The 92884-nt window shown below is 64.4% G+C and carries 89 protein-coding genes (1 of these 89 running past the window's edge); 41 read left to right on the forward strand and 48 right to left on the reverse strand.

Annotated features, from left to right (window positions below):
* Nucleotides 1–353, reverse strand: the 5' portion of a protein-coding gene (locus JQ592_RS31170) for a response regulator (protein WP_211406565.1). Its footprint begins 310 nt before the window's first position; only the first 353 of its 663 coding nucleotides appear in the window; its start codon is at nt 351–353; its stop codon lies off the left edge, out of view.
* A 559-nt stretch (nt 354–912) separates the two neighbouring features.
* On the opposite strand from JQ592_RS31170, the gene opgC reads away from it, so the two are divergent.
* Both opgC and JQ592_RS31180 read left to right on the forward strand, forming a co-directional pair.
* Nucleotides 913–2313, forward strand: a complete 1401-nt coding sequence (gene opgC, locus JQ592_RS31175; RefSeq protein ID WP_211406566.1) for an OpgC domain-containing protein — start codon at nt 913–915, stop codon at nt 2311–2313.
* Nucleotides 2314–2593: 280 nt separating this feature from the next.
* Nucleotides 2594–3124 (forward strand): DUF992 domain-containing protein, encoded by a 531-nt coding sequence (locus JQ592_RS31180; RefSeq protein ID WP_211406567.1) that lies wholly within the window; start codon nt 2594–2596, stop codon nt 3122–3124.
* Nucleotides 3125–3270: 146 nt separating this feature from the next.
* Here JQ592_RS31180 and JQ592_RS38645 read toward each other — a convergent pair whose 3' ends face one another.
* Nucleotides 3271–3393 carry a hypothetical protein gene (locus tag JQ592_RS38645; protein WP_283816208.1) on the reverse strand — a complete coding sequence of 41 codons (123 nt, stop codon included), beginning with the start codon at nt 3391–3393 and terminating at the stop codon, nt 3271–3273.
* Between the two features lie 268 nt (nt 3394–3661).
* Nucleotides 3662–4459 (reverse strand): helix-turn-helix transcriptional regulator, encoded by a 798-nt coding sequence (locus tag JQ592_RS31185; protein ID WP_211406568.1) that lies wholly within the window; start codon nt 4457–4459, stop codon nt 3662–3664.
* A gap of 162 nt (nt 4460–4621) precedes the next feature.
* Between JQ592_RS31185 and JQ592_RS31190 the strand changes: the two genes are divergently transcribed.
* Both JQ592_RS31190 and JQ592_RS31195 read left to right on the forward strand, forming a co-directional pair.
* Nucleotides 4622–4813 carry a hypothetical protein gene (locus JQ592_RS31190; protein WP_211406569.1) on the forward strand — a complete coding sequence of 64 codons (192 nt, stop codon included), beginning with the start codon at nt 4622–4624 and terminating at the stop codon, nt 4811–4813.
* Between the two features lie 158 nt (nt 4814–4971).
* Nucleotides 4972–5634 (forward strand): Crp/Fnr family transcriptional regulator, encoded by a 663-nt coding sequence (locus JQ592_RS31195; RefSeq protein WP_211406570.1) that lies wholly within the window; start codon nt 4972–4974, stop codon nt 5632–5634.
* Between the two features lie 378 nt (nt 5635–6012).
* Here the strand turns inward: JQ592_RS31195 and JQ592_RS31200 are convergent, their stop codons facing one another.
* Together JQ592_RS31200 and JQ592_RS31205 are read right to left on the reverse strand one after the other, a co-directional pair.
* Nucleotides 6013–6354 carry a hypothetical protein gene (locus JQ592_RS31200; protein WP_211406571.1) on the reverse strand — a complete coding sequence of 114 codons (342 nt, stop codon included), beginning with the start codon at nt 6352–6354 and terminating at the stop codon, nt 6013–6015.
* 89 nt (nt 6355–6443) lie between these two features.
* The gene (locus tag JQ592_RS31205; protein WP_211406572.1) at nt 6444–6818 is read right to left on the reverse strand and encodes a hypothetical protein; all 375 of its coding nucleotides are present in this window, start codon (nt 6816–6818) and stop codon (nt 6444–6446) included.
* A gap of 743 nt (nt 6819–7561) precedes the next feature.
* Between JQ592_RS31205 and JQ592_RS31210 the strand changes: the two genes are divergently transcribed.
* Entirely contained in the window at nt 7562–7891 is a 330-nt protein-coding gene (locus JQ592_RS31210) for a hypothetical protein (RefSeq protein ID WP_211406573.1), read from the forward strand.
* 156 nt (nt 7892–8047) lie between these two features.
* On the opposite strand, the gene JQ592_RS31215 is transcribed toward JQ592_RS31210, so the two are convergent.
* Genes JQ592_RS31215 through JQ592_RS31230 form a run of 4 tightly spaced genes read right to left on the reverse strand, consistent with a single transcriptional unit; the run spans nt 8048 to nt 11578 of the window.
* Complete coding sequence (locus tag JQ592_RS31215; protein ID WP_211406574.1) at nt 8048–8413, reverse strand: hypothetical protein; 366 nt, start codon at nt 8411–8413, stop codon at nt 8048–8050.
* Nucleotides 8410–9225: an ATP-binding cassette domain-containing protein gene (locus JQ592_RS31220; protein ID WP_211406575.1), complete on the reverse strand. Its 816-nt coding sequence runs from the start codon at nt 9223–9225 to the stop codon at nt 8410–8412. The genes JQ592_RS31215 and JQ592_RS31220 overlap by 4 nt, the downstream gene beginning before the upstream one ends.
* A gap of 8 nt (nt 9226–9233) precedes the next feature.
* Nucleotides 9234–10415 carry an ABC transporter permease DevC gene (gene devC / locus JQ592_RS31225; protein ID WP_211406576.1) on the reverse strand — a complete coding sequence of 394 codons (1182 nt, stop codon included), beginning with the start codon at nt 10413–10415 and terminating at the stop codon, nt 9234–9236.
* Nucleotides 10412–11578 (reverse strand): HlyD family efflux transporter periplasmic adaptor subunit, encoded by a 1167-nt coding sequence (locus JQ592_RS31230; RefSeq protein ID WP_211406577.1) that lies wholly within the window; start codon nt 11576–11578, stop codon nt 10412–10414. Before JQ592_RS31230 ends, devC begins: the two co-directional genes overlap by 4 nt.
* A 223-nt stretch (nt 11579–11801) precedes the next feature.
* Between JQ592_RS31230 and JQ592_RS31235 the strand changes: the two genes are divergently transcribed.
* A complete protein-coding gene (locus tag JQ592_RS31235; protein ID WP_211406578.1) occupies nt 11802–12524 on the forward strand; it encodes a response regulator in 723 nt (240 codons plus the stop codon).
* Nucleotides 12525–12582: 58 nt separating this feature from the next.
* Nucleotides 12583–13947 carry a HAMP domain-containing sensor histidine kinase gene (locus tag JQ592_RS31240; protein WP_211406579.1) on the forward strand — a complete coding sequence of 455 codons (1365 nt, stop codon included), beginning with the start codon at nt 12583–12585 and terminating at the stop codon, nt 13945–13947.
* Between the two features lie 13 nt (nt 13948–13960).
* Here JQ592_RS31240 and JQ592_RS31245 read toward each other — a convergent pair whose 3' ends face one another.
* Nucleotides 13961–14770 (reverse strand): DUF3313 domain-containing protein, encoded by an 810-nt coding sequence (locus JQ592_RS31245; RefSeq protein WP_246820783.1) that lies wholly within the window; start codon nt 14768–14770, stop codon nt 13961–13963.
* A 760-nt stretch (nt 14771–15530) separates the two neighbouring features.
* On the opposite strand from JQ592_RS31245, the gene JQ592_RS31250 reads away from it, so the two are divergent.
* Nucleotides 15531–16421 (forward strand): SH3 domain-containing protein, encoded by an 891-nt coding sequence (locus JQ592_RS31250; protein ID WP_211406581.1) that lies wholly within the window; start codon nt 15531–15533, stop codon nt 16419–16421.
* A 75-nt stretch (nt 16422–16496) separates the two neighbouring features.
* Here JQ592_RS31250 and JQ592_RS31255 read toward each other — a convergent pair whose 3' ends face one another.
* The 7 genes from JQ592_RS31255 to JQ592_RS31285 all read right to left on the reverse strand — a co-directional run bounded on the left by JQ592_RS31255 (nt 16497) and on the right by JQ592_RS31285 (nt 22916).
* Nucleotides 16497–17129 (reverse strand): hypothetical protein, encoded by a 633-nt coding sequence (locus JQ592_RS31255; protein ID WP_211406582.1) that lies wholly within the window; start codon nt 17127–17129, stop codon nt 16497–16499.
* A 421-nt stretch (nt 17130–17550) separates the two neighbouring features.
* Nucleotides 17551–17811 (reverse strand): hypothetical protein, encoded by a 261-nt coding sequence (locus JQ592_RS31260; protein ID WP_211406583.1) that lies wholly within the window; start codon nt 17809–17811, stop codon nt 17551–17553.
* The gene (locus JQ592_RS31265) at nt 17808–18605 is read right to left on the reverse strand and encodes an adenylate/guanylate cyclase domain-containing protein (protein ID WP_211406584.1); all 798 of its coding nucleotides are present in this window, start codon (nt 18603–18605) and stop codon (nt 17808–17810) included. The genes JQ592_RS31260 and JQ592_RS31265 overlap by 4 nt, the downstream gene beginning before the upstream one ends.
* 129 nt (nt 18606–18734) lie before the next feature.
* Nucleotides 18735–19925: an adenylate/guanylate cyclase domain-containing protein gene (locus JQ592_RS31270; protein ID WP_211406585.1), complete on the reverse strand. Its 1191-nt coding sequence runs from the start codon at nt 19923–19925 to the stop codon at nt 18735–18737.
* A gap of 112 nt (nt 19926–20037) precedes the next feature.
* Nucleotides 20038–20622 carry a HutD/Ves family protein gene (locus JQ592_RS31275; RefSeq protein WP_211406586.1) on the reverse strand — a complete coding sequence of 195 codons (585 nt, stop codon included), beginning with the start codon at nt 20620–20622 and terminating at the stop codon, nt 20038–20040.
* Nucleotides 20623–20722: 100 nt separating this feature from the next.
* Nucleotides 20723–21931 carry an ABC transporter substrate-binding protein gene (locus JQ592_RS31280; RefSeq protein WP_246820784.1) on the reverse strand — a complete coding sequence of 403 codons (1209 nt, stop codon included), beginning with the start codon at nt 21929–21931 and terminating at the stop codon, nt 20723–20725.
* Between the two features lie 37 nt (nt 21932–21968).
* On the reverse strand, nt 21969–22916 hold the full coding sequence (locus JQ592_RS31285) for an alpha/beta fold hydrolase (RefSeq protein ID WP_211406588.1): 948 nt from the start codon (nt 22914–22916) through the stop codon (nt 21969–21971).
* A gap of 94 nt (nt 22917–23010) precedes the next feature.
* Between JQ592_RS31285 and JQ592_RS31290 the strand changes: the two genes are divergently transcribed.
* A complete protein-coding gene (locus tag JQ592_RS31290; protein ID WP_211406589.1) occupies nt 23011–23535 on the forward strand; it encodes a MarR family winged helix-turn-helix transcriptional regulator in 525 nt (174 codons plus the stop codon).
* A 30-nt stretch (nt 23536–23565) separates the two neighbouring features.
* Here the strand turns inward: JQ592_RS31290 and JQ592_RS31295 are convergent, their stop codons facing one another.
* Entirely contained in the window at nt 23566–23751 is a 186-nt protein-coding gene (locus JQ592_RS31295; RefSeq protein WP_246820785.1) for a hypothetical protein, read from the reverse strand.
* 161 nt (nt 23752–23912) lie between these two features.
* On the opposite strand from JQ592_RS31295, the gene JQ592_RS31300 reads away from it, so the two are divergent.
* Nucleotides 23913–24725, forward strand: a complete 813-nt coding sequence (locus JQ592_RS31300; protein WP_211406590.1) for a class I SAM-dependent methyltransferase — start codon at nt 23913–23915, stop codon at nt 24723–24725.
* Nucleotides 24726–24761: 36 nt separating this feature from the next.
* On the opposite strand, the gene JQ592_RS31305 is transcribed toward JQ592_RS31300, so the two are convergent.
* On the reverse strand, nt 24762–26321 hold the full coding sequence (locus JQ592_RS31305) for a L,D-transpeptidase (protein WP_211406591.1): 1560 nt from the start codon (nt 26319–26321) through the stop codon (nt 24762–24764).
* A gap of 288 nt (nt 26322–26609) precedes the next feature.
* Complete coding sequence (locus JQ592_RS31310; protein ID WP_211406592.1) at nt 26610–28046, reverse strand: lipopolysaccharide biosynthesis protein; 1437 nt, start codon at nt 28044–28046, stop codon at nt 26610–26612.
* Nucleotides 28047–28308: 262 nt separating this feature from the next.
* On the opposite strand from JQ592_RS31310, the gene JQ592_RS31315 reads away from it, so the two are divergent.
* Nucleotides 28309–29397: a glycosyltransferase gene (locus tag JQ592_RS31315; RefSeq protein ID WP_211406645.1), complete on the forward strand. Its 1089-nt coding sequence runs from the start codon at nt 28309–28311 to the stop codon at nt 29395–29397.
* Complete coding sequence (locus JQ592_RS31320; RefSeq protein ID WP_211406593.1) at nt 29394–30461, forward strand: endo-1,4-beta-xylanase; 1068 nt, start codon at nt 29394–29396, stop codon at nt 30459–30461. The genes JQ592_RS31315 and JQ592_RS31320 overlap by 4 nt, the downstream gene beginning before the upstream one ends.
* Before the next feature lie 38 nt (nt 30462–30499).
* On the opposite strand, the gene JQ592_RS31325 is transcribed toward JQ592_RS31320, so the two are convergent.
* From JQ592_RS31325 to JQ592_RS31335, 3 genes are all read right to left on the reverse strand, one after another.
* Nucleotides 30500–31450: a DUF6492 family protein gene (locus JQ592_RS31325; protein WP_211406594.1), complete on the reverse strand. Its 951-nt coding sequence runs from the start codon at nt 31448–31450 to the stop codon at nt 30500–30502.
* 94 nt (nt 31451–31544) lie between these two features.
* Complete coding sequence (locus JQ592_RS31330) at nt 31545–32339, reverse strand: protein-L-isoaspartate O-methyltransferase family protein (protein ID WP_211406595.1); 795 nt, start codon at nt 32337–32339, stop codon at nt 31545–31547.
* Nucleotides 32336–35803 (reverse strand): ATP-binding protein, encoded by a 3468-nt coding sequence (locus tag JQ592_RS31335; protein WP_211406596.1) that lies wholly within the window; start codon nt 35801–35803, stop codon nt 32336–32338. The genes JQ592_RS31330 and JQ592_RS31335 overlap by 4 nt, the downstream gene beginning before the upstream one ends.
* A 136-nt stretch (nt 35804–35939) precedes the next feature.
* Between JQ592_RS31335 and JQ592_RS31340 the strand changes: the two genes are divergently transcribed.
* The 4 genes from JQ592_RS31340 to JQ592_RS31355 all read left to right on the forward strand — a co-directional run bounded on the left by JQ592_RS31340 (nt 35940) and on the right by JQ592_RS31355 (nt 44648).
* Nucleotides 35940–42380 carry a non-ribosomal peptide synthetase gene (locus JQ592_RS31340; RefSeq protein ID WP_211406597.1) on the forward strand — a complete coding sequence of 2147 codons (6441 nt, stop codon included), beginning with the start codon at nt 35940–35942 and terminating at the stop codon, nt 42378–42380.
* 142 nt (nt 42381–42522) lie between these two features.
* On the forward strand, nt 42523–42690 hold the full coding sequence (locus JQ592_RS31345; RefSeq protein WP_211406598.1) for a hypothetical protein: 168 nt from the start codon (nt 42523–42525) through the stop codon (nt 42688–42690).
* A gap of 249 nt (nt 42691–42939) precedes the next feature.
* On the forward strand, nt 42940–43671 hold the full coding sequence (locus JQ592_RS31350) for a 4'-phosphopantetheinyl transferase family protein (RefSeq protein ID WP_211406599.1): 732 nt from the start codon (nt 42940–42942) through the stop codon (nt 43669–43671).
* The gene (locus tag JQ592_RS31355) at nt 43668–44648 is read left to right on the forward strand and encodes an LLM class flavin-dependent oxidoreductase (RefSeq protein WP_211406600.1); all 981 of its coding nucleotides are present in this window, start codon (nt 43668–43670) and stop codon (nt 44646–44648) included. Before JQ592_RS31350 ends, JQ592_RS31355 begins: the two co-directional genes overlap by 4 nt.
* A 210-nt stretch (nt 44649–44858) precedes the next feature.
* On the opposite strand, the gene JQ592_RS31360 is transcribed toward JQ592_RS31355, so the two are convergent.
* The 3 genes from JQ592_RS31360 to JQ592_RS31370 all read right to left on the reverse strand — a co-directional run bounded on the left by JQ592_RS31360 (nt 44859) and on the right by JQ592_RS31370 (nt 48992).
* On the reverse strand, nt 44859–45884 hold the full coding sequence (locus JQ592_RS31360; RefSeq protein WP_211406601.1) for a histone deacetylase family protein: 1026 nt from the start codon (nt 45882–45884) through the stop codon (nt 44859–44861).
* Nucleotides 45885–46024: 140 nt separating this feature from the next.
* Nucleotides 46025–46963: an SMP-30/gluconolactonase/LRE family protein gene (locus JQ592_RS31365; protein WP_211406602.1), complete on the reverse strand. Its 939-nt coding sequence runs from the start codon at nt 46961–46963 to the stop codon at nt 46025–46027.
* Nucleotides 46920–48992 carry a PQQ-dependent sugar dehydrogenase gene (locus JQ592_RS31370; RefSeq protein ID WP_211406603.1) on the reverse strand — a complete coding sequence of 691 codons (2073 nt, stop codon included), beginning with the start codon at nt 48990–48992 and terminating at the stop codon, nt 46920–46922. Before JQ592_RS31370 ends, JQ592_RS31365 begins: the two co-directional genes overlap by 44 nt.
* A 197-nt stretch (nt 48993–49189) precedes the next feature.
* Here JQ592_RS31370 and JQ592_RS31375 point away from each other — a divergent pair, with 197 nt between their 5' ends.
* Both JQ592_RS31375 and JQ592_RS31380 read left to right on the forward strand, forming a co-directional pair.
* A complete protein-coding gene (locus tag JQ592_RS31375; protein ID WP_211406604.1) occupies nt 49190–49423 on the forward strand; it encodes a DUF6894 family protein in 234 nt (77 codons plus the stop codon).
* Between the two features lie 10 nt (nt 49424–49433).
* A complete protein-coding gene (locus JQ592_RS31380) occupies nt 49434–49610 on the forward strand; it encodes a hypothetical protein (RefSeq protein ID WP_020608040.1) in 177 nt (58 codons plus the stop codon).
* Between the two features lie 81 nt (nt 49611–49691).
* On the opposite strand, the gene JQ592_RS31385 is transcribed toward JQ592_RS31380, so the two are convergent.
* A complete protein-coding gene (locus tag JQ592_RS31385; RefSeq protein WP_211406605.1) occupies nt 49692–50465 on the reverse strand; it encodes an enoyl-CoA hydratase-related protein in 774 nt (257 codons plus the stop codon).
* A 117-nt stretch (nt 50466–50582) separates the two neighbouring features.
* Between JQ592_RS31385 and JQ592_RS31390 the strand changes: the two genes are divergently transcribed.
* Together JQ592_RS31390 and JQ592_RS31395 are read left to right on the forward strand one after the other, a co-directional pair.
* Nucleotides 50583–52172 carry a gamma-glutamyltransferase family protein gene (locus JQ592_RS31390; protein WP_211406606.1) on the forward strand — a complete coding sequence of 530 codons (1590 nt, stop codon included), beginning with the start codon at nt 50583–50585 and terminating at the stop codon, nt 52170–52172.
* A 190-nt stretch (nt 52173–52362) separates the two neighbouring features.
* Nucleotides 52363–52593 carry a hypothetical protein gene (locus JQ592_RS31395; protein WP_211406607.1) on the forward strand — a complete coding sequence of 77 codons (231 nt, stop codon included), beginning with the start codon at nt 52363–52365 and terminating at the stop codon, nt 52591–52593.
* A 51-nt stretch (nt 52594–52644) separates the two neighbouring features.
* On the opposite strand, the gene JQ592_RS31400 is transcribed toward JQ592_RS31395, so the two are convergent.
* Genes JQ592_RS31400 through JQ592_RS31415 form a run of 4 tightly spaced genes read right to left on the reverse strand, consistent with a single transcriptional unit; the run spans nt 52645 to nt 56113 of the window.
* Nucleotides 52645–53928 carry an NAD(P)/FAD-dependent oxidoreductase gene (locus tag JQ592_RS31400; RefSeq protein ID WP_211406608.1) on the reverse strand — a complete coding sequence of 428 codons (1284 nt, stop codon included), beginning with the start codon at nt 53926–53928 and terminating at the stop codon, nt 52645–52647.
* Between the two features lie 12 nt (nt 53929–53940).
* Nucleotides 53941–54672 (reverse strand): amino acid ABC transporter ATP-binding protein, encoded by a 732-nt coding sequence (locus JQ592_RS31405; RefSeq protein ID WP_211406609.1) that lies wholly within the window; start codon nt 54670–54672, stop codon nt 53941–53943.
* A complete protein-coding gene (locus tag JQ592_RS31410; RefSeq protein ID WP_080140251.1) occupies nt 54669–55322 on the reverse strand; it encodes an amino acid ABC transporter permease in 654 nt (217 codons plus the stop codon). The genes JQ592_RS31405 and JQ592_RS31410 overlap by 4 nt, the downstream gene beginning before the upstream one ends.
* A gap of 32 nt (nt 55323–55354) precedes the next feature.
* Complete coding sequence (locus JQ592_RS31415; protein WP_211406610.1) at nt 55355–56113, reverse strand: ABC transporter substrate-binding protein; 759 nt, start codon at nt 56111–56113, stop codon at nt 55355–55357.
* Nucleotides 56114–56137: 24 nt separating this feature from the next.
* Between JQ592_RS31415 and JQ592_RS31420 the strand changes: the two genes are divergently transcribed.
* Together JQ592_RS31420 and JQ592_RS31425 are read left to right on the forward strand one after the other, a co-directional pair.
* Nucleotides 56138–56275: a hypothetical protein gene (locus JQ592_RS31420; RefSeq protein WP_211406611.1), complete on the forward strand. Its 138-nt coding sequence runs from the start codon at nt 56138–56140 to the stop codon at nt 56273–56275.
* Between the two features lie 19 nt (nt 56276–56294).
* Entirely contained in the window at nt 56295–56939 is a 645-nt protein-coding gene (locus tag JQ592_RS31425) for a helix-turn-helix domain-containing protein (protein ID WP_211406612.1), read from the forward strand.
* Nucleotides 56940–57045: 106 nt separating this feature from the next.
* On the opposite strand, the gene JQ592_RS31430 is transcribed toward JQ592_RS31425, so the two are convergent.
* The gene (locus tag JQ592_RS31430; RefSeq protein ID WP_211406613.1) at nt 57046–58311 is read right to left on the reverse strand and encodes a D-amino acid dehydrogenase; all 1266 of its coding nucleotides are present in this window, start codon (nt 58309–58311) and stop codon (nt 57046–57048) included.
* Between the two features lie 70 nt (nt 58312–58381).
* Complete coding sequence (locus tag JQ592_RS31435) at nt 58382–59710, reverse strand: aspartate aminotransferase family protein (RefSeq protein WP_211406614.1); 1329 nt, start codon at nt 59708–59710, stop codon at nt 58382–58384.
* Between the two features lie 148 nt (nt 59711–59858).
* Here JQ592_RS31435 and JQ592_RS31440 point away from each other — a divergent pair, with 148 nt between their 5' ends.
* Both JQ592_RS31440 and JQ592_RS31445 read left to right on the forward strand, forming a co-directional pair.
* Nucleotides 59859–60407: a cupin domain-containing protein gene (locus JQ592_RS31440; protein WP_018646206.1), complete on the forward strand. Its 549-nt coding sequence runs from the start codon at nt 59859–59861 to the stop codon at nt 60405–60407.
* Between the two features lie 187 nt (nt 60408–60594).
* Nucleotides 60595–60747 carry a hypothetical protein gene (locus tag JQ592_RS31445; protein WP_211406615.1) on the forward strand — a complete coding sequence of 51 codons (153 nt, stop codon included), beginning with the start codon at nt 60595–60597 and terminating at the stop codon, nt 60745–60747.
* A 44-nt stretch (nt 60748–60791) separates the two neighbouring features.
* Here JQ592_RS31445 and JQ592_RS31450 read toward each other — a convergent pair whose 3' ends face one another.
* From JQ592_RS31450 to JQ592_RS31460, 3 genes are read right to left on the reverse strand one after another with little or no spacing between them, the layout of a single operon-like run.
* Complete coding sequence (locus JQ592_RS31450; protein WP_211406616.1) at nt 60792–63053, reverse strand: xanthine dehydrogenase family protein molybdopterin-binding subunit; 2262 nt, start codon at nt 63051–63053, stop codon at nt 60792–60794.
* Nucleotides 63046–64101, reverse strand: a complete 1056-nt coding sequence (locus JQ592_RS31455) for an FAD binding domain-containing protein (protein ID WP_211406617.1) — start codon at nt 64099–64101, stop codon at nt 63046–63048. Before JQ592_RS31455 ends, JQ592_RS31450 begins: the two co-directional genes overlap by 8 nt.
* Nucleotides 64098–64595, reverse strand: a complete 498-nt coding sequence (locus JQ592_RS31460) for a (2Fe-2S)-binding protein (RefSeq protein ID WP_211406618.1) — start codon at nt 64593–64595, stop codon at nt 64098–64100. The genes JQ592_RS31455 and JQ592_RS31460 overlap by 4 nt, the downstream gene beginning before the upstream one ends.
* A 251-nt stretch (nt 64596–64846) precedes the next feature.
* Between JQ592_RS31460 and JQ592_RS31465 the strand changes: the two genes are divergently transcribed.
* From JQ592_RS31465 to JQ592_RS31475, 3 genes are all read left to right on the forward strand, one after another.
* Nucleotides 64847–65485: a TetR/AcrR family transcriptional regulator gene (locus JQ592_RS31465; protein WP_211406646.1), complete on the forward strand. Its 639-nt coding sequence runs from the start codon at nt 64847–64849 to the stop codon at nt 65483–65485.
* A 125-nt stretch (nt 65486–65610) separates the two neighbouring features.
* Nucleotides 65611–66594, forward strand: a complete 984-nt coding sequence (locus JQ592_RS31470) for an ABC transporter substrate-binding protein (protein ID WP_211406619.1) — start codon at nt 65611–65613, stop codon at nt 66592–66594.
* Nucleotides 66595–67097: 503 nt separating this feature from the next.
* Complete coding sequence (locus JQ592_RS31475; RefSeq protein ID WP_211406620.1) at nt 67098–67505, forward strand: DUF4864 domain-containing protein; 408 nt, start codon at nt 67098–67100, stop codon at nt 67503–67505.
* On the opposite strand, the gene JQ592_RS31480 is transcribed toward JQ592_RS31475, so the two are convergent.
* A complete protein-coding gene (locus tag JQ592_RS31480; RefSeq protein ID WP_211406621.1) occupies nt 67502–68767 on the reverse strand; it encodes an MFS transporter in 1266 nt (421 codons plus the stop codon). The two genes, JQ592_RS31475 and JQ592_RS31480, sit on opposite strands and share 4 nt — an antisense overlap.
* Before the next feature lie 151 nt (nt 68768–68918).
* Here JQ592_RS31480 and JQ592_RS31485 point away from each other — a divergent pair, with 151 nt between their 5' ends.
* The 6 genes from JQ592_RS31485 (at nt 68919) to JQ592_RS31510 (ending at nt 73329) form a co-directional block, all read left to right on the forward strand.
* A complete protein-coding gene (locus tag JQ592_RS31485; protein WP_211406622.1) occupies nt 68919–69362 on the forward strand; it encodes a hypothetical protein in 444 nt (147 codons plus the stop codon).
* A gap of 73 nt (nt 69363–69435) precedes the next feature.
* Nucleotides 69436–69720: a hypothetical protein gene (locus JQ592_RS31490; protein ID WP_211406623.1), complete on the forward strand. Its 285-nt coding sequence runs from the start codon at nt 69436–69438 to the stop codon at nt 69718–69720.
* Nucleotides 69721–69729: 9 nt separating this feature from the next.
* Entirely contained in the window at nt 69730–71172 is a 1443-nt protein-coding gene (locus JQ592_RS31495; RefSeq protein ID WP_211406624.1) for a TolC family protein, read from the forward strand.
* A gap of 13 nt (nt 71173–71185) precedes the next feature.
* On the forward strand, nt 71186–72523 hold the full coding sequence (locus tag JQ592_RS31500; protein ID WP_211406625.1) for a multicopper oxidase family protein: 1338 nt from the start codon (nt 71186–71188) through the stop codon (nt 72521–72523).
* Nucleotides 72524–72555: 32 nt separating this feature from the next.
* Entirely contained in the window at nt 72556–73011 is a 456-nt protein-coding gene (locus tag JQ592_RS31505) for a cupredoxin domain-containing protein (protein WP_211406626.1), read from the forward strand.
* 15 nt (nt 73012–73026) lie between these two features.
* Nucleotides 73027–73329: a copper-binding protein gene (locus JQ592_RS31510; protein ID WP_211406627.1), complete on the forward strand. Its 303-nt coding sequence runs from the start codon at nt 73027–73029 to the stop codon at nt 73327–73329.
* Nucleotides 73330–74487: 1158 nt separating this feature from the next.
* Here JQ592_RS31510 and JQ592_RS31515 read toward each other — a convergent pair.
* Nucleotides 74488–75021 carry an REP-associated tyrosine transposase gene (locus JQ592_RS31515; protein WP_211406628.1) on the reverse strand — a complete coding sequence of 178 codons (534 nt, stop codon included), beginning with the start codon at nt 75019–75021 and terminating at the stop codon, nt 74488–74490.
* 332 nt (nt 75022–75353) lie between these two features.
* Between JQ592_RS31515 and JQ592_RS31520 the strand changes: the two genes are divergently transcribed.
* The 4 genes from JQ592_RS31520 to JQ592_RS31535 all read left to right on the forward strand — a co-directional run bounded on the left by JQ592_RS31520 (nt 75354) and on the right by JQ592_RS31535 (nt 79492).
* Entirely contained in the window at nt 75354–75737 is a 384-nt protein-coding gene (locus JQ592_RS31520) for a hypothetical protein (protein WP_211406629.1), read from the forward strand.
* A gap of 148 nt (nt 75738–75885) precedes the next feature.
* Nucleotides 75886–76275: a transposase gene (locus JQ592_RS31525; RefSeq protein WP_246820786.1), complete on the forward strand. Its 390-nt coding sequence runs from the start codon at nt 75886–75888 to the stop codon at nt 76273–76275.
* A gap of 579 nt (nt 76276–76854) precedes the next feature.
* On the forward strand, nt 76855–78996 hold the full coding sequence (gene flhA / locus JQ592_RS31530; RefSeq protein ID WP_211406630.1) for a flagellar biosynthesis protein FlhA: 2142 nt from the start codon (nt 76855–76857) through the stop codon (nt 78994–78996).
* Between the two features lie 295 nt (nt 78997–79291).
* A complete protein-coding gene (locus JQ592_RS31535; RefSeq protein WP_211406631.1) occupies nt 79292–79492 on the forward strand; it encodes a hypothetical protein in 201 nt (66 codons plus the stop codon).
* 309 nt (nt 79493–79801) lie between these two features.
* Here the strand turns inward: JQ592_RS31535 and JQ592_RS31540 are convergent, their stop codons facing one another.
* The 6 genes from JQ592_RS31540 to fliI form a co-directional block, all read right to left on the reverse strand.
* Nucleotides 79802–81022 carry an NAD(P)/FAD-dependent oxidoreductase gene (locus JQ592_RS31540; RefSeq protein ID WP_211406632.1) on the reverse strand — a complete coding sequence of 407 codons (1221 nt, stop codon included), beginning with the start codon at nt 81020–81022 and terminating at the stop codon, nt 79802–79804.
* A 117-nt stretch (nt 81023–81139) separates the two neighbouring features.
* Nucleotides 81140–82099, reverse strand: coding sequence for a helix-turn-helix transcriptional regulator (locus tag JQ592_RS31545; protein WP_211406633.1), 960 nt, complete (start codon nt 82097–82099; stop codon nt 81140–81142).
* 254 nt (nt 82100–82353) lie between these two features.
* Nucleotides 82354–83415 carry an anti-sigma factor gene (locus JQ592_RS31550; protein ID WP_211406634.1) on the reverse strand — a complete coding sequence of 354 codons (1062 nt, stop codon included), beginning with the start codon at nt 83413–83415 and terminating at the stop codon, nt 82354–82356.
* A gap of 37 nt (nt 83416–83452) precedes the next feature.
* Entirely contained in the window at nt 83453–83998 is a 546-nt protein-coding gene (locus JQ592_RS31555; RefSeq protein WP_211406635.1) for a sigma-70 family RNA polymerase sigma factor, read from the reverse strand.
* Between the two features lie 316 nt (nt 83999–84314).
* Complete coding sequence (gene fliJ / locus JQ592_RS31560; protein ID WP_008562039.1) at nt 84315–84734, reverse strand: flagellar export protein FliJ; 420 nt, start codon at nt 84732–84734, stop codon at nt 84315–84317.
* A 129-nt stretch (nt 84735–84863) separates the two neighbouring features.
* Nucleotides 84864–86189, reverse strand: coding sequence for a flagellar protein export ATPase FliI (gene fliI / locus JQ592_RS31565; RefSeq protein WP_211406636.1), 1326 nt, complete (start codon nt 86187–86189; stop codon nt 84864–84866).
* Nucleotides 86190–86635: 446 nt separating this feature from the next.
* Here fliI and ctrA point away from each other — a divergent pair, with 446 nt between their 5' ends.
* The 4 genes from ctrA (at nt 86636) to JQ592_RS31585 (ending at nt 89486) form a co-directional block, all read left to right on the forward strand.
* Nucleotides 86636–87337 (forward strand): response regulator transcription factor CtrA, encoded by a 702-nt coding sequence (gene ctrA, locus JQ592_RS31570; protein WP_008138878.1) that lies wholly within the window; start codon nt 86636–86638, stop codon nt 87335–87337.
* A 170-nt stretch (nt 87338–87507) separates the two neighbouring features.
* The gene (locus JQ592_RS31575) at nt 87508–87912 is read left to right on the forward strand and encodes a DUF350 domain-containing protein (RefSeq protein ID WP_211406637.1); all 405 of its coding nucleotides are present in this window, start codon (nt 87508–87510) and stop codon (nt 87910–87912) included.
* Nucleotides 87913–87926: 14 nt separating this feature from the next.
* Entirely contained in the window at nt 87927–88322 is a 396-nt protein-coding gene (locus tag JQ592_RS38400) for a hypothetical protein (protein WP_246820787.1), read from the forward strand.
* A 3-nt stretch (nt 88323–88325) separates the two neighbouring features.
* Entirely contained in the window at nt 88326–89486 is a 1161-nt protein-coding gene (locus JQ592_RS31585) for a glutathionylspermidine synthase family protein (RefSeq protein ID WP_211406639.1), read from the forward strand.
* A 162-nt stretch (nt 89487–89648) separates the two neighbouring features.
* On the opposite strand, the gene JQ592_RS31590 is transcribed toward JQ592_RS31585, so the two are convergent.
* The 4 genes from JQ592_RS31590 to JQ592_RS31605 form a co-directional block, all read right to left on the reverse strand.
* The gene (locus JQ592_RS31590; RefSeq protein ID WP_211406640.1) at nt 89649–90521 is read right to left on the reverse strand and encodes a CheR family methyltransferase; all 873 of its coding nucleotides are present in this window, start codon (nt 90519–90521) and stop codon (nt 89649–89651) included.
* A complete protein-coding gene (locus JQ592_RS31595; protein WP_211406641.1) occupies nt 90518–91729 on the reverse strand; it encodes a protein-glutamate methylesterase/protein-glutamine glutaminase in 1212 nt (403 codons plus the stop codon). Before JQ592_RS31595 ends, JQ592_RS31590 begins: the two co-directional genes overlap by 4 nt.
* 75 nt (nt 91730–91804) lie before the next feature.
* Nucleotides 91805–92170, reverse strand: a complete 366-nt coding sequence (locus tag JQ592_RS31600; protein ID WP_007600538.1) for a response regulator — start codon at nt 92168–92170, stop codon at nt 91805–91807.
* Between the two features lie 72 nt (nt 92171–92242).
* Nucleotides 92243–92713 carry a chemotaxis protein CheW gene (locus JQ592_RS31605; RefSeq protein WP_211406642.1) on the reverse strand — a complete coding sequence of 157 codons (471 nt, stop codon included), beginning with the start codon at nt 92711–92713 and terminating at the stop codon, nt 92243–92245.
* Nucleotides 92714–92884 lie beyond the last annotated feature (171 nt).

Consider the following 92884-nt stretch of genomic DNA (forward strand, 5'->3'; position numbering starts at 1 on the left):
ACCAGCTCAATGGCGTTGAGCATCACCTCGCGTTCCGTGGTTTTCGGAATGAAACCCAGCGCGCCCAGTTTGAAAGCGCGCCTGACCGTGTCTTGATCGTCTGAGGACGAGAGAATGATGATAGCGATCGTCGCATAGCGATTGCGCAGTTCGCGAAGGACAGAGAAGCCGTCGCGATCAGGCAAATTGATGTCAAGCAGAATGAGGCCGATGTCCGGATGCTCCTCGACGATGTGCATGGCCTCTCGACTGTTCGAAGCTTCGAGTATGATGGCTTCTCGCTTCAGTTGCTTCAGGACAGCGTGCAATGCCTCGCGAATCAATGTGTGATCGTCAACAATAAGCACTTTCATAAAAAGGCTCTCCGTCCTCTGACCGCCCGGAGATTCAATAGAAAAATCATACACCCATGTTCGAAACCGTCCATCTTCTATCTCTGGTCCAACCAGCGGTTCGCCGTCAGGCACTCAAAGTAGGAGCCGAGCGCTGCTGTGTTCTATGGTTGCAATCGGCACACAACAGGTATGGAAAGAGCGCGGACTACGTGACGCGCGGAGCTCGATGGCCCCTTCGTCCATGCGATCTGTGAATTGCTCATCATGTATCTGAGTTATGTCAGATAGACGCTGCGGCCCCGACAGTACCTTGGTCATAGGACCTAGGCACTTCTCCGTAGCGACCTCCGGCCGATTTACACGCTGCGCCGCTTGAACGATGATGTCGACGGTCAGCCTCTTCACCAGCAGGGTTTTTACCCAGCGCGGCCATATGATCGGTGCCGCAATTGCTGTGGTAGCCGGGTCGGTGCTCTGGACTGCTGCGCTCCCGCAGCGTGGTCGCGCTTTTTGTCAAATTCGGTGGCTCTCGACCGTTCCTCCTGAAGCGTGCGCGCACGCTGGGCGAGGCAAGCCAATGCATGATCGGACCGCAATCCCGAAGCCAGTGGCAGGCGCGCTGCCGGAGTTCACGGCCAACGGCCGCGACCTGCGCATTGATGCCTGCCGCGGCATCGCGCTCTGGTGCATCTTTCTTGATCACGTCCCCAATAACATCGGAAGTTGGCTGACGCCACGGAATTACGGCTTCAGCGATGCCGCGGAAGTGTTCATGTTCGTCTCGGGCGTCACCTGCGCACTGGCCTACGGCAAGGTGTGGAGCTGCGAGGGATGGACCAGCGTGATCCGCCGGACCCTCCGGCGAAGCTGGGACATTTATGTCGCATTTCTGCTGCTCACGCTCGCCTGCGCCGTCCTGGTTTATCTCGCAGGCGGCGACCGTCTTGCTGATGAGAGCAATACGCGCATTCTGTTGGACCAGCCGGGTGCGACGCTCGCGCACGCAGCCATCCTGCAATACCGGCCGGTCAATACCGACGTGTTGCCGATCTTCGTGCTTCTTCACCTCTTGTTCGCGCCGTTGCTGTGGTTGCTGCTCCGAATGCCGAACGTGACGCTTGGCGCCTCGCTGGCGCTTTATGCGCTGGTGCATATCTTCGGGTGGTCCATGCCGGCGTGGCCGAACGGCCACTGGGCTTTCAATCCACTGGCCTGGCAGCTGCTGGTGGTCCTTGGCGCGTGGATGATAATCGAGGGCGAAAGAGTGCGCCCCTGGCTAACCTCACGCACGGCGCTCGTGCCTGCCGTTCTCTACCTGGTCTTCAGCCTCGTCATCGCATTGAGCTGGAGAATCAAGCCGCTGGAAGCGTTGATCCCGCAGGGGCTGACGAAGCTGGCTTACCCGACGGACAAATCGAATCTCGATCCGTTGCGTCTGTTGCACTTTTTGGCTCTTGCGATTGTAGCGGTATGGTTCGTGCCGCCCAATCGGCAAGCATTGACGACTGCGGTGATGCGCGGCGCCATCCTCTGTGGCAAGCACTCGTTGCCTATCTTCTGCCTCGGGGTCCTGCTTACGCTCGCCAGCCTCCTGGCGCTGCTCGACATATCGGAGGGGCTTGCGATGCAGATCACGCTCAGCGTTGGTGGCGTCCTAACGATGATCGTGGCGGCGACGCTGCTGAACTTGATGAACATCAAACCCAGCTCGAAGCCGCCCCTTGCACTGCCGATGGGTGTGCGCGCCCAACAAGGCGCCTCGGGCACCGCTGGCTGGCGTCCCCTGCAGGCGTTTCGCCGAGCACTGCGCGAGTTCGGCTGGGCCGGCGGCAAGATCCCCATCGTCGATTGCCAGTTCGCGGAGAGGCAATCCCACCGAGTGCCTCTCCTCGCAGACGAATTGCTACGGCTCAAGGCAGATGTCATCGCGGCGTCGCCGCAAGGTCATTCTGATCGTTTCGATACTCGCTTGGCATAGAAGACACCACGCCGTCGATTGGACTTCGCAGCGCACGCTGTTTCGAAACCTCTTCAGCATGAGCACTTCCAGGCGCGCAATGCGGCGCCGCGGGCGGCAAGCAGGGATGCCGCCCGGCGAGGGCCGTCTGCCTGGCAGCAGCCGACTTGGCGATCGGTATCTTGATGACGCTGACTGTGCTTTTTTTGGCCGTGCCCCTGCCGGCGACGGGAACATCATCGCGTCGGTGCGCATAGAAGGACCATCAGATACCATCAGAGGTATGTCGATGGAGGACTCCATGATCAGAGCAACACTGAATGGAACAAAGCTGAGCAATCTCGCGACCGCATGCGCCGCCCTGGCGCTCGCTCTTGCCACGGTTCCGGCAACAGCACAGGAGGCCGGGCGCCCCCGGGTCGGCACGCTCACGTGCAACATAGCGCCCGGAGTCGGCATGATTGTCGGGGGACAGCGGCAGTTGAACTGCATCTATGCATCGGCACGAGGCCGCACGCGCGAGGCTTACGAAGGCACCGTCAGCACGCTTGGCCTCGACATAGGCGCCACGTCCGGCGGTCAACTGACCTGGGCCGTTTTTGCACCAACAACGCTACGCCGCGCGGCGTTGGCGGGAACCTATGCGGGCGCGACGGCCGGCGGCACGGTAGGCGCCGGAGTTGGTGCCAACCTCCTGGTCGGAGGTTCGGATCGCACGGTCGCCTTGCAGCCAGTATCCGTCCAAGCGCAGACAGGCGTGAATGTTGCGGCGGGCGTATCCAGAATGGAATTGCGGCCAGTCGCCGCTCCTGTGCGCGGAAGAGCGCAGTGACCACGCCATCGCTGACGAGTCGCAGAACTGGTGGCATCCGTTAGGTGTAGCCGGAGAGTACGATGACAGTGCACCCAATAGCTCCGGCCGCGTGCAGGTTCGAAGGAAAACCAGAACTTCCCGGTCTGGAGCCTCGACTCGTCCGTTCAAACCAGCTCCCGCCGAAGCGACCGTCCGACCATGCGCGCCGCACGCTGTAGCATGGTCAGCGTGACATTGCCGTCCTTTGGGTCGAGCAGGCGCCCGATCTGGCTGCGCGAGGTCTTCATGCGCTGAGTCTTGATGGGACGGGACAGCGCTACATTTTCATTTCGCGCTATGGACGGATCTTTCGATGGCGTGAGGCTCGTTGAGCACTAACGGGCCACCGCACCAGTTTCGCACCAGAAACAGCCTGACCGAAACGCAACAAACGCGATCGAACCAAAACGAAAATGTAGCAAATCAACGAACGCGTCCAATATCCCGCCGCTCATAACGGTCTGGTGCAGGTTCGAGTCCTGCCGGGCCCACCAGCAAATCAACTGTGTAAGTTCTTTATCGCAGCTTGCCGAGCCACAGCGCGGTGAGCGCCGAGCGATTGCGCACGCCGAACTTGGCGTAGATCGACTTGACGTGGAAGTGCGTGGTGTTCGGACTTTGATCGAGCCTCTGCGCGATCTGCTTTTCCGTGTGCCCGTCGAGCAGTGCGAGCAACACCCTGCGTTCAGCAGGTGTCAGGGGTGCATTGGCGATGAGCAGGCCGTGGCTGAGCAGTTGCTGACGGTGAAACCATCTCAACCCGCGCATCACGAAGCCCAGACGCTGGCCGTCCTGCGGCGAGAAGCGAGGGGACTGCGCATCGCGAAATACGAACAAGCGGATCCTCACGTCGTCATTGAGCGCAATGCGCACGGAAACGCTGTCGGCGAAGCCGACGTCCAAATAGTGCCGCCGATAGTGCTCGCCCTCGAACCATTCCGGCGGCAGCGCTTCGAACAAGAGGCGGATGCGAAACGGCTCATCTCCCGACATGGAGAGGATCTGAGACAGGTCGACGTTATTGGACCAGAGCGTATCGAACTGCTTCTGCACAGATGCTGCCACCGCCGGTATCGGGTCCAGTACCCGGACGAGGCGCGGGCGCCAGCCGAGCAAGGGATCGGCCCGCTTCGGCGAAGGCAATCGCACGACCACACCCCACAGCACATTGCGTGCCGACAACATGGTACGCAGTGCGGCCAGCAGATGTGTCAGTGCAGCGTCGCTGTCGCCGACCGAGAACTCGGCCAGCTGATCCCAAAGTGCATAGACATCCTGATTCTGCGGATTGGTGGAATCCGTGGATAGTTGCATGTCCGCCCCGAAACGAGTGTGCAGGTCACCGACCTTCTGGCGAGCATAGGGGACACCCGACCACCTTTCTAGGTAGTACCCAGACGAATCAAGTGGCGCGATATTCAGTGCGGGTGTTGGGAAGACTGGCCTTCTCACCGTCACGATATTCGGAGATTAACGATGCGCACTGCAACGGACGCGCGCCGGCTTGCTACGCCCGACGACGACCGGACGGAGTTTCGATGGCGTCTCGGCTTTTTCATCGCCCTTTCATGCGCCGTTTTGATTGCACTCGCGGCCTTCGCGCAGGAGCAACCTGCTGAAGCGTTGATCCGACCCACTGGCCCGCTGCCGGCGATCAACATTCCCTGATCGAGGCGCTGTTGGCGCACCATTTGCCTGGAGCCGAGATTTCATCTGCATTGGAAATTGTGTGATCCAGGCCGTTAGCGATCGGGCATCTTTGCTCATGCTGATTTCAGTTTGCCTTGGGGCCTGCTTTGTCTGGGCATTCTGGGAAGGACGCGGAAATGCGCTGCTCAGACGTTTTGCTCTGCGGCTCGACGCCCTGGGTTGAAGCCGCCGGCTATCTCGCATCTCTTCTCGTCTTCGCCTCGTTTTGCATGAGGACAATGCTCCCGCTCAGGATCGCGGCCATCTTGAGCAATGTCGCGTTCATCGCATACGCGTTCTTCGACGGCTTGTATCCAATCCTCATCCTTCACTCGGTTCTGCTGCCTCTTAACGTCGTCCGAACAGTCCAAATGCTTCGCGTCAGGCGAATTGTGGAGCAAGCATCCAAGGGCGAATTCACAACCGAACCGCTATGCCCGTTCATGAAAGTGGCGACGTGGAAGGCCGGAGAGATCATTTTCAGGCAAGGCGATTACGCCGATCGCATCTATCTGCTTGCAAAGGGAAGCGTACGCCTGAATGAAATCGATCTCGTTCTGGGGGCGGGAGAGCTCTTCGGGGAAATTGGCGTCTTCTCGACGGCACACGCGCGCACCCAGACGGCTCAGGCAATTTCCGACGTCGAGCTGCTCTGGCTCACCGAGGGGGAGTTCGCCCAGGTGTGCCATGCAAATCCTGCCCTGGCTTTCCACTTCCTGAAGCTGTCGATCAACCGCCTGCTGGCCAACACGGGACGCCACCTGTCCACGCGGCGCCTCAAGCCGGCAGTCTTGCGCTGACTTTGGCGCCGCGTGCTCGCTTAGCGACAGACATACGCTCCATTTACCAGCACGCGGACGCAAGCTGGCGTCGCCACGGCGGCTCCCACAGCCGCTGCACCTACGGCAGCTCCACCCACGACCGCGCGGCGCGTTGTTCGACGCGCAACGCCGGCAGCGCTCACAGGGGTGGCTGGTCGCCCTACCCTCGCCTGCGCACTGTCGACGGAGAATGACAGACCACGCTCCGGCGACCATTGCACGGAGCTGATCGCGGTGCAGACAACAATGGCCGCTCCAAACCAGCACTTTCTGTAGGGGTATTTCATAACGACCTCCTTTGCTTATATGAACCGCACGCCTCTGATCGCCTCCAGACTCTTGCAGAAGCTGCGGCGCTTACCGGCGCCGGGGCGGGAGCGGCCCCAAATCGCGCTGCCAAATCGTGCCACTGTCGAACTGAATGAGCATGCCATCCGGCGAATAGACCGCACTCTGATTGAATGCGTCGATCCAGATCCGGTTTGCGGGCCAGTACCAGTCGGGCCAGGCGCGGGATGGCTGCCCTGCCTCCGTCACGAGATTAATTTCAGTTCCGTTCTGGGTAATGTGAGCTGGGAGATTTCCCCGGCACATCTGAACGCATTTGTAGATGCCGGTGAGATTGATCGATTGAGCCGACAGAGGGGTTGGCGCAATCGCCATAGTCATCGCGGCAATGCCAAGCGGAATGCGTCTCATACAATCGCTCCTTCGTTCAAATGATCAGGCGTGCCACAATCGATAGGCTGCCAAGCAGAGCGAGCCGCGCTCTCGACGCGAGAGGCGGATCACTGTGAATTTCGAGTCCGGCTTGCTCCCCTCAGCCGCGGCGCGGTTGAGGGTGACTTCGTCCACCCTGCCATCTGGATGCAGGTGAGAAGATCGACATAACTCTGGCTTCCGCCGGCTATGGCTTCGCCTTCGCAGCTGTCGCGGACAGGACCGGGAGCGTCGGCCCAAACCGTGGTGAGCTGTTGCTGCGCGTCCGACTCGTCGCGCATGCAGTCCGCAAAGCTCTGAGGAAGGGCAAGCCCCATTGCCTTGTCGTCAGCTGTGGTCGCCTTGCACGTCGCCTCTACCTTCAATTCGGGGACGCGATCGGAAATGGGCATCACGAACAATTGCGTTCCGAGGAGCGCTGCAGATAATGCTGCCATCGTCATCTTGACCTCCTTCACGCTCTGTCAAACCAACAACCTTGCAATGCCATTACAAAAATTCGGATCAGAACTGGCCGGGTTGAGCCGGAGGAGCAGGCCAATCGGATCTCAGGTTGTTCCTGTTGCTGCGATCAAATAGGTCTTGTCTGCACACAAAGCTGCTCCCGCAGCTCGTTGCTCGAGGCGGAGCCTGGCGAACATCGACGACCGTCACGACTTTTGCGCGCGGCGTCTTGGCAAAGGCGGCTGTCGCCGGCACCGCTTCCAAGGCGAAAAGGACTGCGAAGGTGAGGATGAAGACGCGTGATGCAGCGAGAGACATGCAAATCTCCGGCACTCGGTGAACGTCGGGCCTAACGAGACATGACGTTGCGGGATCGGCCTTGATCCAGATCAAGCTGGCCCCGGCGTTCCTCCCGTGCATCTCGCATCGCGACGGTGCCAAGGTATGCCAGACCGTCGCGCCGGGTAATGCTACTTCGAGCGCGAATGGCCCCCTTGTGAAGCAGGAAGCTCAAACGAGTGATCGATCCCGTCCGCCGCGACTTCTCTGATCAGGAACCTTGCGAAATAGGCCCTCAACAGGCGGTCGAAAGTCGACCGTGCTTCGCTAACGTCGTCGCAGCCCCCAATGCTTAGGTCTTCGGCAACACCACCCACTACCTGTTGCGCCATGACCTGCCTCCTCGAAGCAGATGCCCCCTTTTCCCTTGTCGCCAGTAGGGAGGAAGCCGGGACGGATCGGCTTGATCCATCGCAACGGACTTGCGACTATTTTGAAATGCGAAGGGAATTCTGACGCCGGTCAGACTTTCGCGACCATCCAATCGCCAAGGCTGTTGCAGTTCGCCGCCGGGACGACCGCCAACGCGATCAAGGTGTTACTTCGTGACCATCCTGGGTGGACGGAGCGCTCGGGAGGTTTGAACAGCGATCGATTGTTTGGACGAACGGTCGCCGCCGCTGATCCCGGTGCCGCCGATCCCCTGGTCGCCGACCTTCTCTTTGCGGGAGTTTGCTGTGTGCGGCATGGAGATCTTGCGCATTTGGCACGCCGATGTGGCATCTATCGCTGACCGAAATCGTCCTCGATGGTCCTTCGTCGCTTCATCACGCTTTCAGGCCCGTTCGCATGCCGGATGATCCCGCCGATGGCTCGACCGCAGAGGCGCAAATCTCCCCCTGCGGCACCACTCGTGCTGAAACCAGCTCATGGCGCGCCTGCGGCATCGCTATCGCCTGAGCTGCAGATCCAATGCGCCATTGGTGTAGCCGTCCAGCCCTCCCGCGACCCTGACGAAGCGATGGCATGTGACGCCGGTAACGCTCATCGTGATGCAGATGTCCTCGCCCTTGATCTCCCACTTCGTCGACAGCGCGAACGGGCCGCCCTTGAACGTCCCCGAACCGTCGGGATTGAAGCTGACGGTCGCATCGCGGCCGTCTTTCTTCGTCGCGGACCACGGGCGCGAATCGGCGAGCATCTTCGCCGCCTGGGCCGGTCGCAGGAACTCTCGTTCCGCCTGGGCTCTTACGATGCCGCCAGTCGGCGTGAGAGCGGAAACGACGGCGGCTCCAAGGCGGACGATCTTGATCATTTTTGCTGCTGTGGTTCGCATGCCTGTTGGTCCCTTCGATCTTTGACAGTTGATTGGTTGAAACTCTTCGTGGATGGCCGCTGACGCGTTTCGACGTTGACGATCCGGCCGTCTTCCATCTCGACGATACGATCGGCGGCATCGAGAATTCGGCTGTCGTGCGTCACCATGAGGATCGCGCTTCCGCGGCGCTTTGCGAGGTCGTGGAGCAGATCCACGACCTGGCGGCCGTTGGCCTTGTCGAGAGCCGCCGTGGGCTCATCGGCGAGGATCAGCGAGGGAGACGCGACGACCGCACGCGCGATGGCCACACGTTGCTTCTGTCCTCCCGATAGCGTGGCCGGAAAAGCATCGGCCCAACCCAGCATGCCGACGTCATCGAGCGCCGCATCGATCAGGTCGGCCTCGTTCGCAAATACTCTCGGTCGATGCACCTCAAGCGCCATGCCGATGTTTTCGCGCACTGTGAGGCTTTGATGCAGGTTGTGGGCCTGATAGATGAACCCGATCCGGCGCCTGACTTCGATCATGGCGCGCTCGTCGGCTTCACGCAGGTCCTTTCCGAGCGTCCGAATGAAACCGGACTGCAACGACCGAAGCGCTCCAACGAGCGTCAACACCGTGGTCTTGCCGCAACCCGAGGGCCCCATGAGCAGGACCATTTCGCCCTGCGCCACCTCGATGTTGAAATCGACGAGGACCTGCCTGGCGGTGTCGCCGGATCCGAATGTATGCCTCACAGCAGCGGCCTCGATGGCCGGGCCACTCTGCTCGTGCTGATGCGCGATGTCTCGATGATGACGATCGATCATGTCGTCCTCTAGAAGACATCCGCAGGATCTGCGGCTTTCAGGCGTCTCGTCGCGACAGCGCCCGAGAACAGGCACATCGCAAGCGTCATCGCCAGAACCAGCACAGGCCTGCTTGCCGGCATGGCGATGGCCAGCTCGGTCCCCGCGCCCAACATCCAGTAGAGGACGAAGGAAAGCAGGATGCCCGGGACAAAGCCCAGTGCCGCCAGCAGGAACGCCTCTTCGAACACGACACCGAGCAGGTAGCGATGGGTGTAGCCCATCGCCTTCAGCGTCGCGTATTCGGGCAAATGGTCGTTCACGTCGGCCGACAGGATCTGGTAAACGATAGCGAAGCCGATGAAGAAGCCTACGATCACGCCGAACGTGAATATGAATCCAATCGGCGTATTGTCCTGCATGAACTCCTTGACGTAGTCCGCATATTGCTCTGTGGTCATGACCCTGGTGTCGCTTGCGGGAAGTACCCGCCTGATGCGTTCGGCGACCGCTTCGACATCCGCGCCGGGGGATATTTTCAGGAGGATCGCGCTGGCAGCGGCGGCGGAATTGCGCGGAAACAGCCGCAGGAACGTCTGGTCGCTCGCGATCGCCGACCCGTCGTTCGCAACCGACGCGCCAAGGGAGAACAAGCCGACGATCGAAACGGTTCTTCCGGTCACTTCGACCGGGACGGCATGTCCACCTTCAGCCCTGGCCACGACCGCGCCGAACGGCTGGCGGGTCAACCGGTCGAAGAGCAGAGCATCGGCGACACGCAGTTTCGACAATTGGCTCGCGATTTCGGGCCTGGAGAAACCGTCGAAGTCCGGATCCACCCCGAACACCATCACGTTGGCCTGACGAATGCTGCTGGGGCTTCGGAAAGAAGCCGCGCCGATCTGCAGGACGGAGCCGCTGGCGACGCCCTCCACTCCCAGTGCCTGATACAACCGCCGCCTCGGCAACGTTCCGGACTGCCCCAATTCCCGCACCTCGGGGCTGAGCAGCACGATGTCCGCCTTGAACATGCGAAGGGGCGTGACGGCCGTCTCGAACAGCGCGCCCATGATCCCGAGTTGCATGAAGATAAGGACGTCCGCTACGGCGACGCCGGCGAGCGCGACGATGAGACGTGACTTGCTATGGCGGAGCTGCCGCCATCCCAACGGGGTCCTGTTGGCGAGGCTCCGTATGATCCGATCAATCATTTCGCGAACACGCCCCGAACCTGAAGACGCGACAGTTTTGCCACGCGCTCCGAGTCCTGCTTCGAGAGCGCGACGTAGATTTGCACGACGCGCGCGTCCGTCGACGATGCGGGATCGTTGTTGACGACGGTCTGGCGCGCGATTGCATCGCCGATGTGATCGACACGCCCCTGCAGATTCGTGGAAATCGCATCGGCGCGGATTTCGACGGACTGCCCCACGCTGATCCGATCGACCTCGGTTTGGTAGACCTCGATGACGGCGCGCATTTCGTCGGTCCCGCCGAACTCGAGCACGCCGTCGTTTCCGACGCGTTCTCCAGCGCGCGCCTTGAGACTCAGAACGCGGCCGCTGAACGGCGCCCGGATGATCCCCAGCTCGAGCGAGGCTTTGGTGACGGCCAGATCTGCCTGCGCACACAAGAGCTCCTGCTCGGTCAGGGCGATGTCGAGCGACTTGTCCGTTCCGGGCACCTTGGCTTCGATCCGTTCGAGGGCGGCTTCCATTTCGATCCTGGTCGCTTGCGCCGTCTGCAGATCCTTGGCCTTCTTTTCCAGGTTGGACAGGGTCGCGAAACTGCGGTCGACCAGGGTCTTCTGGCGATCGTATTCGGCCTGACTCTGATCGATGTCCGCGCGAGCACGGTCGAGCGCGGAGCGGCGCGCCTGCGTCGTGTTGGCTATCTCCCGCCGCTGGCGCTCCAGCATCAGCTTCTTCAGTTCGACCTGCGCCTCGGATTGCGCGACCTGGGCCTTCAACCGGTCCACGCTATCCATGGTCGCGAGCGATTGGCCGGCCTCGACCCACTGCCCTTCGGATACGAGCAGGCTGCTGATCCTCGAAGAATCGGGGTTGCCGGGTGCGCCGAGCTTGACGACCGTCGTCGAGGGTTCGAGATAGCCCAGGCCGACCACTGCGGCCGGCTCTATCGGCTTCGCGGCGGCGGCGCTGTCGGTTCGCGGCGCGGGCTTGCGGGCTATCGAAACAAACCAAACGGAGCCGGCCGCGACACCACCCAGTAGCGCGATCAAGAGTATCTTGAGTCCGAATGTTTTCGGTCCAAATCTTTTCGATCGCTTCGCAGTCGGTGCGGCCCAGACGTCCGGATGCGGTATCTTGGTTGCCGGAGCAGTTTCGAATTCGGCGTTGAGTTGCTTGTTCATGCCGCACTCTTTAGGACCCCTCCGTGTCAGGGGGATAAGCGGCAGGTTTCGGTTTATTTCATTCCGTTACGCACCCTCGAAGGGTGCGGGCCGGCCCGGAAATCTACGGTTTTCGCCAAGCGACCAATCGATCCGAAATCGTGGTAAACAGGCGATCCTGTTACAAGATGTAACGCGAAAAGGCTTGAGAGGCCGGCAAAACCTCGCAAGAAGTGCGCCGATCATGACGGCTCCGCATATCCTTGTCGTAGATGACGACCCGAAAATCCGGTCCGGCCTGGCCAAGTTCCTGGGGCAGCAGGGCTTGCGCGTCTCTGTCGCCAGCGATGGCAAGCAGTTTCGGGAAAGGCTGGCGTCTTCTAAACTGGACCTGATCGTTCTCGACGTGATGCTGCCTGACGAGAGCGGACTTTCTCTCTTGCGCCAGACGCAGGCCGACAAGCCGATACCGGTCATACTCCTGACGGCGGTTGCCGAGGAGACCGATCGGGTCATCGGACTGGAGCTGGGCGCCGAGGACTACGTTTGCAAGCCGTTCAGCCTGCGCGAGCTCCTCGCGCGCATCCGCGTCGTGCTGCGGCGCCGATCCGCCGTCGGTCGCAACGACAGCAGCGGACGCTCGACCGTCTTCGTCTTCAGCAAGTGGACGCTCGACATCCGGGCCCGGACGCTCAAATCGCCATCGGGCGCCCTGGTCGAGCTCACCTCCGGCGAATACGACCTGCTCCAGGCTTTCGTCGAGCACCCAAACCGCGTGCTCAATCGCGACCAGCTGCTGGATCTGGCAAGGGGCCGGACCAGCACGTCGGTTGATCGCACCATCGACGTTCAGGTCATGCGTCTGCGACGCAAGCTGGAAGAAAATCCGGAAAATCCAGCGATGATCAAGACAGTCAGGAACGGCGGGTACATCTTCACGCCGGTCGTCGAAAACGATGCCGGCTAGGGACCAGCCGCTCAGCTGGATCTGGCGCCCGGGGATCGGCCGCCGGATTGCCGTGACCATGGTCCTGAGCCTGGTCGTCATTCAGGCGCAGGCCGCCTTTCAGGTCTGGCTTTTTGCGGAACCGGAAGTGCGGTTGACGGGAGCTCGATGGCTGGCCGAACAAACGAGCCATATCGCCACGGAGATCTTCTCGCAGCCCGTCGCGGAGCGCGCGGCGAAATCGAAGCAGCTGAGTTCGCGGTTGTCCGTGACCTGGTCGAAGGAGAGACCAACCAACAAACCCGACAAGAGCCAGGAACCCATCTTTGCCAGGCTCGGCGCGACGATCAAAACCATGCTTGGACAAAACATTCGGACCGTAGAGGTGTACGACGCCGGATTTTCGGTGGTGGCACCGTTTGAAAGTCTCAAGACCAAGCTGGAGCCACCGTCTATCGGCCTTTCATTGGGCTCATGGCCTCTGACCTCGGGCGAGCCGGAGACGCTCGTACCCGCCAGCCTGCGGATCGTCGTTCAGGGCGTCGACAATTCCTGGATCAGCGTATCGTTTGCCGAGCCGACGGTCGCTGGCTTCAACTCCTTCGTCCCGCTGCTCCCCTTGATCGGCGGTGGCTTGATCATCGCGGTCATCTCTACGTTGTTGACCCGCAGGATCGTTGCGCCGCTCGACAGGCTGGTCGAAGCCGCGGACCAAATCGCCCAGACGCGTGATTTCGTCGCGGTCTCCGACCAGGGGCTCCATGAATTTGGCGTCGTGGCCCGGGCGTTCGAAGACATGCAGCGCCGCCTTTTGCTGTTCGTGAGGGAGCGTACTCAGATGCTGGCGGCGATCTCGCATGATCTGAGAACGTCACTGACGCGAATGCGCATTTCCGCCGAGCAATTCGACAATGATGATGACCGCAACGGCATCATGTCCGAGATAGACGATATGACCGCCATGGTGGACACCACGCTGACCTTCGCAAGCGGCGAAGCAAGCGAAGGGACCACTCAGCCGATCGATCTGGCGGCGTTGCTCATCAGCCTGGTCGACGAAGCCGCGGACAAGGGACATGACTGCAGCTACGTCGGACCCGATCATCTTGAAATTGCCGGGCGCCTGATACCTCTCAAGCGGGCGTTCCGTAACCTGATCGATAATGCCGTGAAATATGGCCTGGCCGCGCGCGTGAGCCTCGAAGCAAGCTCGGGACAAGTCGAAGTCAGCATCAGCGACAATGGACCCGGCATCCCCGAGCACAGGCTCGAGGAAGCCATGGCGCCATTTCGTCGATTGGATCAGGCCAGAAGCGCAAAAATTCCCGGCACTGGCCTCGGCCTCACCATCGTGCGTGACGTCATCCTGAGCCATGGCGGGTCGATCAGCTTCAAGACCCAGGATGACCGCGGGTTCACGGCAACGGTACTGCTGCCCAAATAGATCGCAATGGCTTTCATTTCGGCTGCTGGTTGTTGTCCGGTGCACCTTTGTCGGACCATTCCGGCGGCAATCCGAGCCCTCCGGCCACCATCCCGGCTACTCCTGGCCCTCGCCCGAACGCCTCGCAGGCTTCGTATTTCGGCTTGCCGCCCAGTGACGCTCCAAGCTTGTCGAGCGAGGGCAGGCTCGGCGCTTTTCCAAACGGCGATTCGCCCTTGATCAGCAATTCGCCGAAGTCGCCGGCGAATACGCCGGCGAGGTCGTAAGCGTCACCCGCAGTCGAGACCATCGGCGAATTGGTGAACGAATTGGCGCCGCGCGCCCAGATCATGGCGGCCTGCTGCTTCCCGCCGCGATCATGCGCCTCCGCTTCCAGCGTCAGGCTGCCGAGCCCGACCGGCAGGCGCGGTATCGGCGCCATCACCCCCAACGCGGCCGGCACGACCGAAACCACCTTGGATGCGCCCGCCGCGACCTCGTTCGTTGGGGCGGCCTGGGTCACGATCACACGGGTTGTCAGGTCAGCCGGCTGATCAGGCCCGACCACCTGAAACCGTTCGCTCAAGCCGATGCACAGCGCACGATCCACGGCATTGGCGACAAGCACACGCTGTTCCTGTGACAGCGTTGGCGATGCGGCTTTCGGGAATGTCGCCGGCGCGATGCGGACCGTCCTGGCGGCCAGCACATAGTCCTTGTTGACACGGACCAGCGACTTCGCCAGCACGCCGTCAGATGGCGCCATGTTGTCGTACGACGAAAGCGAGCCGCCTCTGGTCAAGGGTGCGGTGGCACATCCAGACAACAGAAATGCGGCTGCCATCGCCAGCACCGGGGCAAAGGATCCATTCGAGGCACAGCCGTGCGACACGGCGGCACCGCGCCGCCGACAGACTCCCACGATCATTGCCGCACCTGCCCGGCCAAGCCAGTTAGCAGCGCGCACTGCACCGACAGCCTGTCCCTGATAACCATTCGACGCCACAAGGGCCTACGCTCCGCCGAACCGGACTTTCAAACTCCCTCCGGCGCTCGGAAAGGGAATACGATGCGGGCGAATGACATTGGATTAAGGGATGTTACGAAAAATTTCGACGAGCCGGTCTCGCGACTTGGGCGGCTCGGCCTTGCCTTGTCGCAACAGCACCCTGGGCTCGACAGGTCGCGACTATCGGCCCGCCGCTGCGACCAACCGCAGCAGCCGATCATTCCATGAGGCGGTTGCAGATCGTTCCCGCGTGTATTATGTTACGACACGTTATTAAGATTGCATACCCGCCCGATACGACAATTGCATCTCGAACTTCCGGTTCGTGAAACAGTAAATTTCTGCGAGGCCAGAGAGGAACGGCCATGAAGCGCCTCCGAGTTATCGGATTGGTCCTCGCGATGACCTGCGGCACGGCCGCAAGATCAACGGCAAGGACTGCAAAAAGCTCAAGCAGACAGCGCAAAGGTTCAGGGGAAACTCTCTGATCCTTCCATAAGTGGAGCCGGCGCTGCCGATTTGGGCCGACAAGAGCGGGTAGCAGTCAGGCCGGCGCCTGACGAAAATGGTCCATCTGCCTACGAAAGGGTTTGGCATGGTGAAGCTCAGAGTTTTGGGAGACTCGGTCAACCTGCGATCCGAACCGTCATCGGCAGGCGGGCAATCAACCGTGATCGAAGCCGTGGCCGGCGGCCAGCTGGTCGATCAGGAAGGTCCGGCAAACGGCCACCCCGATTGGGTCAAGGTCAAAAATGCCGCGGGGACGAGAGGATTCATGAAGCGGATGTTGCTCTGCCAGAACGATCCCGGCCAGCCAAGCGAAGTTCCTTCGAATTTGCTCAAGGCCTATAACGACGCGATCGTGAAGGCGACCAACGATTTCGACGATGTCCGTTACAAGCTTGGCAAGAAGGACCCGGAGACCGGTCTTGTCGATTGTTCGGGCTGGATCTGCTTCGTCAACAGGCTCGCCTTCAATGCGGTCAACCAGGCCGCGGGACGCACGGTTTTCACCTCCGCAACTCTGGAGATGCTGAATACCCATTCCGACCATCAGGTCGCGCTTCCCGGATACCGGGTCGGACAAATCATATCGGTCACCGATATTGATCGTCTCGATTTTCGCCCCGGGCTTCTGATCGGATTGAACTTTGGCGACTACGATTGGGAAAGGGGCCAAGGGCGGGTCTTCGAGATCGACCATATCGTGCAGACCATGCAGACCGACGATGGTACCCTTTACGTCACCCAGAGCTCGAGCGGTGGAGACGGCGTGAACAGTGTGCGGCTTGGCCGGCGAGGCAGCGCGGGCGTCCCCGCTGTCGGTTGGCTCAAAACCATGTCGCAGCTGCTCGAGAGCAACCGGATGCATGTCATCGACATTTTCGGCCTGGCCAATCTGACAGCGCCTGCGTCGATGGGACCGCAGGCCGACGAACCTTTAGAGCTCGGCACGCCCGACCTCTCGCGGGCACCACCCGGCTGATCAGCTCCGACCTTCGCGAATCCCGTTGCCGGCACCATTCCCGGGCGGTCGCTTTCGGCGCCTGCATCCGCAGCACTAGCGTGAAATCACCGGGACAACGGTTGAACTCATCGGAGGTGCGGAATTCGGCGCCAGGTTTCGCACCCGGAACGAAGGCGCCGCCGCCGTAGCGATGTTTGCATTCCGCGCCGGGGCGGCCACTTGCGATGGTATTGCGACCTGCGAGTCCAGCAGCGCCTGCATGTTCGAGAGCGTGCATTTGGTCGCAAGCCGCTGAACGTTGGCATAGGCGATACACGTATTCGGCGGCGCAGCGGCCCCGGCTACGAAATTGTCCATATCGTTCTGAACAAGCTGTCTCACCTTGTACAGATGTGTTCCGAATGTGTAGACCGTCACGTAGTCGTTCATGATCGACTTGCCGAACACTACGCCGGCGGTGGTGATCGTGATGGCCTTGAGCGCGCTTGCCGTCGACATCGTCGCGTTGGCAATCGAGGTCGCTCCGACCAGACCGGCGTCGAGCGTCTGATTGGTCGCCAGTGCATTTTGCTGGAATTTGGTCGCGTTGACGAAAAAGGCTTCGCACACGGCGTATACGTTCGCAAAGCCCATCTGCATGTAATTGTTCGCGGCGACCGGCCCGTCACCCGGGCCATTGCACGCATTGACCTTCGCGACGATCAACTGGTCGTCGACGGCCGGCACACCTCCAACCCATGGTGAGCAGGACGCCAAGCCGACAACAAAAGGTAAAGCCGCAACGCATACAACTGAACGCATCACCCGCCCCCGCAACCACGTTCACGTGTGAGGCTCGCCCGATCACCGATACCCGTCAAGATTGATTCAAAACTATTCAGCTCGTGTGGCATTTATGCAATCATGCAGCTCAACTATCGCATCATGTTACCTATGGTAGCAGCCTTCATCAGTGAACGGCCTGACATCGTCAACCCGACGGAACAGCCGACGGATTTTGCGAAACGGCGGCGCTGATTGGTTGCCTCGACCTCTTGATCGCGGTCGATACCAGCGTCGTTCACCTCGTTGGCGCGCTGGGCGCTCCGGTTTGGACGATGCTGCCTTCCACCCGGACTGGCGCTGGCTGCACAACCGCGTCGGGGCGTCAGTAGAGCCCCGAATAAAGCTCCTCGGTGGCGATGAGATTCCAACGCTTGCCGCGCTTCCTGTAGACATGCGCAACGCCGAACATTTCTCCTGACCGCCGTGCGCCGGAGCCGTCAGCGTCGCGGTGCCATGTGCCGACATCGTGCTCGACGGTGATGATCGCGGTTCGCCCTGCCACGTCGAACACGGGAAACGTGTCGGCAAGGCCGATCCGGGTGGCTCGCGGTGCGCCGGCCGGCCCCGGACGCCACGACCTCACCCCTCCACCCGGTACAGCCGCCACCTTTCCGGCACGCCCTTGAGCCGGTGCACGCCGTGATCTCTCAGGCTGATCGTGGACTGCGCCTTCAAGAGCTCCTTCACCGCGCTCGAGACCAGGACTTCGCCGGCGCGCGCCTTGGCGGCGATGCGGGTGCCGATGTGGAAAGCGAGGCCGACCATCTCGCCGCCGCTGATCGTGTACTCGCCGGCGTGCAGGCCGACCCGGATCTCGAGGCCCAGCGTGCGCACGGCCTTCTGGATCGCGGTCGCGCAAGTGATGCCGGCGGCGGGCGCCTTGAAGGTCGCGAGCACGCCGTCGCCGGTGGTCACGACCTCCTTGCCGCGCGAGCTCTTCAGCTCCTTGCGCACGGCGGCGTAATAGAGGCCCACGACCTTGGTCCAGCGCGCATCGCCGAGCTTGGCCGCCTTTGCGGTGGAGCCGACGATGTCGACGATCAGGATGGTGGCGAGCGCCTGCTTGAGCTCGGCGCTGCGTGCAGCCGTCGGGCGCCGGTTCGCGATGGCCCCGGTCAGCGGCTCATAGCGGTGGTTGCGTCGCCGCGCGATCGCGGCCTTGGCATAGTCCTGGGCGCGCTGCGCCGTGCGGCAGCGGATCGTCTTCTCCTGCGGCAGGCGCGTCCAGTAGACCGTTCGCACGCTACCGGTGCCATGCACCTCCACGGCCCCCCACTTCAGGAAGATCGTCGAGCCGGCACGCCTGATGCACCACGCCTTCGACGTGTACCCGGAGACGTTCGACTGATGGACACCGATGCGAAGAAATTTGGGCATGAACGGGCGGCTGATCGCAGGACCGTCTGGGCGACTTGCGGTCAAGGGTAGTGGCACATGCTCGCGTTGGCAACCGGACAAGGCGCGATCGCGAGAAAACGTGCCGCCGGCCTGCAAAGCCGGCCCGCCTCACCCGGGATACGCAAACAGCTCGATCGGATCGCTGAAACCGCGCACCTCGTATTTGCCGACATGCTCCAGCTCGAACTTCGGCTCGACCTGCTCGGCGAAGTCGCGCGACAGCAGCACGTTTCGCCCGAGCTGCTTGGTGAGCGCCTCGAGGCGGGAGGCCATGTTGACGGCGGGACCGATCACGGTGAAGTCGAGCCGGCTCGACGATCCGATATTGCCGTACATGACGTCGCCGACATGGACGCCGATGCCGTAGTTCAGCGGCGCGCGGGCGCTGCTCCTGTTGCGTTCGTTCAGCGCGGCCATGGCTCCCCTCGCCTCGCTCACGGCATGCAGCAGGTTGGCGCAGGCATCGGGCTGGCTCAGCGGGAAGATGGCGAGCAGGCCGTCGCCGATGAATTTCAGGATCTCGCCGCCGTGCCGCGCGATCGGCTCCGACATCGCGTCGAAATAATCGTTGAGGAGATCGATGACGTCGTCGCGCGGCCAGTTGTCGGAGATTTTTGTGAAATCGCGCAAGTCGCAGATCATGATCGCGGCGCGCACCGTGGTGCCGGTGCCGCGCCTGGTGGCGCCGGCCAGGATCAGCTCGCCGGCATGGGCGCCGACATAGGTCTCCAGCAGCGTTCGCGCCAGGCGATTCTTGATGCGGATCTCGCTGACCAGCGCCAGCACCGGCAGCACGTTCTTCAGGGCCGCGATATGCGCATCATCGAAACCGCCGGGCCGATCAGTGGCGAAGGTGATGAAGTGGCGCTTGCCGAGCGTGTGGTGAAGCGGCCAGACAACGTAGTCGGTCAGGCCTTTCGCCCGCATCTCGTCATAGAGCGCATGCTTACGGCCGAGCGACGGATCGCCTTCGAGCTTTTCGCGGAGCTCGGTCGCGCCGTCCATCATTTCGCTGATAGGACTGCCGATGAACTCGGATCGCTCGATCACGTCGAAATCGACCCGCGTTATCTTCGCCTCGCGCATGCCGTCCGACCACATGAAACCGGCGCCGAGCCATTGCGGATGCTGGATCCGGATGTGCATCGTCGACCGCTTGAGCGGAATGCCCGCCTGCTGGAGACGGATGCACATCTGCGCGAAGATATTGTCGATGAAGCGCTCGTCGCGCGTGCCGCTGGTGAGCCAGTGGACGACGCCGTCGGACAGCGTGGGGGGATTTTGGTGTGGCGCGTTCATATCCGGCCCCTTCGCGGCGATCTGCATCGGGCAGATATCGTGCGCCGGATGGCCGGCGTCAACCTAGCCAGTTGCACGGATTGTAAGATCGCCCGATCGGGACAATTGCCGCCTAGCCGACGAGCTGGATCGATCCCAACACCGCCAGCCGGGAACCGAACGTCAGCCTGGTCCCCTCGGTCAGCTCGACCTTCAGCGTGCAGCCGGCGGGAATGACGAGATCCTCGCCATTGAGACGAAGGCTGCAATCACCGGAAACCGCGTAGACCAGATGGGTGCCGGCGGCCAATGACCGCTCGCCGGGCTCCCCGAGCGCCACGAGCTCGATCTCCGCCGCACCGCGACGGGCCATCAGGTTCACGACCTCGACCGGACCTTCCTCGAGCGCCGTGACGATCTCGAGCTCGCCGGTGAAGCGCACCGTCGTAAAAGGTTCACGCTCGTCGAGTTCCTGCGTGGATGACTTCAGCACCAGCCCGCGCCCCTTGACGACCATCTGCAGGCGGTCGATGCCAGGCATGTAGGAGAACGGACCGGGCGCCACGATCGGCGTGGACGCGAAGCGCCAGAGCAGGCTGTTCCAATCCTTCACCGGACTATCTGCACGATGGGCGCCCGCGATGTCGGTGAAGATGCCGCCGCCGTTCTTCCAGGGCGAGCGGGTGTAGTCTTCGGGTTTGAGCAGGGTGGTTTTCATGTTCCTGGGTCGTCCGGGATTGCAAGCGGGCGAGATATCACGCCCGCATCATGCGCGTGGCGGGCCCGCTTTGCCAACCCGTTCGACGGCCGTCCCGGACTCAGCGGCTGAGGCCCTTGACCAGCGGACATTTGCTCTCCGCGAGCGGCCAGACCGTCTCTTCTGGCGGAATCTTGCGCACGATCTCGAAATAGTCCCAGGGGTACCTGGACTCAGACGGCTTTTTGACGCGGACCAGATACATGGAGCGCGTCACCCGGCCATCGTCGCGAATGTGCGCATCCTCCGAGAAGACGTCCTCGACGGGAAGCGCCTTCATGGCGGCGGCAACCTTGTCGGCGTCGTCGGTGCCGGCGCTGGCGACGGCCTTGAGATAGTGGCGCACAGCGCCATAGACGCCGGCATGCAACATCGACGGCATCATCCCGGTCTTCGCAAAGAACGTCTTCGACCAGGCGCGCGTCGCCTCGTTCATGTCCCAGTAGGACGCCGTGGTCAGGTAGGTGCCCTGCGCGCCCTTGAGACCGAGGGCGTGCACGTCCTGAAGGAACAGGATCAGCGCGGCGAGACTCAGGCCACCTTGCGTCAGGCCGAATTCGCCGGCCTGCCGCATCGCGTTGACCGTGTCATTGCCCGCATTGGCGAGGCCGATGACCTTGGCGCCGGAGGATTGCGCGCTCAGCAGGAATGAAGAGAAGTCCGGCGTGTTGAGCGGATGACGGGCCGCACCCAGCACCTTGCCGCCCGCGGCGGTGATCACGCTGGTCGCGTCCTGCTGGAGCTGATGGCCGAAAGCATAGTCCGAGGCCAGGATGAACCAGCTGCTGCCGCCGGCCTTGACCACGGCAGACGCGGTGCCGTGGGAGACGGCGTAGGTGTCGTAGGTCCAGTGGAAGCCATAGGGCGAGCATTGCTCATTGGTGAGCGCGGTCGTGCCGGGACCCGAATAGAGGACGATCCGCTTCTTTTCGCGGGCCAGCCCCTGAACCGCGAGCGCAACGCCCGAATTCGGCACATCGACGATCGCATCGACGTCCTCGACGTCGAACCAGCGGCGGGCGATCGCGGAGCCAACATCGGCCTTGTGCTGGTGATCGGCGGAAATGATCTGGATCGGCTTGCCCAGAACCTTGCCGCCGATTTCATCGACCGCCATTTCTGCAGCGACCAGCGAGCCCTTGCCGGTGATGTCGGCGGTCACGCCGGCCATGTCGGTGAGCACACCGAGCTTGACGACGTCGCCGCTGACCTGCGGGTGCGCGCCGACGGGAAACGCAAACAGCAGCAGAACGCGCGCGATCCATTTCATCTGCCGTTCCTTTCGATGCGCTGGCATGACCGATATCTCAGCATTTGACGGCGTCGAGCCAGGCCAGGATCATGGCGGCCAGATCGTCGCTGTTGTTTTCGATCATCATCATGTGACCGTTGCCCTCGATGCCGCGATCTGGAAGCCAGAAGAATTCTGCGCCGAGATAGCCGGCCGTCGCCGCATCGACCTCGCGCGGATGGCGAGGATCGCGGTCCCCGGTCACAATCATGATCGGCGTGGACCGCAGACGCATGGGATCGCCGATCCTGAGCCCGCGGCCGGCGATGTTGAAGCGCTCGTTCAGGATGCGCGCGCTCTCCGGCGCGAAGGAGCGGCAGTAGTTTTCGAACGCGCCCTGCGGAAAGCGCGGCGCATTGGCCCAATACGCCGCAGCAAACTCCGCCGTCAGCCGCACCGGCATGGTTTCATCCGAATAGACCGGGTGACCGGCGCTGGCGTCGTCACGCAAGGCGAGGATCGCTGCGGGATCGTCGGGCAGATCGCGCAGCAGATTGGCCGGCGGCCCCGGCGCGATGCCGACCACGGCGCGGACGAGATCGGGACGACACTCCGCCATCCACCATGCCATCGGCCCGCTCGCCGAATGCACCAGCAGCACGGCAGGGCCGATCTGCTCGACCAGCGCCAGCAGCGAGGTGGCGACGTCGGCGGTGCCCAGCCGTGGAAAATCCGCCGGCTGCGGCGAACGGCCGTGGCCAGGCCAGTCCGGCACGAACACATCCCGGCCAGCCGCGGCGAACCGCACCGCCCAGCCCGGCCGCCCATCCGGCGTCGCCAGATAGCAGGTCCCGGTGTGACCGCCGCCGTGAACCATGACGACGGGGGCCCTGCCCGTGGCCGCGCGCGGCGATGGCACATGATCGACATAGACCGGATGCGCCGGCGTTCCCGCATAGAAGCACCGAACCTCGCGCTCGCGCGACGGGTCTTTAGCGCTCCGCCTGGCCGGCGTCGCCTCCATCCGTTCCTCCACAACTATCGACGACGGCCGTTCTTGCGGACCGCACGGCGATGTTAAGATCATGCCGGATCGAAAAGCAACCAGAAAGTCTCATATGAGACCATCACGAAAACCGTCGAACGGCACGACCAAAAGCCTCCAGGCGGAGCGGGAGCCGCTCGCGGCGGTGATCGGGGGGACCGAGCTCCAGATCGCGTACCGGATGGGTTACGTGCTGAACTTCTACCGCGAGCCGTCGTTCCGGCGGATCGAGATGGAGCTCGGCCTGACGCGGCCGGAGATCGTCACCCTGATCTTCCTGAACTTCCGCGAAGGCGTCACGGCGAGCGAGATCTGCGAATTCTCCGGCCATCTCAAGGCCAATATCAGTCGCGGCATCATCGCACTGGAGAAGAAGAAGCTGATACGGCGCGCCGCCGACAAGACCGACAGCCGCCGCCAGCAATTGTTCATGACGGCGGCCGGCCGCGCGCTCTACGCGCGATACATCCCGGCCCTGCGCGAGCGGGAGCGCGCCATGCTCGCGTGCCTCACGCGGGCCGAGCGCAACGAATTCGAGCGCCTACTCGACAAGCTCGCCGCGCACGTGCCGCAATGGGCCGCACTCGACGAGCTCTGAGACCAGAGCGACGCAGCAGGCGGATGCCCCTCACTCGCTCTTGCTGCCCTTCAGCTTCGGCAAGGTCTCGACGATCTTCTGCTTCCCGTCGATGATCTCGGCGAGGAAGCTGGCGCGGTCGATGTCGCCGTTCTGGTCCCAGCTGGCTTCCATCAGCATGCCGGGGGCCTTGTCGAAGGCAAGCGAAGGGATCTCGCTGACGAGATCGACCCGCATGCTGCCGATCTTGATCTGCCCAGCGGCAGCTGCTACGAGCCGATGTCGCTGGAGGCGCGCAAGGCGATGCAGGAACCGGCGGGATTCAGCTCGCTGCTGGCGCGTTGAGAGGCGATCCGTGATAGATTGACTCTCGTGTCCGAACCTTCAGCGAGGCCAGCATGTCCGACACTGACAAGGTTTTCGCCGGCTCGATTCCGAAAATCTACGACGCGTATCTCGTCCCGCTGATCTTCTCCGTGTATGCGGAGGATCTCGCAAGACGCGTTGCCGCTCGCGCTCCTTCCGTGCTGCTCGAGATCGCCGCGGGCACCGGGGTTGTAACGCGCGCGGTCGCGGCGGCGCTGCCGCGCGGAATCCGTTATGTCGCGACCGACCTGAACGAGCCGATGCTCGCAGTCGCCGCGCAGCGTCAGGCGGATGATGACCGCATCACCTGGCGCCAGGCGGACGGAATGGCCCTGCCCTTCGGCGATGCCGAGTTCGACGTCGCCTGCTGCCAGTTCGGTGCGATGTTCTTTCCGGATCGCGTCAAAGCTTATGGAGAGGTGAAGCGCATCCTGAAGGACAACGGCACGTTCGTGTTCAACGTCTGGGATCGCATCGAAGACAATTTGCTCACACATGAAGCGACGGTCGCGCTCGAAAAGCTGTTTCCCGACGATCCGCCCCGTTTCATGGTCCGCACGCCGCACGGCTATCACGACAAGGCGGTCATCAGATCCGATCTCGAACGTGCAGGCTTTCGTGACATCAGAATCGAAACGCGATCCGAGATCAGCCGCGCGCCGTCGGCCGAATACGTCGCGATCGCGCTCTGCCAGGGCACGCCGCTGCGCAGCGAGATCGAGGCACGGGACGCCAGCAAGCTGCAGGCGGCAACCGATATCGTTGCCGAGGCGCTCCGGGCGCGCCATGGGACCGGAGCGGTCGAGGGCAAGATCCAGGCGATCGTCATCGAAGCGCGCCGGTAGTCGCGGGTTTCAGCCTGGCGGGCTTCGCCGTGCGCCCTACCACCAGCTCCGCTGCATCGGCTGCGTCGATTGATAGTACGGGTACTGGCCGCGCTGCCGGCGCGGATTGACCGGTTGCGCGTACGGATCGCGCTGCTGGAAGAAGAAGCCGAAGCCGTTGCCGCCATTGTCCCAGCCGTCGTCGCTGGCAATGTCCATCGGCGCGGTCGGCTTGCGCGTGATGAAACCGCCCTGGGGATGGTTGCTCAGCACCGCGACGAACTCGGTGCGGTAGTTGGTCTCGGCGCTCAGCGGCTCGTCCGAGATGATGATCGAGGAGCGCGGCAGCGCGGTCGGCCCGATGCGATCCCACACCTCCTGCGGGATGCTGATGCGGTCGAGCGCGCTCTTGGCATCGTCGCCGCTTTCGATCGTGACCACGCTCCAGCGCAGACCCGTGTCAGTCTTCGCCATCGCCGTGAAGATGTGCGTGCCGAGCGGCTGGTCGGGATTGCGGATCGTGACGGGGACCTCGATGCTGGTGTCGAACACCTCGCCGCCGCCGTCCGGCGCCGGCTTGTGGGTATTCCGCCGCACATAGAGTTTTTGCGTCGCGCGGCTGATGTAGACGGAGACCGGCTCGAGCGCGAGCTTGGCGTCGGTCGCGGCCTTCACCGCATCGGCCTTCCTCGCCGCCGCCATCTTCGCAGCCTCCTTCGTAGCCGCGACGGCGTCGCGCTTCGGCTGCGCGGCGGCCTTGGCGGCATCGAGCTGCGTCGTCGCATCGGCGGCCTTGGCGGCCGCCTTCTGCTTCAGCTCTTCGGCCTTGGCGCGCGCCTGATCGGTTTTTGCATTTGCAAGCGTCTTGTCGGCGAAGGCGAGCTCGGCATCGGCGCGGGCCTTCTGCTGCTCCAGCTTGCGCAGCGACGCCGGGAGCGAGGCCGCCTCTTTCGCGGCCGCGGCCGCGGCCTTTTTGGTCTCGTCGGCCGCCCGTGTTGCCTCCTCGGCTTCGAACGAGAGCTTGTCAGCCCGGCTCGGCACCGCAGCAATGGCCTCCCGCTTCGGCACGAACAGCGACGGGTGCGAGAAATCGACCGGCGCCGCGTCGTTCGGCGAGATGATCACCCGCATTCCGATGCTGGTCTTGTCGAACAGGCCCTCGGCAAAGCCGAACGGCATGCGCACGCAGCCATGCGAGGCGGCATAGCCCGGCAGTGGGCCACCATGCAGCGCGATGCCGTTCCAGGTGATGCGCTGCATGTTCGGCATCCAGGCATCGTCATACATGGTCGAGCGGTGGTCCTTGTCCTTCTCGACGATGGCGAAGACGCCGGCCGGCGTCTCGCGCCCGGTGGTGCCGGTCGAGACCGGCGCGCGCATGATCCAGCCGTCGGCATCATAGAAGGTGACCTGCTGGCTCTTGATCGACACGATCGCCATGATCGGCTCGCCGGCCTCGCGCTGCGCCACCGCCTCGGCCGGCTGGCGCGCCTGCTTGGCCGCGGATGCCGGGCCCAGCGTCGCGAATGCAACCATCGCCGCCAGCGTCACAATTCCGGGAGGCCCCCAACGCCGCATCGCCACGGTGGATTGCGCCGTTGTCATCAGGTTTTTCATGCCATCCTCGGTCGAAATGCCAGTCCGCGCGTGCCGGTCAAATCTCAGTTTGCGATCTCTAAATTAAGAAATCACAGCCGCCATACGTTCCGTCTGTGGCGATATTCGGCACGCTCCGGCGGCAAATCTCTCATATACGACGGCCCGCACGGGCGGAAGGGCGCTTGCGGCCGGGGCTGGTCCGGAGCTGGCGGTCCACCGCTGCGGCAGAATGTCCGGGGCCTGCCGGTGGTTGCAGCCGGCCTGGCCTGACGTTATGGCGACGAGACCCCGCCAGACAGAGGCGCGCTAGACGCCCAGCGCCTTGCGGTTGAAAGTCCGCAGGACACGGAGCGACAGCGTGCGCACATTCGCGACGTTGAGCAGCCAGGCCGCCGCGGCATAAGCGAGCCCGCCGGCAAGGCTCACGACGATCAGCGCCACGAGACCGGTGCCACTGGCCTGCGAGCGCGCGACCAGGATCGCAGCCGCCATCACTGCTGCGGAGACGGCCACGCCGGCGAGGCGGCTCGCGTCGAACGGCACGGGGTGGGCGCGGTGCATCAGGACGACGGCAACGACCAGGCCGATCGCCTCGGTCGCGAGCGTCGCCAGCGCGGCGCCATAGATCCCGTAGCCCGCCACCAGCACGAACATCAAGGCGACGCTCACCACCAGCGTGAGGAAGGACTGCGCCGCCAGCATGAAGGGACGCTCGGCGAGCTGAAAGCTGATCTGGACGTAGAACTGGTTGGCGATGCCGAAGAAGCGGGCGAGCACCAGGGTCGGCAGCAGTGCCGACACGCCGGCACGGAAATCGACGCCCACGAGCGTGCCCGCAACCTGGTCGGTTGCGAGCGCCAGCCAGATCGCAACGGGTGCGACCACGACGAGCAGCAGCTCAAGGCTCTCGGTCAACCGCTCGCGCATCGTCTCGCTGTTGTTCTCCGACAGCGACCGGAATACCAGAGGCACGGTCGCCGCGGCGACGCTGGACGCGATCATCACCATGAACTGGCGCGGCAGGTCGGCAGCGACGCCGAAGATGCCGGCGGCGTCCTTGCCGAGGAGATAAGCGACGATGAGACGGTCGCAGCTCGAGTACAGCGCGACCGAGAGGCCGGCCAGCGTCAGCGGCAGGCCGTAGCGCGCGAGCTGCATGAACTGGCTGCGCTGGAAGCGCGCGATCCTGGTGCGGTCGCCGACGAGGTTGAGAATGATGCCGGTGAGCGAGCCGAGGCCAAACGCAGCGAGCAGGCCTATGCCACCCCAGCCGAGCCAGATTGCGGCGAGGCCGAAGCCGACACTCGCAACGCTGCGCACGATCGAGATCGCCGCGAAACGATAAGGCCGCAGCTTGGCGCGCTCGAATTCCTGGCCGACATCGACCGCATTGGCCATGATCGCGACGAACATGCTGGCGAGCAGCAGCTCGACGCTCACGTCGCTCCGGAACAGGAACACGAGCGGCGTGGTGGCACAAAGCACCACGACCGTGAGCCCAAAGGCGACCATCGCCGTGCCGCGAAAATCCACCTCCGCCGACATCGCCTGATAGCGCGACACCGACAGCTTGATCCAGGCAAAGAAGATCGCGCCGAGAATGCCGGCAAGGCTGATGCCGACGACATAGACGCCGTATTCCGCCGGGCTCAGGAGCCGCGTGTAGGCGGTGACCGCGAAGAAACCCACCGCCGCCGGCAGGATGTAGGCCACGAGGTAAATGGAGAAATGGCGATTCAGCATGCGAGCACGGGACCGGCGGAGCCTTGAGGATTAACGGGGCGTTAAAACAGTTGGCCTTTGCTGCGGCCATCGCATTGCGCCACCAGCACCGGTCAAGATAGTCGCATAAGCCTGCAAATCGGATCGCGAATGAAACGTGTCAGCGGTTATCGCGCGTTAGCGTTAAATTTGCCCTGTCCTTGTAGGAACCGGCGGGATCACAGAAAAGAAGCAATGATATCAAAAGGTCGCCCGACTTCTCCGAGGCGTGGACGTGACTGACATGGACGTTGCCGAACGAACACGGGCGCACCCGACCTCCTGGCCGCATGGCGGCACCGACGCGCCGCTCGTTCCGGCGGATTTCGGCACGCAAGGGCGTGACAGGATGGTCCTCAACCTCTTCTTCGAAGAGCGGGACGATCGCTGGTTTCCCGGTGACCGCCACATCCGGCCGCTGCTGCGGCGCCTGGTCAAGGGCGAGTCTTTCATCAGCGGACAGCGGCGCGTGCTCCTCAATCTGTGCGCGGGCCTCGACCGGCTCGGCATCCGCTATCGCGTCAATGACTATCGCTACATTCAGAAGCACCCCGAGGAGCTCGCCTGCATCATCGGGCGGCCGTTCGTGCTCGACTGGTTCAAGTGGAAGAACCCGCTCCTGCTCGGCGTCGCCATGTACGATCATCCGGTCGATGCCCCGGCGCGCCTGAACGACCTGCAGGTGAAGCGCGTCCTGGTGCCGTGCAGATGGTACGCCGACATGTTCCGTCCGCACTGGCCCCATGTCGACGCCTGGCCCGTCGGCATCGACACCGACCTGTGGACGCCGACGCCGGCCGACCGCAAGAGCGTGGACGTGCTGCTCTATGACAAGGTTCGCTGGAACTACGAGCGATATGAGCCCGAACTGATCGAACCGATCCGCAGGCATCTCGAGGCCAGCGGCCGCACGGTCGAGGTGATCCGCTACGGTCACTACAAGGAAGACGACTACAAGGCGGCGCTGGCGCGTTGCCGCAGCATGATCTTCCTGTGCGAGCATGAAAGCCAGGGCATCGCATGCCAGCAGGCGCTGTCGAGCGGCGTTCCCGTCTTTGCGTGGGATCGCGGCGGGCCGTGGCAGGATCCGAAGTATTTTCCGCACAAGGTGAGGTACGAAGGCGGCGTGTCCTCGGTGCCTTATTTCGACGCACGCTGCGGCATGACCTTCACCGATGCGGCCGCCTTCATCTCCGGCTGGAGCGAGTTCTGGTCGCATGTCAGCGCCGTTGACTTCTCCCCGCGCGACTATGTGACCGAAAATCTGACGCTCGAAAGGGGCGCGCTTCACTATTACGAGATCGCCGAAGCCGTGATGCAGAACCACGCGTGACCAGGCTCGACAGACGCCAATTTCTCCTCGGCAGCGCCGCGACGCTTGCGGCTAGCGCCTCCGCGTCAGCACGACCGGCTTCGAAGCTCGCCCAGCGCCGTCCCGGCTTTGGCGCGGCGGCCACGCTCTGGGACCTGCAAGCCGATCCCAGGCTCGGCGAGGCAATCAGCACCTATTGCACGCAGGTGGTGCCGGTGCTCGAGCTGAAATGGCCGATGCTGCGGCCGGACGCGCACACCTTTGCCTTCGAGCGCGCCGATGCGATCCTGGACTTCGCCCGGGCGAACGATCTGACCATGCGCGGGCACACGCTCGCCTGGTATCACGACATTCCGGACTGGACCAAGCAGATCAAGGACGCCAAGGGCGTCGAGCGCGCGTATCTCGACCACATCGGCACCGTCGTGTCCTACTACAAGGACAAGCTGACGTCGTGGGACGTCGTCAACGAGCCGATCCCGGACAACCCGAAGGGGATCACCGACCGGCGTGATACGTTCTGGACGCAGCATCTCGGCAAGAGCTGGATTCCGCTGGCGTTCCGCACGGCGGCCGCGGCCGATCCCTACGTGAAGCTCGCGATCAACGAATACGACATCGAGTCGGTGAAGGACTCCTTCATCGCCAAGCGCGCGGCCTACCGCAACCTCATCATGGAGCTGCTCGACCAGGGCGTTCCGCTGCACGCGGTCGGACTGCAATCGCATCTGCACGCCGAGCTCGAGATCGACACGCATGGCCTCGCCGAATTCGTCACCGAGCTGCGCTCCTGGGGGCTCGAGGTGCTCGTCACCGAGCTCGACGTCGACGACCAGAAGCTGACGGGCAGTCCGGCCGAGCGCGACGCCATCGTCGCCAAGCGCGTCGACGATCTCCTGACCGCGATCTCGGCCAGCGGCCCGGTGCGCTCGATCCTGACCTGGGGCATCTCGGATCGCTACAGCTGGATCAACGGCACCTTCGCCCGCAAGGACAAGCAGCCGAACCGGCCGCTGCCGCTCGACGGCGAGTTCAAGCCGAAGCCGTTCATGGACGTCATCAGCAAGTTCACGAAGAACGTTTGAAGCCTAACGTGTCTTGGAAGGCTAACGCGTCTTGAAGGCTAGCGCGTCTTGGGCGTCTCGAACGCTTGTGTGTCTCCGATCTGATCGGGGGCCAGGCTCGGACTGCGCCTGTCGGCCGAGTTCAGCCTGAAGACGTCGCGGATGTCCTCGATCGAGGTCGACGAATAGGACTGGATGCAGAGCGCGACCTGCTCGGGGGAAGCTGCGCGCATCATCGCTTCGATCGCGGGACGGTCGAGGCGGGTGTCGTCCCAGTGCGACACCGCGATGCTGTCTTCCGTCACCCGATGGGCGGCCAGATGTTTCGGCGAACTGGCGACGAAGTTTCCGTAGAGCAGATACTCGGAAAATTTCTTCTTCCGGCACAGTGCCAGAGCCCAGCTGAGGCCGGTCGCCGACTTGATGGCGTCGGTCATCGCGCGCGCGGCATCCTTGTCCCAGACCAGCGCATTGCCGACATAGTCGTCGGCGGGGAACGAGCGCTGCTTGACACCGAGAAGCTGATCGACGGTGTTGAGCCACAGCACATGCAAGGGGTGGTCGGCGTCGATCCCCTTGCGCGTGACGAAGAGCGGCGTCTTGTCGCCGCCGGCATACTGGCCGACGTCGAATTCGCGGAAGAACAGATTGTCCGAGTCCAGGATGCAGACGCGCTGCTCGGGCGCGTTGAGGACGCCGGCGATCTTCAGGATCTGCTGGATGTGCCAGCCATGCACGGGCGACGACAGCAGCGACAGCCAGACGCGTCGCTTGCTGATGAACTGCAGCGCCGGCGGCAGGGCGAACAGCCATTTCGGCAAGTATCGCGAGGCCGGAACGATGACGCGCTTGTCGGACGCGAAGCGCGCAAACAGCGGCACGTCCTCATCGTTAACGAGAACATAATGCCGCGTGTATCCCGAAAGCCAGGTGTCGATGCTCTCGCTGAGCAGCGAAAAGCGTTCGATATCCTTGGCATAGCTGGCGGTGAGCAGGGCAACGGAATGCATGGGCGCGCTCGAATGGCGATCAGGCCGCACTCATAGCCGCACTGCGAGATGCTGGAAACTCACAAACGGAATCAAGGTAAAATGAAACGAAGAATTAGCCATCCGACGGCAGCCCCTGCTCGAGCCCGCGAAAGCGCAGCGGCGCCAGGGCTGAGGCGCGCTGCCACCAGTCGGCGACGCGGTCGTCGAGCGCGGTCACGCCGCGGCCCTGGCCGGGGAAGATCCGGATCTGCTGCACCGCCTCGGCCTCGAAGCCCTTCGCCCTCCGCGTGATCTTGATCACCGCGCCTTCGCGGTCCCGCTGGGTCAGCGGCACCAGAAGGCGGCCGCGCGGGCGCAGCGACTGGAGCCAGAGCGGATGCGGGTACGGGAAGCCGGCGTGGACGATGATGACATCGACGGACTCGTCGAGCGCTTCACAGCCGTCACCGTGAACGACCTCAACGTTGCTATATGGGTGAAGGTAATTCGTAGCCCGGGCCGCGAGCCGCTCGTCGCATTCGATCGCATGCACCCTGCCCTTTGGTCCTACGATTTCTGACAGCACCGCCGAGAAATAGCCGAGGCCGCAGCCGATCTGCACGACACGGTCGCGCTCCCTGATGTCGAGCACGTCGATCAGATGCGCCCACAGGCTCGGCAGGCCGGTATCGAGCTGGCGGCGTGCATCGATCGCGACCAGCACATTCTCATAGAGATGAACTGGATCGGCATCCGGCGTCAGCCGGTAGCTGCGAGCCGCCTCGCTCTTGATGCGCCAAGGGCCTCTGCCCAGAAAATCCTCGCGCGGAACGGAGGCGAGCGCGTCGAGCAGACGCTTCGAGGAAATCCGCTCGCGCCTGGCAATCAACTCCACATAGCGCGCACGCGCGGCGGCAAGATCGCTCATCTCGCCGCATCGGCCTGTTCACGAACCGGCGCGTCCGCGTCGAGTTCGTTGACCAGCTGCATCGCCTGCTTGAGGTCCGGCGTGTAAAAACCCTCGCTGAACCTGTTGACGATCGGCACGAGCAACAGACGTGCGTGCTCACGCTTGCCGGCCTGGTGCGACAGGCGTGCCAGGCTGACGGCGGTGCGAAGCTCCCAGGACAGCGCACCCTGCTTGCGTGCGACCTCCAGCGACTGGCCGAACAGGTCCTCGGCCTCCTGCACCGAGGCCGGATCGCCCCCCGACAGGGTGATCTCGCCTTGCAGGCGATAGACCTCGGCGAGGTAGGAATGATCACCGGTTCGTCGCGCGGTCGCGAGCGCGCCGTCCAGCGCGCGCAAGGCGGCATCGCGCATCCCGACCTTGGCATAGGCTTCGGCCAGCAGGCAGCGGAACCAGCAGCCTGCGAGCCAGGAATCCATCGCCTCGTATTCGTCGAGGCCGAAGCGCATCTGGCTGAGACCTTCGTCGGCCTCGCCGAGCTGCGTCAGCGCCCATCCGCGCAGGATCGCCGCCTGCTGCTTCCAGTGCAGGAAATTGTGCTCGGTGGCGATGATCATGGCGCGGTTGGCATGATCGCGCGTGCCCTCGACGTCGCGCAAATGCTGGCAGAGATAGGCGCCGAACACGAGCGCGAAGGCGAGCGTGAAAGGATGGCGGATCTTCTCGGCATTGGCGATCGCCTGCTCGCTGTGCTGGCGCGCCGCGTCGGGCCGGCCCAGGAACCAGAGCAGATAGCCGAGATAGGACAGCGAGACGACACCGGGATCGGTGCCGTGCCGCTCCATCAGATCGGAATGCAGATCGGGGCTGTAGAGATTGATGCAGCGATGCAGATGATGCTGCGAGGCGGCAAAGCGGCCGCGATAGAGCATGGTCATCGCGATCGAACGGTGCGCCTCGATCAGATAGCCGGTCTGCTGGGCCGGCTGCGACCGCTCGTTGAGCCGCTGGCGCTTGGCGAATTTCAGGAGCTCGACGCTGAGATCGTGCGCGCGGGTGAGATCGGCGCGGATGAAATGGCAGACCCAGAGGCCGCGGGTCGCGGCGAAGGCCTTCTCGTCGTCGTCGAGCTGCTGGCCGAGCTCGAGCGCGCGGATGTAGTTCTCCTCGACCTCCTGCACCGCATATCCCTTGGCCGCGATCAGCGCGTTGCCGAGCGCGATGCGCAGCTCGAGCTCCATCTCGTCGGCGCCCTGCATGCGCGCGTTGGCCTGCACGACGCTCAAGCCCCGGCGCAGATGGCCGATCGCCTCCAGATTGGCGCCGCTCCTGGCCGCCTGCTTGCCGGCCTTGAGCCAGAAGCTGGCGGCGCCCTCGCTCTGGCCCGATTCGGTGAGGTGATGGGCCAGCAGCTCCGGCTCGCGATCGGTCTTCTCCGGATACATCTCGCTAAGCACCTGCGCGATGCGCGCATGCAGCTTGCGGCGCTCGCTGTGCAACAGGCTCGCATGCGCGGCATTCTGGATCATCACGTGCTTGAAGGAGTAGAGCGCATCCGGCGGATGACCACGCCGCATGACCAGCCCGGCCTCCTCCAGATGGTTGAGCGCGGCCTCGATCTGCTCCGCCGGCGTGTTGGCGACGGCCTGGAGCGTCTCGTAGGAGAACTCGCGGCCGATGGTGGCGCCGATCTGCGCGATCCGTTTGAATGGGCCCATCCGGTCGAGCCGCGCCATCAGCGAGTCCGTCAGCGTTGCCGGGATCGCCAGCTGCCGCCACGGGCCCGACAGCACGTAGCGTCCGTGCCGCTCGGTCAGGAGATTGGATTCCAGAACGGTCTTGGTGAGCTCTTCCAGAAACAGCGGCACGCCGTCGGTCTTGACGATGATCTCCTCGACGACCTCCTTGGGAAGCTCGCGGCCTGCAACGCGCTCGACCAGCGTCGTGCGCAGCTGCCGGCTCAGGCGGTTGAGCACCAGGGTGGTGATGTGCGAATGCGCGCTCCAGCTCGGCTGGAATTCGGAGCGCGCGGTGATGATGGCCAGGATCGGCCGGTTCTGCACCTGGTCGACGAGCAGGTCGATCACCTCACGGGAGGTCGGGTCGATCCAGTGCAGATCCTCGAACGCGATCACCAGCGGCATCTCGCGCGCGAGGCCGAGGAAGTGATTGACCAGCGCCGCGACGGTCGCATCCTTCTGCTGCTGCGGCGACAGGTCGAGCGGCGGATAGCGGCCTCCGGTCGGTATCGACAGCAGCGCGGCAAACAGCGGCGTGACCTGCTCGATGTCGCCATGCGCGGCGGCGATCGCGGTCTCCAGACTCGCCAGCGACAGTGCGGAGGCATCCTCGCGGTCGAGCCCGAGGGAGAATTTGAGCTGTTCGGCGAACGGATAGAACGCGGTGGAGGTGTAGTAGGGCGAGCACTGGAACGAGACCTGCGCATGCCGGTCGCCTGATACCCGCTCGAAGATTTCCTGGATGATGCGCGACTTGCCGATGCCGGGTTCGCCGAACTTGACGACGACCTGGCCATCGCCGTCCTTGGCCTGCTGCCAGCGACCCATCAACAGCGCAATCTCCTCCTCGCGGTTGACGAGCGGCGTCAGCCGCGCGCCCATCGCGGCGGCGAAGCGGGTCTCCACCCGCGAGGCGCGCACCACGTGCCAAGCCTGCGTTTTCTCCGAGATGCCCTTCAGCGCATGGACGCCGAGACTGCGGTAGTCGAACTTCCCCTTCAGCAGCGATTGCGTCGAGGCGGAAATCACGACGCCGTTGGGCGGCGCCAGGGCTTGCAGGCGCGCGGCGAGATTGACGGTTTCACCGACCGCGGAGTCGCGCTCTTCGGTGCCTTGCCCGACGAGGTCGCCGACTACGACGAGGCCGGTCGCGATTCCGATGCGGACGGCGGGCGAATGGCTGAGCGCGCCGCGCGGCTCGATCGCGCGCGCGGTCGACAGCACCCGCACGATCTCGAGCCCCGCACGCACCGCGCGCTCGGCGTCGTCCTCATGTGCGGTCGGATAGCCGAAATAGACCAAGATGCCGTCGCCGACGAAACGGGCGGCAAAGCCCTCGTAATGCTTGACCACGCGGACGCAGGTCTCGCGAAAGCTCGCGATCATGTCGCGCACGTCTTCCGGATCGAACTGCACCGAGAGCGAGGTGGAATCGACCATGTCGCAGAACATGGTGGTGAGCTGGCGCCGTTCGGCACCAACCTCCGCCCGGGTCTGCGGGCGTGCCGCCGCCGGAGCCTCCGCCGTTTCAGCCTGGAATAGCGCCGCCATCGCCCGCTGGAGCCGCTTGCGATCGCCAAGCGGCAATCCGAGCTCGACCAGATCGGATTCGGTGAGATCCCCCAAGACGTCGAGATCGAGGCGGTGCTGTGCGAAAAGATCGGAATAGTGGCCGAGGCCGACGCCCTCGAGCCAGCGCTTCAGCCCACCTTCCGTTGCCGTGCCCGGCTCATTCTCCAGCATGGTGATTCTGCCCGACCTTCACTCCGTCGAAGGGCTTTGGGGCCCCTCAACCACAGATTTTGGGGCCCGAACTTCACCTCAGACTGGACGCGTTCCCTAACTCTTGGGAAGAATAGCCCAATCAGATCAAAAGGGAATGGCATTGTCGGACATTGCATCCGGAGCGGGATCGGTCGGCGCGAACCAGGAAACGAAGTCCTTTTCCCATATCGGCGGCCTTCTCGACTTCTACGCCCGCAGGATTCCTGCGGCGCCCGCTATCCTCGCCCCTGGCCGGCCGGCCCTCACCTATGGCGCGCTTGGCGAGCGGACGCACGATCTCGTGCGCACGCTGCGCGGGCTCGGCATCGCGCCTGCGGACAGGATCGCCGTTGCGCTGCCGCGCGGGGCCGACAGCGCGCTGGCGCTGATCGCGGTCGCCTCGAGCTGCGCCTGCATCCCCGTCAATCCCGACCTGACCGCGGACGAACTGCAACGCTATTTCAGCGAATTGAAGCTGACGGCGCTGGTCACCCGCGCCGACATGAACTCGCCCAGTCGCGACGTCGCCAAGACGCTCGGTATCGCTGTGATCGATTTCGTGCCGGGGCCGAAAGACGATCTCGGCGGCTGCATGTTCATCGGCCCGACCGTCGGGCCGACGAGCACGAGCGGCGCCTCGCGCGGCGACGACGATGCCTTCATCCTCCTGACGTCGGGCACGGCAGCGCGGCCGAAAATGGTGCCGCTGACGCACCGCAACGTGTGCCTCTCTGCCTATAATGCCGGCCGCGTGCTGGCGCTCACGTCGCATGATCGGCTGCTCAATGTCCTGCCGCTGTTTCATGCCCATGGCTTGATCTCCGGCCTTCTGACCGCATTAGCGGCGGGCTCCAGCGTGATCTGCACCGACGGCTTCGACGCCTTGTCCTTCTTCGGCTGGATGCGGGAGCTGCAACCAACCTGGTACACGGCGGTGCCGACCATTCATCGCGCGCTGCTGACGGCGGCGGAAGCTGGCTCGGACCGCATCCGGGCCTCGTCGCTGCGCGTGATCCGCTCGGCCTCGGCCTCGCTCGCGCCCGCGATCCTTTCCGGACTGGAGGCGACGTTCGGCGTTCCCGTGCTCGAGACCTACGGCATGACGGAGGCGGCCTCACAGATCGCGGCCAATCCGTTCGAGCTGCGCAAGATCGGATCGGTCGGCCGCGCCGCGGGGCCCGAGATCGCGATCATGGATGAGGCGGGCCGGGCGCTTGCGAGCGGCGAGCACGGCGAGATCGTGCTGCGCGGCGCGAACATGATGCGTGGCTACTATAACGACGAAGCGGCGACGCAGGCCGCGTTCCGCAACGGCTGGTTCCGGACCGGCGATCTCGGCTATCTCGACGCCGACGGCTATCTCTTCATCGTCGGCCGCATCAAGGACGTCATCAACCGCGGTGGGCAGAAGGTCTCGCCGCTCGAGGTCGAGGACGTGCTGCTCGGGCATCCGGCAGTGCTGGAGGCCGGCGTGTTCGCCGTCCCGCACCCGAAGCTCGGCGAGAACGTCGCCGCCGTCGTGGTGCTGCGGCAAAATTCCGAGGCGAGCTCGGACCAGCTGCGCCAGTTCGCGCGAAAGCGCCTTGCGGCCTACAAGGTGCCGAGCCTGATCCGCAGCGTGGCCGCGCTGCCGAAGGGCGCCAGCGGCAAGGTCAAGCGCAATGCGCTGGCCGGTTTGATCGCGGAGACGGCGGATGCCGGCGAGACGCGCCTGCCGCGCAATGCGCTGGAGACCCAGCTCGCCGCGATCTGGGCCGGCCTCCTGGAGCTGCCGCAGGTCGGCATCGATCAGGACGTGTTCGCGCTCGGCGCGGACTCGCTCGCAGTGACGCAGATGCGCTCGCGCCTGCGCGAACGCTTCAGCGTCGACTTCTCGTTCGAGGACATTTTTGATTGCGCCACGGTCGCGGCGCTTGCGGCCCGGCTGGAGACTGCAGCAACCCGTCGCGAAGCGCTGCCGGCCTGGCACCAGGCCGCAGCGGCGACAGCGGACGCGCCGCTGTCGTTCCAGCAGCAGCGGATGTATCTGCTCTCGCGGCTCGACCCCACCCGCTACAATTACAATGTCGTCGAAATCGCAATGCTCAAAGGCGCGGTCGACGTCGCCGCACTCTCTGCGAGCCTCACCGCGATCTGCACGCGTCACGAGGCGCTGCGCTCGGTCTTCATCGAACGGCAGGGCGAGCCGGCGCAGCGCGTGCTGCAATCCCCGCCGCAGTTCGAGCGGATCAAGCTCAAGCCCTGCGCCGCGGACAAGCGGGCGGCAATCATCCGGCGTGAGGCGCTCAAGCTCGCGCAATACAAGTTCGATCTGGCGCACGAGGCGCCGCTGAAAGTTACACTGCTGTCGTTCGACAAATCCAGCCACGCGCTGGTCGTCAACGTCCATCACCTCGTCACCGACGGCTGGTCCCAGCGGCTGTTCTGGGAGGAGCTCGCCGCCCACTATGCCGCGGCACAAAAGAAGGACGTGGCGGCGCTGCCCTCGCCCACCTTCCAGTATCGCGACTTCGCGCTCTGGCAGCAGGGCTGGGCGCAGACGCCGGCAGCGAAGGAGCAGCTCGATTACTGGCGGGCGCAGCTCGACGGGGTCACCACGCTGCCGCTGCGGACCGACCGGCCACGGCCGGAGGTCTGGAGCGGTCATGGCGCCCGTCACTATTTCGAGTTCTCCAGCACGCTCTCGGGCGACGTCCGCGCGCTGAGCCAGGCCCAGGGCGTCACGCCCTTCATGACGCTGCTCGCGGCCTTCCAGTGCCTCTTGTTCCGCCACACCTCGCATGAGGATGTTGCGACGGGATCGCTGATCGCCAACCGCAACCAGATCGAGAGCGAGCGCCTGATTGGACTGTTCGCCAACACCCTGATCCTGCGCAACGATTTTGGCGGCGATCCAAGCTTTGGCGAGATGTTGCGACGGGTGCGTCAGGTGACGCTGGATGCCTACCGCAACCAGGACCTCGCTATCGAGGAGGTGCTGCGCGCGCTGCAGATCGCACGAAGGACGGACGGCAATCCGCTGTTCCGGATCATGTTCATCCTCCAGAACGCCTCGATCGAGGCGGCACGCTTCCCGGGCCTGTCGACCCGGCGGCTGGAGGTGGACCCGAAAGTGGCGCGGTTCGACATCACGCTCGAGCTGGTCGAGGCCGACGGGCGGTTCACCGGTTTCTTCGAATACGCCACCGACCTGTTCGACGCGGCAACGATCGAAGGCATGGCCGCGCAGTTCAAGACGTTGCTCAAGGCCGTCATCGCAGATCCCGAACAGCGCATCTCGCGCCTGCCGCTGCTGACCGAGGCCGAACGCCGGCAGCTGCTGGCGAAAGGCCACGGCGTGCCGGCCAACTTCGCCACGCGCGGCAATCTGAGCGAACGCTTCGAGCGCCAAGCGAAGAAGACGCCGAACGCGATCGCGGTGTCGGACGGAAGCGCATCCCTGAGCTATCGCGAGCTGGCGCGCCGCAGCCAGGCGATCGCGCGCTGGCTCCTCCGCGAGGGCGTCGGGCCCGAGACGGTGGTCGCCTTGCTCGCCGGGCGCGGCCCCGATCTGCTCGCCGCCATGATCGCGGTGCAGCGCGTGGGCGCGGCCTTCCTGAACCTCGATCCAGACCAACCGACCGCGCGACTGGCGACCATCCTCGGATCGAGCTGCGCCCGCGTGCTGCTGACGGGGCGCGCCCAATCGGCGATGGTCGAAGCGCTGCTCGAACCCCTGGTCGAGCGCATCCAGGTGGCCGAACTCGAGGACACTATCGCGCCAGGGGTGACCAAGCCGGCCCGGGCCGCGCGGCGCGCAGCCTCGAGCCTTGCCTATCTCATCTATACGTCCGGCTCCTCCGGCGCGCCGAAGGGCGTCATGATCGAGCAGCGCGGCCTGTCGAACCATCTGGCCTCGCTGATTGCCGAGCTGAAGCTGTCGCCGAAGGACGTGATCGCGCAGACCGCACCGCAGAGTTTTGTGATTTCGGTCTGGCAATTCCTTGCCGGGCCGATGGTCGGCGCGCGTGTCCATGTCTGCGGCACCGCGATCGTGCAGGACCCGATCCTGCTCGCGCGGGAGATCGAGCGCGAAGAGATCACGGTGCTGGAAATCGTGCCGTCGCTGCTGCGCGTGATCCTCGACCGCATGGACGAGGCGCAGGTCCAGCGTGCCTTTGCGAAATTGCGGCTCCTGATCTCGACCGGCGAGCCGCTGCCTGTCGATCTCTGCCGCGCCTGGTTCGCCCGCTGCCCGAAAGTGCCGCTGATCAATGCCTATGGGGCGTCGGAATGTTCCGACGACGTGTCGCTGCATCGCCTGACCAAGGCGCCGGCGATCGCGACGGGCAACGTCCCGGTCGGCGCGCCGCTGCCGAACACCCAGCTCTACGTGCTCGACGCAAACCTGCAGCCGCAGCCGGTCGGCGTGACCGGCGAGCTCTGCATCGGCGGCGCCGGAATCGGCCGCTTCTATGTCAACGATCCCGCGCAGAGCCGGCAGCGTTTCCTGCCCGATCCATTTTCGCGCCAGGCCGGCCGCCGGCTGTACCGCACCGGCGATCTCGCCCGCCGCCGCGCTGACGGCACGATCGAATGCCTCGGCCGCGCCGACCATCAGGTCAAGGTCCGCGGCTACCGCATCGAACTCAAGGAGATCGAGAACGCGCTTACCGACCATCCGAGCGTGCGCACCGGCATCGTCGAACCGCGCCGCGAGGCCGGCGGCGACGTCAGGCTGATCGCCCATATCGTCGCCAGGCCCGGCAGCCGGGTCAGCGCCAGCGAACTGCGCGAATTTTTGAAGAGCCGGCTGCCCGGCCATGCCATCCCGTCCGCCTTTTTGTTCCTGGACCAGGTGCCGCTCAATGCCCACGGCAAGATCGATCGCTCCGCGCTGCTGGCGCCCGCACAACAGGATGCCTCCGAGCCGGATGCGGCCGTGCCGGCACGGCGTTTCACCGAAAAGGTGCTCTCCGACATCTGGATCGACCTGCTGAAGGTCGAGGGCATCGGAGTGACCGACAATTTCTTCGATCTCGGCGGCCATTCGCTGCTGGCCGGCCAGGCGATGGCGCGCGTCGCCCGTGCGCTCGGCGTGTCGCTGCCGATCAAGACCATTTTCGAGGCGCCGACGGTCGAAGAGCTTGCCCGTCGGGTCGACGAGGCCGTGGCGGCGAAACCGCACAAGCCTGCCGCAAGCGTGTCGCGGCTGATCGCAAGCGGGCCGCCGACGCTCTCGGTCGCACAGGATCAGATGATTCGCATCGAGCAGAACCTGCCGCACCTGCCACTGTTCAACCTGCCCTTTGCCTTTCGCCTCCAAGGCCCGCTCGAACCGGCGATCCTCGCGCAAGCCTTCGGCGACATCGTGCGCCGCCACGAATCGCTGCGGACCGGTTTCGGCTGGAACGGCGACGAGCCCGTCAGCCGCATCGCCACTCCCAGCGAGCTCGGGCCGGTGCTCACCGTCGAGGTGATCGGCGACGGGCGGCCGCACAACAACAAGCGGCGCAAGGCGCTCGAACTCAGGAAGATCGATCTGCTGATCGAGCAGGAGACCTATACCCCGTTCGACATCGCGCGACCGCCGCTGCTGCGGGCGCGGCTGTTACGGCTCCATGCCGACGACCACGTGCTGCTGCTGACGCTGCATCATGCCATTGCCGACGGCTGGTCGATCGGCGTGCTGTTCGAGGAATTGTCCAGCCGCTATGCGGCGCTGGCCGGGCGCCCCGCAGCACCGCTGCCCAAACCGCCGCCGGCCTTTGCCGAGGTCGCGCGCTGGCAGCGCTGGTGGTGCGGCACCGACGCCGCCCGCCGCCAGGCCGCCGACTGGACGGAGAATTTACGCGGTGCGGCTGCGATCTTCGAGGGCGAAGCGGCGCCCGGCGCGTCCACCGGGCACCATCCGCTCGGGCTCGAGCCCGACCTGATCGCGCGACTCACGGCGTTCGCCGGTCAGCACAACGGCACACTGTTCATGTGCCTGCTGACTGGCCTGAAGGTCCTGCTGCTGGCGCGGACCGGCCGCACCGACATCTCGGTCGCCACCGCCATGGCCAATCGCGCCCAGCCGGACACCGACCGGATCGTCGGCCCGTTCGAGAACACGGTGATCGTCCGCACCACAATCACGCCGGATCTGTCGTTCGCGCAGGCCCTGAGCCGGGTGCGCCAGAGCGTGCTCGACGCGCATGCACGGCAGGAGCTGCCGTTCAACATGCTGGCCGACCATCTGGAGCGGGAGGGGATCGACCCGGCCGCGCTGCTCCAGGTCTATTTCACGCTGCAGAATCCGCTGCGCCAGCCGCTCGACCTGCCGGAGATTGCGGTGCAATCGATCGGAAACGTCGCGCGCGAGGGCCAGCCGGTGCTGCCGATCGACCAGACCTGGCTGTCGCTGATGCTGAAGGAGCGTCCGACCGGAATCACCGGTTCATGCAATTACAAGCACGAACTGCTCGACGGCAGCACGGTCCGCACATGGATGGCGGATCTCGTCGCGCTGCTGGAGGCGGCCGTCGACCAACCCGGCACACCACTCGGCCAATTGCTCGCGCGCAAGGCGGCATGACCGGCCGTACACGAGGGCGAATACAGGTTCACTCGTCAAAGCTGTGCATGATCAAGTTGCATCTTGATTATTTGGCGCCACCGCGCAAGATTATTCCCGCCTTTTTGATTTGGACGATTATTTTCAACCGGGGGAGTGCGTTATGGGTTTCATCAAATTTACCAAGGGCACCTCGTTGAGCGACAAGGACCGCAAGGCCCTGCAGAAGCTGCTGACCGACGAGAAGAAGAAGCTCCAGGCCGCGCTGAAGGACGTCGACGCCAGCCTTTCGATGCTGGGCGGGGCGAAGAAGGCCAAGAAGAAAAAGTAAGACTAGTCGGCAGGGACGCCGCACCGAATCTTCAGGCTTCTTTTTTCGGCCTCCGGTTTTCTAAAATTGGGCCGCTCGCTCGTCGAGTTGGGGTCTCGCACAAGCTTGCGCCTGTAAACCGGCCTGCAAATCGACAAGAATTTGCCTGGGTAGACCGTTAAGACCGGTCCGCTTGGTTGATTCTTGCTCAGTTGTTTCTTCCGTCAGAGCCGGGGATTTGGCCTCTGCCTGACGCCAAAGGCCCAATTGATGGCAGACGACAGAATTGAACTGTTTGTCGGACTGATCGCGACAATTGACGCGCCGGGCGCAGCCGATGCGTGCCGACGGCTGCTCTCGGTCGACGAACGGATCCGCGCCGACCGCTTCAAGTTCGAGCGGCATCGGCGGCAATATATTTTCGCGCACGCCATGCTGCGCCTGGCGCTGTCCCAGGTCGCGCCTGACGTCGCGCCCACCGACTGGTCGTTTGGGGCCGGCCGCTATGGGCGTCCGTTCGTCGCATCGCCCAAAACCTCGACCGCGCTGCATTTCAGCCTGTCGCACGCCGACGGCTGCGTCGCCTGCGTCATATCCGGCCATGAGGCTGTCGGCGTCGACGTCGAAACCGTGTCACGGCGTGTCGCCCCGCTTTCCACCGCGAATCGCTTCTTTGCGCCGGAGGAGGTCGAGACGCTGCGCAGGCTGCCGGAGCCGGCGGCGATCGAGCGCTTCTTCGACTATTGGACGCTCAAGGAGGCCTATCTGAAGGCCAGAGGTTTCGGGCTCAACCTGCCGCTCGACGCCTTCGCGATGCAGGTGTCGCGCGAGGCCATCGAGATCAGCTTCAAGCCTGATATCGCCGACGATCCCTCGGGATGGCGCTTCTCGCTGTGCTCGCCCTCCCCCTCGCATCGCCTCGCGATCGCCGACGGCTCCCGGGCGGACGGCGGCCTTCCCATCAGCCGCAATGCCTGGCCGCTCCAGGAAGCGGCTGAATGACGACCTCGCGGCTGCGCGTCTTTCCCGCGATCTCGCGCAACCGCGATCCCAAGCAGTATGTCGGTGAGCTGATGCGGGTGGCAGAGTTCGCCGACCGCAACGGCTTCGAAGGGATTTTGCTGTTCGAAGGCAACGACGTGTTCGTCGAGCCCTGGGCCATGGCCCAGCACATCATGGCGGAGACGACCCGAAGCTCGCCGCTGATCGCGGTCAATCCGGTCTACATGCACCCGTTCACGGCGGCGAAATTCGTCTCGTCGCTGGCGCAGCTCTACGGCCGCAAGGTCTATCTCAACATGATCACGGGGACCGCGGTCAGCGACTTGCAGGGCCTCGGCGACGAGCAGACCCATGCCGACCGCTATGTCAGGCTCGGGGAGTTCGTCGCGCTGATGCGCCAGTTGCTCTCGAGCCCGCGGCCGGTGACTGTCGAGGGCCGGTTCTACCGCGCGAGTCATCTGCAGCTTCGTCCGCGCCTGCCGGCGGAGCTGATGCCGGAATTTTTGATCGCCGGCCAGTCCCAGGCGGCGCAGCGCGTGGCGAAAGAGACCGGCTGCATCAAGATGCAGATGCTGCCGCCCGATCTCGATCGCGGGCTCGACGCGCCAGGCATGAACTTCGGCATCTTCGCCCGCGAGAGCCGCGAGGAAGCGCGGCAAGCGGCGAAGGCACGCTTCCGCGACAACCCCGACGATCGCGAGCTGCTCGCGCTCACCGTGGAGAACAGCGACTCCGTGTGGAAGCGACGGCTGTATGAGGGGCAGAGCGGCGAACTTCAGCCCAACGGCTACTGGCTGCTGCCGTTCCTGACCTTCCAGGCGGACTGCCCCTATCTCGTCGGCAGCTACGACGAGATCGGCGCAAAGCTGAGGGCGTTTGCGGCGAAGGGCCTGACCACGATCATGCTCGACATGGTCGCGGACGAGGCCGAGATGCAGCACGTCTGCAAGGCGCTGGCGGCAAGCGGGATGTTTTGAAGTCTGCCTCTTCTCCCTCGCCCCGCTTGCGGGGCCGCGACGAGCTTCGCTCGCGCTGAGAGGGTCGGGGTGAGGGGGACTCTCCGCGAGGACGGTGACAGTTGGACTCGTGGAGAGTCCCCCTCACCCGGAATTTGCTCACGCAAATTCCGGCCTCTCCCCGCAGGCGGGGAGAGGCGAAGCGTCAGCGTAAAGCGAGAGAGGCGAAGCTCACCTCGCCTCTTCGAACCCGGCCAGCACCGAGGTCAAATTCGCGCCTAAAATATCCGAGAGATAGCCGCCCTCCTGCACGAACACGGTCGGCAGGCCCATCTTCGCGATGGCCTGGCCGATGCGGCGGAAGCCGGGCGTGGTAACGGCAAGGCCCTTCAGCGGATCGTGTTCGGAGGCGTCTAAGCCGAGCGCGATGACGAGGGCACCGGGCGCAAAGGACTCGATCGCCTTGCGCGCGACCTCCATCGCCTGCATGTAGCCGTCGTCACCGGTGCCGATGGCGAGGGGAATGTTGAGGTTGGTGCCGAGGCCCGGGCCTTCGCCGCGCTCATGCGCATAGCCCCACACATAAGGATAGTACGCGACGGGATCGGCATGGATCGAGATCGTGTAGACGTCCGGCCGCGCGTAGAAGATGCCCTGCGTGCCGTTGCCGTGATGGACGTCGACGTCGAGGATCACGACGCGCTCGTGCTTGAGCCGCAGGTGCGCCGCCGCGATCGCGCTGTTGTTGAGGAAGCAGAAGCCGCCGGCCATGTCGCGATAGGCGTGATGACCGGGTGGACGACAGAGCGCATAGGTCGCATCCTCGCCATCCATCACCATTTGCGCCGCCGTGACCGCAACGTCCGTTGCAGCGCAGGCCGCGGCCCAGGTGCCCGGGCCGATCGGCGCCGCGGTGTCGGCGGTGTGCCAGCCGAGCTTGCCGACGATGTGGGTCGGATAGGTCGCGGCGTGGCGCACGGGATGGATGTTGCCGATCATCTCCGGGCCGGAGTCGCCAAGCGCGGTCCAGGCGTCCCAGGCTTCGCTCAGGAACGACAAATATTCCGGACTGTGAATGCGTGCGCGCGGCCCCTGCCCGAACTTGGTCGGCTCGACCAGTTGATGCTTGCCGTCCTTCAGGCCCTTGAGCAGGCGATCGGCGCGCTCGGGCTGCTCGGTGGTGCGCTTGACGACACCGCGGACCAGGAAGAATTGCGGATCGTGGCTGCGGTGCAGTTCGGTATGGACGGCTTTCACTCAAACACTCCGTGGTCGCGTGCTCTTGGGGGATGCCACAGATGTCTTGATGCCTGCGACGGCCAGATGCAAGCAAGAAGAATGCCGTCCTCGCGCCACTGTTCTGCACGGGAAGCAGACCGCCTTTAAGCGGCTCGGGCTCAGCAGCGGCCGCGCTGGAGGCAGTGCTCGCGGCCCTGCTGGTCGGTGCGGAAGGCCTCGATGAAGCCGCCCTGGCGCTGGGTGACGAAGACGGTCTTGCCGTCGCTGCCGCCGAAGGCAAGGTTGGTCGGCTCCTTGGCCCTCAGCGGGATCTCGCGCTCGACCGCGCCGGTCGGCCTCATCAGCGCGATCGTGCCCTTGAGAATGCGCGCGACGTAGAGCCGGCCGGCAACGTCCGTGCGCAGGCCGTCGATGGTGTCGGGCTGAAACGCCTTGACCAGTCTTGCCGCGGTGAGCTCGTTGCCGCTGATCGCATAGGACCAGATCTGGCCGCTGCTGGATTCGCCGACATAGAGCGTCTTGCCGTCAGGACCGAGATCGATGCCGTTGGTGGTGCCCATCGCGCGCGGCGCCGACATCACCTGCCCCTGCACCGATCCATCGGCAGCCTTGGCAATGCGCCAGATGTGGCCTTCCCTGCCCTTCCAATTCGGATCGCTCGCATAGATCGTACCGTCGCGCGCGACGGTAATGTCGTTTGGCTGGTTCATCTCGTCGGAGTGAAACCAGACCACGGGCTCGGTCGCGCCCTTCGCTATCGCGAAGATGTTGTGCTTCTTGTAGTCGGCGATGAACATGGTGCCGCTGCGATCGAAACGGATCGCGTTGCCGACGCTGCCTTCGGGCAGTGTCGTGAACAGCTCCGAGGCGGCGCCGCCCGCGGGCAATTTGCCGATGGTGCCGGGCTTGCCGAGATTGACGACGAACAGGTTGCCGTCGAGATCGGCGGCGGGTCCTTCGATGCCGAAGGTGTATTCGCTGGCGGGCGTCACCTGCACGCTGTCGAACAGTTTTGTTTCGGCAGCGGCAGGCGGCGTCGCGACGAGCAAGATGCTACTGCACAGGCACCAGAAATTCCTGCCGGATGTAATAGCCATCGTCGTCGGTGCACTCGCCGTTCAGATAGGGATCGGCCGGCCGGAAGAATCGGCTGAAGCCGGGTCTGTCTACAGCGCTCCTTTGTGTCACGACGACGACCTTGGCGGCCGGTATTTCGCCGCATTCCTTGTTGGTTTTGCTGAAAAACTTCCGCTGCGGCGGGCCAGGCTTGATCCGCATCCGCGTGCCCGGAACCATCTTGGCGACGAGCAGGTCCGCGGTATCGAGCAGGCGCGTGTAACCGGGTTCGGTCTTCGGCAGGCTCTCGCCGCCCGGCGGCATCAGCTTCTCGGCCCCGAGGCCGCGCAGGCGCGTGCGCAGCCTGCCGGCGTCGGGATCTCCTGGATAGATCCAGCCGTCCTGCGACAGCATGAATCGCAGCACCGTCCTGTCCTTCTCCGCATCCGACTGCCCCGCGTTCAGGCCGAAATCCGAATGGCAACCGACGCAATGCTTCTCGACGAGGCCCTTGCGCAACGTGGTGAGGCGAACGCTGTTCTGTGCATCCCTGGCGACGAAGGCCGCGAGCTGGTCGATCATCGCCGGGCTGCGCGTGTCGCACGGCAGCGGCTGAGGTAGCTCGCCGATGGCGCGATCGATCCGGATCACGGTCTGGTTCTTGTCTTCGACCAGCCAGATCGCGCCGTCCTCCGCGACCGTCATGCCGACCGGCGCGCCTTGCGGCCGCGCGCCGTTGACGCGGTGCCAGCCTGCGATCAACTCGTCGAACGGCGCGGCGGCGACCTCGCCGGCCTCGGTCTGAAAACTGCGCGTCGGATCGGCCGCGCAGCTGACGTGATAGCGCACCGGCGGAGCGCTCGGCCTGGGAAAGCCGTGATCATCGACATCGTAGATGAGGAGACGGCTGCCGGTCGGACGATAGCCGTGCAGGCCGACCAGCAGCTTGCCTTCCAGCTCCGGAAATTTCGCACCGTGGTAATAGAGCATCGCGAGCGGCGCGCCATGCGGCGGCATCAGCGAGAGCGGCGTCTTGTAGAGCGGATTGGCTGAGCAGAGCGATTTGTACGTGCCCGACTGCAGCACGAGCCTGAATTCGGGGCTCGGCGTCGACAGGTCGTAGCAATACGGCCAGCCGTAGTGCTTGCCCTGCTCGATCGCGTTGATCTCCTCGTTCGGCTTGAAGATGTCGGGCAGGTCGCGGGCGTTCTCGCCTTGCAGGAAGGCGTAGCCGGCATCAGGAAAGTTCGGGTGCAGCGCCAGCGCCATCGAGTTGCGCAGGCCGCGCGCGTAGACGGTGTGCGGCGGATCGGGATCGCCAGGCTTCAATGCCGGGAAGACGCCGCCGGCGGGCGGCGCGAACAGCCAGATCGCGGCCATCGCGGAGCCGCCTTCGGCCGCAGCGCAGGGTTTTGTGATCGGCGCCGGCGTGATGCAGTCGTCGCTGTGCGAGCCGACATTGACGAACAGCCGCCCGTTCCTGTCGAACACGAACTGCTTCAGCGGGTGCGCGCTCTCGGCGAGCCTCGTGCCATCAGGCAGCGTGATTCGGCGGCCCGGCATGTGACGGATGATGGTCTCGACCGTACCCCGCGGATTGTCGGCGAGCGGATCGAACCGGAAGATCGCCTCCGCGGTCGAGGCATAGAGCTTCCTGTCCGGACCGATGACGAGGCCGAACGGGTATTCGAGCCCCGTCAGCAGCACCTTGAAGCGCTGCCCCTGGGGCGCATGCGGATCGAGCAGCAGCAGCCGCCCGTCGGTATGGCCCCAGCCGCCCATGTCGGCCACCACGAACAGGTCACGGCCAGGCACCTGGACGATCGAACGCGGGAATTTGAGGCTGTCCTCTTCGCTGGCGACGAGGCCGGCGCAAAATCCCGCCTTCATGTCGATCTGGATCCTGGGAAAAGCGAGGTCGGCGCTGCCGCAGGATTCCGTGCCGACCGCATAGCCGCTCTTCCTGATCGGCTCGGCCGAGGCCGACGCGAAGCCCAGCAACGCCCCGACCAAAACCGCTGCAAGCAAGCGCAAGCTTCGCCGTTCGCTCCCGAATGTGAACTGGTTCACGGTGCCCCCCGACGTCCCGGGGACGCTTGTTCCATGGCGCCTGGGCGCCGTCCAGTCATCACCCGCCTGTGATTAAACCTGTAACGACCTTAGTGCCGACCAATCTCCGTAGATTCCCTTACCGGGCTCGACCCGAATGTTTCGCGAATGCTTGGGGTGGTATCGGTTTGCCGTCCCGCTTTCTACAGGAGGCGCTTATGGTCCAGGTCTATTTTCACTGCTCCAACACCGAGGGCACGCTGATCGACCGCTACGGCGCCGCCGTCGCCAATCTGACCGAGGCGCGCGACCGCGCCGCCCAGATCATGCACTCGATGATCCAGACGCCCGGTGCCGAAGACTGGCGCGACTGGGTGATCCATGTCAGCGATGACGACGGCGAGGAGATTTTCGATCTCCCCTTCACCGCCATGCTCGGCAAGCCGCACTGAGGTCGATGCCATGCTGCTCGCTTCACTGAGCCTGCTCCGCCAGCCCCTGACCTTCGTCGCCAGCAAATGGCAGACGCTGGTGAAGGTCGCCGGCAACCCCTACCGCCCCGAGCTGCACTACATGCGCGGGCCCGGTCCGAAATGGCGCGCCAAATATCAGGCCAGCCGGCTGGACCGCTCGCTCTGAGCGCTTCGGCTAATTTCTGTCTCCTCCTCATCATGGCCGGGCTTGTCCCGGCCATGATGCGTTTGGGGACGGCAGCGCCCTTCACCGTCCCGTAAACCTCGCCTTGCGCTTCTCGACGAAGGCGGCGCGGCCTTCGATGGCATCCGCGCTCTTGCGGATCGTGGCCTGGAGCTCGATCTCGCGGCGGAACTGCGCTTCGTAGGTCGAATGCTCGCTCTCCTCGACCAGGCTGCGGGTTGCGACCAAAGCTCGCGTCGGGCCCTCCGCCAGGCGGCGTGCCAGCACCAACGCCTCGTCCATCAGCTTCGCATCGTCGACGACCTGGCGCACTAGGCCGATCTCCTGGGCGCGTTCCGCCGTCAGCGGCTCGTTGAGCAGCATCAGCTCGAGCGCCCGCTGTCGGCCGACCAGGCGCGGCAGCAGCCAAGTCGAGCCGAGATCGGGCACCAGCGCGATGCGGCTGAATACCTGGATGAAGCTCGCCGAGCACGCCGCAACAATGATGTCGCCGGCCATCGCAAGGCTGAAGCCGCCGCCGGCCGCCACCCCGTTGACGGCGACGACGACGGGCACGCGGCATTCGCGCAGCGCCTTGAAGGCCGGCCAGTAGAACCGCATCACGCCCGCCGCGATGTCCTCGCCGAGCGCCGCGGACGCCTTCAGGTTCTGGCCCGAGCAGAAGCCGCGCCCGGCGCCGGTGAGAATCAGGGCGCGCACGTCCTCATCCTGCGTCATCTCGGCGATGGCAGCGGCGAGCGCGCCAAGCAGGTCCGGCGTCATCGCGTTCAGGCACGCGGGCTCGTCGAGGGTCAGAATCCCGACGTCGCCATCCCGCGCTTGTTTCACACCTGCCATGTCGCGTCTCCCTTTGGATGTTCTCGTTGGCGGCAATGTGCCATTGTCCGCGCGCTCCGCCAATGCGAAGCCTCGACGTCAACGCAACGAAGCCAAGACACGGACCAAGACGACATCATGCCTCACCAGTTCAGCCTCGCCCAAACCGTCCGCAAGCCCGCCGTCAAGTCCAAGAGCGGCATCGTCGCTGCGCAGTCGCGGCGGGCGGCCGAAGTGGGAGCGCAGGTGCTGGCCGCAGGCGGCGATTGCGTCGACGCAATCGTGGCGACCACCTTTGCGCTGAACGTGCTGGAGCCCTGGAACAGCGGTATCGGCGGCGGCGGCGCGATGGTGCTCTACCGCGCCAGGGAAAATCGCTACGAGGTGATCGACTACGGCATGTGCGCACCGCAGAGCGTGCGCGCCACCGATTATCCCATCACCGGAGACCGCGTCGCGTCGGACCTGTTTCCGTGGCCACGGGTGAAGGACGATCGCAACGTTCACGGTCCCGCCGCGATCGCGGTGCCTGGTGTGGTCGCCGGCATGGAAGAGGCGCACCGTCGCCATGCCAGGATGCCATGGAAAGACCTGGTTGCGCCCGCCGTCGCACTCGCCGGCGAGGGTCTGCTGGCTGACTGGTGGACCACACTGACGATCGCGGGTTCGGCTGCAGATCTTCGGCGCTATCCCGCGAGCGCGGCAATGTTTCTGAAGGATGACCTGCCCCCGACCCCGCCCTGGAGCATCGAGGCTGAGACCCGGCTGCCGCAGGACAATTTGAAGGCGACGCTGTTGCACCTCGCCGAGGCCGGCCCGCGCGATTTCTACCAGGGCGATCTCGCCAAGAGCATCGCATCCGACATCAAGGCCGATGGCGGCTCGCTGTCGGTGGAGGATCTCGCAGCATTCCGCAGCCATCTGCGCGAGCCCCTGGCGATCCCCTATCGCGGCGGCAAGGTGTTTGCGACGCCGGAACTCACGGCCGGGCCGACCATGGCGCATGCGCTGCGCCTGCTGCAGGAAAACCTGAAGCCGTCAGGCACGCCCGACGCTGCCGCCTACGCCGAATATGCCGCCGCGCTGCAAGCCGCCTATCGCGAGCGGCTCAAGGACATGGGCGATGCCGACGGCAAGCGCTCACTCGGCGCGGAATATCTCGCGCCCGCCTGCACCACGCATTTCTCCGTGGTCGACCGCGACGGCAACATCGCGGCTGTGACGCAGACGCTGCTCTCGTCCTTCGGCTCGAAATATGTGACGCCGCACACCGGCATTCCCATGAACAATGGCATCATGTGGTTTGATCCGACGCCGGGCACCACCAACTCGCTGGCTCCGGGCAAGCGCTGCCTCACCAACTACACGCCCGTCATCGCCGAGACCAAGGACGGCAAGCGCCTTGCGGTCGGTGCCTCCGGCGGCCGCCGCATCCTGCCTTCGGTCATGCAACTCGTGTCCTTTGCGATGGATTTCGGCATGGACCTCGATGCCGCCATCCATCAGCCCCGCATCGATTGCAGCGAAGGCGCGATCGTGCTCGGCGACACGCGGCTGCCGGCGGATGTACGTAAGGCTCTCGCGGCGCGCTTCGATTACAAGGAGGCGCCGGTGCAGACCCTGCCGCAGAAGTTCGCCTGCCCGAGCGCGGTGATGCGCGACGGCGAGCTCAACTCCGGTGCAGTCGAGATCTTCCAGCCCTGGGCCGATGCGGTGGCGGAGGCCTGAGTCCGTTTGACGAAAGAGCGTGCCAGTGAATCGCGGGCACGTCGCAAGCGAGCAGGTGCTAGCATGCGTTGAGCCGATGCGCGATCGCGCACCTCCGCGAGCGTCACGACTCCTCCACATTTGCAGGGAACTTAGCTGCACGTCGTCCGTTCATTGAACGGACAAGTGCGCTCGCCCTACTGGAGGACACATGAAGAAACTTGCGCTCGCCGCGTCGCTGATCGTTGCAGCCGGCCTTACACTCACCAGTCCTGTGCTGGCCAAGGGAGGCCATGGCGGCGGACACGGTCATGGTCACGGTCATGGCCATTCGATGGGCCATCATTACCATGGCACGCCGCCCGGATGGTCGCATGGACGCAAGGTCGGCTGGCGCGGATACGGGTGCCCGCCCGGGCTGTGGAAGCAGGGCCGCTGCTGACGCAATCTGCAATTCCTGCAAGGCGCCGCCCCTGACAAGGCGGCGCCTTCTTCATATGCCGAGCCGGTCCCGCACGCGGCCCGCGATCACCGCCGTCGTCACGCCGACCGGCCAGAACGCATGCATCGGAATCGGCTTGATGCCTGATATGGGCATGTCGATCTCGGCCTTGACGCCACCGATCAGCCGGCGGGCGAGTTGCGCGCCCATCGCGGTCGAGAGCGCAACGCCGCGGCCGTTGCAGCCGAGCGAGATCAGGATGCTTTCCGCGGGCTCGTGCACGTGCGGATAATGATCCCCGGTGATGGCGAGCCGGCTGTTCCAGCCATGGGTCCAGGCGACGCCCTTGATCTGGGGCCACAGCCTCTCCGCATAACGCATGAGATAGGCGACGTCGTGCGGCGAGTTGATCCAGCGCATCGGGCCGCGGCCGCCCATCAGCAGGCGGTTCTGCTGATCGATGCGGTAGTAGACGGTGATATGGCCGCTCTCGTAGAGCACGGGACGCGTCGGCATGATCGAACGGGCGACCTCGTCGGACAACGGCGCGGTAGCGGCGATCGAGGAAAACACCGGCACGATGGTGCGGCGGAGCGCCGGCCAGAGATCGTCGGTGAAGCCGTTGGTCGCAAGCAGCACTTTGTCCGCATGCACGACCGCGCGCGGCGTCTCGATACGCCAGCGCACACCGTCACGGCGCAATGACAGCGCCGGCGTCTCGCCATGCACCTTCGCGCCCGCGGAGATCGCGGCGCGTGCGAGGCCACGGGCATAGCTGAGGGGATGCAGGTCGCCGCCGCGGGCATCAAGCATGGCGCCGACATAGCGGTCGGTGCCGGTCATCTCGCGCAGTTGCTCGCGGTTCAGATACGTCACGGGCATGCCACGGCGGATGCATTGCTGCGCGGTGGTTTCGATCGCAGCAGCGCTGGCCAAATGATAGGCCGCGCGCAGCGTGCCGTTCTGCCGCGCGTCGCACGGGATCTGGTAGCGGCGGATCAAATCGTGCGTGAAGTTCGTCGTGCCGTAGGAGAACTCGATCATGCGGCGGCCGAGCTCAGCGCCGAAATCCGCTTCGATCTGATCGGGGTCGTGCTTCAATCCGGGATTGGTGTGGCCGCCATTGTTGCCGGATGCGCCCCATCCCGGCTCCTGCGCCTCCAGCACCAGCGCCTCGACGCCCTGCTCGGCGAGATGCAGTGCCGTGGACAGGCCGGTGTAGCCGCCGCCGATGATGGCGACGGACACGGTCTTGTCGACGTCGAGCGGCGGCGTCGCGACCGGCGCGACCGCGGTGTCGGCATAAAGCGAGGGCGGCAGAGGCAGGCGCGTCATGGCGAAGTCCGGTCAGAGCGGATGCAGCACGCGGCGCAAGAAGTCCTGCGTGCGCGCGTGCTGCGGTTGATTGAGCACCGATTTCGCCGGCCCCTGCTCGACGATGACACCGCCGTCGATGAACAGCACGCGATCGGCGACGTCGCGGGCAAAGCCCATCTCGTGGGTGACGACCACCATGGTCATGCCGTCGTCGGCGAGCTTGCGCATCACGCCGAGGACGTCGCCGACGAGCTCGGGATCGAGCGCCGAGGTCGGCTCGTCGAACAGGATCGCCTTGGGCTGCATCGCCAACGCCCGCGCAATCGCGACGCGCTGCTGCTGGCCGCCGGAGAGCTGCGGCGGATGGGCGTCGGCCTTCTCGGCCAGCCCGACCTGCGCGAGCAGCGCGCGGCCGCGCTCCAGCACCTGGGCTCGCGGCTCCTTCTTCACGAAGAGCGGACCCTCGACGACGTTCTCCAGCGCCGTCCGGTGCGGGAACAGGTTGAAGCGCTGGAACACCATCGAGACCTGGGTGCGGATGTTCACGATCGACGGCGCGTCGCGATCGACCTTCAATCCCTCGACGCTGATCTCGCCGCGATCGTAGCTTTCGAGCCCGTTGATGCAGCGAAGAATGGTCGACTTGCCGGAGCCTGACGGCCCGATGATGCAGACCACCTCGCCCTTCTCGACGGAAGCCGTGATGCCCTTGAGCACCTCGACCTTGCCAAAACTCTTGTGGACGTCGTTCAGCTCGATCATCGCTTGCCGGCCCGCTTCTCGAAATGACGAACCAGCAGGATCAGCGGGATGCTCATCGTGAGATACATCAGCGCAACCAGCGTGAACACGCTGGTGTTCTTGAAGGTCGAGGACGCGATCAGCTTGCCCTGCAGCGCAAGCTCGGCAACCGTGATGGTCGAGGCCTGCGAGGAGTCCTTCAGCATCATGATCATGACGTTGCCGTAGGGCGGCAGCACGATTCGCACGGCCTGCGGCAGCACCACGCGGCGCATGGTGAGCCACCAGCCCATGCCGATCGACTGCGCCGCCTCGATCTGGCCCTTGTCGATGGCCTCGATGCCGGCACGGAAGTTTTCCGCCTGATAGGCCGAATAGGCGATGCCGAGCCCGAGGATGGCGGCCTGCAAGGCCGACAGCGTGACGCCGAGATCGGGCATCACGAAGTAGAGATAGAACAAGAGCACGATGATCGGGATGCCGCGGATCACGTTGATCAGGCTGGCGCTGAGCATCGACAGCGCCTTGATGCCGGAGACCCGCATCATCGCCCAGACGAGGCCGAGCACGGTCGAGAGCAGCAGCGAGCCGATGGTGACGACGATCGTCAATGCGACGCCGTTCATCAGGATCGGGAAGAACTCGGCGGCGTCGTGCCAGAAGCCTTTCATCGGGCAGCCTTCGATCGATCGGGTCTTGCCAATCAGCCCTGCGCCTTCTGGCCCCATTTCTCGAGGATCTTGTCGATGGTGCCGTTGGCCTTCAGCTTTGCCAGCGACGCGTTGATCTTGCCGAGCAGCGCGCTCTCGCCCTTGCGCACGCCGATGCCGACCGAGCCGACGGTGACGGGCTTGTAGCTGTCGACGAGACGCACGTCGGGGAAACCGCCCTGCTTCAGGTTATAGGCGAGGATGGGATAGTCGGCGAAGCCAGCCTTGAGACGGCCGGTGTTCACGTCGCGCAGGATGTCGGGGATGGTGTCGTAGGCCTTCACGTCCGCGAACAGGCCGGACTTCTTCAGCGCATCGACGAAGGCGGTGCCTACTTGCGCGCCGACCGTCTCGCCCTTCAGATCCTCCTGTGCAGCGTAGGCCTTGGCATCGCCCTTCGGCACCACGAGGCCTTCACCGTAGGTGTAGATCGGGTCTGAGAAATCGACGACCTCCTTGCGCGGCGCGGTGATGAACATCGCAGCCGCAATGATGTCGATTTTGCTCGAGGTCAGCGACGGGATCAGCGCCGAGAACGCCATCGGCTCGATCTGCACGTTGAGGCCGGCGTCCTTGCCGACCTCGGTGATGATATCGACCATGATGCCCTGGATGGTGTTGGTCTTGGTGTCGAGGAAGGTGAAGGGAATGCCTGTCGGCGTCGAGCCGACCTTCAGCACCTGCTGCGCCGAGCCGGGCGCGGCGGCAAACAGCGCGAGTGCCGCAACGGCGGCCTGAGCAAAACGCTTCATCACATCCCCCTTTGGGTCCGGCCCATGGCGGCGCTCGCGGATGTCTTGATCGCAGACGTTGCGGGCCAAGCCGTTTCGGCCTATTTTCACCAATATGAAAATTTGGTCACACTTTCGCGGGTGATGCAAGCGGTTTTCATGCACATGAAGGAAGCGGTTTGACGTGAGCGGTGGCAAAAGAATGCGCAAACCGGCCGCCGCAAAGCCGGCCAGGAAGGTGAAGGCCAAACCTATCACCAAGCCGGCCGAGCCGGCGATGGACGTCGCGGTCGGCCGCCGCATCCGCGACCTCAGGCGCGTCAGGCAGTTCTCGCTGGAGACGGTCGCGGCGCGCACGGAGCTGTCGATCGGTTTCCTCAGCCAGATCGAGCGCGGCCTGTCGTCGCCGTCGCTGCGGGTGCTGGCGACGCTCGCCGACGTGCTCGGCGTCGGCATCGCCGCCTTGTTCGGCGCGAGCCCGAGCGCCGACGGTGCATCCGACCAGGTGGTGACGCGCGGCCTGCAGCGCCCCGAGCTGAAGCTCTGGCGCACCGGCGTCTCAAAACAATTGCTGAGCCCGGCCAGCGCCGACAACCGGCTCAACCTGTTCCTGGTGCATCTGGAGCCCGGCGGCTCCACCGGCGACGAGCTCTACACCCATGACGGCGAAGAAGCCGGCCTCGTGCTCGAGGGCGAGATGATGCTGACGGTGGACAGCGAGACGTGGTCGCTGAAGACGGGCGACAGCTTTCGATTTGCCAGCCGAAGGCCGCACCGGTTTTCGAACCCGGCGAATGATGCGAAAGCGGTGGTGCTGTGGGTGAATTGCGTGACGGGGACGGGGTAGCTCCGCCGTCATTGCGAGCGCAGCGAAGCAATCCAGACTGCCTCAACGAAAGGACTCTGGATTGCTTCGTCGCAAGGGCTCCTCGCAATGACGAGGGGATAGAGCCTTACCCAAACCTGTACTTGTACCGATCCACCGACAGCGCACTCACATCGATGTCCGGCTTCTTGCCCGACAGCATGTCGGCGAGCACGCGCCCCGAACCGCAGGACATGGTCCAGCCGAGCGTGCCGTGGCCGGTGTTGAGGTGGAGGTTGGCGTAGTGGGTCGGGCCGATCACCGGAGGCCCGTCCGGCGTCATCGGGCGCAGGCCGCTCCAGAACGTCGCCTTGGAGAGATCACCGCCGCGCGGGAACAGGTCGGTCAGCGAATGATCCAGCGTGGCGCGGCGCGCATCGTACAGCTTGCTCGAATAGCCGGAGATTTCGGCGGTGCCGCCGACGCGGATGCGATTGCCGAGGCGGGTGATCGCGACCTTGTAGCTCTCATCCATCACGGTGGATTCCGGCGCGCCGGAGGCGTCCTTGATCGGCACCGTGATCGAATAGCCCTTCACCGGATAGACCGGCAGCGACATGCCGAGCGGCGCGACGAGCCGCGGCGACCAGCTGCCGAGTGCGAGCACGTAAGCGTCCGCCTGCAACAGGCCGGCGCTGGTAGCGACGCCGCTGACGCGCGCACCGTCGGTGACGATGCGGTCGATGCCGGTGTTGAACATGAAGCGCACGCCGAGCGCCTGAGCATGCTTGGCCAGCGCCTGCGTGAACATGTGGCAGTCGCCGGTCTCGTCCTGCGGCAGGCGAAGCCCGCCGGCGAACTTCTCCTTCACGCCGCCGAGCGCCGGCTCGACCGCGATGCAGCCCTCGCGGCTCAGCACCTCGAAGGGCACGCCATATTGCTTGAGCACGGCGATGTCCTCAGCCGTGCCGTCGAGCTGGGACTGGTAGCGGAACAGCTGCAGCGTGCCCTGCGAGCGCTCGTCATACTGGATGCCGATGTCGCGGCGCAGATCGCGCAGGCAGTCACGGCTGTATTCCGCGATCGGGATCATCCGGCTCTTGTTGACCGCGTAACGCTCGCTGGTGCAGTTGCGCAGCATCTTGAGCAGCCAGACCCACATCACGGGGTCGAGCTTCGGCCGGATCACCAGCGGGCCGTGCTTCATCAAGAGCCACTTGACCGCCTTCACCGGCACGCCGGGACCGGCCCAGGGCGAGGAATAGCCGGGCGACACCTCGCCGGCATTGGCGAAAGAGGTCTCCAGTGCCGGCTCCGGCTGACGGTCGACGACCGTCACGTCATGGCCGGCACGTGCGAGGTAGTAGGCAGAGGTGACACCGATGACACCGCTGCCGAGGATCAGAACTTTCACGCTTGGTCAAACTCCCGCGGCATCACGCTCGCCGCTGCAAGGAAACAACTCGCAACGGCGAGAGCAATTATCAGGCCACCTTCTTGATGGCGTCGCCGAGGATCGAGACCATCTGGTCGATGTGGCTCTTCTCGACGATGAGCGGAGGCGACATCGCGAAGCTGTCGCCGCTCATGCGCAAGTAAAGGCCGGTGTTGAAGCAGTCGACCATGACGTCATAGCCGCGCGCGCCGACGACGCCGTCGCGCGGCGCCAGCTCGACCGCGCCCATCAGGCCGCAATTGCGGATGTCGACGACGTTCGGCAGGCCCTTGAGCGAATGCAGCGCATCGCGCCAGTATTCGGCGATCGACGCACCACGCGTGAGCAGGCCCTCGTCCTTGTAGATGTCGAGCGTCGCGATACCGGCGGCGCAGGCGGTCGGATGCGCGGAATAAGTGTAGCCGTGGAACAGCTCCATCTGGTTCTCGGGGCCGACCATCATGCCGTCATGCACCTTGCGGCTCGCGAACACCGCGCCGCAGGGAATGGTGCCGTTGGTGATGCCCTTGGCCGTCGTCATCAGGTCCGGCGTAACGCCGAAGAAGTTGGCGGCGAACGGCGTGCCGAGGCGGCCGAAGCCGGTGATGACCTCGTCGAAAATCAGCAGGATGCCATGCTTGTCGCAGATCTCGCGCAGGCGCTGCAGATAGCCCTTCGGCGGCGGCAGCACCGCGGTCGAGCCCGGCACCGGCTCGACGATGACGGCGGCGATCGTCTCGGCGCCGTGCAGGGCCACCAGACGCTCGAGATCGTCGGCAAGCTCGGCGCCATGCTCGGGCTGGTCCTTGGCGAAGGCGTTGCGGGTGAGATCGTGGGTGTGGCGGATGTGGTCGACGCCCGGCAGCAGGGTCGCGAACGCGCGGCGGTTGGCGACCATGCCGCCGACCGAGGTGCCGCCGAAGCCGACGCCGTGATAGCCGCGCTCACGGCCGATCAGGCGGGTGCGGCTCGACTGGCCGGTGGCGCGATGATAGGCGAGCGCGATCTTCAGCGCGGTATCGACCGACTCGGAGCCGGAATTGGTGAAGAAGACGCGATCGAGGCCCTTCGGCGCGATCTCGGCGAGCCGCTCGGCGAAGTCGAAGGCCAGCGGATGGCCCATCTGGAACGTGGGCGCGAAATCCAGCGTCATCAGCTGCCGCTCGACCGCGGCGGCGATCTGCTTGCGGCCGTGGCCGGCATTGACGCACCAGAGGCCGGCGGAGCCGTCGATCACCTTGCGGCCGTCGACGGTGGTGTAGTGCATGCTCTCGGCCGAGGAGAACAGGCGCGGCGCCTTCTTGAACTGCCGGTTGGCCGTGAACGGCATCCAGAACGAGTCGGTCTTGATAGTGTTCGGAATCTGATGAAGGGTCACGGCCGCGCTCCTTTGCTGACGGGGTAGCAGAGCCACGGCTGGGAAAGCGCAACAAGTCCTTTTCTGGTGACCTGCAAGCCATTGATTTCACTGGGGCGCCCGGTCCATATTTGCGCGATCCGCAACACCTGCAACACAGGACTTGGCTATGAGCGTCGACATCGGTGGACGGCTGCGATTCATCCGGGCCCGCCACAAGCTGTCGCAGCGGGAACTCGCCAAGCGCGCCGGGGTCACCAATTCGACGATCTCGCTGATCGAATCCAACCAGATGAACCCGTCGGTCGGCGCGCTCAAGCGCATCCTCGACGGCATTCCGATGGGGCTCGCCGAGTTCTTCGCGCTGGAGCCGGAGTCCAGGCGCAAGATCTTCTACCGCGCCGAGGAGCTGACGGAGGTCGGCAAGAAGCCGATCTCGTATCGGCAGGTCGGCGACAATTTGTTCGGCCGCAGCCTGCAGATATTGAAAGAGCGCTACGAGCCCGGCAGCGACACCGGACGCGTCCATCTCGTCCATGACGGCGAGGAAGGCGGCATCGTGATATCGGGCAAGCTCGAAGTCACCGTCGAGGACGAGCGTCGGATTCTCAATCCAGGCGATGCCTATTATTTCGAGAGCCGCCGCCCGCATCGCTTCCGCTGCGTCGGCGGCAAGCCGTGCGAGGTGATCTCGGCCTGCACGCCGCCGACGTTCTGACGCGCCATCAGCCCCTCCGCAATCATACGGAGCCACCGTTATCTTACGGAGCTTGAGCCAGCTCAATTTCTGCCGGCTGAACCGCTATATATTCGGAACCGTAGCCGAGCAGCCTGGCGCAGAGGTGCTGAGGTTATGGCCCCGGACTCCTAGGCACTCCGGGGCCGCTTCGTAACAGGGCTCGCAGATGAAGATCACGCTCGCCAATGCAGAAGCCGCGCTCGACGAAGTCCAGCGCGATGCCGACAAGCTCCATTCGCGCGAGCTGCGCAAGGCCATTGCCGACTACATCGAGATGCAGCGCGCGGCGCTCAAGGCGGTCCGCAAGAAGCTGCACTAGCAGGACGCGGCGGAGCGAGAATGTCTCGCCCCGCCTTCTACCTCTCAGGACTGCGTCAGCAACTCCTCGATCCGGATCGGGAAGCGGCGGACGCGCACGCCGGTCGCATGCCAGACGGCGTTGGCGACCGCACCGGCACTGCCGGTGATGCCGATCTCGCCGACGCCCTTGATGCCGAGCGCATTGACATGCGGATCGTGCTCGTCGACCGTGATGACGTCGAGCGGCGGCACGTCGGCATTCACGGGGATGTGGTACTCGCCGAGATTGGCGTTCATGATGCGGCCGCTGCGGCGGTCGGTGATGGCTTCCTCGTGCAGCGCGAAGGACAGGCCCCAGATCATGCCGCCGAACAGCTGGCTCTTCACCAGGTGCGGATTGACGATCCGCCCCGCGGCGAAGGCACCTACCATGCGGGTGACGCGGACCTGCCCGAGCTCGGGATCGACCTTCACCTCCGCGAACACCGCGCCATGGGCGTGCATCGCATATTCCTCCATCGCTGCTGGATTCGGCGCGCCGGTGCCGCCGGCCTCGACCTCGGCAACGCCGGCGCGCGCCAGGATCTCGGCATAGCTCTCGCTGCGGCTCTCGTCGTCACGCCGGACCAGCCTGCCGTCCCGCGCGATCACCCCCGCATTGCCGGCGCCGAACAACGGCGAGCGCTCGTCGTTCGTGGCGAGATCGGCGAGCTTTGCGATCACGGCCGCGCCGGCGCTGTGAATCGCCGCACCTGCTGTCGCGGTATGGGCCGAGCCGCCGGCAATGCCGGCATCGGGCAGGTCGGACGTGCCGGCCTTGAACTCGACGCGGTCGATATCGAGGCCGACGGCATCGGCCGCGATCTGGGCCAGCGCCGTCCAGGCGCCCTGCCCCATGTCATGCGCGCCGATCTCCATGACACCCGAGCCATCGCGGCGGATTGCTGCGCGTGCCTGGGCCTGGAACATCAGCGCCGGGAAGGTCGCCGTGCCCACGCCCCAGCCGACCAGGAAGCCGGCATCGTCGCGCATCTGCCGCGGCTGGAGCGAACGCTTCGCCCAGCCGAACCGCGCCGCACCCTGCTCGTAGCAGGCACGCAGTGCCTTGGACGAGAACGGCTTGCCGGAGATCGGCTCGACCTCGGCGTAGTTCTTCAGGCGGAAAGCGAGCGGATCCATGCCGCAGGCCCAGGCCATCTCGTCAATCGCGCTTTCCAGCGCGATCGAGCCGGTCGCCTCCCCCGGCGCGCGCATGAACAGCGGCGTGCCGGTGTTGACGCGCACGGCGTCGTGCGAGGTGCGGATCGCAGGCGCCGCATAGAGCGTGTGCGAAGCATCGGCCGCGGGCTCGTAGAAATCGTCGAACGTGCTCGACACCGTCCTTGCGTGATGATCGAGCGCCGTCAGGCGACCCTCGCCGTCGGCGCCGATGCGCAAGCGCTGCCGCGTCGGCGCGCGATGACCGACCGGGCCGTACATCTGCTCACGGCGCAGCACCAGCTTGACCGGCCTGCCGACGAGCTTTGCCGCCATGATGCCGAGCGTCTGCGGCCCGGCCATCAATCCCTTGGAGCCGAAGCCGCCGCCGAGGAACGGGCTGCGGATGTGGATCTTGTCGTGCGCGATGCCGAACAATTCGGCGATGCGCGCCAGCGACAGCATCAGGCCCTGGGTCGGCATGTCGATCTGCAGGCGGTCGCCGTCCCAGGAGGCGACGATCGCATGCGGCTCCATCGCGTTGTGATATTGCGGCGGCGTCTGGTAAATCGCGTCGATCTGCTTCTCGGCCGAGGCGAGACCCGCCTCGACATCGCCGCGGTGAAGCTCCGTGGGATTGCCGACACCGACGACCGGCGGCACGAAGCTTTCGCCGGCATCGAGGCCGACGAGCGCGGGCTGCACCTCATATCGCGGCGCCAGCAGCGCAGCACCTTCCGTCGCCGCCTCCAGCGTCTCCGCGATCACCACCGCGATCGGCTGGTTGGCGTAGCGGATCTCGTCGCTTTGCAACACCTCCATCCGGAACACGAATGGATTGGTCTTGATCTCGGGGTCGACCGCAAGCGGTGGCTTGTGGTCCGGCGTCATGACGTCGACGACGCCGGGATGACGTTTTGCGGCGACGACATCGAGCGAGGCCACCCGGCCGCGCGAAATGCCGGAGACGGCCGTCACCGCAAACAGCATGCCGGGCGGATGATTGTCGGCGGCGTAGGTCGCCTGCCCCTTGACCTTGAGGACGCCGTCACGGCGGGTCAGCGGCTGGCCGATGTTCGAGCCGTGCCGCAAATGGGCGGGAGCGCTGGTCAGGTTGAGCTCAGGCATGAATGGCTCCGGAGGTCGAGGCAAAGGGAGAGGCCGGCAGCGCGGGGACGCGCGCGGGCGTGCCGGCAGCGGCAAGGGTCAGCGCGCGTACGACGATGCGGCGCGCCAGCTCGATCTTGAAGGCGTTGTCGCCGGACGGTTTTGCATCGGCGAGCGCACGCCAGGCGGCTTCCTGGAAGGCGTCGGCCGTGGGCGCGACACCCCTCAGCACGTCTTCCGCGGCACGGGCGCGCCAGGGCTTTGCGGCGACGCCGCCGAGCGCCAGCCGCGCCTCCGCAATCTTGCCGTTCTCGATCCGCAACGCGGCCGCCGCCGAGACGACAGCGAAGGCATAGGAGGTGCGCTCGCGGACCTTGAGGTAACGCGCATGCGCGGAAAATCCGCGCGCTGCGGGCGGCAGACGCAACGCGACAATGAGGTCGCCGGGCTCGAGCGCCGACTCACGCTCTGGCGTATTGCCCGGCAGGCGATGCAGCTCGTCGAGCGCGATCTCTCGCCGTCCGTTCCTGCCTTCGATCTCGACGACGGCATCGAGCGCGACGAGCGGCACGCAGAAGTCGGACGGATGGGTGGCGATGCAGCTCTCGCTCCAGCCGAGCACGGCATGGCCGCGGTTCTCGCCGTCTCTAGCGTCGCAGCCGGTGCCGGCCTCACGCTTGTTGCAGCGGCTGGCAGTGTCGTAGAAATACGCACAACGTGTCCGCTGCAGCAGATTGCCGCCGACGGTGGCGGCATTGCGCAATTGCGCTGACGCGCCGGAGAGCAACGCCTCGGCGACGGCCGGATAGGATGTTGCAAAGCCCGGGTCATGCGCGAGATCGGCGTTGCTGACCAGCGCGCCGATGCGCAACGATCCATCGGCGAGGGTCTCGATCTGATCCAGCCCGTCGAGATGGGTGACATCGACCAGGCGATCCGGACGGCTGACGCCGCCCTTCATCAGGTCGAGCAGGTTGGTGCCGGCGGCAAGATAGACAGCGCCCGGCTGGGCGGCGGCGGCAACGGCTTCAGTGACCGTGGCAGGCCTGACATAGTCGAACTGTTTCATGCGGAGCGCCTCTGATTGGTTTCGTCCATGCCGGCCTGCGCCTCGAGCACGGCATCGACGATGCCGGCATAAGCGCCGCAGCGGCAGAGATTGCCGCTCATGCATTCGCGGATGCGTTCGGGATCGTTGCCGGCCTGCGCCTCTTGCATCATGCCGATCGCGCTCATGACCTGGCCGGGCGTGCAGAAGCCGCATTGAAATCCGTCATGGGCGATGAAGGCGGCCTGCACGGGATGCAGCTGGTCGCCGCGCGCGACGCCTTCGATGGTGAGGATATCGGCGCCGTCGTGGCTGACGGCGAGTGCGAGGCAGGAGTTGATGCGCTTGCCGTCGACGAGAATGGTGCAGGCGCCGCACTGGCCGCGGTCGCATCCCTTCTTGGTTCCGGTCAGGTGGAGGCGCTCACGCAGGAGATCGAGCAGCGTGACGCGCGGATCGTCGAGGACGAAGTCGCGCCGCGCACCGTTCACGGTGAGGCTGATGGAGTGGTTCATACAAGGCTCCGATCAGATATGGACATGGCTCATCGCTCAGCGCGCCACCTCCGTGGCCGCCGTCGAATAGCGTCGCCCCAACACGATCCGGGCCGACGCATGCACGAAGATACGGAGGCACCCTCCGCTTAACAAGGGCCGCCCGGAAATATTTGGAATTCGTCAAAGCCCGTGCGCGTACAACGCGATGCAGCCAGCCAAGGGTTCAACAAGGGTTCAATCTAACCAATTCGTGATCTACATTGCCTGATATGGACGACCACACCGACCAGATCCGAAAGCCCCGCGCCGATGCCGTGCGCAATCGCGAGCGCGTGCTCGAGGCGGCGAAGGCCGTGTTCAGCGCCGGCGGGCCCGAGGCGAGCCTGGAAGCCGTGGCGAAACGCGCCGGCGTCGGCATCGGCACGCTCTATCGGCATTTCCCGACACGCGAGGATCTGTTCGAGGCGGTGTACCGGCGCGAGGTCGAGCAGCTCAGCGAACTTGCCGAACAATTGAAGACTACGAAGGACCCGGTCGACGCGCTCAGGCGCTGGCTGCGTTCCGGTGTCGAATTCGTTGCCACCAAGAAGGGCATGGTGGCAGCCCTGGCACTCGCAGTGCAGAGCGGGTCCGAGTTGCATGCCTTCTCCTTCGAGCGCCTGACCACGGCGATCGGATCGCTGCTCCATCGGGCCGTCGCGGCCGGCGAGATGCGCGCCGACATCAGTCCCGAGGACCTGCTGCGCGCGTTCTTCGGCATGTGCTACATGCACGACCAGCCCGGCTGGCAGTCCTCGGTCTTGCGCATGCTCGACGTGTTCGTCGACGGTCTGCGGGTGCAGACGGCCGCCAGGGCCAAGGCGCGCACGTCCAAGACGACGAAGCCGGCGACGAAGCGAAAGCGCTAGTGGAAGCGGACAGTCGCCTCGCTGCGACCAATTATTCGTAAGGGGCTTGAGAGCCTTATTCTCTACTAGGGACTTATGGTAGCTTCAGCCTGCTCTGATGTTGCCGGCGCAGCCGGGAGGCCGACATGGGACGTCGCGAGTTCATCGGGATGGTTGGCGCCGCATGCGTGTCGGTGTCGCCATTCGTTGCGAGGGCGCAGCGCTCAGCACCGGCGAGAGTCGGATTTCTTGGCGGTACGTCGTCGCCTGTCGGCCAGACTCTGCTTGCTTGTTTTCTGTCCGGTATGCGCAAATTTGGCTGGACTGAGGGACGAGATTTCAAGCTGGAGCTTCGGTGGACGGAAGGCATCGTTGATCGATATTCCCAGTTTGCCGCCGAACTTGTCCGATTGAATCCGGACCTGATCGTCGCGACATCTACACCTGGAGCCCAGGCCGCCAAACGGGCAACGACCCGTATTCCGATCGTTTTTGCGGCGGTAAGTGACCCAGTGGCCAGCGGTATCGTGGAGAGCTTGGCGCGTCCCGGCGGAAATATCACCGGAGTATCGAATTTCCTGCCATCAACAAGCGCCAAACTGATCGAATTGTTGAAGGCCGTCGCGCCGAACCTCACGCGCGTATGTGTCCTGCATAATCCCGGCAACGCTGGCAAGATGTTGGAACTGCTGGAGCTCAAAACCGGTGGACAGGCCTCCGGGGTCTTTATCGAGCCGATTGAAGTCCGGTCAACTGACGATCTGGAGAGGCTGTTGTCTGCGGGCGCGCATTTCCATTGCCAAGCACTCATCACACTACAGGAGGCGCTCACTTTTGCCTATCGGAAACAGATCGCAGAGTTTGCGGTACAAAACCAATTGGCGACGATCTTCCAGGTCAGAGAATATGTCGAAGCCGGCGGCTTGATGTCCTATGGGTTGAACTTTTGTGAGAACTATGGCCGCGCGGCCTATTATGTCGATAGAGTTCTAAAGGGTACGCATCCAAGCGATCTACCAGTCGAGCTGCCAAAGACATTCGAACTCATCATTAATCTCACCACCGCAAAGTCGCTCGGCATCGCTGTTCCGCCAACCTTGCTTGCCCGCGCCGACGAGGTTATCGAATGAGATGATTGCTGTGGTGAATGAGTCCGGTAGCGTCATGGGAGCTGCCGAGGGCAGCCCGTGACCGAAGCAGCCGTCCTGTCGCAAGCAAGCAGCAAGGTGCGGCACAATAGCTTTGGTTTGAAGCTGGACGGATCAAGCTGGCCGGTCCCGCTGCAAGTGCAAAGAGCCTAGGCAGACTCCCGATGCCGGCGGGCAAATTGTGCTGTTACGTCGATCTCCTGGTGAAGGATGAAAGCGATGCTTATTGTCTCTCTCTTTGGCGGTTGGTCTCTCGGCATTATTGGCGGATTGCCCGACGACACTGCCATGACTCTAGCATCGTCCTGTTGATGTCCGCACCTGGCCCATCGGCGACCTTCAACGATGTCTGCTGTTTGTGCCGCCGTTGAGGGATGAGCGGGCATCGGGATCACCAAGCCAAGCGCGTGATTCATGAGTACACGCCCTGGCGCCGCAGATGTGCTAGGATCGCCCTCCGTCGGGATATCCACGCGGAGCCTGTCATGCGCATCGCAGCCTTGCTGGTCGCTCTCATTGTTGCCTGTAGTCACGTTTCGGCGTTTGCCGACGATGTCGCGACGGCCCAGGGCGTCATCCGCGCCCAAGAGCAGGCGTTCGTCCGCGACGATGCCACGGCCGCCTATTCCTATGCCGCACCGACGATCAAGGAGATCTTCCCCGCACCCGACATCTTCATGTCCATGGTGCAGAACGGCTACGCGCCGGTCTATCGTCACCAGAGTTTTGAATTTGGCGAGAGCAAGAGCGAAGGAAACTGGATCGCCCAGCGCGTCCACATCGTCGATGCCAATGGCGAAGCCTGGGAGGCGCTCTACACGCTCGAGCAGCAGCCGGACGGCAGCTACAAGATCACCGGCTGCTCGTTACTGAAAGCAGGACAGGCCGTCTAAGTCGCAAAACCCGGCCCGGTCTTGACCGAACCCATCCGCGAGCGGATCAGCAGCAGCACGACGATGCCGATATTGAGCGCGTTCCAGGCGACGCCGTTGGCGAAAGCCGCGCCGTAGGAGCCCGTGGCATCGAAGATCACGCCCGACACCCAGCCGCCGAACGACATGCCGAACACGGAAGCGAAGATCACGATGCCGACGCGGGTTGCGGCTTCGCTCGCCGGCATCGCCTCGCGCACGATGATGGCGTAGCTCGGCACAATGCCGCCCTGGAACAGGCCGAACATCGCGGAGATCAGATAGAGCGAGGTAAGGCTGTCGAAGAACAAATAGAACACGAGCGCAAAACCTTGCGCCAGCGATCCCACCAGCAGCGTGCGGATGCCGCCGATCTTGTCGGCGAGATAGCCCGAGCCGATGCGGCTGACGATGCCGCAGGCCATCATCAGCGACAGCATCTCGGCACCGCGCGCGACGCCATAGCCGAGATCGCCGCAATAGGCGACGATATGGACCTGCGGCATCGCCATCGCCACGCAGCAGGAGATGCTGGCGATCGAGAGCAGCACCGTCAGCGTGTTGGTCGAGAGCTTGAGATCGACCCGCGGCGGCGGCGCGTTGGCATGATCGCGGGCATGGTCGTCGCCCATCTGCGCGCGCAGGACGAGGACCAGAAGCGCCATCGTGCTCGCGCAGACGATGCCGATGCCGATATGGGTGTAGCGCCAGCCGGCGGTCTGCGTGCCCCAGTTCACGATCGGCGGCCACATCGTGCCGGCGACGTAATTGCCGCTGGCGACGATGGTCACGGCAAGTCCGCGGTAGCGCTCGAACCAGTGCGAGGCTTCCGCCATCAGCGGCGCGAAGGTCGCGGAGGTGCCGAGGCCGATCAGGAAATACGCCGCGACGAACTGCCAGAGCTGAGTTGACAGGCCCGCAAGCACATTGGCGACGGCGAGAAAAGCAATGCTGATCGCCATCGCGGACACGATGCCGAACCGGTCGGTGATCTTGCCGGCGATCACGCCGCCCAGCCCGAAACCGAACATCATCAGCGTGAAGGCCAGCGACACTGCGCCGCGTGTGGCACCGAATTCCGCCTGCACCACGGGAATCACAACCACGACCGCCCACATGCCGACGGCGCCGATTGAGCCGATCACCAGCGCAATGACGAGCCGCATCCAGGCCTGACGGGAATCAGGGCTGAACGAATCAGGTGTTTGTCCGGGATGAATTGGTGCGTGCACGGGCCGGAACATGACCCGCGGATCAACCGAGGGTCAACCAACGTGGCGATATATTGGGCATGCGCGGTGCACTGCGGTAAGAAGGTGCTTGGCGAAACCGCGCTTTGCCATTAGTTTGCAATCAGCGTGTGCAACCTTGCCGCGCGAGGAGCCTATCGGCGGAATGTTGTTGCGGTTGACGCGATCGATGCGGATCAGGGTGGGGCGGATCATCGCCCTCGCCTATCTGTTCTGCGTGCTCGCGCCGGCAGTAGCGCTGGCCTGGGGCAATGGTCCGGCGCCGTGCCTTGCTGACGAGGCTCTGCTGGTTGATCTCGTGCCGGTGCATCACCAGATGGCGAGCCATCAGCACGGCGATGCCTCGCACGAACATGCGGGAACCCACGCGCATCACCAGACCGCTGCGAAGGACGCACCCGCTCCGCACAATCATGGCGACAAGGGAACAGTGGGTCCGTGCTGTGCGATGATGTGCGTTAGCGCGTTGCCGGCCGATCTGCCGATCGTCGCCACACCGGTCCAGCCGACGTCGACCTGCGCGCCCGAGATCGTGGCCAGCCTGCACAGCGCGGCGCCGCCCCAGCACTACCGCCCCCCCATCGCCTGATCTGACGCAACGACGTCGGTCCGAGCGCGCATCTGCGCGCGCGAACCTGTGGTTTCCAGATCAGGGATAAATCATGCTTGCGCTTTCCCCCGGGGCGAAGTCTGCCGCCGCATCTGCGGTGGGTGGACGACACTTTCGATTCAATTGGCTGCTGGCCTTTGCCGCGCTGGCGCTGTCGGGCTGCATGCCGGCAACGACACACGTCGCCAGCGCCGACCCCGCCGATCCGGCGGCGAAGGTGGCACACGTCGGCTATCGCTCGACCATTGCGCCCTATACCAGCCTGCGGCCCACGACGCCGGCACCATGGCGGGACCGCAACGACGCCGTCACGCCGCAACCGAAGCAAGACCGGTAGGAGCGCGCCATGGCACATCATTTTGCGCGGGGCCTGCTCGTGCTCGGCGCGTTCGGGCTTTCATCGATAGGTCTTGCCGGCTGCATGGCGTTCTCGCCGGACGGCGGCATGACGACGGTCTCGGACCTCACCGACCAGACCATCAAAAAGCACGTCGCCTTCGTCCGATCGGCCGAAGGCGCCGAGGCCGTCGACGCGACCGTCCGCCGGTTGCTGGCGCGCACGCTGACCATCGAGACCGCCGTGCAGATCGCCCTGCTCAACAACAAGGGGCTGCAAGCCGCTTACAACGAGCTGGCGCTAGCCGAAACCGAACAGGTCGAGCAGAGCCTACCGCCCAATCCTGTGTTCTCGATCTCGCGAATCTCGGGCAATGGCGCGAACGAGATCGAGCGCCAGGTGGTCGGCGACATTCTCGCCCTCGCAACGCTGCCGTTCCGCTCCGAGATCGCGCGCGACCGCTTCCGTCAGGCACAATTGCGCGCTGCCCTGGCGACGCTGCGGCTCGCCGCGGACGTGCGCCGCGCCTATGTCCGCGCGGTTGCCGCCAACGAGATGGTGGTGCTGCTGACGGATGCGAAGGCGACGGCGGAATCGACCGCGCAGCTCGCGGCCAAGCTCGGCGAGACCGGCTCACTCAACAAGCTCGACCAGGCCCGCGAGCAGGTATTTTACGCCGAAACCACCGCCGATCTCGCCACCGCGCGGCAGACGGCGACGAGCGCGCGCGAACGGCTGGCGCGCCTGATGGGGCTGTGGGACGACGGTCTCGACTTCCGCTTGCCCAATCAACTGCCGCCGCTGCCGCGACGGCCGCAGACCTTGCCCACGATCGAGGCCGATGCGGTGGCGCATCGCATCGACCTGCAGATCGCACGGCTGGAACTGGCCGCGCTGGCGAAGGCCCTGAACCTCACCGAGGCGACGCGTTTCGTGACGCTGCTCGATCTCGCCGGCATCTCCCGCCGCACCCAGGATCCGGAAGGGCCGCCGTTCCGCGAACGCGGCTTCGACGTGCAGTTCCAGATCCCGATCTTCGACGGCGGCGAGGTGCGGGTGCGGCAGGCTGCCGAAACCTACAATCTCGCCTTCAACCGCCTGACCGAGCGGGCCGTGAATGTCCGCTCCGAAGCGCGCGATGCTTATCGTGTCTATCGCTCCACTTACGACATCGCCGGCCACTACCAGCGCGAGATCATCCCCTTGCGGAAAATCATCACCGAGGAAATGCAGCTGCGCTTCTCCAGCATGCAGGTCGATATTTTCGCACTGCTCACCGAAGCGCGGCAGCGCCTCGCGTCGCTGCGCGGCGCGATCGACGCCAGGCAGAGATTCTTCCTGGCCCAGGCCGACTTGCAGACCGCCGTCAACGGCGGCGGCGCGCCTGCCGCCGGCGGCGAGACTTCAACCACCATCGCCGCGGCAGCACCTGCCGATGGCGGCGGCCACTGAGATGGAGGCCAAGATGTTTTCCCGCCGAGGATTTTTGGGCACCGCCGCGCTTGCCGGCGCGTCGGCCATCAGCGGCCGTGTGCAGGCCGCTTCGATTCCGGAAGCACCCACCATGGACAAGGTGGTGATGCAACCGCCGCTGCACCCCATCAGCGGCCCCGACTATCGCCCCGTGGTCACGCTGAACGGCTGGTCGCTGCCGTTCCGCATGAATGGCGACTGGAAGGAATTCCATCTCGTCGCCGAGCCCGTGGTGCGCGAGTTCGCCGAGGGCATGAAGGTGAATTTGTGGGGCTATAACGGCCAATCGCCGGGCCCGACCATCGAAGCGGTCGAGGGCGACAAGGTCCGCATCTTCGTCACCAACAAACTGCCCGAATACACCACCGTGCACTGGCACGGCATGATCGTGCCGAGCGGCATGGACGGCGTCGGCGGATTGAACCAGCCGCACATCGAGCCGGGCAAGACCTTCGTCTACGAATTCGAGATGAAGAAGAGTGGGACCTTCATGTACCACCCGCATTCCGACGAGATGGTGCAGATGGCGATGGGCATGATGGGCATGTTCATCGTGCACCCGCGCGATCCGAACTTCCGACCCGTCGACCGCGACTTCGTGTTCGTGATGAGCACCTATCGCGTCGATCCCGGCACATATCTGCCGCATGTCAACGAGATGACCGACTTCAACATGTGGACCTGGAATGCGCGGGTATTTCCCGGCATCGATCCGCTGCCCGTCAGGCTCGGCGACAAGGTGCGCGTGCGCATCGGCAATCTCAGCATGACCAACCATCCGATCCATTTGCACGGCCACAGTTTTGCGGTGACCTGCACCGACGGCGGCTGGATCCCGGAGAGCGCGCAATATCCGGAGACGACCACCGACGTTCCGGTCGGCGCTGTCAGGGTGTTCGACGTGCTCGCCGACAATCCCGGCGACTGGGCGTTCCACTGTCACAAGTCGCACCACACCATGAACGCGATGGGACACGACGTGCGCAACCTCATCGGCGTGTCGCGCAAGGATCTCGCCAAGGCCGTTGGCAAGCTCGCGCCTGACGGCATGGCCATGGGCTCGACCGGCATGGCGATGGGCAACATGGAGATGCCCGCGCCCGACAACACGCTGCCGATGATGACCGGCACCGGCCAGTTCGGGCCGATCGAGATGGGCGGCATGTTCACGGTGATGAAGATCCGCGAGGGCCTCGCGCGCGACGATTACCGCGATCCCGGGCCGTACAAATTTCCGCAAGGCACCGTCGCCTACGAGGTCACCGCGCCGGCCGCTGAGCCGGCCCGGCAGAAACCCGGCAGCCCGCCGATGAAGAACATGAAGATGTGAGCGTTTCGATGAACCACCAACTGGAGACTAAAATGAAGAAGACCGTCACATTCGTCCTCGCGCTGGCAGCACTCTCGATCTCGTCCGCCGGCGCGCACGAAAATCACGGCCATACGTCCTTTTCGGCGGGCGAGCCCGGCGATCCCAAGAAGCCGGCGCGCACCATCGAGATCGCGCTGAGCGAGATGTCGTACGAGCCGTCGAAGATCAATGTGAAGCGCGGCGAACAGATCCGCTTCGTGCTCCGCAATGTGGGCAAGGAGGACCACGAGTTCCTGCTCGCGACACCTAAGGAGAATCTCGCGCATGCCGAGGTGATGAAGAAGCATCCGCACATGGAGCATGATGAGCCCAACGGCGTGCGGCTTGCGCCGAACAAGACGGCCGAGGTCGTCTGGAAATTCACCAAGGCAGGCACCTTCGAGTTCTCCTGCCTGATCCCCGACCATCGCGAGTACGGCATGGTCGGCCAGGTCACCGTCAAGTAAACAGTGGAGATTCCTATGAACCGCATCATCCGCATCGCTGCAGCGCTGGCGCTGACCATGAGCCTTGCTGCCGGAGCCATCGCCGCCGAAGGCACTTCGATCAGCGGCGAGGTCAAGAAGATCGACGAGAGCGCGGGCAAGATCACGCTCAAGCACGGGCCGGCCAAGAGCCTCGGCATGGAGGAGCCCATGACCATGGTCTACCGCGTCAAGGACGCCGCAATGCTCAAGCAGGTGAAGGTCGGCGACAAGGTGACCTTCGAGGCCGAGGAGGCGACCTCGGGGTACACGGTGACCAAGATGCAGAAGGCGAAGTGAGGGGCGCTTTGCCACCTGCCCCGTCATTCCGGGATGGTCCGCAGGATCAGACCCGGAATCTCGAGATTCTCAGGTGCGCAATTGCGCACCATAGTTCGATGCTGCGCATCGCCCCGGAGCTCGTAACCCGTAGGATGGGTTGAGCCCTTGCGAAACCCATCTCTTCCCCATCACCGCCCTCCGCAATCGCGGTCATCGTCCGACTGACCGCCCGCCTAGCCGGCTGGATCGCACGTAGAATGAGTAGAGCGGAAGCGAAACTCAACAATCTGAGATATGGTGGTGATGGGTTTCGCGAAGAGCTCAACCCATCCTACGGGCTGCCTCCGACAACACCCGATATAATACTTATGGACCTACATTGGGTACTGTTACTGGCCTTGGCATAAGCAGCACGGATCAGGTGACAAAGCTTTTCTATGCGGGGCCACCATCAAATACACTATTGTCGCCGCTCAAATGAGGCTCGGGGCTAGAATAGCGATGATGCCTTTTGGTTTCGCTGGCGTGTTGCTCGTTCCTCTCTTGACGTCCGCGCAAGTGTTAGCTCTTAGAGATAGAATTGCTGAAGCACTTCGTTCCGAAGGCGCGAAAGACATAGTGGTTAGTGAAACACGGATTGCGTTTTCCGGACTCACTGGCACTCGTACTCTTCGTCCGTTGGTGAACATTCAAAAGTGCGAAATCTGTTTCGAGAAGGAGGCGGAATCAGCGCGCGTTAGCTACGTCTGTTCAGTAGAGTGGTGGCCGTTTCTTGGCGTTGTCCTCATTTCATTTGGGTTTGTGGTACTCGCCGTCAGTGGATCGTCGGTTGCTTACCATGCGGGTATATTCGCATTGATTACATTTGTCTTATTCGTTGCCAATTCATTGTTTGTGCGTCGTCGATTCCGGCGCTGGCTAGCGAGCATAGCTACAAATCGTGAGGCGCCCTGAAGCTGCGGTCGCCTAGAAATTGCAGTGACAGCCCGTAGGATGGGTTGAGCCCTTGCGAAACCCATCTTGTCCCGATCACCGCTCTCCGTAATCGCGGCCATCATCCGACTGATCGCCCGCCCAATCGGCTGGATAGTTGCCGAGCGCCACGTGACGATGAAACGAAGACGGCGCCCAGCTCGTAGGATGGGTTGAGCCCTTGCGAAACCCATCTCCTCCCGATCACCGCTCTCCGTAATCGCGGCCATCATCTGACTGATCGCCCGCCCAATCGGCTGGATAGTTGCCGAGCGCCACGTGACGATGAAACGAAGACGGCGCCCAGTCGCGAACCCGGTCGACGTGCCCATGCTTGACCGGATTGATGTGAACATAATCGACATGCCGGGCGAAGTCGGTTTCGTCGCGAATGGTATGCTCCCAATATCTGCGTTGCCAGATGCCCCGTTCGCCCTTGGCCGAACGGCTTTGGGATATCCTTTCGTTCCGCGCCAGACGACGCGAAAAGGCGGACTTGATCAACTGCCAGCGCATTGCAAAATCGGCGTCACCTTCGGGCAATGTCCATACGGTGTGAAGGTGATCGGGCAACACCACGATGGCGTCGATCGTGAATGGGTGGCGCCGGTGCGTCTGACGAAACGCGGCGCGCAACAGCTCGACATGATCCGTCAGCAACGATAGCTTCCTCTCCGCCAGATTGACGGTGAAGAAGAAGCATCCACCCGGAACGAAGTTGCGACGGTACCCGGTCATGACGGGACGCTACCACGAAACAAGTGCGATGGGTTTCGCGAAGAGCTCAACCCATCCTACGGGCTATCGTCCTACGCTCGCCACAACGCTCGGCCCGCAGCCAGCTAGCGATGCCCGCATTGTTGCGCATGAACTCGGACACAGCGTTACGGGTACGGGCGATGCTGGTCCTGGGCAGATGGATAATGTAAATCAGAACGAGAACCCAATTGCGACGCAGTTGGGAGATCCCGCAAGAATACAATACTTAGCGGGAAGTGGACCAAATAGATTCGATGGCTCGGCCTCATCAGGTGTTTCATCCTTTGAGCCAACCAAATGAGCAGCTCAAAATGAACAACTCTGCAATTTGGGCGGTCATTACGATGTTGGGGGGAGCATTCAGTCCCGTTCAGGACAATATCCGAACTGTCATCCCCCGCCATATTGGCGATCCGGAGATGGACCTGGCGGAAGCCATCGCGGCGGGTGACCTTTCGCTTCGCGGCATCTTTGGATACACGGTTGACGTTCCTGGGATAAGAGGCGATGCCGCGACGTTGTCAAAAAAGTTTGAAATCCGTGTGATCGAGGGTACTTCTGACTCGGTCGATCTTAATCCCTTCGCTTATGGTAATAGAGCAAGGAGATACGCATCTTCTTACAATAAGCTTCTATTCAAAAGGTTGGGATGCGATCCGGAATTGCCAATGGAAAAATGCAGCGATTATCCGTGAGGTTACTGTGCGTACGCCTAGGCTAGCGAGCATAGTTACAAATCGTGAGGCGCCCTGAAGTTGCGGTCGCCTAAAGTTACCTAAAGTTACGGTGACAGTGCTGGACTGCACTAAATTACACCGGCCGCTTTCGCGGCCATGATGCGGCATGGCTCGTCTTGCTCGTGTCGTCGTCCCCGGTCATCCCCACCATGTCACCCAGCGCGGCAATGGCCGGGCGCGCACGTTCTTCGAGGACGGCGACTATGCGCTGTATCGCGACCTGCTCGCTGCAAACTGCAAAGCCGCCGGCGTCGAGGTGTGGGCCTGGTGCCTGATGCCCAACCACGTGCACCTCATCCAGGTGCCGTCCGATCCCGAAGGGCTGCGCCATGCGCTCGCGCGCGTGCACCGCAGCTATGCCGGGACCATCCAGGCGCGACGCAAGCGCACCGGACATTTCCGGCAAGGCCGTTTCGGTGCCGTCGCCATGGACGAACAGCATCTCGAGGCGACGCTGCGCTATGCAAGCATGCTGGACGATTTTGCTGATCTTTGACGAAGCAAGCATGGAATGAAGATCGTGTTGGATTTCGCGAAAGCGGGGAATTCGGCGCCGTCTATGGCGACTAGCCGGTAGCGATTTCCGAACGGAGCCAGCATGCCATACTGCCACTGTTTTGCCCGACGCGTCAAAGGGTGTTCGCAAAATACGAAATTCGTGCCGGCCGCGAATCGCGCCCGGCTGACGGCGTGTCCGGCTGCGAAAACTAGCCTGCGCCGCAGATGCCGCGCCCCTTGCCGGTTTGCTGCTGATTTGCCCGACGCGGCAATGGCTTGACGGAGCGGGCCCTGCGCCGGCCAGCAACCGCGCTTCTACTGTGCATGGGGTTGTTTTTCACATTTTGCAGAAGGGCGCCCCCGGTCCGACCTCCCGCCGTCGCCCCCTCCGTTAACCCTTTGCTAACCATACACCGGGCAAAAATTGCCGGGTGAAGTCGAGTGTCGTCGGCCGCGTTAGGACGGGAGAGCCCCCGTGGACGCCAGTGCGGTGCCTCACTTTCGGAACGGCGGCCCATCGGCCGCCGCGCAGACGTTTGGGGCGCGCGGCCGGCAGTCGCGCGGGGAGGCAGCTACCATGGTCGACGTCACCGCGGGACAGGGCGTAGGCGGCGGAAAGCCCGGCGTCCCCTCCCTCAACGAGATCGTCAACATCCTCAAGCGCGGCGACATCGCGCTGGCGCTCGGCATCCTCACCATCCTGGTGGTGCTGATCCTCCCCCTGCCCGCGATCGTGCTCGACCTGTTCCTGGCGATCTCGATCACACTCTCGATCCTGATCCTGATGACGTCGCTGTTCATCCAGGCGCCGCTGGAGTTCTCGGCCTTCCCGACTATCCTGCTGATCTCGACCATGCTGCGCCTGTCGCTCAACATGGCCTCGACCCGCCTGATCCTGTCGCATGGCCACGAGGGCACGGACGCCGCCGGTCACGTCATCGAGGCCTTCGGCAGCTTCGTGATGGGCGGCAATTTCGTCATCGGCATCATCGTTTTCGCCATCCTGATCATCGTCAACTTCGTCGTCATCACCAAGGGTTCGGGCCGTATCGCCGAAGTCGCCGCCCGCTTCCACCTCGACGCCATGCCGGGCAAGCAGATGGCGATCGACGCCGACCTCTCCGCCGGCCTGATCGACGAGAAGGTCGCCAAGCAGCGGCGCAAAGAGCTGGAGGACGAGAGCGGCTTCTTCGGCGCCATGGACGGTGCCTCCAAATTCGTCCGCGGCGATGCCATTGCGGGCCTCCTCATTGTCTTCATCAACGTCGTCGGCGGCATGATCATCGGCGTGGCGCAACAGGGCATGTCGTTCGCCGACGCCGGACGCAGCTACACGCTGCTGACGGTGGGTGACGGCCTCGTCACCCAGGTGCCGGCGCTGATCGTCTCGACCGCCGCGGGCCTGCTCGTCTCCAAGGCCGGCGTGTCCGGCGCCGCCGACAAGGCGCTGATGAAGCAGTTCTCCGGCTATCCGCAGGCGCTGGCGATGTCCTCGGCGGTGATGCTGGTGCTGGCGGCGCTGCCTGGCATTCCCACCATCCCCTTCCTGGCGCTCGGCGCCGGCGCCGGTGCGCTGGCCTGGCACGCCCGCAACCACAAGCGCACCGCGGTGAAGGCCGAGGAAGCCGCCAACGCCGCGCCTGCCACTGGTGCACCGGGTGTAGCCGGCGCGGCCGCGGCGGAGGAGCCGATCTCGGCCGCGCTCAAGATCGACGACCTCAAGATCGAGCTCGGCTATGCGCTGCTGCCGCTCGTCAACGGGCCCGATGGCACCGACCGCCTCACCGAGCAGATCAAGGCGCTGCGCCGCTCGCTCGCGATCGAGATGGGTTTTGTGATGCCGGCGGTGCGCATCCTCGACAACGTCCAGCTCGAGGCCAATACCTACATCATCAAGATCAAGGAGGTCGACGCCGGCACCGGCAAGATCTGGCCGAACCAGTTCATGGTCATGGACCCCGGCGGCAGCCAGGTTCAGGTACCCGGCATCCACACCACCGAACCGACCTTCGGCCTGCCCGCGACCTGGGTCGATGCCAGCCTCAAGGAGGAAGCCTCGCTCAAGGGCTACACCGTCGTCGACGCCGCGACCGTGCTCTCGACCCATCTCACCGAGCTGCTCAAGGCCAACATGTCGGACCTGCTCTCCTATGGCGAGGTGCAGAAGCTGCTCAAGGAGCTGCCGAAGGAGCAGAGCGAGCTGGTCAAGGACATCGTCCCCGGACAGGTCACGGTCTCCGGCATCCAGCGCGTGCTGCAGCTGCTGCTCGCCGAGCGCATCTCGATCCGCGATCTCTCGACCATCCTCGAAGGCATCGCGGACTCGCTCGCCTTCTCGCGCAATCCCTCCACCATGGTCGAGCACGTCCGCGCCCGCCTGGCGCGCCAGATCTGCGCGCAAAACACCTCGTACAACGGCTACCTGCCGCTGATTGCGCTGTCGGCGCGGTGGGAGCAGGCCTTTGCCGAATCCATCATCGGCCAGGGCGAGGAGCGCAGCCTCGCCATGCAGCCCTCGAAGCTGTCGGAGTTCATGACCGCCGTGCGCGAGGCGTTCGAGCGCGCCGCCCGCGAAGGCGAGGCGCCGGTGCTGGTCACCTCTGCGGCAATTCGTCCCTTCGTGCGCTCACTCGTCGAGCGGTTCCGCGCCCAGACCACCGTGCTGTCGCAGGCTGAAATCCACCCCAGGGCGAGGTTGAAAACGGTCGGAAGCATCTGATTTGCCTTAAGAAGCCGTGTGTTTTTCGGCCACAGGCAAATGGTTTTTGAGTTCCTGGCGCCTTGTGGTCCAAAGGCCGGAAAGGCGCCCAGAAAGCACATTACAGCTTTGAAATAATTATAAAAAAGAACGATCAAGAGCCGCATCTTGATCGCGATCTTTCACGTCATATCACGCTCTTGTGATCGCCTCTTGGGAACGAATCCGCCCAATACTAGGTTGTTGGGCACCGGAAGCATGAACCTGCCTCAATCGGCGGGCGACTACTTCGGGTAGATGGCGGCAGGAGGCTTCCATGAACCACTCGATCTACAGCGCCGATCGCGCGACCCATTTGAAGGTTGTGGTCGTCGCCCTCGTCGCAGGGATCGCGGTGGCGGGCTTCAGCATCACGGCACGCTCGGGTTCGGATGAAGGTCTGACCCAGACGGCCCGCGTCATCAAGGCCGGCAAGCCGGTCGTTATCACCAGCTCGAACGCGTCCCTCGTTCGATAAGGAGATTTGACGAGTTTTGTGAATTCACGCGGCTCTTTACCAGCCCCCCAAAGTCGCCACGTGGATATGTAGACGACCCCAACCCCAAGTCGACTACAGAAAGCGCCCGCCCCCCACGGGCGCTTTCTCACGTCTGGGGGGTAGCTTGGAAGATCGAGACCACATAGTCGGTGTCGTCCTGGCGAAGGCCAGGACCCATACCGCGAGGTCTGTCGATTGGACGAGGTGCCAGTCCCGGGCAACGTGTCTTCGCCAAACTGCTCCTTGGGGTAATGGGTCCTGGCTTTCGCCAGGACGACAGCTGAAGATTCACCGCGCCCCATAGGTCGGCGGCGGCACCTGCACGATTGGCGCAGCGGCCGCGAACAGCTCGTCCTTGCTGCCGTTGAGCGGCGGATAGATGCGCTTGCGGTTGATGGTCTGCTTGGTCGCCTTCGCGGCTGCGCCGGTGGCGCGAACCTCGCGATCCCAGCCCTCCGTATAGAGCGCGCCCCAGCTGCCGAGATCGAGCACGGTGACGTACCAGTCGATCCGCAGCGGCAGCATTGGCTCACCGGCAAGATCGGCCACCACATTGTGGCCGGCGAAACGGCCCATGGGCCGGGCGAACTGGCAGGACATCACGGTCGGATGCAGTCCGTCGACCACGCTGGAGGCAACGTCGCCGGCCGCGAACACGCCAGGCAGATCCGCAACACGCATGAAGGGATCGACCAGCAGGCGCCCGAGCCGATCGCGTGCGCCAGGAAAGTTTTCGGCGAGCCGGCTCGCACGCATTCCGGCGCACCAGATCACCGTCTGGGTCGGGATGAACTCGCCCGAGCTCAGGTGAATGCCGGCGGCCTCGACCGAGACGACGCGCGCGCCGAGCCGCGTCTCGACATCGAGCGACGACAAGGCCGATTCGATGACGGGACGCGCATGCGCGCCGATGGTGACGCCCACGGTCGGATTGGGATCGACCAGGATGATGCGGCGGCTGCCGGTGATGCCGGCACGCGCCAGCCTGTCCGGCATCTCGGCCGCGACCTCGATGCCGGTAAAGCCGGCGCCGACCACCACGACCGTCGAACGCCCCGGCGACGGCGCGCTGCGCCCGAGCGAGGCGAGATGATCCTCGAGGCGAAGCGCCGCAGCGTAGGTGTCGACGTCGAAGGCGTGATCGGCAAGGCCCGGAATGTCCGGGCGCATCACCTCGCTGCCGAGTGCGAGCACGAGGCGGTCATAGCTCAGCGTCTCCTCGCCGCCGCTGGTGACGAGCGATATCTCGCGATGCGCCGGATCGATGGACTCGACCTCGCCGAGGCCGTGCGTGACGCCGATCGGATCGAGCAATTGCGCAAGCGGAAGCGCGACCTCGCTGAGGTCGGTCTCGTAATTGCGCACTCGGATGTTGTGATAGGGGTTGCGGTCGATGACGCGGATCTCGATGTCACGGCTGGCTGCGCCGATCTCGTCGCGCTTGCGCGCAGCGCCGATGGCCGCCCACAGACCTGCAAACCCGGCGCCGAGCACGACGATACGCGCCATGTCCGCCTACTGCACTTTCCAAAGAGATCCTGCGGCCTGCCCGCGCAGTCAGATATAGCCCATTCGCACCGGCCGACCAACTGCGGCAGCACAAGGCTGCTGCACAAAAACGTGGGCTCACGCCTCGCGCAGTTCCGACGGCGTCGCGCCAAACCGCTTGCGGAAGGCGCGGTTGAAATAGGACAGGTCGGAGAAGCCCGAGGAATGCGCGATGTCGCTGATCTTGCGTGCCCTCGCACGGGGATCGCCGAGCTGCTTTCGCGCCAGCAGCAGGCGCTGCTCCAGCACGAATTCGGTGAAGGTGGTGCCGGCCTGCTCGAACAGGCGCTGCGCTTGACGCGGGCTGAGCCCCGAGCGTGTCGCGACTTCGGCCAGGCAGAGATCGTTGCGGCCGAGCGCGGCCATCACGTCGGCCTGCATCAGGTCGAGCCGGGCCGCCGCGTGCCCGCGCCCGCGCGCGAGGCTTGCGTGCTCGGCATCGGTGCCGAGCAGGAGGCCGACGAGATCGACCATGTGCTGCGCGGTCAGGCGCTGGCCGACGGCGTCGAGATGCGGCGCGTGATTGGCGGCGAGCGCATGGTAGCGGAAGATGGTCTCGACGACCGCGCCGTCGGAGAGCACTTGCGACAGCTTGTCCTCGGCGCGCGGATTGATGTCCAGCAGCGCGCGGCGCGGCATGCGGATGCTGGTGAAGCGATCCTCAATGGTGTGGCCGACGGTGCCGGTGATGCCCATGTCGACGAGCACCATCTGCGCGGGCGCAAGCTCCACGGTGTGGCCATTCTGTCCGACGCGGACGAGGCCCGCATGCGCCGATATCAGCACGAGATCGTCGCTGCCATCGGCAAGGTGACTCTGGGCGCGCGAATATTGCGCGGAGGCGCCTTCGGGAATGGCGAGCACGATATTGTCGACCACGCTGATCTGGAGCCGGCAATCGATGCTGTCGCCATGGCTCGGCCCGATGTCGAGGCCGCAGGGGCCGACGGCCCGCTCGCGCCAATGCTCGAAGGCCGGACCGTGCGGCAGGCCTGCATATTGGTGAATGAAGATGCCCGGCGTTCTCGCTGCATCCATCTGATGTCTCGCCCCTCTTCGGCACAATGATCGGCCGCGCCGACTGCAAATTCCGGGGATTTGACGCGGCGAATTGCGGGGAGGTTCAAACCGGGATGGGATTTGGCGGGATTTGTCGGAATGCGACGTCGGCATGGACGACGGCGACAATTGGGGGGCTCTTGTAGCCCGGATGGAGCGCAGCGAAATCCGGGACAGTCTCTCCGCGGCGCGAGGCCCCGGATTACGCTTGCGCTCCATCCGGGCTACGGCCCCTACTTCTTCGCAGGCGCCTGCGGCTGGGCCGGCGGCACGGTCTCGATCAGCTTGCCGGTGAACACCGGTGCCGAGGTCGGCTGGCCGCTCTGCGAGCCGCCGGCCTGCTCGATGGTGACGGCATAGGTCGCGCCGTTGACGAGGTCGGCGTCGTAGCCGGCAAGCAGCGGACGCGCGGTGAACTCGCCGGCGCCGATCACGCCGAGCGAGCGCGGGCGCGGCAGCTTGTCGGAGATCAGCCAGAGCTCAAAACTCTTGCCGGGCTCCGGCGTGGCGCCGACCTTGCGCACGGTGAAATTCCGCGTCGCGCCGTCGATGGTGAGGATGAAGGCCGGGCCGCCGCCCTGGCCCTGCAGCAGCGCGACATATTGCGACGAGGCAGCGAGCGGAGCCGGTGCCTTCACCTCCACGGTCTGGATGCGCGGCGTGGGGCGCAACGCGCCCGGCAGCGCGTCGGGCTGGAAGATCTGGAGCGACAGCGTCACCAGCAGCGCGGCCGCGAGCGCGCCGACTGCGGAGGCGATGGTGCGCCAGCGCTTCACGCGGCCCTCGAGCCGGATCACATTGGTGTTGTCCACGACCGGCGCAGGCGGCGCACGCACGACGTCCGGATCGGGCGCATGGACCTGCGGCATGAAGACCGGCGCGATGTCGGGGAGCGCATCGGAGGCCGGTCGCGCCGCCTCAGGCTGCTCCGCTGCGGCAGGCTGCGGCTCGGCCGGCGGCGCGCTGTCCGAAGACGGCGGCGGCGAGGTGGCTTCAAACGAGGACGACTCCGGCGCAGGTGCGGGAGGCGGCGAGGCTTCGGCCTGCGCGGGCGACGCCTGTGCAAAGTCGGTCCGCACGAGCTCGGCCCTGATGTTCTCCCACACGATCGGACGCGGCTCGATCGTGCCGACCATCTGGTTGAGCACGCCGAGCCGATAGGACCAGGCCTGCACGATTTCGGCGAACGCCTTGTCCACCGCCATCATGGTCTCGACCTGCGCGCGCTCGTCGGCGTCGAGCGTACCGAGCGCATATTCCGCGGCGAGCGCGATATGGTCCTCCGTATAGGCCATCAATTGCGGTCCAGAACCTTCCTCGTCGTCCGAGCCATCACAATCCGAGGCACTCCCGGATATCCAGCATGCTGCGCCGCAGCCACGTCTTCACCGTGTTGACGGGCGCGACAAATTTCTCCGCCAATTGCTCGCGGCTCCAGCCGTTGTAATAGGCGAGCAGCACGAGCTTCTGACGGTCCGGCTCGAGCCGGCCGATGCATTCCAGCAGCCGCTTCAGCTCCTCCGTCATCTCGCGACGCGCCAGCGGATCGGGACTGTCGGCCGCAACCTCCATCGCCTGAGGCTCTTCCTCGATGGAGGCTTCCGACTTCTTGCGCACGATGTCGATAGCCCGGTTGCGCGCGATCGACGCCATCCACGTGATCGGCGACGAGAGCGCCGGATTGAACTGGCCGGCGCTGTTCCAGATCTTGACGTAGGTCTCCTGAATGACCTCCTCTGCGAGATCCTGCCGACGCAAGATACGGAGCACGACGCCATAGAGTTTCGCGCGCGTGGCGACGTAGAGGCGCTCGAACGCGGCCTGATCGCCCCTGGCGACCGCCTCGATCAGCCCGACCAGATCTGCCGGCGTCAGCATTCAGCCCCCTGAAACGCGGCCCGTCGCTTCCCTTCACCTCTCCCCGACGGGGAGAGGTCGATTTGCGCAGCAAATCGGGTGAGGGGGCGCAGGGCTGACGGGGGACCGTCACCCCTCACCCGGCGCTCCGCGCCGACCTCTCCCAAGGGAGAGGTGGGCACCGCCGTCGCTGGCACAGCATTCATTCCCGCTACCATAGCGCGCGGCAAAGCCGACCACCAAGGGGCGTGGCGCCGCGCTGTGGACAGCCCATACGAAAACCCGGACCTTGCGGGTCCGGGTTTGGCAAATTCTCGGCAGGTTTGCGGCTAGCGCGTCAGGCGACGGCGCCGATGCGGGCGCGCATCAGGCCGATGCTGTCGAGGTCAGCCTGCTCGCGGGCGTTCTCCTCGGCGCGTTCGCGGGCCTGGTCGCGCTCGTCGAGGAGCTCGACCTTCTTCAGCTCCTCGAAGGCCTCGGCCAAAGCGGCCTTGGCTTCATCGAGCTGGCCCTTGAGCTCGTCGGCCGAGCGGGTCAGGTTCTCGCGGCGCTGGATCGCGGCCTTGGCGTAGGTCGGATAGGCGAAGTGCGAGGGATCGTTGATCCCGGCACGGTCCTGCTCGGTCTGGATCTCGCGTTCGAGATCGACCGACATCCGCTGGAAGTCGGCGATCATGGTCTCGATCTGGGTGACCCGGCGGCGCTTCTCGTCGACCTGAAACTTCTTCAGGCGGATGAGGGTATCACGTGACTTCATCGACTCGTACTCCCCAGAAGTCCCCTAGCTGCAAGACATACACACATTGGGACGGCACCGGTCTCCCCACAGGCCCTGTGAGGGCCAAGACCGGCTCTGCTACTGTGATAGGATGATGACCTGACAAAGTTAGCGTTCCGTTTCCAAATTGCCGAGGATTTGCGCCAACTGCCGGTAGCCGTCCGCCAGCGAGGCACTTTCGTCCTTGCGCTGCCGCAGGAACGCTTCCAGCGGCTCGTGCAGGCGGATCGCCTCGTCCACCTCGGGGCTCGAGCCGGCCCGGTAGGCCCCCAGCCGGATCAATTCCTCCATGTCGGCATAGGTCGCCATCACCGCCCGCGCCTTCTGGATGGTCGGCCAGAACTGCGGATCGGCCGATTTCGGCATGGTCCGGGAGACGGATTTGAGGATGTTGATGGCGGGGTAGCGGCCGCGCTCGGCGATCGAGCGCTGCATCACGATATGACCGTCGAGGATGCCGCGGACGGCGTCCGCGATCGGCTCGTTGTGGTCATCGCCATCGACCAGCACCGTGAAGATCGCGGTGATGGCGCCCTCACCGAGGCCCGGCCCGGCCCGCTCCAGAAGCTTCGGCAGCTCGGTGAACACGGTCGGCGTATAGCCCTTGGCGGTCGGCGGCTCGCCGGCGGACAGGCCGATCTCGCGCTGGGCCATGGCAAAGCGCGTCACCGAGTCCATCAGGCAGAGCACGTCCTGGTCCTCGTCGCGAAAATACTCGGCAACCGCGAGCGTCAGATACGCCGCCTGGCGGCGCATCAGCGCCGGCTCGTCGGAGGTTGCGACCACGACGACGGAACGCGCGAGGCCCTCCTCGCCGAGATCGTCCTGCAGGAATTCCTGCACCTCGCGGCCGCGTTCGCCGATCAGCCCGATGACGCTGACGGCGGCATCGACGTTGCGCGCCAGCATCGACAGCAGCACCGATTTGCCGACGCCGGACCCCGCGAAAATGCCCATGCGCTGGCCGCGGCAGCAGGTGAGAAAGGTGTTCATGGCGCGCACGCCGAGGTCCAGCGGGCTACCGACGCGCTTGCGCGAATGCGCCGGCGGCGGCGTATTGCGGAACGGCATCGGCGAGGTGCCCTGCGGCAGCGGCCCCTTGCCGTCGATCGGCTCGCCCAGCGCGTTGACCACACGGCCGAGCCAGGCTGACGAGGGCCGCACCTGGTTGGCCGCATTGGCGATGACCGCCTTGCAGCCGCGGCGCACGCCATCGAGCCCGGCGAACGGCATCACGACGGCGTTGTTGCCGGAGAAGCCGATCACCTCGCAGGGGATGAAACGGTTGGCGCCGGTTTCGATCACGAGCCGCGCGCCGACCGACATCGCATGGATGGGACCTGCCACCTCGACCATCAGGCCGCGCACGCCGACCACGCGGCCATAGATGTTGACGCCGTCGATGTCGCCGATCTGTTCGGCAAGAGCCTTCATACAGGAGCCTTCATAAGGGCCACGCCTTCATAAGAGGGCTTTCATGAGGTGATCGCCGTCGTGCTCCGGGTCTTCACGGTGAAACTCTTAAGTTTCGCCATATTTCTGAACGGCGCTTAACTTCGTGTTTACCCGCATCATTAATCATTGCGTCACTGTCTTTGTGACTGAGCGCGTCTCCCCTTCAGAAGAAGGCTGAGTCGCGGGAGTCGGTTAGGCCCGTCTCTTAAAGTGGAGCTTGAACAGAACCGGGTAACGAAAGCTGCTTCCCGCGCAAGACCTTAGGGCGATTCGACAAAAATTGCACCGGGGGGACTTGCGTTCCAGAATCAGAGTTTGTTAACCATCTGTTGTCAGGATCCGAATCAGTTGTTCAAAGGCGTTTTGTTGAGTGCCGCGAATGCGGCCGACCTGACGCCCAGGAGCGGCGACTATGGGGAACTGGCATGCGCGTTTTGCTGATTGAAGATGACAGCGCCGTCGCGCAGTCGATCGAGCTGATGCTGAAGTCTGAGAGCTTCAACGTCTACACGACCGATTTGGGGGAAGAAGGCGTCGATCTCGGTAAACTTTACGATTACGACATTATTCTCCTCGACCTCAACCTGCCCGACATGTCCGGCTACGACGTGCTCAAGCAGCTCCGGGTCTCCAAGATCAAGACACCGATTCTGATCCTCTCCGGCCTCGCCGGCATCGAGGACAAGGTCAAGGGTCTCGGCGTCGGCGCCGACGACTACATGACCAAGCCCTTCCACAAGGACGAGCTGGTGGCCCGCATCCACGCGATCGTGCGCCGCTCCAAGGGCCATGCCCAGTCGGTCATCCAGACCGGTGACCTCGTCGTCAACCTCGACACCAAGACGGTGGAAGTCGGCGGCCAGCGCGTGCATCTGACCGGCAAGGAATACCAGATGCTGGAGCTCCTCTCGCTCCGCAAGGGCACGACCCTCACCAAGGAAATGTTCCTCAACCACCTCTATGGCGGCATGGACGAGCCGGAGCTGAAGATCATCGACGTCTTCATCTGCAAGCTCCGCAAGAAGCTCGCCAACGCCTCCGAAGGCCGCAACTTCATCGAGACCGTGTGGGGCCGCGGCTACGTGCTGCGCGAGCCGCACGAGCACGAAGAGCGCATCCCCGCCTGATCCTGGGTTTACGTCGCAAGCCCTCCCGGGCTTGCTCCTCCCAGCCTGGACCCCGCCGCAAATGGCGGGGTTTTCGTTTTTGGGGACACCGATGCGGCTTCGTCGCCGTCCGGCCGTTGAACCGCTATCCTTCTCCCGCCGACGAATGGTCGCTGCACGATGGGGGAACGATGATCCTGCAATCACTCGCCGGCCTGCCCGCCTTCCTGGTCTATTTCTGCACCGGGTTGATCGCGATCGTGGCGTATCTGTTCGTCTATACCCGCATCACCCCCTACAACGAGTTCCAGCTGATCCGCGACAATGAGCCGGCCGCCGCGATCGCGCTCGGCCTCAGCCTGCTCGGCTTCGTGGCGCCGCTGGTCAGCGCCATCGCGCATTCGGCCAATGTGCTGGACTGCCTGATCTGGGCGATGATCGCGCTGGTCGTGCAGGTGATCGTGTTCTTTCTCGTCAAGGTGCCGGTGCCGAACCTGTCGGCGCGGATCGCCGCCGGCGAGCTTGCGCCGGCCATCTGGCTCGGCCTGTCCTCGCTCGCCGCGGGCCTCCTCAACGCCGCCTGCATGATCTACTGACATGATCAACTGATATGGCCAACAAACCCACCAGCAAGGAGTTCGGCAAGCGCCGGCCGTCGGTGCCGCCGACACCGCGCGCGCCGGTGAAGCGCTCCGGCCATGTCGCGCTCCTGGTGATGGGCACGATCGCGGTCGGCACCACCGCCTATACGCTGATGCCGCGACAGACTTGCGAGCCCCCTCCTCCCGGGACGGATCCAACGGTGCAGACGAGCACCGCGTGCAGCAGCAGCAGAAGCAGCTCTTCGGGCGGCAGCGGCGGCTCGGGCTCATCGTCTCGATCGAGCTTCTTCAGCAGCGATTCCTCGAGCCATTCCTCGTCGAGCACGTCATACGACTCGGGCCACAGCAGCGTGAGCCGCGGCGGCTTCGGCTCGTTCGGCCACGGCTTTTCGGGCGGAGGCTGATCCATGCAGCGCATCACCTGCCTCGAGCGCGACGACTGGCGAGAGACCGCAGCGCAATGCGGCTTCGTCTTCCACACCGTCGGCGGCGACCGCTATTGGGACGAGCGCGCCTATTACGCCTTCACGCTCGACGAGATCGAGCGCGGCATCGAGACGCCGACCGGCGAGATCGACGCGATGTGCCTTGAGCTTGCCGGCCGCGTGATCGGCGACGAGCGGCATCTGCGGCGCCTGAAGATTCCGGAGGCATTCTGGAGCCTGATCGCCGAGAGCTGGGAGCGTGACGACCGCAGCCTCTATGGTCGGCTCGACCTGAAGTTCGACGGCAAGTCGCCGGCAAAGCTGCTCGAATACAACGCGGATACGCCGACCTCGATCTTCGAGGCTGCCGTATTCCAATGGACCTGGCTCGAACAGGCGATCGAGCGCCGCATCGTTCCCTCGCGCGCCGATCAGTTCAACTCCATCCACGAGCGGCTGATCGAGGCATGGAAGACGATCGCCGCCGGCCGTCACCTGCATCTCACCGGCACCACCGGCAATGACGAGGACGCCGGCACGCTCGCCTATCTCGAAGACACGGCACGCCAGGCCGGACTCTCGACCACGCTGCTCGACATCGAACAAGTCGGCTGGCGCGATGAGGACGGCGGCTTCGTCGATCTCGACGATGCCGACATCGCGCTCGTCTTCAAGCTCTATCCCTGGGAATGGATGTTCCAGGACGCCTTCGGCGCAAAGCTCAAGGACGCCCCGACGCGCTGGATCGAGCCGCCATGGAAGGCGGTGCTCTCCAACAAGGGCATCCTGCCGCTGCTCTGGGAGATGTTTCCGAACCATCCCAATCTGCTGCCGGCCTTCTTCGAGGACGATCCACGTTCCGCTGAACTCGGAACGTCCTATGTGCGCAAGCCGCTGCTATCGCGCGAAGGCGCCAATGTCACGCTGGTGTCGGGCGGCATGCCGCTCGACGAGCAGGCGGGCCCCTACGGCTCCGAAGGCTTTGTGCGACAGGCGCTGTCGCCGCTGCCAAATTTTTCAGGCTTCTATCCGGTGATCGGAAGCTGGCTGGTGAACCACGAGCCGTGCGGTCTGTCGATCCGCGAGGACGAGAGCCCGATCACGGGCAACAGCTCGCGGTTTCTGCCGCATGCGATTTTGTGAAGTCTCTGTCATTCCGGGGCGCGACGTAGTCGCGAGCCCGGAATCCATAACCACAGGCGGATCGAACAGCCCCACGTCTAACCGCCTGCCTATTTCAATGGCCTGTGGTTATGGATTCCGGGCTCCGCGCTGATGCGCGGCCCCGGAATGACGAAGAGAAGATCACCTCGCAGCTGCAACCTTCTGCGGCTGCGGCATCAGCCCGCCCATCGCCCGGCCGGAGCGCGCGGGGTTGAGCTGATAGAGGCCGCGACGCTCGGTGATCGGGCGGAACGTGTCGGTGATACCGACGACGGATTCGGCGGCGCCGAGCAGCAGCGTGCCGTCGGCCTCCATCGCCTTGGCCATGCGCTCGAAGATCACCGCCTTGGTGTCCTGGTCGAAATAGATCAGCACGTTGCGGCAGAAGATCACGTCGAACGTGCCGAGATGGGAGAAGTCCTGGAGCAGATTGAGCTGGCGGAACTGCACCATGGCGCGAATGTCGGCATTGAGCTGCCAGAGCTCGCCGACTTGCGTGAAGTATTTCATCAGGTGCTGGATCGGCAGGCCGCGCTGCACCTCGAACTGGCTGTAGACGCCGGCCTTGGATTTCTCCAGCACCTCCTGCGACAGATCGGTGGCGACGATCTCGATGCGCCAGCCGGCGAGGACCGCGCCCATCTCCTTCACGCACATTGCGATCGAATAGGGCTCCTGCCCCGTCGACGAGGCCGCCGACCAGATCCGCAAGCTCTTGCGTGCCGCGCGCACCTGGATCAGGCCCGGCAGAATGGTGTCGCGCAAGTGGTCAAACGGGATCTTGTCGCGATAGAAGAAGGTCTCGTTGGTGGTCATGGCTTCGACCACGTCGGTCGCAAGCCGGCCGTCGCCGTTCCTGATCTTCAGCACGAGATCGGGAATGCCTGACAGGCTCGCCTTGCGCGCGAGCGGCAGCAGCCGGCTCTCGACCAGGTACTGCTTGTCGGGCGAGAGATCGAGGCCCGAGCGCTCCTTCAGGAACTTGCGCAGATAATCGTAATCCGCGGGCGTCACGAGCGGTCTCCCGCGAACAGGCGGTTGACCTTGGCGCCGATCTGGTTGAGCGGCAGGATCGCTGCGCAGATGCCGGCATTGGCGGCCGCACCCGGCATGCCCCAGACCACGCTGGAGGCTTCGTCCTGCGCAATCACGCTGCCGCCGGCCGCTACGATGTCCTTGCCGCCGCGCATGCCGTCCGAGCCCATGCCCGTCAGGATCACCGAGAGGATGGCGCCATGCCAGATGTCGATGGCGGAGGTGAAGAGCGGATCGACCGCCGGCTTGCAGAAATTGACGGCGGGACCGTCGTCGAGCGCAATCGCGACGTCCGCGCCGCTGCGCGCGAGGCGCATATGCTTGCCGCCGGGCGCAAGGTAGATGCGTCCCGGCTTCACCGGCTCGCCGTCAACCGCCTCTGCTGCCGGGCGGCGGCTCGAACGCGCCAGATGCTCGGCAAGAATGGTGGTGAAGGTCGGCGGCATGTGCTGGGTGATCAGCACCGGGAAGCGGTCGATCACCGGCCCGAGCTCGGTGACGAGCGCCATCAGCGCCTGCGGACCACCGGTCGAGGAGCCGATCAGCAGCACCTTCGGGGCCTGGGTCGAGAACGGACGCGTCGACAGCACTCCAGAGGACGGAGCATGCACGGCCGGAGCGGGTGCCGGCGCGGCAGGCCGCGTGACGGCCGGTGCACGCGCAGCCGGGGTAGTCGGAGCAGCAGGGCTCGCCGGCGCGATCGGCGGGCTCGCAACCGCGGGCTTGCGACGCAGCCGCGCACCGAGATGGCGGATCTTCTGGATCAGGTCGTGATGGAAGGTGTCGGCGGCCGACGCCTCGCGCGTCGATTCCGGCTTCGGAATGTAATCGGCCGCGCCGAGCGACAGCGCCTTGAAGCTGACCTCCGCGTTGCGGCGGGTCAGCGTCGAGGCCATGATGATGACGAGATCGCGCTTCTTCGCCAGCAATTTCGGCAGCGCCGAGATGCCGTCGAGCTCGGGCATTTCGATGTCGAGCACGGCGACATCGGGGTTGATGCGTTCGAGCTGGTTGACCGCCTCGAGCCCGGTGCGCAAGGAAGCAGCGACCTCCATGTCGTGCTCGGCGCCGATCCAGCGCGAGATCAGACCGCGGATGACGACGGAGTCGTCAACGATCATCACCCGCAGCGGCCCGGCTTCGCGCGACGTGCCCGTGGTCGAATTACCTGCGAACGCAACACTCATTACTCACCAACTCAGACTGAAACGGTTCAGTTGAAAACAATCGCCGAAGGATCCGTTCAGCCTCCGGGCGGTCGCTCAGATAAGTCCGACTTCCTGGAATTTCGCCGTCACGATGTCCTTGTCGAACGGCTTCATGATGTATTCGTTGGCACCGGCGTGCAGCGCGCGCGCAATGTGCGCGACATCGTTCTCGGTGGTGCAGAACACCACCTTGGGCTGGTCGCCGCCGGGCATGCGGCGGAGATGGCCGAGGAACTCGTAGCCATCCATGACCGGCATGTTCCAGTCGAGCAGCACCGCATCGGGCAGGCCGCGCTTGCAGGCCTCCAGCGCCTTCTCACCGTCCTCGGCTTCGAGGATCTGGAAGTCGAGGCCCTCCAGGATCCGGCGCGCAACCTTGCGGATGACGCTGGAATCATCAACGACGAGACAAGTTCGCATGTGAACCTCTGCTTCCTGTCCCCTTGCGGGGGCACTTCCAATTACTGGCACGTCGGCGGCAATGCCGCCGTATCAGGCCGCCATCATCTCGGGCGCAAGCTCGAGGACGCGATCGACGTCGAGCACGACCATGAGCTGACCGTCGAGGCGGTGGACGCCGCCGGCGAGCTTGGCCATGCGGGGATCGAGGTTGACGGGGTTCTCTTCCATGCCGGCCTCGGGCAGGCGCAGCACCTCGCCGATCTGATCGATCAGCAGGCCATAGGATTCACCGCGCAAATCGACGCCGACCGCCATCGGGGTTTTGCCGTCCTCGGCCTTGGGCAGGCCGAGACGGGCGCGCATGTCGACGACGGTGACGATGCGGCCGCGCAGGTTCAGCACGCCCGCGATCTCGCGCGAGGACAAGGGCACGCGGGTGACGCGCTCGGGCATGAACACGTCCTGGACGCGGGAGATCGGCAGGCCGAACAGCTGGCCGCCGATCATCGCGGTGACGTATTCGACCATGGCGCCTTCGCTGGATTGGGTCTTGCTGCTCATCGATCTGACTCCTGATCCCGAACGCTCTTCTGTTTGAGCATGATCTCGTCGGAAAACCGCTTCACACTTTTCCGGATCATGCTCTTATGCCGCCGCCCGGCTCAGCTCGGAGGCGCCGGCGGCGCCCGCGGTCTGCTCCTTCAGCGCCGCGATCAGACCGGGACGGTCGAA

The sequence above is a fragment of the Bradyrhizobium iriomotense genome, assembly GCF_018129405.1.
In the GTDB taxonomy this organism is placed as follows: Bacteria; Pseudomonadota; Alphaproteobacteria; order Rhizobiales; family Xanthobacteraceae; genus Bradyrhizobium; species Bradyrhizobium iriomotense_B.

What these genes read in the sequence shown, in the direction of transcription:
- JQ592_RS31470 (WP_211406619.1), top strand. Translation starts at nt 65,611, where the DNA reads ATGGGACGTCGCGAGTTCATCGGGATGGTTGGCGCCGCATGCGTGTCG.
- JQ592_RS31300 (WP_211406590.1), top strand. Translation starts at nt 23,913, where the DNA reads ATGTCCGACACTGACAAGGTTTTCGCCGGCTCGATTCCGAAAATCTAC.
- JQ592_RS31355 (WP_211406600.1), top strand. Translation starts at nt 43,668, where the DNA reads ATGACGACCTCGCGGCTGCGCGTCTTTCCCGCGATCTCGCGCAACCGC.
- JQ592_RS31585 (WP_211406639.1), top strand. Translation starts at nt 88,326, where the DNA reads ATGCAGCGCATCACCTGCCTCGAGCGCGACGACTGGCGAGAGACCGCA.
- JQ592_RS31460 (WP_211406618.1), bottom strand. Translation starts at nt 64,595, where the DNA reads ATGAACCACTCCATCAGCCTCACCGTGAACGGTGCGCGGCGCGACTTC.
- JQ592_RS31330 (WP_211406595.1), bottom strand. Translation starts at nt 32,339, where the DNA reads ATGAGCGATCTTGCCGCCGCGCGTGCGCGCTATGTGGAGTTGATTGCC.
- JQ592_RS31340 (WP_211406597.1), top strand. Translation starts at nt 35,940, where the DNA reads ATGGCATTGTCGGACATTGCATCCGGAGCGGGATCGGTCGGCGCGAAC.
- JQ592_RS31420 (WP_211406611.1), top strand. Translation starts at nt 56,138, where the DNA reads ATGGCGGCGCTCGCGGATGTCTTGATCGCAGACGTTGCGGGCCAAGCC.
- JQ592_RS31200 (WP_211406571.1), bottom strand. Translation starts at nt 6,354, where the DNA reads ATGAGACGCATTCCGCTTGGCATTGCCGCGATGACTATGGCGATTGCG.
- JQ592_RS31500 (WP_211406625.1), top strand. Translation starts at nt 71,186, where the DNA reads ATGTTTTCCCGCCGAGGATTTTTGGGCACCGCCGCGCTTGCCGGCGCG.
- JQ592_RS38645 (WP_283816208.1), bottom strand. Translation starts at nt 3,393, where the DNA reads ATGAAGACCTCGCGCAGCCAGATCGGGCGCCTGCTCGACCCAAAGGAC.
- JQ592_RS31390 (WP_211406606.1), top strand. Translation starts at nt 50,583, where the DNA reads ATGCCTCACCAGTTCAGCCTCGCCCAAACCGTCCGCAAGCCCGCCGTC.
- JQ592_RS31520 (WP_211406629.1), top strand. Translation starts at nt 75,354, where the DNA reads ATGAACAACTCTGCAATTTGGGCGGTCATTACGATGTTGGGGGGAGCA.
- JQ592_RS31405 (WP_211406609.1), bottom strand. Translation starts at nt 54,672, where the DNA reads ATGATCGAGCTGAACGACGTCCACAAGAGTTTTGGCAAGGTCGAGGTG.
- opgC (WP_211406566.1), top strand. Translation starts at nt 913, where the DNA reads ATGCATGATCGGACCGCAATCCCGAAGCCAGTGGCAGGCGCGCTGCCG.
- JQ592_RS31400 (WP_211406608.1), bottom strand. Translation starts at nt 53,928, where the DNA reads ATGACGCGCCTGCCTCTGCCGCCCTCGCTTTATGCCGACACCGCGGTC.
- JQ592_RS31555 (WP_211406635.1), bottom strand. Translation starts at nt 83,998, where the DNA reads ATGCTGACGCCGGCAGATCTGGTCGGGCTGATCGAGGCGGTCGCCAGG.
- JQ592_RS31380 (WP_020608040.1), top strand. Translation starts at nt 49,434, where the DNA reads ATGCTGCTCGCTTCACTGAGCCTGCTCCGCCAGCCCCTGACCTTCGTC.
- JQ592_RS31510 (WP_211406627.1), top strand. Translation starts at nt 73,027, where the DNA reads ATGAACCGCATCATCCGCATCGCTGCAGCGCTGGCGCTGACCATGAGC.
- JQ592_RS31205 (WP_211406572.1), bottom strand. Translation starts at nt 6,818, where the DNA reads ATGACGATGGCAGCATTATCTGCAGCGCTCCTCGGAACGCAATTGTTC.
- JQ592_RS31545 (WP_211406633.1), bottom strand. Translation starts at nt 82,099, where the DNA reads ATGGATGCAGCGAGAACGCCGGGCATCTTCATTCACCAATATGCAGGC.
- JQ592_RS31190 (WP_211406569.1), top strand. Translation starts at nt 4,622, where the DNA reads ATGCGCACTGCAACGGACGCGCGCCGGCTTGCTACGCCCGACGACGAC.
- JQ592_RS31285 (WP_211406588.1), bottom strand. Translation starts at nt 22,916, where the DNA reads ATGGAGGCGACGCCGGCCAGGCGGAGCGCTAAAGACCCGTCGCGCGAG.
- JQ592_RS31305 (WP_211406591.1), bottom strand. Translation starts at nt 26,321, where the DNA reads ATGAAAAACCTGATGACAACGGCGCAATCCACCGTGGCGATGCGGCGT.
- JQ592_RS31490 (WP_211406623.1), top strand. Translation starts at nt 69,436, where the DNA reads ATGCTTGCGCTTTCCCCCGGGGCGAAGTCTGCCGCCGCATCTGCGGTG.
- JQ592_RS31230 (WP_211406577.1), bottom strand. Translation starts at nt 11,578, where the DNA reads ATGAACAAGCAACTCAACGCCGAATTCGAAACTGCTCCGGCAACCAAG.
- JQ592_RS31485 (WP_211406622.1), top strand. Translation starts at nt 68,919, where the DNA reads ATGTTGTTGCGGTTGACGCGATCGATGCGGATCAGGGTGGGGCGGATC.
- JQ592_RS31605 (WP_211406642.1), bottom strand. Translation starts at nt 92,713, where the DNA reads ATGAGCAGCAAGACCCAATCCAGCGAAGGCGCCATGGTCGAATACGTC.
- JQ592_RS38400 (WP_246820787.1), top strand. Translation starts at nt 87,927, where the DNA reads ATGGCCAACAAACCCACCAGCAAGGAGTTCGGCAAGCGCCGGCCGTCG.
- JQ592_RS31215 (WP_211406574.1), bottom strand. Translation starts at nt 8,413, where the DNA reads ATGATCAAGATCGTCCGCCTTGGAGCCGCCGTCGTTTCCGCTCTCACG.
- JQ592_RS31280 (WP_246820784.1), bottom strand. Translation starts at nt 21,931, where the DNA reads ATGAAATGGATCGCGCGCGTTCTGCTGCTGTTTGCGTTTCCCGTCGGC.
- JQ592_RS31345 (WP_211406598.1), top strand. Translation starts at nt 42,523, where the DNA reads ATGGGTTTCATCAAATTTACCAAGGGCACCTCGTTGAGCGACAAGGAC.
- JQ592_RS31295 (WP_246820785.1), bottom strand. Translation starts at nt 23,751, where the DNA reads ATGCGGGTCGATCTCGTCAGCGAGATCCCTTCGCTTGCCTTCGACAAG.
- JQ592_RS31425 (WP_211406612.1), top strand. Translation starts at nt 56,295, where the DNA reads ATGCGCAAACCGGCCGCCGCAAAGCCGGCCAGGAAGGTGAAGGCCAAA.
- devC (WP_211406576.1), bottom strand. Translation starts at nt 10,415, where the DNA reads ATGATTGATCGGATCATACGGAGCCTCGCCAACAGGACCCCGTTGGGA.
- JQ592_RS31515 (WP_211406628.1), bottom strand. Translation starts at nt 75,021, where the DNA reads ATGACCGGGTACCGTCGCAACTTCGTTCCGGGTGGATGCTTCTTCTTC.
- JQ592_RS31535 (WP_211406631.1), top strand. Translation starts at nt 79,292, where the DNA reads ATGAACCACTCGATCTACAGCGCCGATCGCGCGACCCATTTGAAGGTT.
- JQ592_RS31220 (WP_211406575.1), bottom strand. Translation starts at nt 9,225, where the DNA reads ATGATCGATCGTCATCATCGAGACATCGCGCATCAGCACGAGCAGAGT.
- JQ592_RS31375 (WP_211406604.1), top strand. Translation starts at nt 49,190, where the DNA reads ATGGTCCAGGTCTATTTTCACTGCTCCAACACCGAGGGCACGCTGATC.
- JQ592_RS31465 (WP_211406646.1), top strand. Translation starts at nt 64,847, where the DNA reads ATGGACGACCACACCGACCAGATCCGAAAGCCCCGCGCCGATGCCGTG.
- JQ592_RS31385 (WP_211406605.1), bottom strand. Translation starts at nt 50,465, where the DNA reads ATGGCAGGTGTGAAACAAGCGCGGGATGGCGACGTCGGGATTCTGACC.
- JQ592_RS31315 (WP_211406645.1), top strand. Translation starts at nt 28,309, where the DNA reads ATGGACGTTGCCGAACGAACACGGGCGCACCCGACCTCCTGGCCGCAT.
- JQ592_RS31185 (WP_211406568.1), bottom strand. Translation starts at nt 4,459, where the DNA reads ATGCAACTATCCACGGATTCCACCAATCCGCAGAATCAGGATGTCTAT.
- JQ592_RS31180 (WP_211406567.1), top strand. Translation starts at nt 2,594, where the DNA reads ATGATCAGAGCAACACTGAATGGAACAAAGCTGAGCAATCTCGCGACC.
- JQ592_RS31410 (WP_080140251.1), bottom strand. Translation starts at nt 55,322, where the DNA reads ATGAAAGGCTTCTGGCACGACGCCGCCGAGTTCTTCCCGATCCTGATG.
- JQ592_RS31240 (WP_211406579.1), top strand. Translation starts at nt 12,583, where the DNA reads ATGGTCCTGAGCCTGGTCGTCATTCAGGCGCAGGCCGCCTTTCAGGTC.
- JQ592_RS31445 (WP_211406615.1), top strand. Translation starts at nt 60,595, where the DNA reads ATGAAGATCACGCTCGCCAATGCAGAAGCCGCGCTCGACGAAGTCCAG.
- JQ592_RS31480 (WP_211406621.1), bottom strand. Translation starts at nt 68,767, where the DNA reads ATGTTCCGGCCCGTGCACGCACCAATTCATCCCGGACAAACACCTGAT.
- JQ592_RS31475 (WP_211406620.1), top strand. Translation starts at nt 67,098, where the DNA reads ATGCGCATCGCAGCCTTGCTGGTCGCTCTCATTGTTGCCTGTAGTCAC.
- JQ592_RS31600 (WP_007600538.1), bottom strand. Translation starts at nt 92,170, where the DNA reads ATGCGAACTTGTCTCGTCGTTGATGATTCCAGCGTCATCCGCAAGGTT.
- JQ592_RS31265 (WP_211406584.1), bottom strand. Translation starts at nt 18,605, where the DNA reads ATGCCCAAATTTCTTCGCATCGGTGTCCATCAGTCGAACGTCTCCGGG.
- JQ592_RS31575 (WP_211406637.1), top strand. Translation starts at nt 87,508, where the DNA reads ATGATCCTGCAATCACTCGCCGGCCTGCCCGCCTTCCTGGTCTATTTC.
- JQ592_RS31525 (WP_246820786.1), top strand. Translation starts at nt 75,886, where the DNA reads ATGGCTCGTCTTGCTCGTGTCGTCGTCCCCGGTCATCCCCACCATGTC.
- JQ592_RS31495 (WP_211406624.1), top strand. Translation starts at nt 69,730, where the DNA reads ATGGCACATCATTTTGCGCGGGGCCTGCTCGTGCTCGGCGCGTTCGGG.
- JQ592_RS31595 (WP_211406641.1), bottom strand. Translation starts at nt 91,729, where the DNA reads ATGAGTGTTGCGTTCGCAGGTAATTCGACCACGGGCACGTCGCGCGAA.
- JQ592_RS31290 (WP_211406589.1), top strand. Translation starts at nt 23,011, where the DNA reads ATGAGACCATCACGAAAACCGTCGAACGGCACGACCAAAAGCCTCCAG.
- fliJ (WP_008562039.1), bottom strand. Translation starts at nt 84,734, where the DNA reads ATGAAGTCACGTGATACCCTCATCCGCCTGAAGAAGTTTCAGGTCGAC.
- flhA (WP_211406630.1), top strand. Translation starts at nt 76,855, where the DNA reads ATGGTCGACGTCACCGCGGGACAGGGCGTAGGCGGCGGAAAGCCCGGC.
- fliI (WP_211406636.1), bottom strand. Translation starts at nt 86,189, where the DNA reads ATGAAGGCTCTTGCCGAACAGATCGGCGACATCGACGGCGTCAACATC.
- JQ592_RS31455 (WP_211406617.1), bottom strand. Translation starts at nt 64,101, where the DNA reads ATGAAACAGTTCGACTATGTCAGGCCTGCCACGGTCACTGAAGCCGTT.
- JQ592_RS31505 (WP_211406626.1), top strand. Translation starts at nt 72,556, where the DNA reads ATGAAGAAGACCGTCACATTCGTCCTCGCGCTGGCAGCACTCTCGATC.
- JQ592_RS31540 (WP_211406632.1), bottom strand. Translation starts at nt 81,022, where the DNA reads ATGGCGCGTATCGTCGTGCTCGGCGCCGGGTTTGCAGGTCTGTGGGCG.
- ctrA (WP_008138878.1), top strand. Translation starts at nt 86,636, where the DNA reads ATGCGCGTTTTGCTGATTGAAGATGACAGCGCCGTCGCGCAGTCGATC.
- JQ592_RS31195 (WP_211406570.1), top strand. Translation starts at nt 4,972, where the DNA reads ATGCGCTGCTCAGACGTTTTGCTCTGCGGCTCGACGCCCTGGGTTGAA.
- JQ592_RS31250 (WP_211406581.1), top strand. Translation starts at nt 15,531, where the DNA reads ATGGTGAAGCTCAGAGTTTTGGGAGACTCGGTCAACCTGCGATCCGAA.
- JQ592_RS31440 (WP_018646206.1), top strand. Translation starts at nt 59,859, where the DNA reads ATGAGCGTCGACATCGGTGGACGGCTGCGATTCATCCGGGCCCGCCAC.
- JQ592_RS31335 (WP_211406596.1), bottom strand. Translation starts at nt 35,803, where the DNA reads ATGCTGGAGAATGAGCCGGGCACGGCAACGGAAGGTGGGCTGAAGCGC.
- JQ592_RS31325 (WP_211406594.1), bottom strand. Translation starts at nt 31,450, where the DNA reads ATGCATTCCGTTGCCCTGCTCACCGCCAGCTATGCCAAGGATATCGAA.
- JQ592_RS31365 (WP_211406602.1), bottom strand. Translation starts at nt 46,963, where the DNA reads ATGGCTATTACATCCGGCAGGAATTTCTGGTGCCTGTGCAGTAGCATC.
- JQ592_RS31415 (WP_211406610.1), bottom strand. Translation starts at nt 56,113, where the DNA reads ATGAAGCGTTTTGCTCAGGCCGCCGTTGCGGCACTCGCGCTGTTTGCC.
- JQ592_RS31450 (WP_211406616.1), bottom strand. Translation starts at nt 63,053, where the DNA reads ATGCCTGAGCTCAACCTGACCAGCGCTCCCGCCCATTTGCGGCACGGC.
- JQ592_RS31550 (WP_211406634.1), bottom strand. Translation starts at nt 83,415, where the DNA reads ATGGCCTATACGGAGGACCATATCGCGCTCGCCGCGGAATATGCGCTC.
- JQ592_RS31245 (WP_246820783.1), bottom strand. Translation starts at nt 14,770, where the DNA reads ATGGCAGCCGCATTTCTGTTGTCTGGATGTGCCACCGCACCCTTGACC.
- JQ592_RS31235 (WP_211406578.1), top strand. Translation starts at nt 11,802, where the DNA reads ATGACGGCTCCGCATATCCTTGTCGTAGATGACGACCCGAAAATCCGG.
- JQ592_RS31275 (WP_211406586.1), bottom strand. Translation starts at nt 20,622, where the DNA reads ATGAAAACCACCCTGCTCAAACCCGAAGACTACACCCGCTCGCCCTGG.
- JQ592_RS31350 (WP_211406599.1), top strand. Translation starts at nt 42,940, where the DNA reads ATGGCAGACGACAGAATTGAACTGTTTGTCGGACTGATCGCGACAATT.
- JQ592_RS31310 (WP_211406592.1), bottom strand. Translation starts at nt 28,046, where the DNA reads ATGCTGAATCGCCATTTCTCCATTTACCTCGTGGCCTACATCCTGCCG.
- JQ592_RS31395 (WP_211406607.1), top strand. Translation starts at nt 52,363, where the DNA reads ATGAAGAAACTTGCGCTCGCCGCGTCGCTGATCGTTGCAGCCGGCCTT.
- JQ592_RS31270 (WP_211406585.1), bottom strand. Translation starts at nt 19,925, where the DNA reads ATGAACGCGCCACACCAAAATCCCCCCACGCTGTCCGACGGCGTCGTC.